The sequence below is a fragment of the Serratia sp. KG1D genome (assembly GCF_037150675.1).
In the GTDB taxonomy this organism is placed as follows: domain Bacteria; phylum Pseudomonadota; class Gammaproteobacteria; order Enterobacterales; family Enterobacteriaceae; genus Serratia; species Serratia nematodiphila.
The window spans coordinates 511323-626665 of record NZ_JBAGIH010000003.1 but is presented as its reverse complement, the minus strand read 5'-3'; the positions used below and the strand labels follow the sequence as shown (position 1 = coordinate 626665).

General features: G+C 60.1%; 98 protein-coding genes and 3 tRNA genes (2 of these 101 cut by a window edge). 37 read left to right on the top strand and 64 right to left on the bottom strand.

Annotated features, from left to right (window positions below; all coding sequences use genetic code 11):
* The 14 genes from lpxB to rpsB form a co-directional block, all read right to left on the bottom strand.
* Window positions 1-350, bottom strand: partial view of a lipid-A-disaccharide synthase gene (gene lpxB, locus WFM45_RS18000; protein WP_033632250.1) — the start only. Its footprint begins 799 nt before the window's first position; 350 of the gene's 1149 nt are visible here — the first part of the coding sequence; its start codon is at window positions 348-350; its stop codon lies beyond the left edge, outside the window.
* A gap of 3 nt (window positions 351-353) precedes the next feature.
* On the bottom strand, window positions 354-1142 hold the full coding sequence (gene lpxA / locus WFM45_RS17995) for an acyl-ACP--UDP-N-acetylglucosamine O-acyltransferase (protein WP_004931964.1): 789 nt from the start codon (window positions 1140-1142) through the stop codon (window positions 354-356).
* Between the two features lie 3 nt (window positions 1143-1145).
* Window positions 1146-1601 (bottom strand): 3-hydroxyacyl-ACP dehydratase FabZ, encoded by a 456-nt coding sequence (gene fabZ, locus WFM45_RS17990; protein WP_004931962.1) that lies wholly within the window; start codon window positions 1599-1601, stop codon window positions 1146-1148.
* Window positions 1602-1761: 160 nt separating this feature from the next.
* Window positions 1762-2784 carry a UDP-3-O-(3-hydroxymyristoyl)glucosamine N-acyltransferase gene (gene lpxD / locus WFM45_RS17985; RefSeq protein ID WP_004931959.1) on the bottom strand — a complete coding sequence of 341 codons (1023 nt, stop codon included), beginning with the start codon at window positions 2782-2784 and terminating at the stop codon, window positions 1762-1764.
* Window positions 2785-2787: 3 nt separating this feature from the next.
* Window positions 2788-3285, bottom strand: a complete 498-nt coding sequence (gene skp / locus WFM45_RS17980; RefSeq protein ID WP_004931958.1) for a molecular chaperone Skp — start codon at window positions 3283-3285, stop codon at window positions 2788-2790.
* 156 nt (window positions 3286-3441) lie between these two features.
* Window positions 3442-5868, bottom strand: a complete 2427-nt coding sequence (gene bamA, locus WFM45_RS17975; RefSeq protein ID WP_004931955.1) for an outer membrane protein assembly factor BamA — start codon at window positions 5866-5868, stop codon at window positions 3442-3444.
* Between the two features lie 35 nt (window positions 5869-5903).
* Entirely contained in the window at window positions 5904-7259 is a 1356-nt protein-coding gene (rseP, locus tag WFM45_RS17970; protein WP_004931952.1) for a sigma E protease regulator RseP, read from the bottom strand.
* Window positions 7260-7286: 27 nt separating this feature from the next.
* Entirely contained in the window at window positions 7287-8129 is an 843-nt protein-coding gene (gene cdsA / locus WFM45_RS17965; protein ID WP_004931949.1) for a phosphatidate cytidylyltransferase, read from the bottom strand.
* 9 nt (window positions 8130-8138) lie between these two features.
* A complete protein-coding gene (gene ispU, locus WFM45_RS17960) occupies window positions 8139-8897 on the bottom strand; it encodes a (2E,6E)-farnesyl-diphosphate-specific ditrans,polycis-undecaprenyl-diphosphate synthase (RefSeq protein ID WP_033632249.1) in 759 nt (252 codons plus the stop codon).
* 277 nt (window positions 8898-9174) lie between these two features.
* Window positions 9175-10371, bottom strand: a complete 1197-nt coding sequence (gene ispC, locus WFM45_RS17955) for a 1-deoxy-D-xylulose-5-phosphate reductoisomerase (protein ID WP_082997401.1) — start codon at window positions 10369-10371, stop codon at window positions 9175-9177.
* Window positions 10372-10528: 157 nt separating this feature from the next.
* The gene (gene frr / locus WFM45_RS17950; RefSeq protein WP_004931943.1) at window positions 10529-11086 is read right to left on the bottom strand and encodes a ribosome recycling factor; all 558 of its coding nucleotides are present in this window, start codon (window positions 11084-11086) and stop codon (window positions 10529-10531) included.
* Window positions 11087-11204: 118 nt separating this feature from the next.
* Window positions 11205-11930 carry a UMP kinase gene (pyrH, locus tag WFM45_RS17945; RefSeq protein ID WP_004931940.1) on the bottom strand — a complete coding sequence of 242 codons (726 nt, stop codon included), beginning with the start codon at window positions 11928-11930 and terminating at the stop codon, window positions 11205-11207.
* A 148-nt stretch (window positions 11931-12078) separates the two neighbouring features.
* On the bottom strand, window positions 12079-12930 hold the full coding sequence (gene tsf, locus WFM45_RS17940) for a translation elongation factor Ts (RefSeq protein ID WP_033632247.1): 852 nt from the start codon (window positions 12928-12930) through the stop codon (window positions 12079-12081).
* Window positions 12931-13059: 129 nt separating this feature from the next.
* Entirely contained in the window at window positions 13060-13785 is a 726-nt protein-coding gene (gene rpsB, locus WFM45_RS17935) for a 30S ribosomal protein S2 (RefSeq protein WP_004931937.1), read from the bottom strand.
* A 345-nt stretch (window positions 13786-14130) separates the two neighbouring features.
* Here rpsB and map point away from each other — a divergent pair, with 345 nt between their 5' ends.
* From map to WFM45_RS17915, 4 genes are all read left to right on the top strand, one after another.
* Complete coding sequence (map, locus tag WFM45_RS17930; protein ID WP_004931936.1) at window positions 14131-14925, top strand: type I methionyl aminopeptidase; 795 nt, start codon at window positions 14131-14133, stop codon at window positions 14923-14925.
* Between the two features lie 73 nt (window positions 14926-14998).
* A complete protein-coding gene (glnD, locus tag WFM45_RS17925) occupies window positions 14999-17653 on the top strand; it encodes a bifunctional uridylyltransferase/uridylyl-removing protein GlnD (protein ID WP_085337214.1) in 2655 nt (884 codons plus the stop codon).
* 42 nt (window positions 17654-17695) lie between these two features.
* On the top strand, window positions 17696-18520 hold the full coding sequence (dapD, locus tag WFM45_RS17920) for a 2,3,4,5-tetrahydropyridine-2,6-dicarboxylate N-succinyltransferase (RefSeq protein WP_004931932.1): 825 nt from the start codon (window positions 17696-17698) through the stop codon (window positions 18518-18520).
* 129 nt (window positions 18521-18649) lie between these two features.
* On the top strand, window positions 18650-19039 hold the full coding sequence (locus tag WFM45_RS17915; RefSeq protein ID WP_004931929.1) for a DUF3461 family protein: 390 nt from the start codon (window positions 18650-18652) through the stop codon (window positions 19037-19039).
* Between the two features lie 57 nt (window positions 19040-19096).
* On the opposite strand, the gene WFM45_RS17910 is transcribed toward WFM45_RS17915, so the two are convergent.
* The 5 genes from WFM45_RS17910 to WFM45_RS17890 all read right to left on the bottom strand — a co-directional run bounded on the left by WFM45_RS17910 (window position 19097) and on the right by WFM45_RS17890 (window position 29260).
* On the bottom strand, window positions 19097-19549 hold the full coding sequence (locus tag WFM45_RS17910; protein WP_016929894.1) for a flavodoxin: 453 nt from the start codon (window positions 19547-19549) through the stop codon (window positions 19097-19099).
* Between the two features lie 33 nt (window positions 19550-19582).
* Entirely contained in the window at window positions 19583-20353 is a 771-nt protein-coding gene (gene truC / locus WFM45_RS17905; protein ID WP_033633590.1) for a tRNA pseudouridine(65) synthase TruC, read from the bottom strand.
* A gap of 60 nt (window positions 20354-20413) precedes the next feature.
* Window positions 20414-22762, bottom strand: coding sequence for a penicillin-binding protein 1C (gene pbpC, locus WFM45_RS17900; protein ID WP_336956649.1), 2349 nt, complete (start codon window positions 22760-22762; stop codon window positions 20414-20416).
* A 49-nt stretch (window positions 22763-22811) separates the two neighbouring features.
* Complete coding sequence (locus tag WFM45_RS17895; RefSeq protein WP_336956647.1) at window positions 22812-28787, bottom strand: alpha-2-macroglobulin family protein; 5976 nt, start codon at window positions 28785-28787, stop codon at window positions 22812-22814.
* A gap of 146 nt (window positions 28788-28933) precedes the next feature.
* On the bottom strand, window positions 28934-29260 hold the full coding sequence (locus tag WFM45_RS17890) for a YqcC family protein (protein WP_336956645.1): 327 nt from the start codon (window positions 29258-29260) through the stop codon (window positions 28934-28936).
* Between the two features lie 178 nt (window positions 29261-29438).
* Here WFM45_RS17890 and WFM45_RS17885 point away from each other — a divergent pair, with 178 nt between their 5' ends.
* Entirely contained in the window at window positions 29439-30677 is a 1239-nt protein-coding gene (locus WFM45_RS17885; RefSeq protein ID WP_082997404.1) for an MFS transporter, read from the top strand.
* 609 nt (window positions 30678-31286) lie between these two features.
* On the opposite strand, the gene syd is transcribed toward WFM45_RS17885, so the two are convergent.
* Window positions 31287-31835 carry a SecY-interacting protein gene (gene syd / locus WFM45_RS17880; RefSeq protein WP_004931906.1) on the bottom strand — a complete coding sequence of 183 codons (549 nt, stop codon included), beginning with the start codon at window positions 31833-31835 and terminating at the stop codon, window positions 31287-31289.
* Window positions 31836-31898: 63 nt separating this feature from the next.
* Here syd and queF point away from each other — a divergent pair, with 63 nt between their 5' ends.
* The 3 genes from queF to xni all read left to right on the top strand — a co-directional run bounded on the left by queF (window position 31899) and on the right by xni (window position 35114).
* On the top strand, window positions 31899-32744 hold the full coding sequence (gene queF, locus WFM45_RS17875) for an NADPH-dependent 7-cyano-7-deazaguanine reductase QueF (RefSeq protein ID WP_103086319.1): 846 nt from the start codon (window positions 31899-31901) through the stop codon (window positions 32742-32744).
* 192 nt (window positions 32745-32936) lie between these two features.
* The gene (gene ppnN / locus WFM45_RS17870) at window positions 32937-34301 is read left to right on the top strand and encodes a nucleotide 5'-monophosphate nucleosidase PpnN (RefSeq protein WP_021505658.1); all 1365 of its coding nucleotides are present in this window, start codon (window positions 32937-32939) and stop codon (window positions 34299-34301) included.
* A gap of 54 nt (window positions 34302-34355) precedes the next feature.
* Entirely contained in the window at window positions 34356-35114 is a 759-nt protein-coding gene (xni, locus tag WFM45_RS17865; protein WP_060560118.1) for a flap endonuclease Xni, read from the top strand.
* 40 nt (window positions 35115-35154) lie between these two features.
* On the opposite strand, the gene rlmM is transcribed toward xni, so the two are convergent.
* The 4 genes from rlmM to WFM45_RS17845 form a co-directional block, all read right to left on the bottom strand.
* Window positions 35155-36258, bottom strand: coding sequence for a 23S rRNA (cytidine(2498)-2'-O)-methyltransferase RlmM (gene rlmM, locus WFM45_RS17860; RefSeq protein ID WP_004931897.1), 1104 nt, complete (start codon window positions 36256-36258; stop codon window positions 35155-35157).
* Window positions 36251-36646: a DUF423 domain-containing protein gene (locus tag WFM45_RS17855; RefSeq protein ID WP_004931896.1), complete on the bottom strand. Its 396-nt coding sequence runs from the start codon at window positions 36644-36646 to the stop codon at window positions 36251-36253. The genes rlmM and WFM45_RS17855 overlap by 8 nt, the downstream gene beginning before the upstream one ends.
* Window positions 36647-36697: 51 nt before the next feature.
* On the bottom strand, window positions 36698-37615 hold the full coding sequence (locus WFM45_RS17850) for a transcriptional regulator GcvA (RefSeq protein WP_004931894.1): 918 nt from the start codon (window positions 37613-37615) through the stop codon (window positions 36698-36700).
* Window positions 37616-38000: 385 nt separating this feature from the next.
* The gene (locus WFM45_RS17845; protein ID WP_025304050.1) at window positions 38001-38225 is read right to left on the bottom strand and encodes a YgdI/YgdR family lipoprotein; all 225 of its coding nucleotides are present in this window, start codon (window positions 38223-38225) and stop codon (window positions 38001-38003) included.
* 196 nt (window positions 38226-38421) lie between these two features.
* Here WFM45_RS17845 and csdA point away from each other — a divergent pair, with 196 nt between their 5' ends.
* Window positions 38422-39627 carry a cysteine desulfurase CsdA gene (gene csdA / locus WFM45_RS17840; protein WP_049278249.1) on the top strand — a complete coding sequence of 402 codons (1206 nt, stop codon included), beginning with the start codon at window positions 38422-38424 and terminating at the stop codon, window positions 39625-39627.
* A 19-nt stretch (window positions 39628-39646) separates the two neighbouring features.
* Window positions 39647-40081: a cysteine desulfurase sulfur acceptor subunit CsdE gene (gene csdE / locus WFM45_RS17835; RefSeq protein ID WP_033632236.1), complete on the top strand. Its 435-nt coding sequence runs from the start codon at window positions 39647-39649 to the stop codon at window positions 40079-40081.
* Here the strand turns inward: csdE and tcdA are convergent.
* Both tcdA and mltA read right to left on the bottom strand, forming a co-directional pair.
* The gene (tcdA, locus tag WFM45_RS17830; protein WP_004931886.1) at window positions 40072-40878 is read right to left on the bottom strand and encodes a tRNA cyclic N6-threonylcarbamoyladenosine(37) synthase TcdA; all 807 of its coding nucleotides are present in this window, start codon (window positions 40876-40878) and stop codon (window positions 40072-40074) included. The two genes, csdE and tcdA, sit on opposite strands and share 10 nt — an antisense overlap.
* Window positions 40879-40962: 84 nt before the next feature.
* On the bottom strand, window positions 40963-42099 hold the full coding sequence (mltA, locus tag WFM45_RS17825; RefSeq protein ID WP_033632235.1) for a murein transglycosylase A: 1137 nt from the start codon (window positions 42097-42099) through the stop codon (window positions 40963-40965).
* Window positions 42100-42315: 216 nt separating this feature from the next.
* Here mltA and WFM45_RS17820 point away from each other — a divergent pair.
* The 3 genes from WFM45_RS17820 to WFM45_RS17810 all read left to right on the top strand — a co-directional run bounded on the left by WFM45_RS17820 (window position 42316) and on the right by WFM45_RS17810 (window position 42669).
* A tRNA-Met gene (locus WFM45_RS17820) sits at window positions 42316-42392 on the top strand.
* Between the two features lie 58 nt (window positions 42393-42450).
* Window positions 42451-42527, top strand: a tRNA-Met gene (locus WFM45_RS17815).
* 65 nt (window positions 42528-42592) lie between these two features.
* A tRNA-Met gene (locus WFM45_RS17810) sits at window positions 42593-42669 on the top strand.
* 90 nt (window positions 42670-42759) lie between these two features.
* Here the strand turns inward: WFM45_RS17810 and amiC are convergent.
* Complete coding sequence (gene amiC / locus WFM45_RS17805; RefSeq protein ID WP_004931882.1) at window positions 42760-44013, bottom strand: N-acetylmuramoyl-L-alanine amidase AmiC; 1254 nt, start codon at window positions 44011-44013, stop codon at window positions 42760-42762.
* A gap of 239 nt (window positions 44014-44252) precedes the next feature.
* Here amiC and argA point away from each other — a divergent pair, with 239 nt between their 5' ends.
* Complete coding sequence (argA, locus tag WFM45_RS17800; protein WP_004931881.1) at window positions 44253-45578, top strand: amino-acid N-acetyltransferase; 1326 nt, start codon at window positions 44253-44255, stop codon at window positions 45576-45578.
* Window positions 45579-45616: 38 nt separating this feature from the next.
* Here argA and recD read toward each other — a convergent pair whose 3' ends face one another.
* The 12 genes from recD to rppH form a co-directional block, all read right to left on the bottom strand.
* Window positions 45617-47467 carry an exodeoxyribonuclease V subunit alpha gene (gene recD / locus WFM45_RS17795; protein WP_156866532.1) on the bottom strand — a complete coding sequence of 617 codons (1851 nt, stop codon included), beginning with the start codon at window positions 47465-47467 and terminating at the stop codon, window positions 45617-45619.
* A complete protein-coding gene (gene recB / locus WFM45_RS17790; protein ID WP_336956632.1) occupies window positions 47464-51024 on the bottom strand; it encodes an exodeoxyribonuclease V subunit beta in 3561 nt (1186 codons plus the stop codon). Before recB ends, recD begins: the two co-directional genes overlap by 4 nt.
* The gene (ptrA, locus tag WFM45_RS17785) at window positions 51021-53909 is read right to left on the bottom strand and encodes a pitrilysin (protein ID WP_336956691.1); all 2889 of its coding nucleotides are present in this window, start codon (window positions 53907-53909) and stop codon (window positions 51021-51023) included. Before ptrA ends, recB begins: the two co-directional genes overlap by 4 nt.
* Before the next feature lie 232 nt (window positions 53910-54141).
* Window positions 54142-57513, bottom strand: coding sequence for an exodeoxyribonuclease V subunit gamma (gene recC / locus WFM45_RS17780; RefSeq protein ID WP_336956630.1), 3372 nt, complete (start codon window positions 57511-57513; stop codon window positions 54142-54144).
* 32 nt (window positions 57514-57545) lie between these two features.
* Window positions 57546-57902: a prepilin-type N-terminal cleavage/methylation domain-containing protein gene (locus tag WFM45_RS17775; RefSeq protein WP_099982446.1), complete on the bottom strand. Its 357-nt coding sequence runs from the start codon at window positions 57900-57902 to the stop codon at window positions 57546-57548.
* Window positions 57892-58338: a YgdB family protein gene (locus WFM45_RS17770; protein ID WP_033632230.1), complete on the bottom strand. Its 447-nt coding sequence runs from the start codon at window positions 58336-58338 to the stop codon at window positions 57892-57894. Before WFM45_RS17770 ends, WFM45_RS17775 begins: the two co-directional genes overlap by 11 nt.
* Window positions 58335-58913, bottom strand: coding sequence for a prepilin peptidase-dependent protein (locus tag WFM45_RS17765; protein WP_048324805.1), 579 nt, complete (start codon window positions 58911-58913; stop codon window positions 58335-58337). Before WFM45_RS17765 ends, WFM45_RS17770 begins: the two co-directional genes overlap by 4 nt.
* Window positions 58907-59410, bottom strand: coding sequence for a prepilin peptidase-dependent protein (locus WFM45_RS17760; RefSeq protein ID WP_048324802.1), 504 nt, complete (start codon window positions 59408-59410; stop codon window positions 58907-58909). The genes WFM45_RS17765 and WFM45_RS17760 overlap by 7 nt, the downstream gene beginning before the upstream one ends.
* Before the next feature lie 174 nt (window positions 59411-59584).
* Window positions 59585-60379, bottom strand: a complete 795-nt coding sequence (gene thyA, locus WFM45_RS17755; RefSeq protein ID WP_016929918.1) for a thymidylate synthase — start codon at window positions 60377-60379, stop codon at window positions 59585-59587.
* Window positions 60380-60386: 7 nt separating this feature from the next.
* A complete protein-coding gene (gene lgt, locus WFM45_RS17750) occupies window positions 60387-61259 on the bottom strand; it encodes a prolipoprotein diacylglyceryl transferase (protein WP_019455719.1) in 873 nt (290 codons plus the stop codon).
* Window positions 61260-61481: 222 nt separating this feature from the next.
* Window positions 61482-63728, bottom strand: coding sequence for a phosphoenolpyruvate--protein phosphotransferase (gene ptsP / locus WFM45_RS17745; RefSeq protein WP_060560136.1), 2247 nt, complete (start codon window positions 63726-63728; stop codon window positions 61482-61484).
* Between the two features lie 12 nt (window positions 63729-63740).
* A complete protein-coding gene (gene rppH, locus WFM45_RS17740; RefSeq protein ID WP_004931849.1) occupies window positions 63741-64268 on the bottom strand; it encodes an RNA pyrophosphohydrolase in 528 nt (175 codons plus the stop codon).
* 696 nt (window positions 64269-64964) lie between these two features.
* Between rppH and mutH the strand changes: the two genes are divergently transcribed.
* The 4 genes from mutH to WFM45_RS17720 all read left to right on the top strand — a co-directional run bounded on the left by mutH (window position 64965) and on the right by WFM45_RS17720 (window position 68087).
* Entirely contained in the window at window positions 64965-65651 is a 687-nt protein-coding gene (mutH, locus tag WFM45_RS17735) for a DNA mismatch repair endonuclease MutH (protein ID WP_033644848.1), read from the top strand.
* Between the two features lie 100 nt (window positions 65652-65751).
* A complete protein-coding gene (locus WFM45_RS17730) occupies window positions 65752-66468 on the top strand; it encodes a TerC family protein (RefSeq protein ID WP_004931845.1) in 717 nt (238 codons plus the stop codon).
* A 154-nt stretch (window positions 66469-66622) separates the two neighbouring features.
* Entirely contained in the window at window positions 66623-66841 is a 219-nt protein-coding gene (locus WFM45_RS17725) for a YgdI/YgdR family lipoprotein (protein WP_004931843.1), read from the top strand.
* A gap of 205 nt (window positions 66842-67046) precedes the next feature.
* A complete protein-coding gene (locus WFM45_RS17720; RefSeq protein ID WP_016929924.1) occupies window positions 67047-68087 on the top strand; it encodes an NADP(H)-dependent aldo-keto reductase in 1041 nt (346 codons plus the stop codon).
* Between the two features lie 34 nt (window positions 68088-68121).
* Here WFM45_RS17720 and lplT read toward each other — a convergent pair whose 3' ends face one another.
* The 3 genes from lplT to WFM45_RS17705 form a co-directional block, all read right to left on the bottom strand.
* Window positions 68122-69306, bottom strand: coding sequence for a lysophospholipid transporter LplT (gene lplT / locus WFM45_RS17715; RefSeq protein WP_033632223.1), 1185 nt, complete (start codon window positions 69304-69306; stop codon window positions 68122-68124).
* Window positions 69306-71459: a bifunctional acyl-ACP--phospholipid O-acyltransferase/long-chain-fatty-acid--ACP ligase gene (gene aas, locus WFM45_RS17710; protein WP_260953295.1), complete on the bottom strand. Its 2154-nt coding sequence runs from the start codon at window positions 71457-71459 to the stop codon at window positions 69306-69308. The genes lplT and aas overlap by 1 nt, the downstream gene beginning before the upstream one ends.
* Window positions 71460-71802: 343 nt before the next feature.
* On the bottom strand, window positions 71803-74061 hold the full coding sequence (locus tag WFM45_RS17705; RefSeq protein WP_336956626.1) for a molybdopterin guanine dinucleotide-containing S/N-oxide reductase: 2259 nt from the start codon (window positions 74059-74061) through the stop codon (window positions 71803-71805).
* A 220-nt stretch (window positions 74062-74281) separates the two neighbouring features.
* On the opposite strand from WFM45_RS17705, the gene galR reads away from it, so the two are divergent.
* Complete coding sequence (gene galR / locus WFM45_RS17700; protein WP_004931832.1) at window positions 74282-75301, top strand: HTH-type transcriptional regulator GalR; 1020 nt, start codon at window positions 74282-74284, stop codon at window positions 75299-75301.
* A gap of 52 nt (window positions 75302-75353) precedes the next feature.
* On the opposite strand, the gene lysA is transcribed toward galR, so the two are convergent.
* Window positions 75354-76616 (bottom strand): diaminopimelate decarboxylase, encoded by a 1263-nt coding sequence (gene lysA / locus WFM45_RS17695; RefSeq protein ID WP_336956623.1) that lies wholly within the window; start codon window positions 76614-76616, stop codon window positions 75354-75356.
* A gap of 133 nt (window positions 76617-76749) precedes the next feature.
* Here lysA and WFM45_RS17690 point away from each other — a divergent pair, with 133 nt between their 5' ends.
* Window positions 76750-77673, top strand: a complete 924-nt coding sequence (locus WFM45_RS17690; RefSeq protein WP_336956621.1) for a LysR family transcriptional regulator — start codon at window positions 76750-76752, stop codon at window positions 77671-77673.
* A 27-nt stretch (window positions 77674-77700) separates the two neighbouring features.
* On the opposite strand, the gene WFM45_RS17685 is transcribed toward WFM45_RS17690, so the two are convergent.
* Window positions 77701-78609 (bottom strand): LysR family transcriptional regulator, encoded by a 909-nt coding sequence (locus tag WFM45_RS17685; protein ID WP_015378928.1) that lies wholly within the window; start codon window positions 78607-78609, stop codon window positions 77701-77703.
* Window positions 78610-78717: 108 nt separating this feature from the next.
* On the opposite strand from WFM45_RS17685, the gene WFM45_RS17680 reads away from it, so the two are divergent.
* Both WFM45_RS17680 and WFM45_RS17675 read left to right on the top strand, forming a co-directional pair.
* A complete protein-coding gene (locus WFM45_RS17680; protein ID WP_004931820.1) occupies window positions 78718-79602 on the top strand; it encodes an MBL fold metallo-hydrolase in 885 nt (294 codons plus the stop codon).
* Window positions 79603-79676: 74 nt separating this feature from the next.
* On the top strand, window positions 79677-80324 hold the full coding sequence (locus tag WFM45_RS17675; RefSeq protein WP_033632219.1) for a DsbA family protein: 648 nt from the start codon (window positions 79677-79679) through the stop codon (window positions 80322-80324).
* A gap of 28 nt (window positions 80325-80352) precedes the next feature.
* On the opposite strand, the gene WFM45_RS17670 is transcribed toward WFM45_RS17675, so the two are convergent.
* Window positions 80353-81060: a tetratricopeptide repeat protein gene (locus WFM45_RS17670; protein ID WP_336956620.1), complete on the bottom strand. Its 708-nt coding sequence runs from the start codon at window positions 81058-81060 to the stop codon at window positions 80353-80355.
* Between the two features lie 205 nt (window positions 81061-81265).
* Between WFM45_RS17670 and WFM45_RS17665 the strand changes: the two genes are divergently transcribed.
* Complete coding sequence (locus WFM45_RS17665) at window positions 81266-82993, top strand: ABC transporter ATP-binding protein/permease (RefSeq protein WP_336956618.1); 1728 nt, start codon at window positions 81266-81268, stop codon at window positions 82991-82993.
* Between the two features lie 36 nt (window positions 82994-83029).
* On the opposite strand, the gene agaF is transcribed toward WFM45_RS17665, so the two are convergent.
* Genes agaF through agaR form a run of 6 tightly spaced genes read right to left on the bottom strand, consistent with a single transcriptional unit; the run spans window position 83030 to window position 87710 of the window.
* A complete protein-coding gene (gene agaF / locus WFM45_RS17660; RefSeq protein WP_033632216.1) occupies window positions 83030-83464 on the bottom strand; it encodes a PTS galactosamine/N-acetylgalactosamine transporter subunit IIA in 435 nt (144 codons plus the stop codon).
* 10 nt (window positions 83465-83474) lie between these two features.
* Window positions 83475-84368 (bottom strand): PTS system mannose/fructose/sorbose family transporter subunit IID, encoded by an 894-nt coding sequence (locus WFM45_RS17655; protein ID WP_060560151.1) that lies wholly within the window; start codon window positions 84366-84368, stop codon window positions 83475-83477.
* Window positions 84358-85137 carry a PTS N-acetylgalactosamine transporter subunit IIC gene (gene agaW / locus WFM45_RS17650; RefSeq protein WP_033632214.1) on the bottom strand — a complete coding sequence of 260 codons (780 nt, stop codon included), beginning with the start codon at window positions 85135-85137 and terminating at the stop codon, window positions 84358-84360. The genes WFM45_RS17655 and agaW overlap by 11 nt, the downstream gene beginning before the upstream one ends.
* A 14-nt stretch (window positions 85138-85151) precedes the next feature.
* A complete protein-coding gene (agaV, locus tag WFM45_RS17645) occupies window positions 85152-85628 on the bottom strand; it encodes a PTS N-acetylgalactosamine transporter subunit IIB (RefSeq protein WP_004931808.1) in 477 nt (158 codons plus the stop codon).
* Window position 85629: 1 nt separating this feature from the next.
* Complete coding sequence (locus WFM45_RS17640) at window positions 85630-86913, bottom strand: D-tagatose-bisphosphate aldolase, class II, non-catalytic subunit (RefSeq protein WP_085058845.1); 1284 nt, start codon at window positions 86911-86913, stop codon at window positions 85630-85632.
* A gap of 23 nt (window positions 86914-86936) precedes the next feature.
* On the bottom strand, window positions 86937-87710 hold the full coding sequence (gene agaR / locus WFM45_RS17635; protein ID WP_004931804.1) for a transcriptional repressor AgaR: 774 nt from the start codon (window positions 87708-87710) through the stop codon (window positions 86937-86939).
* 503 nt (window positions 87711-88213) lie between these two features.
* Between agaR and WFM45_RS17630 the strand changes: the two genes are divergently transcribed.
* Window positions 88214-89434: a CynX/NimT family MFS transporter gene (locus WFM45_RS17630; protein ID WP_336956612.1), complete on the top strand. Its 1221-nt coding sequence runs from the start codon at window positions 88214-88216 to the stop codon at window positions 89432-89434.
* On the opposite strand, the gene WFM45_RS17625 is transcribed toward WFM45_RS17630, so the two are convergent.
* The 3 genes from WFM45_RS17625 to WFM45_RS17615 form a co-directional block, all read right to left on the bottom strand.
* The gene (locus WFM45_RS17625; protein WP_021505683.1) at window positions 89427-89594 is read right to left on the bottom strand and encodes a hypothetical protein; all 168 of its coding nucleotides are present in this window, start codon (window positions 89592-89594) and stop codon (window positions 89427-89429) included. The two genes, WFM45_RS17630 and WFM45_RS17625, sit on opposite strands and share 8 nt — an antisense overlap.
* Window positions 89595-89617: 23 nt before the next feature.
* Window positions 89618-89731: a YmiA family putative membrane protein gene (locus WFM45_RS17620; protein ID WP_049232362.1), complete on the bottom strand. Its 114-nt coding sequence runs from the start codon at window positions 89729-89731 to the stop codon at window positions 89618-89620.
* 388 nt (window positions 89732-90119) lie between these two features.
* On the bottom strand, window positions 90120-91772 hold the full coding sequence (locus WFM45_RS17615; RefSeq protein ID WP_060560153.1) for a multidrug ABC transporter permease/ATP-binding protein: 1653 nt from the start codon (window positions 91770-91772) through the stop codon (window positions 90120-90122).
* A 178-nt stretch (window positions 91773-91950) separates the two neighbouring features.
* Between WFM45_RS17615 and WFM45_RS17610 the strand changes: the two genes are divergently transcribed.
* The 3 genes from WFM45_RS17610 (at window position 91951) to lldD (ending at window position 95417) form a co-directional block, all read left to right on the top strand.
* On the top strand, window positions 91951-92871 hold the full coding sequence (locus WFM45_RS17610; RefSeq protein ID WP_033632195.1) for a LysR family transcriptional regulator: 921 nt from the start codon (window positions 91951-91953) through the stop codon (window positions 92869-92871).
* A 323-nt stretch (window positions 92872-93194) separates the two neighbouring features.
* Window positions 93195-94235 (top strand): L-lactate permease, encoded by a 1041-nt coding sequence (locus WFM45_RS17605; protein WP_336956609.1) that lies wholly within the window; start codon window positions 93195-93197, stop codon window positions 94233-94235.
* 42 nt (window positions 94236-94277) lie between these two features.
* Window positions 94278-95417 carry an FMN-dependent L-lactate dehydrogenase LldD gene (lldD, locus tag WFM45_RS17600; protein WP_004931747.1) on the top strand — a complete coding sequence of 380 codons (1140 nt, stop codon included), beginning with the start codon at window positions 94278-94280 and terminating at the stop codon, window positions 95415-95417.
* Between the two features lies 1 nt (window position 95418).
* On the opposite strand, the gene WFM45_RS17595 is transcribed toward lldD, so the two are convergent.
* Both WFM45_RS17595 and WFM45_RS17590 read right to left on the bottom strand, forming a co-directional pair.
* Window positions 95419-96228 (bottom strand): MoaF C-terminal domain-containing protein, encoded by an 810-nt coding sequence (locus WFM45_RS17595; RefSeq protein WP_049278977.1) that lies wholly within the window; start codon window positions 96226-96228, stop codon window positions 95419-95421.
* Between the two features lie 36 nt (window positions 96229-96264).
* Complete coding sequence (locus WFM45_RS17590; protein ID WP_235363706.1) at window positions 96265-97530, bottom strand: MFS transporter; 1266 nt, start codon at window positions 97528-97530, stop codon at window positions 96265-96267.
* A 669-nt stretch (window positions 97531-98199) separates the two neighbouring features.
* Here WFM45_RS17590 and WFM45_RS17585 point away from each other — a divergent pair.
* Window positions 98200-99117 (top strand): TIGR03571 family LLM class oxidoreductase, encoded by a 918-nt coding sequence (locus tag WFM45_RS17585; RefSeq protein ID WP_048324765.1) that lies wholly within the window; start codon window positions 98200-98202, stop codon window positions 99115-99117.
* Between the two features lie 158 nt (window positions 99118-99275).
* Window positions 99276-99707 (top strand): VOC family protein, encoded by a 432-nt coding sequence (locus WFM45_RS17580; protein WP_336956603.1) that lies wholly within the window; start codon window positions 99276-99278, stop codon window positions 99705-99707.
* A 6-nt stretch (window positions 99708-99713) separates the two neighbouring features.
* Here WFM45_RS17580 and WFM45_RS17575 read toward each other — a convergent pair whose 3' ends face one another.
* Window positions 99714-101258, bottom strand: coding sequence for a BCCT family transporter (locus WFM45_RS17575; RefSeq protein ID WP_336956601.1), 1545 nt, complete (start codon window positions 101256-101258; stop codon window positions 99714-99716).
* Between the two features lie 158 nt (window positions 101259-101416).
* Between WFM45_RS17575 and betI the strand changes: the two genes are divergently transcribed.
* Window positions 101417-102013, top strand: coding sequence for a transcriptional regulator BetI (betI, locus tag WFM45_RS17570; RefSeq protein WP_033632188.1), 597 nt, complete (start codon window positions 101417-101419; stop codon window positions 102011-102013).
* Between the two features lie 15 nt (window positions 102014-102028).
* On the opposite strand, the gene WFM45_RS17565 is transcribed toward betI, so the two are convergent.
* Window positions 102029-103798 carry an ABCB family ABC transporter ATP-binding protein/permease gene (locus WFM45_RS17565; protein WP_336956688.1) on the bottom strand — a complete coding sequence of 590 codons (1770 nt, stop codon included), beginning with the start codon at window positions 103796-103798 and terminating at the stop codon, window positions 102029-102031.
* 180 nt (window positions 103799-103978) lie between these two features.
* On the opposite strand from WFM45_RS17565, the gene WFM45_RS17560 reads away from it, so the two are divergent.
* Window positions 103979-104836: an AraC family transcriptional regulator gene (locus tag WFM45_RS17560; protein WP_336956598.1), complete on the top strand. Its 858-nt coding sequence runs from the start codon at window positions 103979-103981 to the stop codon at window positions 104834-104836.
* Window positions 104837-104870: 34 nt separating this feature from the next.
* Here WFM45_RS17560 and actS read toward each other — a convergent pair whose 3' ends face one another.
* Together actS and ycaC are read right to left on the bottom strand one after the other, a co-directional pair.
* Window positions 104871-105620: an amidase activator ActS gene (gene actS / locus WFM45_RS17555; protein WP_025304102.1), complete on the bottom strand. Its 750-nt coding sequence runs from the start codon at window positions 105618-105620 to the stop codon at window positions 104871-104873.
* Between the two features lie 188 nt (window positions 105621-105808).
* Window positions 105809-106438 carry an isochorismate family cysteine hydrolase YcaC gene (gene ycaC / locus WFM45_RS17550; RefSeq protein WP_085337216.1) on the bottom strand — a complete coding sequence of 210 codons (630 nt, stop codon included), beginning with the start codon at window positions 106436-106438 and terminating at the stop codon, window positions 105809-105811.
* 189 nt (window positions 106439-106627) lie between these two features.
* Between ycaC and WFM45_RS17545 the strand changes: the two genes are divergently transcribed.
* The 3 genes from WFM45_RS17545 (at window position 106628) to WFM45_RS17535 (ending at window position 108665) form a co-directional block, all read left to right on the top strand.
* Window positions 106628-107494: a LysR substrate-binding domain-containing protein gene (locus WFM45_RS17545; protein WP_158526714.1), complete on the top strand. Its 867-nt coding sequence runs from the start codon at window positions 106628-106630 to the stop codon at window positions 107492-107494.
* Window positions 107495-107621: 127 nt separating this feature from the next.
* Window positions 107622-108191, top strand: a complete 570-nt coding sequence (locus WFM45_RS17540; protein ID WP_004931723.1) for an HdeD family acid-resistance protein — start codon at window positions 107622-107624, stop codon at window positions 108189-108191.
* Window positions 108192-108326: 135 nt separating this feature from the next.
* The gene (locus WFM45_RS17535) at window positions 108327-108665 is read left to right on the top strand and encodes a hypothetical protein (protein ID WP_085337097.1); all 339 of its coding nucleotides are present in this window, start codon (window positions 108327-108329) and stop codon (window positions 108663-108665) included.
* Window positions 108666-108845: 180 nt separating this feature from the next.
* On the opposite strand, the gene WFM45_RS17530 is transcribed toward WFM45_RS17535, so the two are convergent.
* Both WFM45_RS17530 and WFM45_RS17525 read right to left on the bottom strand, forming a co-directional pair.
* Window positions 108846-109454, bottom strand: coding sequence for an OmpA family protein (locus WFM45_RS17530; RefSeq protein WP_033632184.1), 609 nt, complete (start codon window positions 109452-109454; stop codon window positions 108846-108848).
* Window positions 109455-109457: 3 nt separating this feature from the next.
* Window positions 109458-109934 (bottom strand): hypothetical protein, encoded by a 477-nt coding sequence (locus WFM45_RS17525; RefSeq protein WP_021505694.1) that lies wholly within the window; start codon window positions 109932-109934, stop codon window positions 109458-109460.
* Window positions 109935-110322: 388 nt separating this feature from the next.
* On the opposite strand from WFM45_RS17525, the gene WFM45_RS17520 reads away from it, so the two are divergent.
* From WFM45_RS17520 to WFM45_RS17510, 3 genes are all read left to right on the top strand, one after another.
* Complete coding sequence (locus WFM45_RS17520) at window positions 110323-110937, top strand: 2OG-Fe dioxygenase family protein (protein ID WP_226883068.1); 615 nt, start codon at window positions 110323-110325, stop codon at window positions 110935-110937.
* Window positions 110934-112166, top strand: a complete 1233-nt coding sequence (locus tag WFM45_RS17515; protein ID WP_336956589.1) for a cysteine desulfurase-like protein — start codon at window positions 110934-110936, stop codon at window positions 112164-112166. The genes WFM45_RS17520 and WFM45_RS17515 overlap by 4 nt, the downstream gene beginning before the upstream one ends.
* Window positions 112167-112442: 276 nt before the next feature.
* Entirely contained in the window at window positions 112443-113435 is a 993-nt protein-coding gene (locus WFM45_RS17510) for a LacI family DNA-binding transcriptional regulator (RefSeq protein WP_336956687.1), read from the top strand.
* A 119-nt stretch (window positions 113436-113554) separates the two neighbouring features.
* Here the strand turns inward: WFM45_RS17510 and WFM45_RS17505 are convergent, their stop codons facing one another.
* Window positions 113555-114952, bottom strand: a complete 1398-nt coding sequence (locus WFM45_RS17505; RefSeq protein WP_049278970.1) for a c-type cytochrome — start codon at window positions 114950-114952, stop codon at window positions 113555-113557.
* On the bottom strand, window positions 114949-115343 hold the 3' end of the coding sequence (locus WFM45_RS17500; RefSeq protein WP_025304112.1) for a GMC family oxidoreductase. Its footprint extends 1258 nt past the window's final position; the window shows 395 of its 1653 coding nt (coding positions 1259-1653); its start codon lies beyond the right edge, outside the window; its stop codon occupies window positions 114949-114951. Before WFM45_RS17500 ends, WFM45_RS17505 begins: the two co-directional genes overlap by 4 nt.

The window sequence follows — 115343 nt, the reverse complement described above, 5'->3', positions numbered from 1 at the left end:
ATGGTGCGGATACCGCGCTGCTTGAGGCGGCCTTCCAGCGTGATGTTGAAGTCCGGCGCGTCGATGCCGACAAACACGTCCGGCCGCAGCTCACCGAAGCGGCGGGTAAGATCCTTGCGGATCTTCAACAGGCGTGGCAAACGCTCGAGCACTTCCACCACGCCCATGACCGCCAGCTCTTCCATTTCGTACCAGGCTTCGCAGCCTTCGGCCTGCATCAACGGGCCGGCGACGCCTACGAAACGCGCGTCGGGGATCTGCGCCTTGAGCGCACGGATCAAGCCGGCCCCGAGAATGTCACCGGAGGTTTCTCCGGCGACCAGTCCGATAGTCAATGGACGATTCGACATAACTCAGCGAATGATGCCACGGGTGGAACGGGTGAAGAAATCGAGGTATTGCTGCACCACCGGCTGTTCTTTGGCCAGGGCTTCGATTTCCGCTTTCGCTTCATCAAGCGTTTTCTCGCTGCGATACAGGATTTTGTAGGCGTTGCGGATTGCCTGCATTTCATCCTTGTCAAAACCGCGGCGCTTCAGGCCGACCGCGTTGACGCCGAACGGCGTAGCGTGGTTGCCCTGAGCGATGACGAAAGGAGGCACGTCCTGAGCGACACCGGAACAACCGCCTACCATCACATGCGCGCCGATAATGCAGAACTGGTGGATCGCCGTCATGCCGCCGATGATGGCGTGATCGTCGATTTCCACATGCCCCGCCAGCGTGGCGTTGTTGGCCAGCACGCAAGCATTGCCGACCACGCAATCGTGGGCGACGTGCACGTTGACCATCAGCAGGTTGTCGTTGCCCACTTTAGTCAGGCCGGTACCCTGCGCGGTGCCGCGATGAATGGTCACGCTTTCGCGGATGCGGTTGCGATCGCCCACTTCAACGCGCGTCGGTTCGCCCGCGTATTTCAGATCCTGATTCACTTCGCCGATAGAGGCGAACTGATAAATCTGATTATCGCAGCCAATCTTGGTAATGCCGTTCACCACCACGTGGGATTTCAGCACCGTGCCGGCGCCGATTTCCACCTGGGAGCCGACGTAGCAGAATGGGCCGATATGCACGTTGGCGCCGATCACGGCGCCTTCTTCGACTATCGCGCTAGGATGGATAAAGGCGGTTTGGTCAATCACGGATTAAGCCTCCCGGCTGCGGGCACACATCATGGTTGCTTCGCAGACAATTTTACCGTCAACGGTCGCCACGCCTTTGAAGCGAGTCAGACCGCGGCGAGTTTTCTCGAAGGTGACTTCCATGACCATCTGATCGCCTGGCACCACAGGGCGCTTGAAACGTGCTTCGTCGATACCGGCGAAGTAATACAGCTCGCCCGGCTCCAGTTTGCCGACGCTTTTAAACGCCAGGATACCGGTGGCCTGCGCCATGGCTTCCAGGATCAATACGCCTGGGAAAATCGGTTTGCCAGGGAAATGGCCCTGGAAAAACGGTTCATTCACCGATACGTTCTTCACCGCACGCAGATATTTGTGCTCTTCAAACTCGAGGACGCGGTCGACCAGCAAGAACGGGTAACGGTGAGGAAGCAGATCCAAAATTTCTGCAATATCCAGAGTATGAGTGTCAGTAGTCAAAATACTCTTCCTGTCTCTAAAAACTGATGGCATCAACAACACGGCCTGCGTTGACCCCAAAAGGAGATCATCATGCAGGCCGCAAATTAACATCTCTTTGCGCTTTTGGTCTCACGACCAACGCGTTTCGTTTTGTACCCGCCAGGGCGGGCGGCAATGATTAGTCTTTTCCGACTTTACGTTCGACAGCTTTCAAGCGCTTGCTGATCTCATCGATATTCATCACCAACGCAGCGGTTTTACGCCAAACCTTGTTAGGCTGCAACGGAATGCCCGAAGAGTATACCCCAGGTTCGGTGATTGGTCGCATAACCATTCCCATTCCGGTAACAACAACCTTGTCGGCAATCTCCATGTGACCGTTGATCACGCTGGCACCGCCGATCTGGCAGTAGCGGCCGATTTTCAGGCTGCCAGCCATGATCACACCGCCGGCGACGGCGGTATTGTCGCCAATCACGACGTTATGTGCAATCTGACATTGGTTGTCGATGATAACACCATTCCCGATTTGGGTGTTATCCAAAGCGCCGCGGTCAATAGTGGTGCAAGCGCCGATTTCGACGCGATCGCCGATAATCACCGTGCCCAACTGAGGGATTTTGATCCATTCGCCGCGCTCGTTCGCATAGCCGAAACCGTCCGCGCCGATCACGGTGCCGGACTGGATCAGGCAGCGCTGGCCGATTTCAACCGCATGATAAATTGTGACATTCGCCCACAGACGCGTTCCCGCGCCGATGCGTGCGTGTTTGCCGATGAAGCAACCCGGGCCGATAACCACGTTATCGCCAAGCACCGCACCCGACTCAATCACCGCGTTCGCCCCAATGGCGACGTTCTGCCCCAGCTGCGCTTCAGGCGAGATCACCGCGCTTGGCGCGATATCCTGCGCCGGTGCCGGCGTAGTGTCCATCAGTTGCGCCATGCGCGCGTAGGTCAGATAAGGGTTTTTAACCACCAGCGCCGCAGCACGGCAGTGTGGTAAATCCGCTTCGGTAAGCACCACGGCGCTTGCCTGGCAGGAAGACAGCTGCTCTTGATAGCGGCTGTTTGACAAAAACGTGATTTGGCCAGGCTGTGCCGAATGCATAGAAGCAATGCCGGTGATGACGAGATCGCCATCACCGTGCAATTGTGCATCCAACTGCTGCGCTAAATCAGCCAGTCGAATTGAAAGCATGTGTTATTTAACCTGTTTCAGCACGTCAGCAGTGATATCTTTGGAAGAGTCTGCATAGGCAACGGCGTTGGCGTCGATCACCACGTCATAACCGCCTTTGCTGGCGACAGATTTCACCGCGTCCTGAATGCGGCTCAGGATCTTGTTACGTTCTTCCATCTGGCGACGGCGGTTGTCCTGCTCGAAAGCCTGGGCTTTCTGAGAGAACTGCTCGCGTTGCGCCATCACGTCTTTTTCCAACTTGCTGCGGTCGCTGGCTTTCATGGTAGCGCCGTCACGCTGCAGACGTTGCATTTTGGTCTGCAGGCTACGTTCCATGTTCTGGAGTTCGCTTGCACGGCCTTTAAACTCGTTTTCCAGCTGTTTAGCGACCGCTTCGCGGGCCGGCAGCTGTTGGAAAATGCTGGAGACGTTAACGACAGCGATCTTATCTGCTGCCTGAACGCCAGCTGAAGCAGCCATTGCTAAACCGAGGCCTGCGGCACACAACCACTTTTTCACTATAAACTCCTTACCATCACCCATTTGTGTCATATGACACTGAAGTACACAATTTGCCAGACTTGTCCCACCAAACAATGAGAATCATCTCCCTCTGCCGGCGGGCGCCTGGCCATTGCGATTCTTAATAACTGTTATGCCCAGAGGCGAGACCCGTTACCAGGTCTTACCGATGTTAAACTGGAACTGTTCGGACTTGTCGCCTTCGTATTTCTTGATCGGGTTGGCGTAAGAGAACACCAATGGCCCCAATGGCGACATCCACTGCAGCGCGATACCGGCGGAAGAACGAATATTGCTGGCCTTGCTGTAGTCCGGCACGCCGTACATCAGCGTTTCGTCGGTATTCTTCCACTTGGTATCCCACACGGTACCGGCATCGATGAACAGCGAGGTCCGCACCGAGTTGGCGTATTTCTCGCTGATGAACGGCGTCGGGGTGATCAGCTCCAGGCTGGCGACCGCCATGGCGTTACCGCCCACCGCGTCATCCGAGCTACAGATGCTCTGACGCGAGGTCGTGCTGCCGGCGTTGAACTGACACTGGTACGAGTTGGAGTTGTAGTACACCGCCTTCGGACCAATGGTGTTGGACTGGAAGCCGCGCACGGTGCTCGAACCACCGGCGTAGAAGTTCTCGTAGAACGGCATTTCCTTGCCGCCCAACCCATCCGCGTACCCCAGACGGCCACGGCCCAACAGCACCCAGGTGCGATCGTCGTTGATCGGCACGTACTGTACGCTGTCCAACGTCACCTTGTAGTATTCGTTGTCCGAGCCCGGAATGGTGACCTTGCCGTTCAACGTGGTGCGGTTACCCGAGGTCGGGAAGTAGCCGCGGTCCAGGTTGTTGTAGGTCCAGCCCAGGTTCAGCGTAAAGTCGTCGGTCGAGTAGCTGGCGCGGTCGGTTTTATTCGCATCCACGCCCATCGAGTCGAGGTAACGCCACATGGCGATCTGCGGCTGCATGTTCGACAGGCCGTTGTGGACGTAGCCCAGGCCGGTACGCAACGAGTTGTTTTCGTTGATCGGGAAGCCCAGCGTGCCGTCGATACCGTAACTCTTGTTGGTATAGTCCGACAGATCCGCGTCATCCGCCTTAAAGTCGTTGTAGAAGATGCGGCCGCCCAGGCTCACACCGTCAACGGTGAAGTACGGGTTGGTGACCGACAGTTCGGTATAGGTCTGATAGTCGTTCTTGGTGCCGCTGATGCCGACCGAGTACCCGGTCCCCAACCAGTTATCCTGCTGCACGCCCGCCTGGAAGCTGACGCCGCTCTCGGTGCCGTAACCGACGCCGAAGTTGAAGGTACCGGTGTTGCGTTCTTTCACCTTGTAGGTCACATCGACCTGATCGGCGGTGCCCGGCACGCGCTGGGTTTCCACGTCAACCGTTTCGAAGTAGCCCAGACGGTTCAGACGCTCTTTGCCCTGCTCGACCTGCTCGTTGCCGAGCCAGGCGCCTTCCATCTGGCGCATTTCGCGACGCAGTACGGAATCCTTGCTGGTGTCGTTGCCTTCGAACTTGATGCGACGCACGTAGAAGCGGTTGCCCGCGTCAACGTTGACGTGCAGTTTGACGGTTTTATCCGCGTCGTTGATCTCAGGCTGAGTGCCAACGCGCGGGTAGGCGTAACCATAACGGCCCAACATCGTTTTGATGTTGTCTTCCATTTTGGTCACCTTGCTGCCGTTGTACAGCTCGCCTGGCTCGATTTTGGTGATCTGAGCGACTTCCGCCGAGTGGCCGGCCAGATTGCCGTTCACGACAACATCGGAAAGCTTGTACTGCTCGCCTTCGGTGATGTTGATGGTGATGTAGATGCCTTTTTTATCCGGCGTCAGGCTCACCTGGGTAGAATCGATGTTGAAGCGAGCATAGCCGCGATCCAGATAGAAGCTGCGCAGGGTTTCGAGATCGCCCGCCAGTTTTTGCTTCTGGTATTTGCGATCGCCGACCAGGTTCCACCATGGCACTTCGTCACGCAGTTGGAAGCGTGAGATCAGTTCGTCGTTGGTGAAGGCATGGTTGCCGACGATGTTGATTTGTTGAATCTTGGCGGAGACCCCTTCCGTGAACACCAGCTTCAGGTCGACACGGTTGCGCGGCAACGGCGTGACTACGGCTTTCACCGAGGCGCTGTATTTACCGACGCTGTAGTAGAAGTCTTCCAGCCCTTTTTCAATGCTGGAGATCGTGGTGCGGTCAAGCGCCTCGCCCACCCGGACGCCGGAGGCTTCCAGGTTCTGCTTGAGCATGTCATCCTTCACCGACTTGTTGCCGGAGAAAGTGATGCTGGCGATGGTAGGACGTTCCTTCACCTGAACGATCAAGGTATTACCATCGCGCAGCACGCGCACGTCCTCGAAGTTGCCGGTGGCAAACAAGGCACGGATGGTATTACTGATGTCATCGTCAGTGACGGTATCGCCGACGCGAACCGGCATGTTGAGTAACGCCGCACCGACGGCGACTCGCTGCAGGCCTTCGAAATGAATGTCTTTCACTACGAACCCGTCTGCACCGTATACGGTGGCGCTGCCAAACAGCAGCGACGCTATGAGCAACTTTTTCATCGCCATCGTTGTTATGCGTTCTTCCTAACCTATCCCCGCCCCTAGAGGCGGGAAAAATCATTGAAAAGTGCAAGACCCATCAACAACACCAGCACGATCGAACCTATGCGGTAGCTGTAGTCCTGTACTCGCTCGGAAACCGGCCCACCCTTCAGCTTTTCTATCGCCAGGAAGAGGAGATGCCCACCATCTAACACCGGTAATGGGAACAGGTTGATGATACCCAGGTTGACGCTAATCAACGCCAGGAACATCAGATAATACACGAACCCGACTCCGGCTGACGCCCCAGCTCCCTGTGCAATCGAGATCGGGCCACTCAGGTTGTTCAGCTTTACATCACCGGTTATTAATTTGCCCAGCATGTTGACCGTCAGCCGCATCAGCTGCCAGGTCTTGTCGCCGGCCTGATACAGCGCCGGGAACGGTCCATACTGGCGAATCGTTTTATACTCGTCCGGCAGCGGCAGCACTTTTGGAATGATGCCTGCAAACCCCACCGATTTGTCTTTTCCCACCGGCTTTGTATCCGGTATCAGCGTCAAAGACAAGGGGGCGCCGTTTCTTTCAATCTCCAAAGCCAGCGGTTGCCCCGGGCCATCGTGGATACGCTTCACCAGCGTCTGCCAACGACCCAACGGCTGACCATCGACTTTAACGATCCTGTCCCCCGCTTGTAAACCCGCCTTTTGCGCCGCCGAGTTAGGCTGCACTTCCGCCAACACGGATTCGATCTGCGGGCCGCGCGGCATAATGCCCAGCGCGACAACGGGATCCTGCTTGTCCGGTTCAAAGTTCCACTGGCGCAAATCCAGGGTTTTGGTCACCACCTGCGAAGAACCGAACGGCGCGACGCCGACTTCGGTTTGCGCATCGCCAATCTTCGCCACCAGCGCCAGACGAACTGACTCCCAATCAGGCGTTTCGATGCCGTCAACCGACTTTAGTTCCATGCCAGACGAAATTTCGGCCTTGGCGGCGATGGATTGCGGCGCGATTTCGCCGATCACCGGGCGGAAACTCGGCACGCCGATGATGAACACCAGCCAATAGGCAAGGATAGCAAACAGGAAGTTGGCGATGGGGCCGGCGCTGATGATGGCCGCGCGCTGCCAGACGGTTTTGTTGTTAAAGGCCTGATGGCGCATTTCCGGCGCCACCGACTCCACGCGCTCGTCCAGCATCTTCACGTAGCCACCGAGCGGAATCAAAGCGATGACGTACTCGGTGCCCTGGCGATCGGTGCGGCGCCACAGCGCCCGGCCGAAGCCGATGGAGAAGCGTTCAACGCGCACGCCGCAACGACGGGCAACCCAAAAGTGTCCGAACTCGTGCACGGTAATCAAAATACCGAGCGCAATCAGAAACGCCACCAGGTTCCAAAGCACGCTGACCATCATCCCTCACTTTCCGTCATTGACGGATTAAAACACCAACAGCATCAGGCAGGCAAACACCGGCACCGCCGCGGTCAGGCTGTCGATACGATCCAGTATGCCGCCGTGGCCAGGAATCAAATGACCGCTGTCCTTGATGCCCGCTTCGCGTTTGAACATGCTTTCGGTCAAATCGCCCAGCACCGAAGCCAGCGCGGCGATCACCGAACAGGCCAACAGCGTGGTCGGCACCACGTTCAGCGGCGCGTAGCGGCCGAACAGCCAAGAAATGACCGCCGATGTCAGCAGCCCGCCGATCAACCCTTCCCAGGTTTTACCCGGCGAGACCTTCGGCGCCAGCTTATGCTTGCCGAACAGCTTGCCGAACATATAGGCACCGGAATCCGCGCCCCACACCAGCAGCATCACGTACAGCAGCCACCAGGCGCCGGTAAACGGGTTTTGCTCATAGCCGAACTGGCGCAGCGCCAGCATGCCCCAGAAGAACGGCACGATGGTCAGCAGGCCAAACAGCAGGCGCAGCGGGCGCGAATTGCGCCAGATGGCGGCCGAGCCGGGGTAAAACAGCACCAGCAGCAGCGCCGCCAGCCACCAGGCCAGCGATAGCCACAGCGAGCCGCTTACCTGCGGCACGGATTGATGGTAGGCGGGAACGCTGAGCATCATCAGCGCCAGCAGAAAACCGCACAGTATCGCCAGCCAGATGCGCTGCGAACGGGAGGTAAAACCGGCCAGTTGGCCCCACTCCCAGGCTGCTAACATGCACACGACGAGCGTTACCAGAGCAAAGGCCAGCGGCGGCAACAGGAACAGCGCCGCGATAACGATCGGGATTAAAATCAGAGCAGTTATGAGGCGATACTTCAGCAAAAGTTCTCCCTAGGACGCATCGGCGCCGATAGGTGTTGTTCCCCCGAAGCGGCGCTCACGTTGTGCAAATGCATTCAGCGCACCTTCAAAGACAAGTTCATCGAAATCAGGCCAGAGCACATCAGTAAAGTAAAGTTCAGCATAGGCGATTTGCCACAGCAGGAAGTTACTGATGCGATGCTCGCCACCGGTGCGGATAACCAGATCCACCGGCGCCAGGTCGCTCATGCAAACCCGTTCGCTCAATAATTCCTCGCTGATCTGATCCGGGTGCAACTCCCCGCCCCGTACCTGCTCGGCCAGTTCCCTTACTCCCTGAATGATATCCCAACGGCCGCCGTAGTTGGCAGCGATATTGAGCGTCAGGCCATCGTTATTTTCCGTCAGTGTTTCAGAGCGGCGGATCCGCTCCTGCAAACGCGCGCTGAACCGGCTGATATCGCCGATTACCCGCAACCTGACGTTATGTTTATGCAGGCTTTTTACTTCACTATCCAAAGCGCGGACAAAAAGCTCCATCAGGGCGGATACTTCCTGCACCGGACGGTTCCAGTTTTCGCTGCTGAAGGCATAAAGCGTGAGTGCATCTAAATGGTGGCTGGCGGCAAAACTGACCGCGCGGCGAACCGATTTCACCCCTGCTTTATGACCGAAGACACGTAACTTGCCCTGACGTTTGGCCCAGCGTCCGTTACCGTCCATGATAATGGCGACATGGCGCGGCCCCGGGGAAGATGGATTAGCCTCTTGTTGGTTTGCGGACGACATAACTCGTACTTATTTCCTCAATAGAAATATAACTGCCTTTCCGGAACATCAGACCCTTACGCGCAAAAAAAGCCGTGTGCCCGACACGGCTTTCAGCCTGCCCTCGCGATACCCGACGCAGCCGGGTCGCCATTGGCGCACAAGGCGCCAATCGAGCCATAATTCAACGGTATAACCGCTGACAGGTGGCGCAGACTATACCACCTCAGCGGGGCATGAACAAACGGCCCCGCGGCGGCACGCGCGAATTACGAGCAAAATCGGATAATCGCCGTGATCAGCCGCACAACGCGCGAACGCGTTCCTCGGCGGCGGCGCGCGCCTGGCGGTCAATGTCTAAGACCGCTTCGATGCAGGTCGGTTCCTGCAGCGCGAGACGCTCCACCACCTGGCGGTTGACCGCCGCAATGTCGGTGAAACGAATCTGCTGCTGCAAAAATGCCGCCACGGCGATTTCATTGGCCGCGTTCAGCGCGGTGGTTGCCGCCTGGCCGGCCTCGAACGCTTCGATCGCCAAATACAGGCAAGGATAACGCTCGCGTTCCGGTTCAGCGAAGGTCAGCGAACCGATGCGGCAGAAGTCCAGCGCTTCCACGCCGGAGTTCACGCGCTGCGGATACGCCATCGCGTGGGCGATCGGCGTGCGCATATCCGGCGTACCCAGCTGCGCCAGCACGCTGCCGTCGGCATAGCGCACCATCGAGTGAATCACCGACTGCGGGTGCAGGATCACTTCCATTTGCTCGGCCGAGGCGTTAAACAGCCAGCGGGCCTCAATGTATTCCAGACCTTTGTTCATCATGGTGGCGGAATCCACCGAGATCTTGCGCCCCATCGACCAGTTCGGGTGGGCGCAGGCTTGATCCGGCGTCATCGCGGCGAACTGTTCCAGCGGCGTGGTGCGGAACGGGCCGCCGGAGCCGGTAAGTACGATGCGCGAAACACCATGACTGTCCAGTGAAGAGTATCCCAACTGGCGCTGAATACTCTCAGGCAAACTCTGAAAAATCGCGTTGTGCTCGCTGTCGAGCGGCAGCAGTTGCGCCTGGCTTTGCCGCACCGCGTCCATAAACAGGCGGCCGCAGGTGACCAGCGACTCTTTGTTGGCCAGCAGCACCTGCTTGCCTGCGCGGATCGCCGCCAGCGTCGGCAACAGCCCCGCAGCGCCAACGATAGCCGCCGTCACTTGATCGACGTCGTCCAAAGCCGCCAGTTCGCAGGCCGCTTGCTCCCCGGCCAATACCTCGGTAGCGACGCCGTTTTCCGCCAGAATGGCGCGCAGCTCGCGGGCGGCGCTTTCATCCGCCATCGCGGCGAAGGCGGGCCGGAATTCGATGCATTGCTGCGCCATAACCGCGACGTTGCGGCCGGCCACCAGCGCTTTGATCGCAAAACGCTCGGGATTCGCCCTGACCACGGCCAGGGTGCTGGTCCCTACCGAGCCGGTCGAGCCAAGAATGGTCAGTTGCTTCATGAGTTCACTCTGAATAACTGTCTGATGAGATCGGAGGTGCTCCAGTGTGGAACCTTGGACAGTGCTTGTCCATGATCTTTCAGTACGATGAAACGGGATCTGCGCCACAAAAAACAAAGCGCCGCCCAGGCGACGCTTTTTTTCTGCGCGATGCTGATTAGAAATCCATCAGCTCTTTTTCTTTCTCCGCCAACGCGGCGTCGACCAGCTTGATGTAAGCGTCGGTCATTTTCTGAATCTCGTCTTGTGAACGACGTTCTTCGTCTTCGCTGATCTCTTTGTCTTTCAGCAGCGCCTTGACCTTGTCGTTGGCGTCGCGACGCACGTTACGCACCGCTACGCGGCCCTGCTCGGCTTCGCCGCGTACGATCTTGATCAGATCCTTACGGCGTTCTTCGGTCAGCGGAGGCAGCGGAACGCGAATGTCAGAACCGGCGGAAGACGGGTTAAGGCCCAGATCGGAGCTCATGATCGCTTTCTCAACGGCCTGGCTCAGGCTGCGGTCGAACACGTTGATTTTCAGCGTGCGGGAGTCTTCCACGGTCACGTTGGCCAGTTGACGCAGCGGCGTAGCGGCACCGTAGTATTCCACCATGATGCCGTCCAGAATGCTTGGCGAAGCGCGGCCGGTGCGGATCTTGCTGATTTGGTTTTTGAATGCTTCTACGCTTTTTTCCATGCGTGAATCAGCATCTTTTCTGATTTCATTAGTCACGTTGCAAACCCTTGGAAGCTGGTTACTTGGCAGGCGATACTCAAGTATAGCCCGTAATCGTACTCGGAGAGCGCGCGGCGCCTGGCGTCACGCGCTCCGAAAAGGGGTGTGAACAGCCTTATTTGCTGATCAGCGTACCTTCGTTCTCACCCATCACCACGCGGCGCAGCGCGCCAGGCTTGTTCATGTTGAACACGCGGATCGGCAGACCGTGATCGCGAGCCAGCGTAAACGCCGCCAGATCCATCACTTTCAGCTCGCGCTCCAGCACGTCCTGATAGGTTAATTGTTCATACAGCGTCGCATCCGGGTTTTTCACCGGATCGGCGGAGTAGACGCCATCCACTTTGGTGGCTTTCAGCACCACGTCCGCTTCGATCTCGATGCCGCGCAGGCAAGCGGCGGAATCGGTGGTGAAGAACGGGTTGCCGGTACCGGCGGAGAAGATCACCACGCGGTTGTTGCGCAGCAGGCTGATCGCCTCTGCCCAGCTGTAATTGTCACACACGCCGTTCAGCGGGATCGCCGACATCAGGCGGGCGTTCACATAGGCACGGTGCAGTGCATCACGCATAGCCAGGCCGTTCATCACGGTAGCCAGCATTCCCATGTGGTCGCCCACTACGCGGTTCATGCCGGCTTGCGCCAGGCCCGCGCCGCGGAACAGGTTCCCGCCGCCAATAACTACACCGACCTGAATTCCCAGTTCGACCAGCTCTTTCACTTCCTGAGCCATGCGATCCAAAACGCTGGCGTCGATACCAAAACCTTCTGCACCTTGCAGGGCTTCGCCACTCAGTTTAAGCAGAATACGCTGATATACGGGTTTTGCATTGGTTGCCATGGTGTTCTGTCCTAAGAAGCAGTATTAGTATTGGGGATTTCAGCCGATGAAACGCGCCTGAGGTGAGTATCACGCTGCAGGGCTTGCCACCGGTGTAATTCTGGCTGGATAGTATGGAACCGCCAGACGGCGGTTCCATCGACAGTCATTAAGACTGTTTGCTCATCGCGGCAACTTCAGCAGCGAAGTCGGTTTCGACTTTCTCGATGCCTTCGCCCACTTCGAAGCGAATGAAGTTGGTCACGTCAGCGTTGTGCTCTTTCAGCACCTGAGCAACGGATTTGCTCGGATCCATAACGAAAGGCTGACCGGTCAGAGAAACTTCGCCGGTGAATTTCTTCATGCGGCCTTCAACCATTTTCTCTGCGATTTCTTTCGGCTTGCCGGACTGCATGGCGATGTCCAGCTGAACCTGGTACTCTTTTTCTACCACTTCAGCAGACACGTCTTCTGGCTTCACGAACTCTGGCTTGCTCGCCGCAATGTGCATTGCGATTTGCTTAACCAGCTCTTCGTCAGCGCCTTTAGCCGCAACCAGAACGCCGATACGCGCGCCGTGCAGGTAGCTGCCCAGCACTTCGCCTTCCAGGGAAGCAACGCGACGAATGTTGATGTTTTCGCCGATTTTTGCCACCAGCGCTACGCGCTCTTCTTCGAACTGCGCTTTCAGCACGTCAACGTCAGTGATTTTGCCAGCAACAGCGGCATCCAGCACTTTGTCGGCGAACGCCTGGAAACCGGCGTCTTTTGCTACGAAGTCAGTCTGGCAGTTAACTTCCAGAATGATGCCGTAGTTGCCTTCGATCTTGGTTTTGATCACGCCGTCAGCAGCCACGTTGCCTGCTTTTTTAGCGGCTTTGATCGCACCGGACTTACGCATGTTTTCGATTGCCAGTTCGATGTCGCCGTTGGATTCAACCAGCGCTTTCTTGCAATCCATCATGCCAGCGCCGGTACGCTCGCGCAGTTCTTTTACCAGGGCAGCGGTAATATCAGCCATTTCTTTTTCCTCGGTTATCTCGCGTGGAGACAGTTCTCATTCAGATAAGCAAAGGGGGCCTTAACAGGCCCCCCTAACCAACATATGTCAATACCTGGTTAATAAGGGCTCAGTGACGAGCTTGCCTTATTATTCAGCTTCTACGAAGCCTTCTTCCGCCTGAACGGCCAGATCTTGAGAACGACCTTCACGCACAGCGGCAGCAACAGCAGTCAGGTACAGGTTTACTGCACGGATTGCGTCGTCGTTACCAGGGATGATGAAGTCAACGCCGTCTGGGTTGGAGTTGGTATCAACGATAGAGAATACCGGGATACCCAGGTTGTTGGCTTCTTTGATCGCGATGTGCTCGTGATCGGCATCGATAACGAACAGTGCGTCTGGCAGACCGCCCATATCTTTGATACCGCCCAGGGAGTTTTCCAGCTTGGCCAGTTCACGAGTGCGCATCAGCGCTTCTTTCTTGGTCAGCTTGTCCAGGGTGCCGTCTTGAGACTGGATTTCCAGATCTTTCAAACGCTTGATGGACTGACGAACGGTTTTCCAGTTAGTCAGCATACCGCCCAACCAGCGGTGGTTCACGAAGAACTGGTCACAGCTGTTCGCAGCGTCTTTTACCGCTTCGCTTGCTGCGCGCTTGGTACCAACGAACAGGATCTTGCCTTTACGGGAAGAGATCTTGGTCAGTTCAGCCAGAGCGGCGTTGAACATTGGTACGGTCTGCTCCAGGTTGATGATGTGAACCTTGTTACGAGCGCCGAAGATGAAAGGCTTCATTTTCGGGTTCCAGTAACGGGTCTGGTGACCAAAGTGAACACCAGCCTTGAGCATGTCGCGCATGGAAACAGTTGCCATGATTAAACCTCTATAGATTAATTGGGGTTATGCCTCCACGTATCCCATAACGCCGACCCTGGCGGCGACAAGTCACCTCAGGGCACCCCGGCGGATGTGCCGATACGTGTGTGTTATTTACACAAAATGAGTGCAGTTAAAGTATTTTCGGCCGATTTCCGCCAGGCCACAAGAACCAAGTCGCGGATCGCCGGCGCGCTTTATACCATAAACCCGCCGCCGACACCAACTTTTGTTGCGTTTCGCCGGGCGTCAGGAAATGAAATTTGGCAGCCCCCGGCCGGGCTGATACCATAAGTCACTGCTTCTTATTGTCGACGATAACGACACCTGCGGACGAATTTCATGGCAATCTCAATTAAAACACCTGATGACATCCAAAAAATGCGCGTGGCCGGCCGCCTGGCCGCCGAAGTGCTGGAGATCATCGAGCCGCACGTCAAACCTGGCGTGACCACCGGCGAACTGGACCGTATCTGTCACGAGTACATCACCAACGAGCAGCAGGCCATCTCCGCCTGCCTCGGCTACCACGGCTTCCCGAAATCCGTGTGCATCTCGGTGAACGAAGTGGTGTGCCACGGCATCCCGAGCGACGACAAAACGCTGAAAGACGGCGACATCGTCAACATCGACGTGACCGTGATTAAAGACGGTTTCCACGGCGACACCTCGAAGATGTTCATCGTCGGCAAACCGACCATTCTGGGGGAGCGCCTGTGCCGCGTCACTCAGGAAAGCCTGTATCTGGCGCTGAAGATGGTCAAGCCGGGCATCCGCCTGCGCACCCTGGGCAAGGCCATCCAGCAATTCGTCGAAGCCGAGAAATTCTCCGTGGTGCGCGAGTACTGCGGCCACGGCATCGGCGAAGTGTTCCATGAAGAGCCGCAGGTGCTGCACTATGACGCGGACGACGGCGGCGTGGTGCTGCAGGCGGGCATGGCGTTCACCATCGAACCGATGGTCAACGCCGGCGACTACCGCATCCGCACCATGAAAGACGGCTGGACGGTAAAAACCAAAGATCGCAGCTTGTCGGCGCAGTATGAGCATACTATTGTGGTCACTGATAACGGCTGCGAGATAATGACGTTGCGCAAGGATGACACCATCCCCAACATCATTACGCACGAGATGTAAGCACTGCGGCGCACGCCGCGTGCAGAATGTCACCAGGCCGGCTTATGCCGGCCTTTTTTATGGGCTGCGCACTATGTCTGACAATCTCCTTCAACCGGCCGTGCCGATGCCGCCCGCCTCTCCCAGCGTCTACGGCGACGACGAGCTCACCTGCCCGCTGCTGAAACAGCGGCTGGAGCAGTTCCAGCTGTGGCTGGCGGCGGCGTTCAACGCCGGATCCAGCGCCGAAAGCCTGGTGGCGGCGCGCAGCGACTTCATCGATCGCCTGCTGCGCCGGCTGTGGACGTTCTACGGCTTTGAAGATATCCCGGAAACCGCGCTGGTGGCGGTCGGCGGCTACGGCCGCGGCGAGCTGCATCCGCTGTCGGATATCGACGTGCTGGTGCTCAGCCAGCGCCGGCTGACGGAGCAACAGTCGCAGCGGGTCGGCGAATTCATCACCCTGCTGTGGGATCTCAAGCTGGAAGTGGGCCACAGCGTGCGCACCCTGGAAGAGTGTCTGCTGGAAGGGCTGGCGGATCTGACCGTGGCCACCAACCTGATCGAATCGCGCATGATCTGCGGCGACGTTGCGCTGTTCCTGCAGATGCAAAAGCATATCTTCAGCGACGGCTTTTGGCCTTCGCCGCAGTTCTTCCACGCCAAGATCAGCGAGCAGCAGGAGCGTCATCAGCGCTACCACGGCACCAGCTATAACCTGGAACCGGATATCAAAAGCAGCCCCGGCGGCCTGCGTGACATCCACACGCTGCTGTGGGTGGCGCGTCGCCACTTCGGCGCCACCTCGCTGGACGAAATGGTCGGCTTCGGTTTCCTCACCCAGGCCGAACGCAACGAGCTGAACGAATGCCAGAGCTTCCTGTGGCGCATCCGTTTCGCGCTGCATCTGGTGCTGCCGCGTTACGACAACCGTCTGCTGTTCGATCGTCAGCTCAGCGTGGCGCAGCTGCTGCGCTATGAAGGCGAAGGCAACGAGCCGGTCGAGCGCATGATGAAAGACTTCTACCGCATGACGCGCCGCGTCAGCGAGTTGAACCACATGCTGCTGCAGCTGTTCGACGAAGCCATCCTGGCGCTGGACGCCACCGAAAAGCCGCGCCCGCTGAACGACGATTTCCAGCTGCGCGGCGATCTGATCGATCTGCGCGATGAAACGCTGTTCATCCGCGAGCCGCAAGCCATCATGCGCATGTTCTACCTGATGGTGCGCAACCGCGAGATCAAAGGCATTTACTCCACCACCGTGCGCCAGCTGCGCCACGCGCGCCGCCACCTGAAACAGCCGCTGTGCACCATCCCGGAAGCGCGCGATCTGTTTATGGCCATCCTGCGCCACCCCGGCGCGGTGTCGCGCGCGCTGGTGCCGATGCACCGTCACAGCGTGCTGTGGGCCTATATGCCGCAGTGGGGCAAGATCGTCGGGCAGATGCAGTTCGACCTGTTCCATGCCTATACCGTCGACGAACACACCATCCGCGTGCTGCAGAAGCTGGAGAGTTTCGCCGAGCCTGAAACCCGGCCGCGCCATCCGCTGTGCGTGGAGCTGTACCCGCGCCTGCCGCACCCGGAACTGCTGCTGCTGGCGGCCTTATTCCACGACATCGCCAAAGGGCGCGGCGGCGATCACTCGATCCTTGGCGCGGAAGACGTGGTGGAGTTCGCCGAACTGCACGGCCTCAACTCGCGCGAAACCCAGCTGGTGGCCTGGCTGGTGCGCTGCCACCTGCTGATGTCGGTCACCGCGCAGCGCCGCGATATTCAGGATCCGACGGTGATCCAGCAGTTCAGCAGCGAAGTGCAGAGCGAAACCCGCCTGCGCTATCTGGTGTGCCTGACGGTGGCGGATATCTGCGCCACCAACGAAACCCTGTGGAACAGCTGGAAGCAGAGCCTGTTGCGCGAGCTGTATTTCGCCACCGAAAAACAGCTGCGCCGCGGCATGCAAAACAGCCCGGATCTGCGCGAACGCGTGCGCCACCATCGCCTGCAGGCGCTGGCGCTGCTGCGCATGGACAACATTGACGAAGAGGCGCTGCACCGCATCTGGAGCCGCTGCCGCGCCGATTACTTCCTGCGCCACTCGCCGAATCAGCTGGCCTGGCATGCCCGCCACCTGCTGGCCCACGACTCCACCCAGCCGCTGGTGCTGGTCAGCCGCCAGGCGACGCGCGGCGGCACCGAGATCTTCATCTGGAGCCCGGATCGCCCTTACCTGTTCGCCGCCGTCGCCGGAGAGATGGATCGCCGCAACCTGAGCGTGCACGACGCGCAGATCTTCACCAACCGCGACGGTATGGCGATGGACACCTTTATCGTGCTGGAGCCGGACGGCAGCCCGCTGGCGCAGGATCGCCACGCGGCGATCCGCCAGGCGCTGTTGCAGGCCATCACCCAGCGGGAGTACCAGCCGCCGCGCGTGCGCCGGCCGTCATCCAAGCTGCGCCACTTCAGCGTGCCGACCGAGGTCACCTTCCTGCCGACCCACACCGATCGCCGCAGCTACCTGGAGCTGACCGCACTCGATCAACCCGGCCTGCTGGCGCGGGTGGGCGAAGTGTTCGCCGATCTGGGGCTGTCGCTGCACGGCGCGCGCATTTCCACCATCGGCGAGCGGGTCGAGGATTTGTTTATCCTGGCCGACGGCGAGCGGCGCGCGCTCGACCAAGAAACGCGCAGAAAGTTGGAGCAACGGTTGACAGAGGCCCTCACCCCAAACGATAAAATGTGATACAAGTAACTTTTTACCGACAACATCAGGAAAGAGAACAGCATGCAGCAATTACAGAACGTTATTGAAAGCGCCTTCGAACGCCGTGCGGACATCACTCCGGCGAACGTAGACACCGTAACGCGCGAAGCGGTAAACCAGGTGATCGGCCTGCTGGACAGCGGCGCCCTGCGCGTCGCCGAGAAGATCGACGGTCAATGGGTCACCCATCAGTGGCTGAAGAAAGCCGTGCTGCTCTCTTTCCGCATCAACGACAACAAGGTGATGGACGGCGCGGAAACCCGCTACTACGACAAAGTGCCGATGAAATTCGCCGACTACGACGAAGCGCGCTTCCAGAAGGAAGGCTTCCGCGTCGTGCCGCCGGCCACCGTGCGCCAGGGCGCGTTCATCGCGCGCAACACCGTGCTGATGCCGTCTTACGTTAACATCGGCGCCTACGTCGACGAAGGCACCATGGTCGACACCTGGGCCACCGTCGGTTCTTGCGCGCAGATCGGCAAAAACGTTCACCTGTCCGGCGGCGTCGGCATCGGCGGCGTGCTGGAGCCGCTGCAGGCCAACCCGACCATCATCGAAGACAACTGCTTTATCGGCGCGCGCTCCGAAGTGGTAGAAGGCGTGATCGTGGAAGAAGGTTCGGTGATTTCAATGGGCGTCTACCTCGGCCAGAGCACCCGCATCTATGACCGCGAGACCGGCGAAATCCATTACGGCCGCGTGCCGGCGGGTTCAGTGGTGGTTTCCGGCAACCTGCCGTCGAAAGACGGTTCTTACAGCCTGTACTGCGCGGTGATCGTCAAGAAGGTCGACGCCAAAACGCGCGGTAAAGTCGGCATTAATGAGTTATTGCGCACTATCGACTAAATTGAAATAGCGGGTGATTCACCCGCTATTTTTTTGTCTGCGTTTCGCTGGCAGTCACAGTCGCAGATCTCGCTTTCCGCCATAATCGCAGTCGTGGAATATAACGATCACATCTAAAGAGGGCGCAGTATGTACGATAACTTGAAGAGTTTGGGCATCAATCAACCGGAAGACGTCGATCGCTATAGCCTGCGTCAAGAGGCGAACAACGACATCCTCAAGATCTATTTCCGCAAGGACAAGGGCGAGTTCTTCGCCAAGAGCGTGAAGTTCAAGTATCCGCGCCAGCGTAAAACCGTGGTGGCGGACAACGCCGGCCAGGGCTACAAGGAAATTCACGAGATCAACCCGAACCTGCGTTACGTGATCGACGAGCTGGATCAGCTGTGCCAGCGCGATCAGGTGGAAGTGGATCTGAAGCGTAAAATCCTCGACGACCTGCGCCATCTCGAAGGCGTAGTGTCGCACAAGATTGCCGAGATCGAAGCCGATCTGGAAAAACTCACCCGCGGCAAATAATGCGGATCGGTTGACCCGCATCATCGCCAAGGCGCCCTTTTGCGGCGCCTTTTTACTTTACGATTGCAGCAGCGTGCCCCACTGCTCGACCCACGGGCAGGCGGCCACTTCCGGTTCCGGCTGTTCCATCGCATCGATCTCCAGCACTTCGCCAACGCGGGTGGCGCCCTGCTCCTGCAGCAGCGCGTCGAACGCGCGCCCGGCGCCGCAGAAGTTGTCATAGCTGCTGTCGCCGAGGGCGATCAGCCCATAGCGCAGCTCCGGCTGATAGCCAACCTGATCGCGGATAGCGTGGAACAGCGGCGCGATGCTGTCCGGCAGATCGCCCTGCCCGGTGGTGGAGGTGATCACCAGCGCGTAGTGCTGACGATAATACTGCCAGGCCTCCAGCGTGCCCTCTTCGAACAGTTTGACCTCATGGCCCTGCTCGCTGAGGATATTTTGCGCCTCTTCCGCCACCAGCAGCGAATTGCCGTAGACCGTTCCCACGAAGATACCAACCTGAGCCATGGCTCCTACTCCCTTCATTACCTTTAAAAATTGTCAGCTATCCTGACCGTTAGCCGCGCTAAACTCAACCCCGGCAAGTTCAGGGAATACCCCCGCCCAGCCGAACTGCGCCATCACCCCTTGCCAGGCTTCGTCCCAGCGCGCCGTCACCTGCAGCGGCTCGCCGGTCACCGGGTGCGTCAGCTGCAGATGGCTGGCGTGCAGCATCAGGCGCGGGCAGCCGAAATGCTGCGCCATCCCGCGGTTCTGCCGCAGATCGCCGTGCTTACTGTCGCCGATGATCGGATGGCGCAGGTGCGCCATATGGCGCCGCAGCTGATGTTTGCGGCCGGTTTCCGGCTGCAGTTCCACCAGGCTGTACCGTGCGCTGTCGTAGCGGCCGACGGCCACCGGCATCTCCACCTGCGCCAACGGCCGGTAATGCGTTACCGCCGGCTGCGGCCCCTTATCGGCATCGGCATGTTTATCGGCGATTTTGTCCAGCTCCGCCGTCAGCGGATAATCGAGGGTCGCCCCCTCCTGCACGTAACCCCGCACCACCGCATGGTAGGTTTTCTGCACCTGATGTTGTTCGAACTGCTGCGACAGCAGGCGCGCCACCTCGCTGGACAGCGCCATCAGCAGCACGCCGGAGGTCGGACGATCGAGACGGTGCACAGTAAAAACGTGCTGCCCGAGCTGATCGCGCACCGTCTGCATCATAAAGCGGGTTTCATGACGATCCAGCCAACTGCGGTGCACCAACCAACCCGACGGCTTGTTCACCGCCACCAGGTGTTCATCCTGATACAAAATCTCAATCACATCACGTTCCCAGGTCAATAGCCGTTTCGGGCGCGAGTATAACAGGCATGAGACGCAACGCTAGTTCACCCATTCGATGGTCACCAGCCGCGTATCGGCGCGGCCGCGCTCGTCCACCGCCCGAATGCGGTAGCGCCCGTTGTCGATAGGCCGCCAGTCGATCGGCTTTTTGCTGGCGCTGCTGCCGAGATAGATATCGTCGACGAACCAGTACACCGTCTTGCTGTCGGCGTCCGTCACCGCATTGAAGGCGATTTTGTCCCGTCCCTGCTGCGACTGGCGCAGGGTATAGGTGGTGTTTTTCAGCGGTGAAGTGATGCGCGGCGCGCTGCCGCCGACGGCGATGCCGTTGTCCTTGCAGCGATTGATCGGCGGCGCCCGCTTCGGCAACCCGGCCTGAGCGAACACATTGGCCAGATCGGAAGGCCAGAACTCAAAGATTTCGGTGCGGGTCTGCGCCGCATCATACGGCGGGCAAACGACCTCACCGCTGTGAATATCCAGCACCACCGGCCGGTAAACGCTGTCGACCTTGATCGGCGACTTGCCGGGAATGAACCAGGTCTTGCCCTTTTGCTGGCACCACGGCGTCGGCAGATCGCCGCTGGCGAGACAAATGTCCACCCGCCGCAGCCGTTTGGGGAACGGGTGCTTCGGTTCTCGCAGGCCGGGATAGCTGGCGTTGACGCTGTCGATGATGTTGAAGAACAGCGGCGCGGCCGCCTCGGCGCCGACCAACGCATTGTTGCCGCGCCCGTCGAAGTTGCCTTCCCACACCACCAGCACATAAGGGCCGAAAATCCCGACGCTCCAGGCGTCGCGAAAGCCCCATGAGGTGCCGGTCTTCCAGTACACCGGCAGCGACGAAGAACGCTGCGCCAGCGTATCGCCCGGCCGCCGGTGCTGGCGCAGCATATCCAGCGTGATGAAACTGGCCTCCTCGCTCAGCAGCCGTACCGGCGTCGATTCGGCCTGGTTCAGCTGCATGCGAAGCGGCCGCAGCTCGCCGCGGTTCGCCAGCAGCGCATACAGCTTCGCCAATTCCTGCGCCGTTACCTCGCCGCCGCCCAACACCAGCGACAGTCCGTAGTGGCTCTCGTTGGCCATATTGGCGACGCCGGTCAGGCGCAAGAACTGATAAAAGGTTGGCTGACGCAGCTGCGAGGCGACATAGACCGCCGGAATATTGCGGCTGAAATTTAACGCGTCGGTGGCGGTCACCGGGCCGAGAAAGCGCCGATCGAAGTTTTCCGGCGCATAGGCGCCGAACGACGAAGGCACGTCTTTAAGAATGGTCATCGGATGCAGCACGCCCTGCTCCATGCCCAGCGCGTAGATGAACGGCTTCAGCGTCGATCCCGGCGAACGCTTGGCGTTGGTGCCGTTCACCTGCCCCTGAATCGGACGGCTGTAATAGTCCGCCGATCCCACCAGCGCGCGCACCCCCATATCGCGGCTGTCCACCAGCAGCACCGCGGCGTTTTGGATGCCGCGGCTGCGGTTGCGGGCGATAAAGGCGTTGACCTGTCGTTCGACCAGCCGCTGCAGCCCGGCGTCCAGCGTGGTGTCGACGCGGGTATCGCGCTGCACCAGTTGCTGCGTCTGCAGGCGCAGCTGTTCGATAAAGTGCGGCGCGATATAGGGCACTTGTTCAGGCTGCCGCAGCGCCAACGGCAGACGAAACAGCGTCTGCTGGCTGGCGTCGGTGGGGTAAACCTGTTGCCAGCGCAGGAACAGACGGTTGCGCGCCTGCGTCAATGCGGCGCCGAGCACGCCGGTTTTCGGCTCCAGACGGTAGCTGGGCGACTGCGGCAACACCGCCAGCGTCAGCGCCTCCGGCAGGGTCAAATCCTTCGGCGACTTGGCGAAATAGATCAGGCTGGCGGCGCCGATGCTTTCAATGTTGCGGCCGTAGGGCGCGTAATTCAGATAGGCTTCCAGGATATCGCGCTTGGAGTAGCTCAGTTCCAGCTGCACCGCGCGCAGCACCTGTAACACCTTGCCGCCCGGCGTGCGGGTATTGAGATGCCAGCGCATGCGCGCCAGCTGCATGCTGATGGTCGATCCGCCCTGCATTTTGCCGCCGGCGACATAGCTGCGCCAGAAACCGCGCATCAGGCTGACGGGGTTAAAACCGGGGTTATAGTAGAACCAGCGGTCTTCGTGCAGCAGCAACCCGCGCACCGCCAGCGGCGACACTTGCTCCAGCGGGGTCCACAGCCGGTAGCGATCGTCGTTGGCCAGCGTAATGCGCAGCAGCGCGCCGTGCCTGTCGTAATAAACGGAAGACTGCGGCAGCCCCTGCCACAAGGGCGGATGCGGCCACAGCCGAATCGCGGCCAACAGCAGCGCCAGTAAAAACACCGCCATCAAACCGTTTTGCAGCACGCGCCCGGTCAGGATCTTCATACGTTCTCAGCATTCCGGCGCCAGACGCTGGCCTGGCGCCGGATATGGTCTAGTCGTTGCCCGCCGGCACCACCGCCAGCTTGCCGCCGCCGACCGACATGGCCTGCACTTCACGGTCGTACATGGCTTCGCCGTAGGCCGGTGGAATAATAAAGCTGCCGGTATTGGTGGCCTTGATTTGATAAACGAACTCCTGCACTTCGGTGCCAGCGCTACCGTAGATGATCACCCGATCTTCACGGATATCGCTGTAGTCCGGCGCCCAGGTTGAGCCGGAGGCGGCCAGCGGCGACTGCCAGCCGCCGCGCTCGTCGCTCTCCTCGCCGGCGTCGGCCGGCTCCGGCGGCGTCTGCTGCACCACTTCGAACCCGCCCGGCAGCAGATCGACGATCGCCAGGTTGCTCTGCCCCTCTTTCGAGTTGGCGCGCACCTTCAGATGGACGTTGATCTTCTGCCCCAGCGTCACCTGCGTGACCGGCTTGCCCTGTTCGTCGGTGTAATCGCGGACGATCTCAATTCCGCGCGACAGCGCTTTTTGCGGCGCATTCAGATCGTAACCGGCCTGCGTCACCACATACCAGGCCGGCGCGCTGCCGCCGTTGGTGAAGCGCACCGCGGTGGCATCGGCGTTAAACTGCCCCTGCACGAACAACCCTTGCAGCTCGCTGATGCGCTGCGGGTCGCCGTCGCTTTTGCCCACCTGCACGATGCCTAACGCGTCCGCATTGGCGGATTGCGCCGCCACCTGGGCCGAATAGCTTTCCAGCGCCAGGATGCTCATTGCAGAGGAGTAGGTGGTGTAACGCTCTTCTTTCAGTGCCTTGACCATATTCTCCAGCACCTGCGGCGGAATCGACGCCACCTTCTCCGGGAAGTGACGGGTAATCAAATACAGCCGCGTCGCATCCTGCACCAGCGGATCGAAATAGTTCTGCGTCCACCAGGCGCTGTCATACGCCTTGCTCAGTTGCTGCCAGCTCGGTTGCAGCAGCGCGGCGGCTTCGTCGTCCATCTTCAACAGGCGATAGGAAGAGGCCAGATACAGCGCGCTCAGATCGGTTTTCCACCCCTCGCCATAGCGTTTTTGCAGCGTATCCTGCACCGCCGCCAGCGAGTTGGTGGTCACTTCGCCCTGCAGCGTCAGCAGGTAAGCCGCCCAGCTGCGCAGGCGCAGCAGATACAGATCGTCGAATCCGCTGGCCGCCAGCTCGCGCAATGCGCCGTTGGCCTCGTCCAGCATGCCTTCCGGCAGGGCGTAGCCCGCCGCTTTGGCTTCGAGCAGATACTGCACCACATAAGGCGTGACGAAAGGATCGGCATCCGGCGACGAACGCCAGGCGCCGATCGCCCCGCTGTCGTTCTGACGGGCGCGCAGCACGCCCAGCAGATTGCGCAGCTGCTTGCTGACTTCCGCCTGGCTCAGGCTGCTTTTCATCTCCGGATGACGGCTCTGCAGCATCAGCGGAATGGAGCGGCTGACGATCTGCTCGGAACAGTAATACGGGTAATCCGCCAGGTATTGCGCCAGCCCGCTGGTCAGCACCAACGGCGAATTCGACACCGCCGCCCGGCGTTGCGCGAAAGCGTCGAACATCTGGCGCAGACCGTCGACGTTTTGGCTGCCGCCGCTCATGCGCCCCATCACCGACTGGGTGCGGTACGGCGCCGCCGGCCGCACCGAGGTGCTGACGGTGCGGCGGCTGGCCTGGTCGCCGTAACGGGCGTCGAACACCAGCGGCGCATCGCCCAGCACGGCTTTGGCGCGCAGGCGGAAGGTGATAACGCCTTCGCGTTTTTCCGCCAGCGTCAGGCTTTGCGTCGCGTTGCCCACCACCTCCAACTGCGGCGGCGGCGTCAGCAGGACGTTGATGGCCACCGACAGGCCGTTCAGCCCTTCGAGGTTGTTGCTGACGCCCACGCTGACGTCGAACTCATCGCCCGGCGCCACCATCGCCGGCACGTTCGGCGTCATGATAAAGCTGTCGCGCACCGTGGCGGCGGTTTGCGCCTTGCCGATTTTTTCCGGCGTCACCGAAATCGCCATGACGCGGATCTTGCCGTTGAAGTAATCCGGCACCGGGTAGACGAACTGTTTCTCGCCGCTGACTTCGGTAATGCCGGACCAATAGGCCACCGGCTTGTCGCGCTTGCGTTTGAACGGGTTGAGGTTGAGATCCAGCCCTTCGCCCGCATCGCCGCCCGGCGCCGCGGTCAGCGCCATCAGCTTGCTGAATTCCGGCAGGATCAGATCGAGGATCTGCGAGCTGCTCACGTTCAGTTCGCGCTTGCTGAAGAAGAACTCCAGCGGATCCTTCAGGCGGTAACGCGCCACCTGCAGAATGCCCTCATCGACGGCGAACAGCGCCACCTGCTGCGGCGCATCGGTCTTGACCGTCATCGTCAGATTTTCACCCGGCTTGATGATCTCCGGCGCTGTCACCTCGAGGCTGTTTTGGCGCGCCTGGGTGCTGATCTTGAACGGCATCACGCCGTAGCTCAGCGGGCTCATGAAGATCTCGCTGGAGTTGATGTCGCGCACGAACTGCACGTTGATGTAGCCGTTGCCCTCCATGCCGGCTGGCACGCGGATCGTCTGCACCGAGCTGGTGGTATCGGTGTGGAACCACTGCCAGGCGTAAACCTTGTCCTTTTCAATGGTGATCAAGCCGCTGCCGGTATAAGGCGCGTTGATCGCCACCTCGATCTCTTCGCCGGGCAGGTATTCCGCGTGGTTGAGTTTCAGCTTCAGTTCGGCATTGCGATCCAGCGAACGGCTCAGGTTGGCGTTGCCGGCCACGCTGTAGGCGACGCGATTGAGCGTCTTGCCCTGCGCATCTTCAATCACCAGCACGAAGTCGCCAGGCTTATCGGTCGCCAGCCTCAGATCCGCGCCCTGCTCGCTCAGCGCCAGCGGCTGTTCCGACAGCTGCACTTCCTTCATCTTCGACTGGTATTTGTAAACGCCCGAATCCTGTTTGGTCAGCACCGAAATGTATTTCTGCTCGATCAACACCTGCTTCAGGTTCGGCATGGCGATCTGTTTCAGGGCCGGATCGATGGCGATCACGTTCAGATGCCGCTCCGCGTCGCGGTTGATGTAGCCCAGATCGCCGTCGGCCTTCACGCCGATCAGGTAATCGTAAGGGGAAACCAGCGTGCGGGCGGTAGCCGCCACCGAGCGCCCGCCGCCGGCGACGAACGCCTCCGACAGCAATTGCAGCTGATAGGTGGCGTCGGCGTAGGATTTCAGATCGAGCGGAATATCGGCCGCGCCGTGCTCATCGGTGGTGCGATCTTCCAGCTCGGTCTCGAACCCGTCGCTGTTTTGTCGGTTTTCATAGAACGCATAATCCGGGAAGCGATCGAAGCTCGGATACATCGGCCGCAGCGTCAGCCTGGAGGTCACGCGGCGATCCTGCGCCGGGGTGCCGAACAGGTTCTGCACATCGATGCTGGCCTTCAGCTCGGACGGTTTTACCCAGCCTTGCTGGCGGTCCGGCGTCAACGCCAGCTTCACTTTCAGCTGATCCGGTTCGAACTCCTTCACATTGACTGCGGTATGGCCGAGCAGCGTGGAGGTGTCGTTGTTTTTGCCGATCAGATACAGATAGACGTTCCACTCGCCGGTAGGCGAATTTTCATCGGTGGTATAGCTCAGCTCGTTGAAACCGCTGGCGCCCAGCGTCAGCGGCACGGTGGACATCAGCTTGTCGCGCGGATCGCGGATTTCGGCGCGCACCGGCACGCCGGCCAGGCCAACGCCCCAGTCGGCGGCGCGGGTGATCAGGCCGATGTTAAAGGTATCCCCCGGCCGATAAACGCCGCGATCGGAGAACAGGTAGCTGCTGAGCGTGCGCGGATCGGTCGGCGTTTGTTCACCGGCAACGTCGAAGCGCGAGAAATCCAGCCCGCGATCGTTATAGCTGCCGGTTGGCAGGAAGGAGACATCCCCTTCTTTCTCCACCAGGAACATCACCGGCTGGCGCTCGTTGGTGTAGACATCCAGCGCCGGGAAACGCACGTGACCATCGGCGCCGGTGGTTTGGCTGAGCAGCGTCACGCCGTTTTTGGCCACCACCGACACGGTGGCGCCGCTGACCGGCGCGCCGCTTTGGATCGACTGCACAAAGACGTCGCGCGTCTTGTCCTGCGAGCTCTTGGCGACGATGCCCAGATCGGTCACCACCACAAAGCGCGAATCGCCGACGTCGGGCTGTTCTTCCCCTTCGCTCTCGTCCTGTTCCTGATCCTGCTCGGCGCCCGCCTCTTCCGCCGCCGGTTTTCGGTTCGGCTGCCATTCAGACAGCGTCAGCAGGAACACCCCGCGATGGGAACTGGCGTTGGTGGAGAGATAGCGGGAAAGATCGATGCCCTGATAGTTCACTTCCCCCGGCCGCTCGTTGTTGAGCGCCGTCTGGTATTTGAAATGCTCGGTGAAATATTCGTCGTTGAGCCGGTTAAATTCCGTGGAGGAGTATTCCCGGCTTTTGAAGGAGACGATGTGCTGCAGCTGGCTCGGGATCACCCGCTTGATGTCCAGCCGCAGGCCCGCCACGTTGCGCGCCGCCACGCTGATCTGCTTGTCGCCGTTGACCGACAGCAGGGAGCCCTGCGACATGAACTGCAGCGATTTCGGGAACTCCGGCACTTCGACCACGCGGTAAACCTTCTTCGGCATTTTGTAACCGCCGGCGGAAACCAGCTGGTTATCGATCTCGAGCAGCACAAAGCGGTGCGCCGGGGCGTCGAAACGGAAGCTGAACTGCGGTTGGTAAGCCTCTTCCGCCTCGTTAAGCGTCAACGGCAGCGGCGTCGCCTGCGCCAGCACGTTTTTACCGACGCTGTCGACCGTCCATTGATAGAAATCGTCGGCATCGTCGGCGGCCTCGGCATCGCTCGGATCGTGCTGCGGCAGCAGCCAGGCTTTCGCGGCCCGCGCCAGCTCTTTATCCTTCACCGCATCGCTGAAACCGACCACCAGGGCACGCTGCCCTTGGCCGCCGTCGGTATCCACCACCTGGGCGCTGGCGTCGCTCAGCGCCAGGCTGTACAGCGTCGGTACTTTGACCCAGTTGCTTTTCGCCTCTTCGACCGCATTGCCGGCCGCCGTCGATTTAACGCCCTTGCCGACGGTCAGATGCACTGCCCCGCCCTGATCCAGCGCCTGCAGCGGCTCGGAATGCACCCAGGCGTTCAGTTTTTTCTCGTCATAGACCAGAGAGAAATTCAGCTTTTTCTCGGAGGTGGCGCTGCCTTCTTTCAATCCCAGCGAAATCTGTTTTTCAAAGCTGCCGACGTCAACCGGCGCGTTGAACTGCAAATTGAAGATCGCGCTGCGTTTTTGCGCATTTTGCGGATCGCGGTAATACTCGGCCTGCCCCAGGCGGTAATCGAACGCGGGCACGGTGAAGGCATAACGGGTTTTGACTAGCTTGACCTGCGGCGCCAGCAAGGTGGCGGGTTCAAGGGTCACCTCATATTTCGCGCCCATCGGCAGCGGCTTTTTCGCCGTGAACACCAGTGTCGACTCATTGCTCCATGCCCACTGCCCTTCCGCCGACGGTTTCAGAGTGATGCCGGCGCTCACGGTTTTGCCCGCCGCGGTTATCGGCGCAGCCGAGCCGCTGAAGGTCAGGCTCACCGTTTGCGGCGCCTGCCGGGCGGCGGCGTAGTCTATCGGCTCGGGGTTGGACAACTCGGCGTTGATCTCCTGAACCACCATCGGCGCAGGTTCAATCGGTTGGGGCCGGTTTTGCCACCAGTGCCAACCGTAAAATGCGCCGCCCGCAACGCCTGCCAGCAGCAGCAGGCTCAGACCGACCGCTTTCGGGTGTTTATCCACGCCGCTTTCCAGCCGCAAAAAACCGCGCGGCAGCGCAGCCCACCAGGCCGGCGCACGCCAGCTGAGGTTGCCGACCAGCGGTCTCAGCAACCGCCCCAACAGCGACAACGCCCCGCCCAGCAGGCGACAAACGCCCTTAACCAGGGTAAAAGGCAAACGCAGGATAAACCTTAATAAATCCATTATTGCAGCACCTCATCATCCTAATGCAGCTCCCGGTCAACCGCCGCGGTTAAACCGAGCCGAAAGACGCCGTCGGCTCTCCTGCCCGGCATCCGCGCGAGTACTCTACACTGCCGGGCGGCAAAAATCTGCGCGCCGCCGGCGCATTAAGGCTCTTTATTCAACATCAAATCCAGCTGTTGCAGCAGCACCAGCAGCGGCAGACTGCTCGGTTCACGATCTTTCAACGCCTCTTCGAAATAAGGCGTGATGGCGAAGCGCGTCGGCAACGGCGCCTCGGCGTCCAACAACGCATACATGCGCGGCAAGAACACCCACTGCAGCCAGGCTTCGGCCGACATGCTGTCGATGCAGAACGGCTCGGTGCTGGAGAAAGCCTCATGCTCAGGGGGCGTGGCCTGCCACAGCGCCAGATCGCGCATGGATTGTTCAATCGCCTGCAAACTGCGGCGCACCTGGTTATGTATACTCATCTGCATTCCCGATCTCTTTTCATCATGGTATTCAGCGCTCTGGCTGAAAGGCGGCAAAGCATAGCATTTTTATAGCCCAAATTCGGCGCGCCTGAGACAGCTCGCCGTTTTTATCTGGTGACGTTCGCCGTCGCGCGGCACAATAGGCCCACCGAATTCACCACACAGATAAAGATTCATGTCCGTAATAACAGAGAAAAAAAACCACGCGACGCCCGGTAAGGCCATGTTGGCCTCGGTCACCGGTTATGCCATGGACGGGTTTGACCTGCTGATCCTCGGCTTTATGCTGCCGGCCATCAGCATCGAATTGGGATTATCCTCATCGGCCGCCGGTTCGCTGGTCACCTGGACGCTGATCGGCGCGGTGCTGGGCGGCGTGATCTTCGGCCATCTCAGCGATCGCTTCGGCCGCATCCGGGTGCTGACTATCACCATCCTGATGTTTTCCCTGTTCACCGGCCTGTGCGCCGTGGCGCAAGGCTATTGGGATCTGTTGGCCTATCGCACCCTGGCGGGCATCGGGCTGGGTGGCGAGTTCGGCATCGGCATGGCGCTGATCGCCGAGGCCTGGCCGGCGGAGAAACGCAATCGCGCTTCGGCTTACGTCGGCATGGGCTGGCAGTTGGGGGTGCTGGCGGCCGCTTTCCTGACGCCGCTGCTGCTGGAACACATCGGCTGGCGCGGCATGTTCCTGGTCGGCCTGCTGCCGGCGCTGGCGTCATTTCTGATCCGCCGCACGCTGGGCGAACCGGAGGAATTCGTGCGGCAGAAAGACGCCGGGCAGCCGCTTTCCTTCCTGCAGCGTTTGCGCCTGCTGTTTAAGGATCGCGCCACCGGCAAGGCCAGCATCGGCATCTTCATTCTCTGTTCGGTGCAGAACTTCGGTTACTACGGGCTGATGATCTGGATGCCGACTTACCTGGCGAAAAACTTTGGTTTCTCGCTCACCAAGTCCGGCCTGTGGACGGCGGTGACGGTCGTGGGCATGACGTTCGGCATCTGGCTGTTTGGCGTGCTGGCCGACCGCTTCGCCCGCTGGAAGATTTTCGTGCTGTATCAGGTCGGCGCGGTGGTGATGGTGATCGGCTACGCCCAGTTGAGCGACCCGATGCTGATGTTGTTCGCCGGCGCCGTGATGGGCATGTTCGTTAACGGCATGATAGGCGGCTACGGCGCGTTGATTTCCGATACTTACCCGGTACAGGCGCGCGCCACCGCGCAAAACATCCTGTTCAATCTCGGGCGCGGTGTCGGCGGCCTGGGGCCATTGGTGATCGGCGCGCTGGTGACGCAGGTGTCGTTCACCGCCGCTATCAGCCTGCTGGCGGCGATTTACCTGCTGGATATCTATGCCACGCTGTTCCTGCTGCCGAAAAAACAGGGCTCAGGCGATACGCTGGGCGCTATTGGTTAACGCTGGCGATGGATTAAGCAGAGAAGCACGCGCGACGGGATAGAACAAAAAGTTGGGGGCACTGCGTTAACAGTGCCCCCGGTTCGTTTTATAGCTATCCCGCTACACAGCGTGCTCCCTGCTCAATCCTTGAAAACTTTTCCTGCGGCCATCCTGACCAAGTGGTCCTTGCATCATCCTGCAGCATCGTCCTGACGCGGTTCCTCAGCCTTCCTGACCCGCCGACAATCCGGTGCCGGCTCTCAATCTCCGTCCTGGAGGTGTCCCTGGTTTCTATCCTGAAACATCCTGGGCATCTCCTGACGCCATCCCTCGCTCTTGCCTGAGCGCATCCCTTTCTTCTTCCTGAAGCTGCATCATCCTGATGCTTTCCTGCTCCGCCGGGTCCGTGCCGGTAATGATAAGATCGCTCAAATTTCCCGGAATCACAAGGGTTTGAGAGGTGTCTCACACTAAATTAAGACTAAGAGTTATCCTAAAGAAATTCTAACCAATTGATCTGGATAACAATAATCTCATGGTCCAAAGAGAGGTGAAAAAAATTAAGAGCGATCTCTCACAGCCCGTGTGAGAGATCTCTTACACGACCGACGGCGAATCCGCCGCGCTTCAGTCCAGCACTGGGCGCAGCGCATCGAGGAAATTCCCCAGCGTCGCCGCCAACAAGGTGCGCTTATCGCTGCCGAATTGCTCCAGCACCACGTTGCCGCTGACGTTGCACAGCGACACCATCGTCATCTCGGATTCGGTGGTCGCCAGGAAGAGGGTCGGTGACAATTTGAGGCGCTTTTGCGTCACCAGATGGCCGATCAGGTTCTCCTGCAGGCGGATGAAATCCTCCTCGCTCCAGACCTGCAGCAGGCTCAGGCGATGCTCCCCAAATTGCGCGCTCATGTCGCCCGCATATTGCTGCGTGTAAAAACGGTGCGCATCCGGCTGCAAACGCAGCTCCAGCGCGGCTTCTACCTTCTCCAGCGTCGCCGCCGGCTCGAAAGGCTGCGGCAACCACAGCACCTCGTCCTCGCGATTCTCCACGATGCAGGGCGACGGCACGCCGTACAATGCCTGGCTGGCCGGCGCGTGGCCGCGCGCTTGCTGCCACAACTCGACATAGCGTTGAGTGAATTCACGCAGAGCGTGCGATACATCATGGTCCATATTCTTTCTCGCATACGTTAAACTGACGGCCATTGTACCTATCTCTGAGCGAGGTGACAGCAGATGTCCTCCTATCAAGACCACCAGGCCCTGTCAGGGCTGACGCTGGGCAAACCCACCGCCTACCGCGATCGCTACGACGCCACGTTGCTGCAGGCGGTGCCGCGCAGCATGAACCGCGAGCCGCTGGGGCTGTATCCCGACAACCTGCCCTTCCACGGCGCGGACATCTGGACGCTGTACGAACTCTCCTGGCTGAACGCCAACGGGCTGCCGCAGGTGGCGGTCGGCGAGATCAGCCTCAACGCCGACAGCCTGAACCTGATCGAATCGAAAAGCTTCAAACTGTATCTCAACAGCTTCAACCAAACCCCGTTCGCCGATTGGGAAACGGTGCGCAGCACCCTGCAGCGCGATCTGTCTGCCTGTGCCCAGGGCGAGGTAAACGTCACCCTGTTCAGCGTCGAGCAGCTGGAAGGCACGCCGATCGCCCGTCTGGCCGGCGACTGCATCGACCAGCAGGATATCCGCATCGACAATTATGAGTTCAACGCCGACTACCTGCTGAACGCCGCCGGTGAAGAGGTGGTGGAAGAGCAATTGGTCAGCCACCTGCTGAAGTCCAACTGCCTGATCACCCATCAACCGGACTGGGGCTCGGTGCAGATAAGCTACCGCGGCGGCAAGATCGATCGCGAAGCGCTGCTGCGCTACCTGGTCTCCTTCCGCCACCACAACGAATTCCACGAGCAGTGCGTCGAGCGCATCTTCAACGATGTGATGCGCTACTGCCGGCCGCAAAGCCTGACGGTTTACGCCCGCTACACCCGCCGCGGCGGGCTGGACATCAACCCGTGGCGCAGCAACGTCGTATTCGCACCCGCGCACGGCCGCCTGGCGCGCCAATAAGTGCGAAACATTGCTCAACAACTGAGCTAACGAGCGGTTTATGTTGGTAAAAGCCCAGGGACGGCGGTAAGGTTAAAACGAGGCTGCGGCCGGGCAGAGCGCCCGCTGCGCCGCAGCACGCCAACCATAACGAGATGCTGTTTTGCTGCGTATGGATTACTACCGCCCCGCACCGGGTGCAAAGGAGTTACCTTGATTACACACATCAGCCCGCTTGGCTCTATGGATTTATTGTCGCAGCTGGAAGTAGACATGCTGAAGCGCACCGCCAGCAGCGACCTGTACCGCCTGTTCCGCAACTGTTCGCTGGCCGTGTTGAACTCCGGCAGCCAAACCGACAACAGCAAACAGCTGCTGTCGCGCTATGAAACCTTCGACATCAACGTGCTGCGCCGCGAGCGCGGGGTGAAGCTGGAGCTGGTCAACCCGCCGGAAGAGGCGTTCGTCGACGGCCGCATCATCCGTTCGCTGCAGGCCAACCTGTTCGCCGTGTTGCGCGACATTCTGTTCGTGCACGGCCAAATCGCCAGCGCCGGCCGTTTCCAACACCTGAACCTGGAAAACTCGGCCCACATCACCAACCTAGTGTTCTCGATCCTGCGCAATGCGCGCACGCTGCATCTGGATGAAGATCCCAACATGGTGGTGTGCTGGGGCGGGCACTCGATCAACGAGAACGAATATCTGTACGCGCGCAAGGTCGGCAGCCAGCTGGGCCTGCGCGAGCTCAACATCTGCACCGGCTGCGGGCCGGGCGCCATGGAAGCGCCGATGAAAGGCGCGGCGGTCGGTCACGCGCAACAGCGTTACCGCAACAGCCGCTTTATCGGCATGACCGAGCCTTCGATCATCGCCGCCGAGCCGCCTAACCCGCTAGTGAACGAGCTGGTGATCATGCCGGACATCGAAAAACGCCTGGAAGCCTTCGTGCGCATCGCGCATGGCATCATTATCTTCCCGGGCGGCGTCGGCACCGCCGAAGAGCTGCTGTACCTGTTGGGTATCCTGATGAACCCGGAGAACAGTGAACAGGTGCTGCCGCTGATCCTGACCGGGCCGAAAGAGAGCGCCGACTACTTCCGCGTGCTGGACGAGTTCATCATGAACACGCTGGGCGACGAAGCGCGCCGCCATTACACCATCATCATCGACGATCCGGCGGAAGTGGCGCGGCAGATGAAAAAAGCCATGCCGCTGGTGAAGGAAAACCGCCGCAACACCGGCGACGCCTACAGCTTTAACTGGTCGATCCGCATCGCGCCGGATCTGCAGCTGCCGTTCGAACCGACCCACGAGAACATGGCGAACCTCAACCTGTATCCGAACCAGCCGCCGGAGCAATTGGCCGCCGCGCTGCGCCGCGCCTTCTCCGGCATCGTGGCCGGCAACGTGAAGGAAAACGGCATCCACGCCATTGAGCAGTTCGGCCCGTACAAGCTGCACGGCGAACCGCAAATGATGAAGCAGATGGATAGCCTGCTGCAGGGCTTTGTTGCCCAGCACCGCATGAAGCTGCCGGGCAGCGCCTATGTGCCCTGCTACGAAATCGTCGCCTGACCCTCAATCCCGGGCGGCGTAACGGCCGCCCTGTTTTTTCTGACCTTACCGCCCATGATGATACACCTACTGATTGTCGACGCCCTGAACCTCATCCGCCGCATTCACGCCGTGCAGGGCACCCCTTGCGTCAACGCCTGCCGCCACGCGCTGCAGCAGTTGATCCAGCACAGCCGCCCGACCCACGCGGTGGCGGTATTCGACGAGGACGACCGCAGCGACAGCTGGCGCCACCAAATTCTGCCGGACTACAAGGCCGGGCGCTCGCCGATGCCGGAAAACCTGCAGCAGGAGATGCCGCAGCTGCGCGAGGCCTTCGCCGAACTGGGCGTCGCCAGCTGGCATTCGCCCGGCAATGAGGCGGACGATCTGGCGGCCACGCTGGCGGCGAAGGTCGCCGGCGGCGGCCACCAGGTGACCATCGTCTCCACCGACAAAGGCTATTGCCAACTGCTGGCGCCGAACGTACAAATTCGCGATTACTTCCAGAAACGCTGGCTGGATATGCCTTTCGTGCAACAGGAGTTTGGCGTGCAGCCGCAGCAGCTGCCGGACTACTGGGGGTTGGCGGGGATCGGCAGCAGCAAGATCCCCGGCGTGGCCGGCATCGGACCGAAAACCGCCGTGCTGCTGCTGCAGCAGTCGGGCAGTCTGGACGGGCTTTATCAGCACCTGGAGCAGGTGCCGGAAAAATGGCGCGGCAAGCTGGAGCAGCACCGCGAGCTGGCCTACGTCAGCAAACGGGTCGCCACGCTGTGCACCAATCTGTCGCTGGACGGCAACCTGCAGCAGCTGCGCCTGCCGATACAATAAGGGCGCTGCAAGCAGCGCCCTTCATCAAGGCTTCACGCGGTTAATCGCGCTCGTCGCGGCGGCCCGGCACCGCCGACCACATGCGGCGCACGTGTACGGTGATCTCTTCGCGATCGTGATACAGCTGCTTGGCGTGCACTTCAGCGCTGATGCCGGCGGCGCCCAGCGCTTCGCGGATACTCATCAGGTTTTGCGACACTTCCTCGTAGCGCTTTTTCATCGGCAGCTTGAGGTTAAAGATCGCTTCACGGCACCAGCCTTTCACCAGCCACTGAATCATCAGGCTGGTCACCTTCGCCGGTTTCTCCACCATGTCGCACACCAGCCAGTAGATCTTGCTGCTGTTCGGCTCGAACTTGAAGCCGTCGGCGCGGTGGTGCGTCACCTGGCCGGTTTCCATCAGGCTCGGCGCCATCGGGCCGTTATCCACCGAATGCACCATCATGCTGCGTTTCACCAGCTGATAGGTCCAGCCGCCCGGGCAGGCCCCCAGATCGACCGCGTGCATGCCGCTGGCCAGGCGCTCGTCCCACTCGTCGGCGGGGATGAACACATGGAACGCTTCTTCCAGCTTCAGCGTCGAACGGCTCGGCGCATCGGCCGGGAAACGCAGACGCGGAATGCCCATATAGAACGGTGAGTTGTTGTTGCTGTAGGAGTAACCGACGTAGCAGCAGCCCGGCGCGATGAAAAATACATGCACCACCGGGCGAGTCGGGTTCTCGCGCGCCATCAGCACCTTCTGCTCGCGCATCGCGGCGCGCAGCGGCACCGTCAGCTTGCGGCAGAACTTCATCAGCTCTTTGCTTTCGTTGGTGTCCGGCACTTCCACCCGCAGCTCGCCGCCGCGATCGACCACGCCGATCAGCATGCCGACGATCGGCGATACCCGATCTTCCGGCGGCAGATCGCGCAGCAGCTCACCCACCACAATCATTTGGCGGGCGAAAATCAGTTCGCGGAACGGAATTTCCCGCGCCAGACGGTCGGCATCGTCCGGCTGATAGCATTCGAACAACACGTAACCGCTGTGCTCTTTTACCCGCGCAAAGCCGTAAATCTCCAGCTGGGCGGCTTTATCGGTGATCTCCGCCGCACACTCTTTTTCGAAGCCGGGGCGGCAGTACAACGCAATCTTATTCATGGCGCTCGGCCTTTTTCCTCAGACGCAAAGCGCCAATCAACATCAATATCCAGCCAATCAAGAAGCACACGCCGCCAACCGGCGTGATATATACCCAGACCTTCAGGTGCGACAGCGCCAGGCAATAGAGGCTGCCGCTGAACAACACGGTGCCGAACGCCAACAGCGCTCCGCTCCAGTAAAACCACAGGCTCACGCGGCGCTGCATCGCGACCGCCAGCGCCAGGATGGCCAGGGTATGGAACCCCTGATATTCCAGCCCGGTGCGGATCCAGGCCATTTCGTTTGCGCCCAGCGTGCCGCTTAACACATGCGCGCCGAATGCGCCCAACGCGACAAACACAAAGCCGCTGATAGCGGCGAAAACCAGCATGGAACGGCTGCTCATCGTGATCTATCCCATTAAAAATCACCGGCCGCGGCAAGGCGGCGGCCGGCCTTATTGTTCGTAGCGGAAGCGGAACTTCTCTTGTTCGCTGGCGGCGCGCGCCAGGATCCACTGCCGGAAGGCGGCTATTTTACCCAGTTCTGCCTGGCTGTCATGACATACCAGATAAAAAGCGTTTTTACTGACCAACACATCGTTGAACGGGCACACCAGGCGACCGGCTTCGATCTCGGTTTGCGCCATCACGTTATTCACCAGCGCCACGCCCTGGCCGTGCACCGCCGCCTGCACCACCATGGCGCTGTGGCTGAAGATCGGCCCCTGCTGCACGTTGATGTGCTGCAACCCCAGCTGGCGCGTATAAGCCAGCCAGTCGCGGCGTGAAACGTCATGCAGCAACGTATGATAAGCCAGATCGTCTGCGGTTTTCAGCGGATGATCGCCGGTCAGCAGGCTCGGCGAACACACCGGCAGCAGATATTCCGCATACAGGCGCTCGGCGCGCAGCCCCGGCCAATTGCCGCGGCCGTAGAAAATCGCCACATCGACGTCGTCCGCCAGCTTGTCTTCTTCGCGGTCCACCGCCTGGATGCGCACATCGATCCCCGGATAAGCTGAGTTAAAGCCGGAAAGGCGCGGCACCAGCCACTGAATGGCGAAGCTCGGCGGCAGACTGACGGTCAATGCCCCCTTGGCGCTGCGCGCCTGCAGCTTGCGCGTCGCCTCGTTGATCGAAGAGAAGATCTCCTTGATATCGAGGTAATAACTTTGCCCCTCTTCGGTCAGCAGCAGCGAGCGGTTGCGCCGACGAAACAGCTTCAGCCCGAGGAAGTCCTCCAGCGACTTGATCTGGTGGCTCACCGCGGCCTGGGTCACGAACAGCTCTTCCGCCGCCTTGGTGAAACTCAGGTGGCGAGCGGCCGCATCGAACACGCGCAGCGCATTGAGGGGAGGTAAGCGTTTAGACATTAAATTAGCTACTTTTGTGTAACATTAATCCGAATGATTCGGCGCCGAAAATCGGGCGGCTTTGCGTGGCAAGCCATCGGTAAACGCTAACGGCGTATTGCCATTAGTTTTTTTTATCCGAGCCATTATAATTTGTCCGTTGAGGATGTGCCAGCAAATACCTATAGTGGCGGCACTTCCCGGGCCGGAACGAAAAGGGAGTGGGTGTCGAGGACGCCGATGAACTTTTGGCTTGTGGTTGTGATGTTGTGTTTGCAAATTGTCCGGCGATTCCGGACATGGTAGCTAGGCTACTGTTTTTTCACTTCCTGTACATTTACCCTGTCTGTCCATAGTGATTTTATGCAGCACCGCAAAACTTGCGGTGCTTTTTTTTGCCTGACGATTACTGGTTGCTTTCAACCATCTCTTTCACATCGGCGCGGTTGATCTGTTGCTCGACGCCGTTGGCGTCTTTATAGCTGATCATGCCGGTGTCGTTGTCCACTTTAGGCTTACCGTCAGCAACAATGGTGCGTCCGTCATTGGTATGCATCACGTAGTTGCTGGAACAGGCGGCCAGGGTGAACGTAAGCATCAGGGCAGAGAGAACTGCGGCTGTTTTCTTCATTGAGGACTCCTTTGTAGTTTTAAATGCTGATAAATACCTTTTATGTGTATAGATGCGATTAATAAGCGCACATTTAATAGCATAACAAACTTTCTCAGTTTTGCCAGGCGATAAGTCCTAATAGGCAGGATCGCTTGTCTCCGGCGGCAAAATAGGACAGGATCACCCATCGACTCAAGCCAGTGACAATCAGGGTATGACGCCTTTTAACCCCAGCCTTTTTCGCCAACAGTTTCCCGCGCTCGCGCAGGACGGTATCTATCTGGACAGCGCCGCCACCGCGTTGAAACCGCAGGCGGTGATCGACGCCACGCAGCAATTTTATCGCGATGACGCCGCTACCGTGCACCGCAGCCAGCATCGGGCGGCGCAGGATCTGACCGCCCGTTTCGAACGAGCGCGCGGCCAGGTGGCCCAGTTGATCAATGCGCCGTCGGCCGACGACATAGTCTGGGCGCGCGGCACCACCGAGGCGATCAACCTGGTGGCGCAGAGCTACCTGCAGCCACGCCTGCAGCCGGGCGATGAAATTCTGGTGAGCGAAGCGGAACACCACGCCAACCTGATCCCCTGGCTGATGGTGGCGGAGCAAACCGGCGCGCGGGTGGTGAAACTGCCGATCGGCGCCGACCGGCTGCCGGACCTGACGCAGCTGCCCGCCCTGCTCAATGACAAAACCCGCCTGTTGGCGCTGGGGCAAATGTCCAACGTCACCGGCGGCTGCCCGGATCTGGCGCCGGCTATCGCGCTGGCCCATGCCGCCGGCGCGCGCGTGATGATCGACGGCGCACAAGGCGTGGTGCACGGCCCGGCCGACGTGCAGCGGCTCGACATCGATTTCTACGCCTTCTCCGGCCACAAATTGTATGGCCCGACCGGCATCGGCGCGCTGTACGGCAAAGCCGAGCTGTTGGCGCAGATGGCGCCGTGGCAAGGCGGCGGCAAGATGCTGATCCAGGCGTCGTTCGACGGCTTTACCCCGCAAAAGCCGCCGCACTGCTTCGAAGCCGGCACGCCGAACATCGCCGGCGTGCTGGGGTTGGCCGCCGCGCTCACCTGGCTCAGTGAACAGGACATGGCGGCGGCGGAGCGCTACAGCCGCGAGCTGGCGGACCGGGCAGAACAGCGGTTGGCGCAGCTGCCGGGTTTTCGCAGCTTCCGCAGTTCCGGTTCCAGCCTGCTGGCGTTCGACATCGCCGGCGTACACCACAGCGACATCGTCACGCTGCTGGCGGAGCAAGGCATTGCGCTGCGCGCCGGCCAGCACTGCGCGCAGCCGCTGATGGCGGCGTTAGGCGTCAGCGGCACGCTGCGCGCGTCGTTCGCTCCCTACAATACTCAACAGGACGTCGATACGCTGGTCAGCGCGTTGACTCACGCCCTCGATCTGCTGGCCGACTGACTTGACTCCCGGAGACGCTATGCTCGCCCCCCATCCTTTTGGCCGAGAGGTCACCGCCGACGCGTTGATCGCCACCTTCAGCGCGCTGAAACAGTGGGAAGACCGCTACCGCCAGCTGATTATGCTCGCAAAACGGCTGCCGCCGCTGCCGGAAGCCTTGCGCAGTGAAGAAATGGCATTGAGCGGTTGTGAAAACCGCGTCTGGCTGGGGCACCAGTTGCTGGAAGACGGCACGCTGCATTTCTATGGCGACAGCGAAGGCCGCATCGTGCGCGGCCTGCTGGCGGTGCTGCTGACCGAAGTGGAAGGGAAAACGCCGCAGCAGATCGCCGCATTGGATCCGCTGGCGTTGTTCGACCGCCTGGCATTGCGCGCGCAGCTGAGCGCCACCCGCGCCAGCGGCCTGGCGGCGTTGGCCGCCGCCGTAAAGGCGATCGCCGCCCGTTACGCCTGACGCGCCGCCTTCGCCACCATCTTTTTCAGCGCGTGCGACACGGCGACGAAGCCGAAGGTGGCGGTAACCATGGTCGCCGCGCCGAAACCTGCGCTGCAATCCATTCTTTTCGGCCCTTCCGCCGTGCTGCGCGAAGCGCATACCGAGCCGTCCGGCTGCGGATAAACCAGCGGCTCGCTGGAGAAGACACAGTCGATGCCCAGCTTGCCCTTGCCGTTTTTCACCACGTTGAAATCGTGCTTCAGCCGCTCGCGCAGTTTGGCGGCCAGCGGATCCTGAATGGTCTTCGCCAGATCGGCCACTTCGATTTTAGTCGGGTCTATTTGCCCGCCGGCGCCGCCGGTAGTCACCACCGGGATCTTGAAACGGCGGCAGTAGGACAGCAGCGCCGCCTTCGGCCGCACGCTGTCGATCGCGTCGATGACATAGCTGAAGTTATGGTCCAGCAGCTCGGCGACGTTGTCCGGAGTGATGAAATCATCGATGCAGGTTACCCGGCATTCCGGGTTAATCGCCAGGATACGCTCCGCCATCACCTCGGTTTTGGATTGCCCGACATGCTGACGCAATGCGTGGATTTGACGATTGGTATTGGTGACGCAGACATCATCCATGTCGATCAGGGTGATGGCACCGATGCCGGTGCGCGCCAGCGCCTCAGCCGCCCAGGAACCCACGCCGCCGATGCCGATCACGCAGACGTGTGCCTGCGCGAACACCGCCAGCGCCTGCTGGCCGTACAACCGCGCCGTGCCGCCGAAACGCTGCAGATAGGCTTCCGAATAAGCTGTGCTCATAACGCTTTAATTACCTTCGTAATGCAAATGATAAGGGCCGGAAAATCCGGCCCTTGCGGGTCACTCTTTTCACGCCGTATGCGTTTAGCGGGTGGCCAGCAACGAACCGCCGCCGTTTGACTTATTGGCGCTGAACAGCTGGCCGCCGCCATTGTTCTTCAGCACCCAGACGCGGCCGTAGTGGTTGTAGTACCCCGCCGAGTGGCCGGCTTCCGGCCCGATGCCCTGGTACATGTCAAAATGCTGGCCCTTGATGGCGCCGCCCACGTCGAGCGCGACCATCAGACGCATCTCGTATTTTCCCGTGAATTTACCCTTGTTGTCCAGCAGCGGCACTTCGGCCAGCAGCGTGGTGCCCGCCGGGATCAGCGAACGGTCGGAAGCCACCGAGGCTTTGGCGATCAGCGGCACCGCACTGGCGCCTTTCACCGGCGCAAAAGCTTCCGGGCGGAAGAACACGAACGACGGGTTCTGCTCCAGCAGCTCACGCACCTCTGCGGCGCTGTGGGTATCCGCCCACTGACGGATCGCCTGCATCGACATGTCCGCCTTGGCCACTTCGCCGCGATCGATCAGCACCTTGCCGATGCTGCGATAGGCGTGGCCGTTCTTGCCGCCGTAGCCGAAGAACACCAGCGGCTGGCCGTTGCCGTAGTCGACATAACCGCTGCCCTGGACTTCCATCATGAAGTTGTCCATCAGCGAGTTGGTGTAAGCGATGATATAGCGATCGTCGAGCGCGCCGGAGTAGATGCCCGCGCGATCCGGCAAGCGGCCCCTGCCCTTCGGCGGCATGCGGTACAGCGGATAGCGGAACTCGCCCTGTTGGGTATAGCGCGCCTGCACCACCGGCGTATAGTAGCCGGTAAACTGCACGTTGCCGTAATTGTCGACGCCTTCCATCTGGTAAGCGCTGAGGCCGTACTGGCTCAGCATGCGCGTGTCGGCGCCGGACGCCATCCAGCTTTGCACCGCCTGATAGGTGCTGTTGTTGCGGTTAAACAGCGAAGGCGACGCGTACTTGATCTCCATCAGCTGATCCGAGTAATCCTTGGCGTTGACCGGCGAACCTTTGGCGTTGGGCTGATTGACCAGCTCCAGCGATTGATCCAGACGGCCGTCCTTATATTGCTGACCCCGATCGGTCGGCTTGGACGAACAGCCCGCCAACACCGCCACCATCAACCCGCCCAGCAGGTATTTGCCCCAACGTCCTTTCATCGCGCACACTCTCAAACTGATATGATCTACCGGCTGAACGATAACAAACGCTCATTGATAAAGGAATCGCTGCAAATAAAAAAAGCCGCACGGAGGATGGTGATGAAAAAGAAGGCAAATTGCGGGCAAATTCAGCAGAAAAACGGGTTTAGGGCAATAAAATGCAAAAAGGGTTTGCAACAAAACGCATGGAGAGTATAGTGCGCATCCATCGGACGCGGGGTGGAGCAGCCTGGTAGCTCGTCGGGCTCATAACCCGAAGGTCGTCGGTTCAAATCCGGCCCCCGCAACCAACCGATGCCGCATTGGCGGTATTTTTCGTTTGGTTTCGATAACAAAGTATTACACGGACGCGGGGTGGAGCAGCCTGGTAGCTCGTCGGGCTCATAACCCGAAGGTCGTCGGTTCAAATCCGGCCCCCGCAACCAACCGAATGTCGTACCAGCGGCATAACATGAACGGTGGTTTCGTCGTAATACCGCATCAAGACGGACGCGGGGTGGAGCAGCCTGGTAGCTCGTCGGGCTCATAACCCGAAGGTCGTCGGTTCAAATCCGGCCCCCGCAACCAACTCTTGATGACAACAGATAAGCACCCTGACGGGTGTTTTTTTGTATCTGCAATCCGCGAAAACAGCCGGACTCGCGCCCGGCCCTGCCGTTATCGACTCGCCAGCGCGCCGCCGTTGGCGAAATAAGCCTTGATGCCCGCCAGAATCGACTCCGCCACCTGCTGCTGGAAATGGCTGGTGCGCAGCTTGCGCTCCTCTTCGATGTTGCTGATAAACGCCGTTTCCACCAGGATCGACGGGATATCCGGCGCCTTCAACACCGCAAAACCGGCCTGATCGACGCGATTCTTGTGCAACCGGTTGATTTTGCCCATCCGGTTCAACACTTCCTTGCCGAATTTCAGGCTGTCGTTGATGGTCGCGGTCTGGATCAGATCGAACATGGTGTGGTCAAGATAGCGGTCGCCGCTCTTGCTGACACCGCCGATTTGGTCCGAGGCATTCTGCGTCTGCGCCAGGAACTTGGCCGCCGAGCTGGTGGCGCCTTTGGTGGACAATGCGAACACCGATGACCCGCGCGCAGCGCGGCTGGTGAAGGCGTCGGCGTGAATCGAAACGAACAGATCGGCGCGCTGCTTGCGCGCCTTGGCGACGCGCACCTTGAGCGGAATAAACACGTCCTCATTACGCGTCATGAACACTTTCATGTTCGGCTCGCGCTTGATCATGGCGCTCAGCTTGCGGGCAATCTGCAGTACGATGTCTTTCTCGCGCGTCTTGTACTTGCCGATCGCGCCGGGATCTTCGCCGCCGTGGCCGGGATCCAGCATGATGACGATCGGCCGATCGCGCCCCGCTTTGCCGGCCTGCGGCGCTTCCGGCGGCAGCGTGCGCTCCAGATCGCCCTTGTTGTAATCTTCCAGTAACGCCAGTAGCGGATCATATTCCTCGCCGCCGCTGCCGCCCTTGGTCGGATAGAGATCCATCACCAGACGGTTGCGATACTCCGGCACCGGCGCCAGCGTGAAAATATGCGGGCTGACGCTTTGTTTGAGCTCCAGCACCAGCCGCACGGTATTCTGATCGAACTGGCCGACGCGCGCCTGCTTGAGATAAGGATCGTCGGCGCGCACCTGCCCGGCGATGCCCTTCAGCACGCTGTTGAGGTGAACGCCTTCGATATCCACCACCACGCGATCGGGATTGGTCAGGGCGAACTGCTTGTATTTCAGCTCGACGTTGGATTCCAGCGTGACGCGGGTATAGGTGGAGGATGGCCAGACGCGCACGGCGATCACGTGCGATGATGCGGCGAAGCCCGTACGACTCACACTCAGCAACCAGCTGGCGGCAACGCCCTGTAATAAACGACGGCGGCCCAGATTGTGATTAGCGTTTGGCATGCGGCTCCGGCAGTAATAGCTGTTTACAACAGATGAAAAAAACACCAATGAAATGGGGATGCCGAAAACTTTAACCAATCATTCCAGCCCTGTCATCAGAAAATCTTTTTATGGTTTTTCAATTTATTAACGATTTAGCGCCCTTAGCGCACGCTTCATGACGATTTCCCACTTGCCATCGGCGCAATAAAAGAATAAAAATACAAAAATATCGTATAAATATGCAAAGAGGTTTGGCCGTGAAGGAACGTAGTACAGAGCTGGTGCAAGGATTCCGTCACTCAGTCCCCTATATCAACGCCCACCGCGGCAAGACGTTCGTCATCATGCTCGGCGGGGAAGCCATCGAACACGAGAATTTCTCCAACATCGTCAACGATATCGGGTTGCTGCATAGCCTGGGTATTCGCCTGGTGGTGGTTTACGGCGCGCGGCCGCAGATCGACGCCAATCTGGCTCAGCATAACTATGAGCCGATCTACCACAAACACACCCGCGTGACCGACGCCCATACGCTGGAGCTGGTCAAGCAGGCCGCCGGCCTGCTGCAGCTCGACATCACCGCTCGGCTGTCGATGAGCCTCAACAACACGCCACTGCAGGGCGCGCATATTAACGTGGTCAGCGGCAACTTCATCATCGCGCAGCCGCTGGGCGTCGATGACGGCATCGACTACTGCCACAGCGGCCGCATTCGCCGCATCGATGAAGAAGCGATCCACCGTCAGCTCGACAGCAACGCCATCGTGTTGATTGGCCCGGTCGCGGTTTCGGTCACCGGCGAGAGCTTCAACCTGACCTCGGAAGAAGTGGCCACCCAGTTGGCGATTAAGCTGAAGGCGGAAAAAATGATCGGTTTCTGCTCCTCACAGGGCGTGACCGACGCGGAAGGCAACATCCTTTCCGAGCTGTTCCCCAACGACGCGCAAAAGCGCCTTGAAGAGCTGGAGGAAGGCGGTGACTACCATTCCGGCACCGTGCGCTTCCTGCGCGGCGCGGTGAAAGGCTGCCGCAGCGGCGTGCGCCGCAGCCACCTGATCAGCTACCAGGAAGACGGCGCGCTGGTACAGGAGTTGTTCTCGCGCGACGGCATCGGCACCCAAATCGTGATGGAGAGCGCCGAACAGGTGCGCCGGGCAACGATCAACGACATCGGCGGCATCCTGGAGCTGATCCGGCCGCTCGAGCAGCAGGGTATTCTGGTGCGCCGTTCGCGTGAACAGCTGGAGATGGAGATCGACAAATTCACCATTATCGAACGCGACAACCTGACCATCGCCTGCGCGGCGCTGTACCCGTTCCTGGAGGAAAAAATCGGTGAAATGGCCTGCGTGGCGGTGCATCCCGACTACCGCAGCTCTTCGCGCGGCGAAATGCTGCTGCAGCGGGTGGAAAACCAGGCGCGGCAGATGGGATTAAAGAAGCTGTTCGTACTGACCACCCGCAGCATCCACTGGTTCCAGGAGCGCGGATTCACTCCGGCGGAGGTCGACGTGCTGCCGATGCAGAAACAGGCGCTGTACAACTACCAACGCCGCTCCAAAATTCTGCTGGCGGATCTGTAATCCCTGTGGGCGCGGCCGCTACCGCGCCCCTTCAACGCTTATTCCGTTGCCTGCAGCCGTTCAGCCAATCCGCTGCGGCGCTGGGTCGGCATACGAATGGCCCGCAGCAGCACCGCCTCCGTGGCATACAGCGAGAGCTGCTTACGCGCGCGAGTGATCGCGGTATAGACCAATTCGCGCGTCAGCACCGGCAGGAAGTGATTCGGCAACACCAGCACCGTATGGTCAAACTCCGATCCCTGAGATTTGTGCACCGTCATGGCATAGGCGGTTTCATGCGCCGGCAAACGGCTCGGCTGCACCGACTTGATGCTTCCATCAGGCAGTTGGAAATGCACGCGCAGCTCGCCGCGCTCATCCGGCAGCGTAATGCCGATATCCCCATTGAATAACCCCAGCGCGCTGTCGTTGCGGCCGATCATCACCGGCCGCCCCCGATACCAGCGGCCGATCACTCCCGGTTTGCGGTCAATCAGGCCGGCGCGCTGTAGCCCGAGTTCAATACGTTCATTCAGGCCGGCAACGCCAAACGGCCCTTCACGCAGCGCGCACAGCACCTGGAAGCGACTAAAGGCGGCCAACACCGCCGCCGCATCCGCGCCCTCGGCGGCCAATCGCAAATAGTCGCGGTAGCCCGCCACGCACGCGTCCAGCAGCGCCTGATACTCTTCGCTCGTTGCCAGCGCATAGCCCGCGACATCGCCGAAACTGCCGCTCAAGGCTGCCAGCGCGCGCTCCCCAGCACCGGCGTTGACCGCCAACGCCAATTGACCGATGCCGGATCGAGCGTCAAAACGGTAGCTCTTGCGCAGCAAACACAGGCTGTCGCGCACCGCCGCTTCCGCGTCGGCCTGCCGCCCTGCGAGCGAACAGCCGGTCAGGCGGCTCAGCTCTGCGGCACGCGCATCGCTGTATCCCTGCTCGGCAAAACGGCAAATGTCCCCCAGCACCGCGCCGGCCTCCACCGAGGCCAGCTGATCGCGATCGCCAAGGAAAATCACCCGCGCCCGATCGGGCAGCGCGGCAATCAGGCGCGCCATCATCGGCAGATCGACCATCGAGGCCTCATCCACCACCAGCACATCCAAATGCAGCCGGTTGCCGCGGTGATAGCGCATGCGTTGACTGTTCGGCTGCGCCCCCAACAGGCGGTGTAACGTCGCCGCCTCCGTCGGGAACAGCGCCTGCTGCGCCGGGGTCAACGCCAGCTGACGGCTGGCGCTGCCAAGCGACTCCGTCAGACGCGCCGCCGCCTTGCCAGTCGGCGCCGCCAGCTGAATGCGCAAGCACGCGCTTTCATCCAACTGCACCAGCGCCGCCAACAGCTTGGCGACGGTGGTGGTTTTACCGGTGCCCGGCCCGCCGGAAATGACAGCAATGCGCCGCGTGGCGGCTACCGCGGCGGCGATCTTCTGCCAATCGGGTTCGTCGCTCGCCGAACCGAACAAGCGGTCGAGAATAGTGCGCAGTTCAGCCTCCGGCACCGCCAGCGACTCGCCTTCGCCGCCGATAAACGCCGCCACTTCACCTTCGTTTTGCCACATGCGCTGCAGATACAGGCGCGGCCCGCGCAGCACCAGCGGCGTAGCGCTACTGCCGTCCCCGACCGCCGCGCTGGCCGCCAGGCGCTGCTGCCAACGCTCGCTATCCGGTCGCCCGGCCGCCTCCCACAGCGCCAGCGCCAGCGCCGGTTGGCGCCCTTCAAACAGCGTATCCGCCTGCAGCTGCTCCAGCATCAGACAGACGTGACCGGCCCCCGCCTCTGCGCTCAGGCAGGCGGCGGCCAGCAAAATATCGGGCTCGTCTTCGTTCGCCACCACGCGGGCGAACTGCACGTCCAGCGGGCGCAACACGCCAAGCGCCACCGCCTGCTCCAGCAGTGCGATCATGATCCATCCTCCGTCGCAGCAGCCTCGCCGCTGAACAAGCGATCCATCCCCGCCACCAGCTCAAACTCGGGAAGACAGGTGAAAATGCCGTTGCCCGGGTGCGCCGTATCCACGCCGCGCAGGAACAGATAAATCACCCCGCCGAAATGGCGCCGGTAATCGTAATCCGGCAGCCGATGACGCAGATAACGGTGCAGCGCCAGCGTATACAGCTGATATTGCAGATCGTAACGATGCTCCGCCATCGCCTGCTCCATCGCCGGCCGGGTATAGGCGCTGCTGTCTTCCCCTAACCAGTTGGACTTGTAGTCCAGCAGGTAGTATTTGCCCTGCCAACAGAACACCAGGTCGATAAAGCCTTTCAGCATGCCCTGCACCTGATGGAAATCCAGCGCCGGACAGCGGGCGGAAAGCGGATCGTAACGCTTCACCAGGGCATCGAGCTCCTTCGCCTGCAACAACCGGTTGATCGGCAAATAGAACTGCAGCTCGGCCTGCTTGTGCTGCGGCGTTAGCGCCGCCAGCGTCACGCCGCTGTCGGCGAGCGGCGTGTTGAGCAATACCTGCATCCACGCCAGCAAAATCGGCTGCCAGTGTTCGGCAAATCCTTGCTGTTGCAGCTGTGCCAGCAACCACTGTTCATCCAACGGCTGGGTGAAGTCCAGCGTTTCGAACAGACTGTGCAGGAAGGTGCCGGGCGTCGCGCCGCGCGGGAAGGTATGCGGTGTGAGCGCTGGCTCACTCTCCTCACTCCGCTCCCCCGCAGCGTCGACATCCAGACGCGGCAGCAGATCCTGCATCAGGCTCGCGCCGTGCTGTTGCAAACCGGTATAGCTGGTCACCCGCCAAAAATCCTGGATCCGCCGGGTAAAGCTTTTCGCCGCCAGCGCTTCGGCCAGTGCCGCCTGAGGGTGCCAGGGTTCTTCGTCCGGCGGTTCAACCAGCGACAGCGCGATACCCCCGCCCGCCAATTGCTGCAGCCGCTCCTGCAGATACACGGCGTCGCCGGCCTGCCCGCCCTGCACCAGATAACCCAATGCGCTGCGGTGCAGATCGGTATCGCCCTGTTTCTTGCGCGTGCCCTGGAACAGCGGCGCGATGCCGATGCTGCAGTGGTACACCGAGCGGGTCAGCGCCACGTACAGCAGACGCAGATCTTCCGCCAAGCGCTCCTCCTCCGCCCAGGCCTGGCTCTCTTCATTGGCGTCGAGATCCAGCAACGCCTGGAAACTGTGGCGATCGTGATACAGCGCCTGTTGCTGCTGGCGGAAGTTGCCGACGAACGGCAGCCACACCAGATCGAACTCCAGCCCCTTGGACTTGTGAATCGTGATCACCTGCACCAGATGCCGGTCGCTCTCCAGCCGCAGCTGCTGATTATCGGACTGGCGATTGGGCTGGGCGATCTGCTGCGCCAGCCAGCGCACCAGCGCATGCTCGCTGTCGAGCTGCGCCGCCGCCTCTTGCAACAGCTCCCCCAGATGCAGCACGTCGGTCAAGCGACGCTCGCCGCCGGCGCTGGCCAACAGGTTCTCCGCCAGCTGACGCGCTTTCATCAGCTCGCTCAGCATCGGCAACACGCCGCGGCGCAGCCAGAGCGTGCGGTAATTGTCGAACTCGTTAACCAGCGCGTCCCAGGCGCGCTCATCGCGGCTCAGGCCGTCCAGCGTCGGCGCGTCCAGCCCCATCAGCCCGGTGGCCATGGCGCTGCGCAGCGTACGCTCCTGCTCCGGCGCCAACACCGCCTGCAGCAACCACAGCAGGTCTTTGGCCTCCGGGGTGTCAAACACGCTGTCGCGGTTGGACAGGTAGACCGACGGGATAGACAGCGCGCTCAACGCATCGCGCACCAACGCCGCCTCATTGCGGCTGCGCACCAGTACCGTGATATCGGAGGCTTGTACCGGCCGTGACGCCTTGCCGTTCTGCAGCCGTGCCAGGCCCTGCTGTCCGGCGCTGAGCCAGTCGCGAATTTGCGTGGCGCACAGGCGCGCCATCAGCTGTTGGTAATCACTTACACCCGCGCCTTCCCCCTGCTGCAGCCAGAACTGCATCGCCGGCTGCGGCTTGCCGTGCAATTCAAACGCCAGCCCTTGGTTCTTTTCCGCCGCGTTAACCTCAATAAAGGGGATTTGGCCGAACAGGAAAGGCTTTTCTACCTGAGAAAACAGGTGATTGACGCTGGCGACCATCGACGGCGACGAGCGCCAGTTAGTCTCCAGCGTATAGTGGGCGCTCACCTCTGAACGCGCGCGCATGTAGGTAAAGATGTCGGCGCCGCGGAAGGCGTAAATCGCCTGCTTGGGATCGCCGATCAACAGCAGGCCGCAATCGGGCCGGCCGACGTAAAGTTTTTGGAAAATACGGTATTGCTGCGGATCGGTATCCTGGAATTCATCGATCATCGCCACCGGATAGCGCTGGCGGATCGCCAGCGCCAACTGTTCGCCGCCGCCGCTTTGCAGGGCGCCGTCCAGCCGGCTGAGCAGGTCGTCAAACCCCAGCTCGGCGCGCTGGCGCTTTTCCTGCTGAATAGAGGTGCGGATCTCGCTGAGCGCGCGCGCCATGATCAGATCGCGCAGCGTCAAGGGTTCATCGAACAGTTCGTCTATCACCGTGAACAGCGCATGACGCGGCGGCTCGCCTTTCTTGGTCTTCTCCAGCAGCACCGACTGGCGAAATTTATCCAGTTCCTTCGGCAGCTGGTAGTCCTGAGTCTCCTGCCCGCTCCATTCGCCGACCTTGTTCAGCCAGTTCGGCAGGTGTTTACTGCTGTAGCTGCGCTTATCGACGCCGGACTGGGCGATCAACGCCTCCAGATCGCCCGCCGCCGCCCGCCATTGCGCCTTGATGGCGTCGATGCGCGCGACGATCTGCTCGTGGCGCATCAGGACGGTTTCTTCGTCCTTCGGCGGCCGACGCAGCGCCGGCGCTTCGCCGTGCAGGTAACCGGAAAGATCGGCCAGCAACGCTTCCGGGCCGCTCCACTCCTGGCTGACCGCACGCGCCACGCCCAGCGGCAACGGATAGCAGTGGCGACGCCAGAAATCGGCACAGGCCTGCCGCCGCAGCGGCAGCTCGTCCTGCACCAGCGTTTGTTCAAACAACATGCCGGACTCGAAGGCATTGTGCGTCAGCATCCGTTGGCAAAAGCCGTGAATGGTGTAGATCGCCGCTTCGTCCATTTGCCGCTCCGCCGCCAGCAGCTGCGAGGCGGCGTCGCTCAAATCGTCAATTTCTTCCATCAGCGCGATAAACAGCGGATTTTTGCATTCCGCGTCTTTACCACGCACGCAGGCAATGCGCAGCCCGTGGATATTGTCGCGGATGCGCCCGCGCAGCTCCTCGGTGGCGGCCTCGGTAAAGGTCACCACCAGGATTTCTTCGACCGTCAGCGGGCGGGGAAACGCCGCGTCACCGCCCAACCCCAGCAGCAAGCGCAGATACAGCGCGCCGATGGTAAAAGTTTTGCCGGTGCCCGCCGACGCTTCTATCAGGCGTTCGCCGAACAGCGGCAGCGACAGCGGCTCCAGCCTCTGCGGGGCAATTTCCGTCATGGTGTTGCCACTTTACGCGGCAAAATCTGCTGCAATGCCGACGCGTTCGGATAGGTGACCCAATCCTTAGGCGCCGCGTAATCCGCCTTGTCTTGCCCGCTGCCGCTAACCTGCGACAGCACCGCCAGCCCCTGTGGCTGGATCACCGCCTGGTGGAAATAATCCGCCAGTTTGGCCGGCGTCAGCTGTTGCGCCTGTGCGATCAGTTTCTGACGAGTATCGAAGGCGAAGTTGCCGCGATCGAAATCGTTGGCGAACCGGCTGGCCTCTTCGCTCAGGGTTTGCGGCCGCTGTTTCAGCTCATTGATGAGCGCCTGTTTGTACTGTTCAAAGTCCGCCTCGCTCATGTCGCGTAGGCGTTTCTCGGTTTTCGGGTAGAAATCCTGATAGCGCTGGTACAGGTAGGCCGGCTGTTTGCTGTTGCTCTGCAACAGGAAGCCCACGCCCCACTGGCGCCCCACCGACATCGGGAAGGCGAAGACCGCGTACCCCAATTGCTCCTGCGTGCGCAGCTGGCTGTAAAACCACGGCTGAATAATCTGCCCCAGCAGCGAACTGTAGGCCATGCCGGTCACTTCGTCGTAGCCGGTCGGCACATAAACCGCCGCCAGCGCCGAGTCAGTGCTGCTGCCCACCTGTTGCAGGTTGGCCAGATGATTCTTGTCCACCACCACGTCTTCGCCGTGCCACCATTCGCTACCGATACAGCCCAGACGATGTTTCAGCGTCGACGCCAACGTGTCGACCTGCTGCTTGCTCATGTTGCCCACTACCAGCAGCTCCGGCGTGGCCTCGGCCAGCAGGCTGTCGCGATAGGCCAGCACGTCTTTCAGCGTTAACGTCTTCAGCACTTCGCGGCGCTCGCTGCGTTCGGAATACGGCACGCGGGAAACCATCTGCACCGGCTGAATGGCCAGCTCAAACGCCTTGCCCTTCTCGGCAGCGTCCAGCTGCTCCAGATACCAGGATTTGGCTTGCGCCAACTGATCTTCCGTCGGCGTGAAGCTGGAATACCCCTCGATCAGCGCCGTCAGCAACTGCGGCAAACGCTGGGTGAAACCGTTGGCGTTAAACATCAGACCGTTGTTCGGCGAGGTCGAGAAGCTCAACCCGCCGACCGACGCCTGATAGCTCAACTGATCCAACGCGAGGCCGGCCAGATAATCCGTCAGCGAGAACAGCACCTGATTGCGCGCGGAATCCATGGTTTTGGCGTTGCGGAAAGCGACGGTGACGTCGGCCTTCGGCTCGTCGGCGAAGTAACGACTCGGCATGTACAACACGCGCAGGCCGGGTTTATCCACCACCATTTCCGGTTTTTTGAACTCGTGCGATGGCTTGGTCAGGGTAAAGTCATCCGGGATGTACGGGTTGAGCGCCGGCAGCGACAGGGAAATGCCGCTCTCCAACTGCTGCCACTGCGTAAAGCGCTGCGGCGTGATTTTGTCGACCTGGTAAGGCGCGTTGACGAAATAGGCCGTCTTGTTGTGCGGTTCATCCGGGCTGACGAACCAGATGCGCGCGTTTTGCGGCGTCATGGCGTCCAGGCGTTCGGCGATCGCCTTTGGATCATAACGGTCGGCCAGATAAGGCGCGTCCAGCGCATGCTCAACCGGCACGCGCAGCATGGTGTCCACCAGCCATTCGATATAGTCCATGTCGCGCGTGATCGAGGGATAACGGAAGTCCAGGTTCAGAACATGCGAGATTTCATCGAAGTAGCTCTGCTTGATGCCCTCGCTGCGCAGCATTTTCAGGTAGTTGAAAATGGCGGCGACGACCTCATCGCGCTGGGCCAGGCCTTTGTCAGTGAGTGAAACGCTGATGGCGAAGACGCCGCCGTTGCGATCAACCATCGGATCGGCGCCGGCATTGATGGCGTCCGCCAACCCCTGCTTCTGCAGCCAGTCAGACAGGGTGTTTTTGCTGCGGTTGCCGATCAGGTAGCTGATGTAGGTATCGGTTTTGCTGCGAAACGCGGCGCTGTTGTTATCGATGCGGAACTCGACCTTCAGCTGCTTGCGCGGCTGCGCCGGCACATAGTGAATGATGATGCCCTGCTGTTCCGGCGTGACGGCCGGCACGGTGATCGGCGGCACGCTGGCGTCATGATTCGGCACGCGGCCAAAGGTTTTCGCCGCAATGTCGGCCAACTGCGGCAGCGACTGATTACCGTACAAAACGCCCATCATCAGATTGGCGGAATAGTAACGCTTATAGAAGCCGGTCAGTTCATCGTGCAACTTGCTGTCCGGCTTGTCTTTCAACGTATCGAGATTGCCGCCGGAGAAGCGCGCGCTCGGGTGCGCCGGGTTAAGGGTTTCCGCGCCGACCTGCGCCATGCGCATGCCGTCGCGCGAACGCGCCATCGTCAACTCGGCGTTCACTGCGTTGCGCTCGCGATCGGCATTGCCCGGTTCCAGCAGCGGCTCGGCAATGGCGTCGGCCATGCGGTCGACCGCCGGCTCCAGCGCATCATTTTCCACTTCCAGATAGAAGGCGGTGCGATAAGAGGCAGTACTGGCGTTGTGGCTGCCGCCGTGCTTTTTCAGGAATTCGGACAGGTTTTCCGGCTCTGGATAGCGTTTGGAGCCCATCAGCACCATATGTTCCAGATAGTGTGCCAATCCCAGTTGGCTGTTCGGATCTTCGAGCGATCCAACCGGCAATGCCAGCGCCGCCAGCGATTTCGGCGCCTGGGCATCGGACACCAGCAACACCGTCATGCCGTTAGCCAACTTGATCGCTTCATACTGACGCGGATCGTGTTCGCTCTTGTTGATCTTCTCCGTCAGCGGTTGCCATCCTTGCGCGGCCCAACTCAACGGTGCCCAACACATAGCCAATAGTACCAGCCCGGTGATACGGGCCAACTGTCTGCGCATATCCAAAATAAACCCCTATTCTGACGTCGCTACGCCCACTCCCTGACGTTGGCGACGTGCATCAAAACCACATAACCAAATCTGTACTCGCCGGGCTCTTCGCCAATGTGGCGGCCCGAAACACGGCGTGTATATGCCTGTACGTTATGTAAGACCGGGAATCACCCCAATGGTTGAATATAACCTTCGTTATTTTTACCACCTCCCGACGTACAGCACCACCGGGGGATTGTTACCCCAGATTATGTCGCGCCACCGGCAGCAGATAACGCTCTGTTTCGGCCAGTATTTGCGCTAAGTATTCATTATCCAATTGGCGGAATACTCGCTGCACGTAGGGATCTTCCCCTTCTCCGGGAATGCGCTGATCGCCCTGCCAGGCCTGCAGCAATTTGGCGCGTGCCTTAATTTGCGCTTCTTCCTCCCAGTCGATTTGCTGCGTTTCCGGCAGATAACACTGGCTCAACCATGCCCAGCCGCTCTTGTTCAGCAACAACAGCGGCTGGCTCAGACCGCGCTGATAGCCCGCCAGCAGCTCCGCCAGCTGCGCCTGTGCCTCTTCAGGCGCCAGCGCGGCAAAGCGCCAGGCGGAGTTCTTGCGGCCGTAGATGCGGCTCTCGCCGGTGCCGCCGGCGCGGCAGTACACCAGGTGCTCCAGCCACAGCAATATGCCATCCACCGCCGACAACGTGGCGGGCCGCCAGCGCAACAGGCCGTCATCCTGCACCTGATGCAGCCAGCCGCTGAGACGTACGCCGGCAATATCGATATCCAGCTCCAGGCTATGGCTCTCTGCGCGTTCCGCACGCACCTGCTCGGCCAGTTCGCTCATCTCTTCCTGCTGCTTTTGCCAATAGATCTCGCCGAAGGCGCCATAGGGCAAGCCGCCGGCGGCACGCACCCGCTGGAACAACCGTTCGGGATCGTCGCCGTCGATCAGGGTATTCAGCAGTTGGCTGTTAAACTGGTAGCGGCTGAGGTTATCCAGCGTGAAGGGCTCTTCGTCCGGCAGCTCGGTCTCTTCCAAGATAAAACTGACGCCCAGCCGCAATTGGAAAAACGCGCGAATCGGATGGCGGTAAAACCGCAGCAGCTCATCCAACGATATTTGCTGCAGCGCTTCGGCAGGCAGCGGCTGGTTGAACGCCGGATGCGCCGCACCGCGACCATCGGCGGCGGGCAGCCACTCGGCGGCATAGCTTTGCGCCTCCGAGCCCGGCAAGAAATTCTCGGCGGCGAACGGCATGCGCGCATGCCACTTCAGCAAGTGCTCACCAACCCGTCGGGCGCTGTCGTCTGCGCTGAGTTCCTCATCTCCCGGCAGGCAATAGCTTTGCTCCAGGTACTCAAGCAGCTCAGTGACCAGCACCGAAGGGTAGCGCGGGCTGTTGTCCTGAATGGAACGGCCGATGAAGCTGATATACAGCCGCTGCTGAGCGGACAAAATCGCTTCCAGGAACAGATAGCGGTCGTCATCGCGGCGGCTGCGGTCGCCGCGTTTGACCTGCTGCGCCATCAGATCAAAGCCCAGCGGCGGCAGCGTGCGCGGATACACGCCGTCGTTCATGCCCAGCAGGCACACCACCTTGAACGGAATGGAACGCATCGGCATCAGCGTGCAGAAGTTGATTTGCCCGGCGAGGAAGCGCTGGCTGATGCGCTCCTGATCGAGGCGCGCCGCCAGATCGTCACGCAGAATGGTCAACGGCACCTCATCGGGATAGCGCGCCGCCAAGCCAAAATTAATGGCCTGCTGCCACTGCTGTTCGATCAGCGCCAGCACCACTTCGGTGTCGCTGTCCGCTGCGAAGAAGGCATCCAGCAGTTGGCGGCACAGCGGCAGCCACGCCTCGAGCGGGCGCGCTTCGCTCAAGATTTGCCGCCAGTGGCTGAGCTGCGCCAGCAGGTCTGCCAGTTGCCCCGCCAGTTCGGCGACCAACCCGCTCGATTCGTCGTAAGGCAAAATGCCCTGCCAATCGCCGGCATTGCTGTCCATCGCATAGCCAAGCAGCATGCGCGTAATGCCGAAGCGCCAGGTGTGCTGGCCGGTGGCGGGCAGATCCAGTTCGCGCACGTTATCATCGTCCAGGCCCCAGCGCACGCCGGATTCACCGACCCAATGACGCAGCAGGCGCAGCCCCTCTTCGCCAATGGCGAAACGGGCGGCCAGGGCCGGCACCTCCAGCAACGCCAGTACCTGTTCCGAGGTAAAGCGGCTTTGCGGTAGATCGAGCAGTGAAATGAACGCCTGCAGCGCCGGATGCGCCTGGCGCGCTTTACGGTCGGAAATGGCAAACGGCAGGTAGCGCTCGGCGGGGGCATTGCCGAACACCGCCTGAATGTATGGCGTGTAGCTGTCGATATCCGCCACCATCACGATGATGTCGCGCGGCGTCAACGACGGATCCTGCGCCAGCATGCTCAGCAGCTGATCGTGCAAAACCTCCACTTCCCGCTGCGGGCTGTGACAAGCGTGCAGGCTGAGGGAGCGGTCGTTCTCATCAAGCGGACGTTTGCTGAAGCTGCTTTCCAGCGTTTCCGCGGTAATACCGATTACCGCATGGTCTTCCAGTTCCAGCATATCGCGCTGAACGGCGTGCAACATGGTATCGGCTGGGATATCGACAAAGGCGTCGACCTCTTGCGCCCCTTCCATCTGCGACAGCAGGTAAAGGTGATCGCGCCCCAGCTTGCCCCAGGAGGCCAGCAGCGGGTTGCTGAGTTGCTGCTGCCCTTCGGCGTCAAACAGGCGCGCCGCGTCGGCCGGTTCGCGAAACAGCCCTTGCTCGCGCGCCTGATGATAGTGACGGCGCTTGCGGCTCTGCAAGCGGGCCAGGAAAGCGTAATCCTGAATGTCGCCCCAGTAATAACGACAAGGGTTGGTGAACATCAGGTGGATATCGATATGCCGCCCCAGCGCCTGCAGCGCCTCCAGATAGACCGGCGGCAACGCCGAGATGCCGCAGATAAACACCCGCGGCGGCAAACCGGGCGGACACGTTGTTGCCTGTTCCAACGCGTGGATAAAGCGGCTATACAGATTGGCGCGGTGCCATTCCGGCTGCCCCAGTTCACGCGTGTATTCCACCAGTCGCGCCCAGAGCGGCGCCTGCCATTGCTGAGCCTCCGCCAGACCGTCGATGCGTTCGCCGCGCTGCCAGCTCTCCAGCCACTGCGGGCGATAAACCAAATATTGGTCGAACAGGTCGGCGACCCGGCCGGCCAACTGGTGGATTTTGCGCTTGTCGCCGTCATCGGTCAGATAGTGCTGCAGTGGCGCAAACGCCGGCTGAGTCAGCATCTCCGGCAACAACCACATCAGCTTCCAGGTCATGGCATCCTTGCTGAAGGCGCTCTCTTTCGGGATATCCGGCAACACCCGGGTGAACATGTCCCAAATGAAGGTCGCCGGCAGCGGAAACGCGACATTGGCGGCGATACCGAACTGTTCCGCCAGCTGCATCTGCAGCCATTGCGCCATACCGGGGCTCTGAACCAGCACCACTTCCTGTTGAAAAGGATCGGCCAACGGATCTCTGGCTATCAGCGCGCTGGTCAGCGTTTTCAATAAATCCAGCTGATTGGAATGATAAACCGTGAACATGATGGCTCCTTTAAAACAAGATACGTACCGGCTCAAAAACGGGCGCAATACCAGCGGCTCAGCGTCGCCCACTGCCGTTGCGGAGTTTGTACTCTGACCGTCAATCGGCGGCAATCACTCCCCGCATCGTCAAGTGTCGTCTCGCGCCGCCACCCTTCCGGCAGCGGTTCAGCCTCGAGCCGGCCGGTGACGGCAAACGCCTCCAACTGCTGATGCGCCAGCCCCCAGGCTTGCCGGTAGTGCCACTGGCGCTGGAACGACTGCAACAGCACCTGATGATACTGTAACAAGCCAAGCAGCGACACCGAGAACAGCAAGGCCGCCACCAACACTTCCGGCAGGCTGAAGCCGTTGCGGGATATCCGCGCTGCCCGAGCGTTAGCCGTCACAGTCGGCCAACCTTTTTTCGGGGCAAAAATCCAGCCGACCGCCCGGCTGTGCTTGCAACTTGCCAGCAGCCTCGGCGCCGTCAAAGGTGCCCCATTGATACAGCCATACCGGTTCACCGCCGCGCATCTCACCAAGGCCGCGTATCGTCACCATGCCCGCTCTGGCTGACAGCCGAGCGCAAGCCGTCAGTTCCACGCGCTGCCTGCATAACCAGGCCGCTGCACTCAGCTCGGCGCGCGGCCAACGCTGGCTCATGCCCCAACTCAGCGCCGAAGCGGCCTGATTGTAAGCCTGAAGGTAACGCTGCTGATCGGCGGCCAGTAACAGCGCGTTATCCAATTGCCGATGCTGAGCATTGAGCAACATCAGCCCCAGCGCCAACAGCAACATCACCGCCGCCAGGGTGCTGCCGCCTCGCTGGCTCCGCCGGTTCATGGCAGCGCCGCCATTTCGACGCTCCCGCTCAGACTACGCCTGATACGCGTATCGCTGGCGGAGCGCCCCGTCAGCGTCAGGCGAGCCAACGCCGCGCCGTGATCGCCCCGCTCTATCGCCACATGAAACCGCTCAATGCGCACTTCGTCCTGATCGAGTAGCCGCTCCCAGCCGCCGCCATCGCATTGGCTCACGCCGCGCTGCCCTTCCAAGCCGCCATTGCGCAGCCGATAACCGAAATAACCTGCATCCTCGCCCGAGGTGAGCCATTGCCCGCTGCGAGCAATGTCGTAGGCAACGATAACGCAGCTGCCCGCCGCTTCTCCCGATGCCTGGCCGATCAGCAGTGGGCGGCCGGCGCACTGCCCGGCACAGAAACCGGCACGGCGTAGGTCTTTCTCGATGCCGAACGCCAGCTGTCGCAGCGTTGACTCCAGCCGAAAATGCTGGCCGACGGCCACGTTTTGCTGACGCAACAGCGGGTAGGTTTTCGCGGCGCCGAGCACGATCACGCTGCCGAACACCAGCGCCAACATCACCTCCGGCAAGGTAAAACCGCGTTCGACAGTCAGCATGGCGCGATCCCCCTTATCCGGAGCCCTTCGCTGCACAAACGCAGCCGCCCTCGGGCGGACAGCACCAGCCGCAGGCCGCCTGCGTCATTGCTGAGAAGGATGTGCCCCGCCTGCGCAGTATTGCGCAAACCATAAAACCCAATCTCTTTGCCGGAGTAGCCGCTCAAAACGACGTCGCGGTAAGACGGTGAGAAAACGGGACCCTCGGCGGAAGCGCAATCCGGCGGCGGCACACCGCCGCCCAGGCACCAGGGCGTGCCATTTTTGAACCACAGCAGCGTCGTGCGGTTACGCCAGTTGGCGTCCGCCTGCAGTCGCAGCAAAAACGCCAGCAGCTGTTGGGCCGTGTGTTCCAACCGCAGCGCTTGCTGATGATAGCGCCATTGCCCGACGCCCCAGCCGGTGAGCATGCCGGCGATCAGGATCGCCGCCAATAGCTCAATTAGCGTCATGCCCCGTTGGCGATCATCGATGTTCGAGAGAGTATTGTCGTTCATGCCGCCAGTGTAAGGGCCGTAACAACGCGGTAAAGCCACATGCGCAAGCGCTGCGGCAAGCTGCGCAATGTTTTCTCTACGACGGCAGACCGCGACAAAAAAATGCGGCGCGGTACGCAATGCGGATAAAAAAAGGGGCGCAATCGCTGCGCCCCTGGTGTGATGCGGTTAAGGTCAGATCGCGACCGGCGCCTTGATGGCCGGATGCGGATCGTAACCTTCGATCTCGAAGTCTTCGAAACGGTAATCGAACAGTGAAGCCGGTTTGCGTTTGATCACCAGTTTCGGCAACGGACGGGGTTCACGCGTCAGTTGCAGCTGAGTCTGTTCCATGTGGTTGCTGTACAGGTGGGTATCGCCGCCGGTCCAGACGAAATCGCCCACTTCCAGATCGCACTGCTGCGCCATCATGTGCACCAACAGCGCGTAGCTGGCGATGTTGAACGGCAGGCCGAGGAAGACGTCGCAGGAACGCTGGTACAGCTGGCAAGAGAGCTTGCCATCCGCCACGTAGAACTGGAAGAACGCGTGGCAAGGCGCCAACGCCATCTGATCCAGCTCGCCGACGTTCCAGGCGGAAACAATGATGCGACGCGAATCCGGATCTTGCTTCAGCTGTTGGAGCACGTTGCTCAGCTGATCGATCTGACGGCCGTCCGCTGCGCCCCAGGCGCGCCACTGTTTGCCGTACACCGGGCCGAGATCGCCGTTTTCATCGGCCCACTCGTCCCAAATGGTGACCTTGTTGTCACGCAGGTAGGCGATGTTGGTATCGCCGTTCAGGAACCATAACAGCTCATGAATGATCGAACGCAGATGACATTTCTTGGTGGTCACCAACGGGAAACCTTCCTGCAAGTTGAAACGCATCTGGTGGCCGAAAATCGACAATGTGCCAGTGCCGGTACGGTCGGCTTTAGGGGTGCCCTCGGCGAGCACCTTGTTCATCAAATCCAGATACTGTTTCATTTGTCCCTCACGACACTTGTTGCTGTGGGCGACGACGGTACGCCCAAATCATCATAATAACACCGGCCACCACCATTGGGATGGACAGGATCTGCCCCATGCTGATCACGCCGTCGAACAGGCCGAGCTGAGCATCCGGCTGGCGGAACGCTTCGACGATGATGCGGAATGCGCCATACCCGATCAGGAACAGGCCTGATACGGCGCCCATCGGCCGCGGCTTGCGGATAAACAGGTTCAGAATGATAAACAGCACTACGCCTTCCAGCAGCAGCTCATACAGCTGCGACGGATGGCGCGGCAGCACGCCATACTGATTCAGCAGCGGCAGCAGGGAAGGATCGGCGGCGGCGAGAGCCACGTCTTCGCTGCGCGAACTTGGGAACAACATCGCCCAAGGGGTGTCGGTGGTCACGCGGCCCCATAGCTCGCCGTTGATAAAGTTGCCGAGGCGGCCGGCGCCCAGGCCGAATGGGATCAATGGCGCGATAAAATCGGAAACCTGGAAGAAGGTGCGCTTGGTGCGGCGAGCGAACCAGAACATCACCAGAATCACCCCCATCAAACCGCCGTGGAATGACATGCCGCCATCCCAGACCTTGAACAGATAGAGCGGGTTATCCAGGAACAGCGGCAGGTTGTAGAACAGCACATAGCCTACGCGGCCGCCGACGAATACGCCCAGGAAGCCGGCGTAGAGCAGGTTTTCCACTTCGTCTTTGGTCCAGCCGCTGCCCGGCTTGTTGGCGCGACGCACCGCCAGCCACATGGCAAAAACGAAACCGACCAGGTACATCAGGCCGTACCAATGCAGAGAAACCGGGCCAATGGAGAAAATGACCGGATCAAATTTAGGAAACGCCAGATAGCTATTGCTCATCTATCACCACAACATGTCTGTTATTTTTCCCCATGCGGGGGCGGCAGGTGCCAAGCGGCGACGGAGATTATCCCGCGCCTTGCAAGCGGCAGCATTAGCCGCTGCGGTCTGCAAGACGACGAACATGCGCCGCGCTGAGGTTGCGCATCATAACATAGGCTTAGCGCGGTCCGGTCCGGCAGGGCGGGAAAAGTTCTGTAAAAAAATCACACCGCGCGGCGGTTATCGGCCCCCGCGGATCAGCCCGCCCATGCCGCGCCGCTCCATAAACGCCGCCACCAGATGGCGCACTTCGGTGGTCATCTGGGTGTTCAACACCCGGTGAGCCAGCATTTCAGCGTCGGCAAGGTCGATATGCCGCAGCAGGTATTTGATGCGCGCCACGCTGCGTCCGTTCATGCTCAGATTGCGATAGCCCATGCCCACCAGCAACAGCGCGCCCATCGGATCGCCGGCCAGTTCACCGCACAGGCTAAGCTGCAGCCCGGCCGATTTTCCCTGTTCGGCGATCAAGTTCAGCACCTGCAGCATCGCGGGATGCAGGCTGTCGTACAGCGAGGCTACCCGCGTGTTGTTGCGATCCACCGCCAGCAGGTACTGGGTCAAGTCGTTGGTGCCTACCGAGATGAAGTCGACGCGCCCGGCCAAATGCGGGATCAGGAAAATCATCGACGGCACTTCCAGCATCACGCCGATTTTCGGTTTCGGGATCGCATAGCCAAGCACCTCTTCCACCTCGCGCCCGGCTCGGTCAATCAGGCGTTTAGCTTCGTCGACCTCTTCAAGGCTGGTGACCATCGGCAGCAAAATACCCAGGTTGCCGGTGCCGGCATTGGCGCGCAGCATGGCGCGCACCTGTATCAAAAAGATCTCCGGCTGATCCAGAGTGATGCGAATGCCGCGCCAGCCCAGGCAGGGATTTTCTTCGCTGATCGGCATGTAGGGCAGTTGCTTGTCGGCGCCGATATCCAGGGTGCGCAGCGTCACCGGCTTGCTCGGATAAAGCTGCAGCATGCCTTGATACTGCGCGACCTGTTCTTCTTCGGACGGGAAACCGCTTTGCAACATGAACGGGATTTCGGTGCGGTACAACCCCACGCCGTCCACCCGGCCGCCCAACAGCTGTTCATGTTCCGGGCTGAGGCCGGCGTTCAGCATCACCTGGATACGCTCGCCGCTTTTCAACTGCGCCGGCTGCTCGACGTCGTCTTCCGCCAGCTTGCTCAGCTCCAGCTCTTCGCTGATCAGCCGTTGATATTCCTGCACCAGCACCGGCTCAGGATCGACCAACAGTTCACCGCGATAACCGTCGACGATCAGCAACCGCTGGCTGAGCAGAGAAGGTTGGATGTCGGCGCCCATCACCGTCGGCACGCCCATCGCACGCACCAAAATCGCCGCATGCGAGTTGGCGGCGCCGTCGCGCACCACCACGCCGACCAGGCGATCCTGCGGCACTTCGGCCAGCAATGTCGCGGTCAGCTCATCCGCCACCAGCACAAAACGCGCCGGCCACTGGGTGGCGCCCTGGGTGGTGTCGTCGAGGTGGAACAGCAGGCGTTGGCCCAGCGCGCGCAGGTCGCTGCCGCGCTCGCGCATATAGGTGTCCTGCAGTTTGGCGAACTGTTCGGCAAAGGCTTCTATCACCTGTTTCACCGCCCACTCCGCCACCGAACCGTTGTCGATTTCGGCGAACAGTTCGCGCTTGAGGCGAGCGTCGTTTAACAGGTGAGAATAAAGATCGAAGATCGCCGCGCTCTCTTTTTGCGAGCTGGCGGCAAAACGCTTGCTGAAGCGGCGAAACTCCGCGCCGGCCTCTTCCAGCGCCAACATCAGGCGCTCGCGCTCGCTGGCGGTGTCCAGCGTCGACGCGCGGTAAACCTGATCGAGCGAAGGCTGGCTACTGTCCTGCCACCCTTCCGCCACCGCCACGCCGGGCGAGGCCGCCAGCGCGCGCACGCGCGTTTGGCGATACTGGCCGAAAATGGCGTTGAGCTGCGACTGTGAAAGGATCCCGGCCATCTGCGTGGCCAGGGTGACCATGAACGACTCTTCGCTTTCATCGAACTGGCGCAGCTCGCGCTGCTGCACCACCAGCACCCCCAGCAGCTGGCGCCGATGAATGATCGGCACCCCGAGGAAGGATCGGAAGCGATCCTCTTTCACCTGCGGAACATACTTGAAGCTGGGGTGACTTTGGGCATCGGCCAGGTTGATAGGCTCGGCTCGGCGGCCGACCAACCCGACGACGCCCTCGTCAAACGCCAATGCGATAGTGCGCCCACGCGGCTTTTTCAGCCCGCGCGTGGCCATCAGGTAGTAGCAGCGGCGATCGTTGTCCGCCAGGTAGATGGAACACACTTCGGTGTCCATCGCCAGACAGGTTTCATTGACCAGCAGATCCAGCGCATCCGTCAGACTGGCCGCCGCGGCCACCTTCTCTACAATTTCTCGCAAGCGCGTGAGCATAGTCGGCTTAACTTAACCTCTCTTTCGGCGATAAGCGGGAGCCTGCCGCGGCGCCGCCTGCTCTTGCATCGGCATCACGGTCACGGCGAATTCTTTCATCACCCGGCGGTAGACGTCGCGTTTGAACGACACCACCTGGCGCACCGGATACCAGAAGCTCACCCAGCGCCAACCGTCGAACTCCGGCGTGCTGCTGCGCTGCATATTGATATCAGCGTCATTGCACAGTAGCTGCAACAAAAACCATTTTTGCTTTTGGCCGATACAAACCGGCTTTGTGTCCCAACGCACCAAACGTTTCGGCAATTTATAGCGCAACCAGTTGCGGGTCGAAGCCAGGATGCGCACATCCTTTTTACTCAGCCCCACTTCTTCGAACAGCTCACGGTACATCGCCTGCTCCGCAGTTTCGCCAGGGTTAATCCCACCTTGGGGAAACTGCCAGGAGTGCTGACCGTAACGGCGGGCCCATAGGACCTGCCCCTGACGATTACAGATTACGATACCAACATTCGGGCGGTAGCCATCATCATCGATCACCGGACTACCTCGATAAGCTTAAATTCGCATAGATGTCCTGATTGTTTCACACAAGCTACAGGCGGTAAACCACTGCTTTACGGCGCTGCGGGCCGGATAACATTGGGATAACTCACAGATATAGGCAAAGTTATAAACATACCCCAGCCTTTCAGACCGGTTTTATTCACTTTTTCTGTGGATAGGTGTGTGCAGAACTCGAGGGATAAGCCGGTAAAACTCTCGTCCCCTAAAATCCCCCCTCATACCTAAAAACAAATATTAAATTTAAAAACATATAGTTAACCAATATCTCACAGTGATGCACAGGGCAAAAATGTGATCTATGCACGGTAAGGATCTTACCCTGGCGAAAGATCCACCAACGCCGTTTTTATCCACAGATTATCCGGGCAAGTTACGCACAAAACGGACAAATTCGTAAAAATCCGCCTGAGTCAAGGCTGTAAATTGAACCAGTGATCGGTAAAAATTTGGGTTATCCCATAAATCTGTGGATAAATAGGTGTAAGATCCTGTTTATTGTCGGTGGCTTCAGGTGAACAAGCCCCGCAAGTGCATTGTCGCCCGCGCAAGGAAAGAAAAAAAGTCATGTAAAATCATGCTACTATTATTCTTTTCCCCAGGCGATAGCGGTTATTGCTCGCCGTGTATAATTGCAGTACGTTTTTCAACCAAATTCGACAGGCTTGATTTATGGCATTTTTATCCCCTCTGCCGCCCCCGCCGGAAAATGAACGGCAGCTGTTCGAGCGCGCTCAGGCGCTGGCCGGCTTCAGTTTTGGCGAACTGGCCGCCCGTGCGCAGTTGCCGATCCCCAAGGATCTGAAACGCGATAAAGGCTGGGTGGGCATGCTGCTGGAGCTGTATCTCGGCGCCATGGCCGGCAGTAAACCGGAACAGGATTTTCCTGAGCTGGGCATTGAGCTGAAAACCATTCCTGTCGACGCCGCCGGCAAACCGCTGGAGACCACTTTCGTCTGCGTCGCCCCGCTCACCGGCAACAGCGGCGTCACCTGGGCCAGCAGCCACGTTCGCCACAAGCTGGCGCGCGTGTTGTGGATACCGGTAGAGGGCGAACGGCAAATCCCTCTGGCGCAGCGCCGCGTCGGTTCGCCGCTGCTATGGAGCCCGAGCGCTGCAGAAGAAGAGATGCTGCGCCGCGATTGGGAAGAGCTGATGGATCTGATTGTGCTCGGTCACGTAGAACGCATCACCGCACGCCACGGCGAAGTGCTGCAACTGCGCCCCAAAGCGGCCAACAACAAGGCGCTCACCGAAGCCATCGGCGAACAGGGGCAACCTATCATGACGCTGCCGCGTGGTTTCTATCTGAAAAAGGGTTTTACCGGCGCGCTGCTGGCAAGACATTTCTCAATCTAAGCGATTTCGTTTAACTCTGGTTTAGCTAGCCCTGTCAGCGCCACGATAAACGCGTATAATTCACGCTTTGCATTTATTAAGTATTAAGGTGTGTCGGGCAATGTTCGAATGGATTATGGATCCCAATGCCTGGTTAGCGTTAGGTACGCTAACCATTCTTGAGATCGTACTGGGTATTGATAACATCATTTTTCTGTCGCTGGTGGTGGCGAAGCTGCCCAAAGCGCAACAGAACAAAGCTCGCCGAATGGGCTTGGCCGCCGCCATGCTGATGCGCCTGGCGCTGCTGGCCTCCATCGCCTGGGTGATCCGCTTGACGCACCCGCTGTTCACCGTGCTGGATCACGCCATTTCCGCCCGCGATTTGATCCTGCTGCTGGGGGGACTGTTCCTGATCTGGAAAGCCAGCAAAGAGATCCACGAAACCATCGAAGGGTCGGAAGAAGAGCACCACACCAAGGTGCACAGCTTCTTCGGCGCGATCGTACAGATCATGCTGTTGGATATCATCTTCAGTCTGGATTCGGTGATTACCGCCGTGGGCCTTTCCGACCATCTGTTCATCATGATGGCGGCGGTGGTGATCGCCGTCGGCGTGATGATGTTCGCCGCACGGCCGATCGGCGAGTTCGTCAATCGCCATCCGTCGGTGAAAATGCTGGCGCTGGCGTTCCTGATCCTGGTGGGCTTCACGCTGATGCTGGAAAGTTTCCAGGTGCACGTGCCGAAAGGCTACATCTACTTCGCCATGTTCTTCTCCATGTCGGTAGAAGCGCTCAATCTGATGCGCAGCAAGAAAAACCGTTCGCCGGAATAACCCTGCGCGGAGGCCGCCATCGGCGGCTTCCGCCGTTTCGTTGCCCCCTCATTTCAGTTTTTCTTATCAGATAAAGACTTATCTGAGACGTCCCCGGCCAAGAGTTTGCTAATCTTGAAAGAACATTGTTTTTGCATAATCGAGGATCCGCAGGATGAAAAAGTGGGTAATGGCAGTGTCTGCGCTGGTGATGGCGGCCGGTTTGGCGGGATGTTCCAGCGACTACGTCATGGCGACCAAAGACGGCAACATGATCCTGACGCAAGGCAAACCAGAGATCGACGAAGACACCGGACTCATCAGTTATAAAGACGAGAAAGGCAACCACCGCCAGATCAACGGCGATCAGGTTTCCCAGGTTATCGAACGCTAATCACCGCTCGCCGGCTATCGCCCGTTCAAGCGCGGTAGCCCTCATTCGTCTCCGCACTGAATCCGCTTCCCCCATCTTCACCGCTTGGTTATAGTCAGGAAAGGCGACATCGCCGCCCGACGGACTTTGCGCCGTCTTCTGAATTGGGCTCCTGTTTCACCGGGCCGCGCGGCCCGTCAGCGCTAACAAGAAAGGAAGGCCGTTAATGCAATACCACCGTATTCCCCACAGTTCTTTAGAAGTGAGCGTGCTGGGACTGGGCACCATGACCTTTGGCGAACAGAACAGCGAAGCCGACGCCCATGCGCAACTGGACTATGCATTGGCCGCAGGCGTGAACCTGATAGACACCGCCGAACTGTACCCGGTGCCGCCTCGCCCGGAAACCCAGGGCCTGACCGAGAGCTATATCGGCAGTTGGATCAAGGCGCGCGGTAATCGCGAAAAAATCGTCCTGGCCAGCAAAGTTTCGGGCCCGGTGCGCGGCACCGACAGCAGCATCCGCCCGCAGCAGGCGCTCGATCGCAAAAACATCCGCGCCGCGCTGGACGCCAGCCTCAAACGGCTGAACACCGATTATCTCGATCTTTATCAATTGCACTGGCCGCAGCGCGCCACCAACTGCTTTGGCAAACTCAACTATCAATACACCGACGACAAAGCTACGGTCACGCTGTTGGAAACGCTGGAGGCGCTGACCGAGCAGGTGCGCGCCGGCAAGATCCGCTATATCGGGGTTTCCAATGAAACGCCCTGGGGCGTGATGCGCTACCTGCAGCTGGCGGAAAAACATGAGCTGCCACGCATCGTGTCGATTCAAAACCCGTACAGCCTGCTGAACCGCAGCTTTGAGATTGGCCTGGCCGAGATCAGCCAGCACGAAGGGGTGGAACTGCTGGCCTATTCCAGCCTGGCGTTCGGCACCCTGAGCGGTAAATACCTCAACGGTGCAAAACCGGCCGGCGCGCGCAATACGCTGTTCACCCGCTTCAACCGTTATTCAGGACAGCAAACCCAGTTGGCGATCGCCGAATACGTGGCGCTGGCCAAAAAACACGGACTGGATCCTTCGCAGATGGCCTTGGCCTTCGTGCGTCAGCAGCCGTTCGTCGCCAGCACTCTGCTGGGCGCCACCTCGGTGGATCAGTTGAAAATCAACCTCGACAGCCTCGACGTGATTCTGGATGAGGACGTGCTGCAGGCGCTCGAAGAAATCCACACCCGGTTTACCATTCCGGCGCCTTAATCCCCCTGAGGGCGCAGCCAGGCTGCGCCCCGTTTCACCGCCGCTGCGACCACCACAACGCGCTAATCGCCAGCGCAAACACCACGCCAAACCCTACGCCGACGCCCACCACCGGCACGCCCAGCTTCACGACCAAAGAATACAGGCCCAGCATCAGCAACATGGCGGCGTTTTCACCCAGGTTTTGCACCGCGATCGCATTGCCGGCGCCGACCGAATGTTTGCCCCGCTCCTGCAGCAACGCATTGAGTGGCACCACGAAGAAGCCCCCCAGCATGCCGATGATCGCCAGCAAGACGTAGGCATTGAGCATGGTCGTTTGCAACGCAAACACCGCGACCGCGACGCCGATAAGGATCCCGGCCGGCATGCAGCGCTTCACCGTCTTCAGCGTGACGAAGCGCGCGGCGGCGCCGGCGCCCACCACGATGCCGACGGCCACCATGGCGTTCAGCAGCGTCGGCGTGGCGTTATCGGCGATGCCAAGCGCCACCGGCACCCACAGTACCAACAGAAAACGCAGCGTCACGCCGGCCCCCCAAAACAGGCTGGTGCCAATCAATGAGAAACGCGTCTGCCCATCGCGCCATAATGTGACGCAGGCGGTAAAGAAACTGTGCGTCATGGCCCGCGGCCGCCATGAAGCCCCTGGGCGCGCCGCCGCCAGACGTGGAATATACAGGTTGGCGACCACCGCCCCCGCGTAAACCAACGCGCAGGCCGCCAGCGCCGCGACCACGTGCCAGTCCGCCAGAATACCGCCGGCCACCGAACCGGTCAGAATGGCGGCGATGGTCGAGGCCTCCATCAGGCCGTTAGCCTTGACCAGCTTCTCGCCGCTGGTGATCTCGCCCAGAATGCCGTATTTGGCCGGAGAATACGCGGCGGCCCCCACGCCGACCAGGCTGTAACCCAGAAACGGGTTCCCCCCAAAACAGATCACCAATGCCCCCGCCAGCTTCAGCGCGTTGGCGAACATCATCACCCGCCCTTTGGCGAAGCTGTCGGCCACCTGGCCGACAAACGGCGCCAGGATGATGTAGGTGGCGACGAAGGCCATCTGCAGGATCGGCTGGCTCCAGTCCGGATACAGCTGCTGCTTGATCAGCGCCAGCGTGGCGAACAGCAACGCATTGTCGCCGAACGCCGAGAGGAACTGCGCGCTGATCACGGCGATCATGCCGCGTGACAACAAAGGGGATTCGGTCGAAGGATTCATCAGGCACTCTCCGGCTGTTCGGCCATATGACGCAGGGTGACGAAATCAGGTTTGCCGCTGCCGAGCACCGGCAGCGTTTTCAACAGGCGAATATCGCGCGGCACCGCCAGCTCCGGGCTGCCCAGCTCGCGCGCCACCCGCAGCAATGCCTCGCGGGTAATGGCGGGATCGGTGGTGAACAGCACCAGCGCCTCGCCTTTGCTGCTGTCGCTTTTGACCGTGGCGGCATGCAGTTTTTCCGGCGACAGCCGTTGCGCCAGCAGTTCGACGCTCTCCAGCGACACCATCTCGCCCGCCAGCTTGGCGAAGCGCTTCACGCGTCCGCGAATGGTGCAGTAACCCTGCTCATCCAGGCTGACGATATCGCCGGTATCATACCAACCCGGCTGCAGCACACCGTTCTCATCTTCCGCCGCCGGCGGTTCCAGCTCACCGGGACGTTCAACCCGCAGGTAGCCTTTCATGATATTCGGCCCCTTCAGCTGCAGGCGGCCGCCGTTATCGATGCCCGGCACCGCGATCAAGCGCGCCTCCATCTGCGGCATGATGCGGCCAACGGTGCCCACCTTGGTCGCCAGCGGCACGTTGATCGACACCACCGGCGCGCACTCGGTCACGCCATAGCCTTCCAGAATGCGGATGCCGTATTTATCCTGATAGATCTGTTTGGTGCTGTCCGCCAGTTTCTCCGCGCCGGCCACCACATAGCGCAGGCGAGCGAAATCATACGGATGCGCGAAGCGCGCATAATTGTTGAGGAAGGTCGCCGTGCCGAACAGCACCGTGCAGTTACGGTCATACACCAACTCCGGCACCACGCGATAGTGCAGCGGGCTGGGGTAGAGGAAAATGCGGCTGCCGGTGAGAAGCGGCGTCAGCAGCCCCACCGTCAGGCCGAACGAGTGGAACAATGGCAGCGATGACATGAAACGGTCGCGCGGCGTGAAATCGGCGATGGTGCGAATTTGTTCTACGTTGGCCAGCAGGCTGGCATGCGAGTGCACCACGCCCTTGGGGTGGCCTTCGGAGCCGGACGTGAACAAGATCAGCGCCGCATCCTCCGGGCGTTGCGGCAACGCCGCGCGCTGTGGCTGCAGCAAGTGCCGCAGGATCCACAGCTTGTCCGCCAGCGTAACGGTGTCTTTCAGATCCTCCAGATACACCCAGTTGGCCTGCGTCACCTGATCCGACAGATGGGTCAGCTTGCCCTTCTCCAGGAACTGGCGCGAGGTGACGATGGTCTTGATGCCGGCGGCGGTCATCGCGCTGTTCAGGCCGTTGGCGCCGGCGGTGTAGTTGAGCATCGCCGGAATGCGGTTGCGCAGCGAAGCGCCGAAGATCGCCGCCGCGGTGATGGTGGCGTTGGGCAACAGCAGCCCGACGTGTTCCCCTTCGGCGGTAAAGCGCTGCAGAATGCGGCTGACGCCCAGCGATTTCTTGATCAGCGTTTGGTAGCTGTCCTCTTTGAAAGCGATGTCTTCGATACACGGCTTGCGGCGCCCATAGCGCTGCTGCGCCGCCAGCAAGGCATGGAACAGCGTCTGCGGTTCGCGCGTCTCCATGCGCGCCCGCATCATGATCTGCATCAGCCGATCGCCCGCCAGCGCCCGCCGCTCGCGCGCACGCGGCGCCTCCGGCATCGGCAGCGTGGTCGGCGGCAAGATGTGGATGCTGATTTGCGGAAACCAGCGGATCTTGAACACCCCGGCCATGCGGCCGAACGGGCTGAATTCGGGGCCGTCGATCCGCACCGGCACCACGGTGGCGCCCGATTTGGCGGCGATAAACGCCGCGCCGTCGTAGATTTTCATCAGCGCGCCGGTTACGGTGATGCGCCCTTCAGGGAACACCACGATCGGCCGCCCCTGTTCGACCATGCGCACCAGCTGCTTGATGGCCATCGGCTTGGTGGGATCGAGCGAGACGAAATCGATGTAGGGCCGAAGCCAGCGCATAAACCAGCTCTCGCCAATGCTGGCATAGACCGCAAACACCGGTTTTATCGGCAGGAACAGCGCCAGCAGTACGCCGTCGAGGAAAGAGACGTGGTTCGGCGTAATCAGTAATTTTTGCCGTTCGAAGTGCTGGACGTCCCCTTCGACCCGTACCCGAAACAACAGGCGAAACAGCGCGCGCAGCAGTGAAAAGATCATGCCCTTCTCCCTTGGCCATGGAGGCGTAAATCGTTGTAGGGAAAAGAATACTATATGGCAGGCAAAAAAAAACCTACGCATCCGCGTAGGTTGGTGCAATTGAAAATGGCTTCAACATACAGAGTATGCTGATTTCTCACCAATCAATACCTCTGGGATCACCTACTCTAGAGAGATGGCGTGCAGGAAACTACCGCCGAATCGCAAGAGTTCTGCTCCAAATGCAACCAGCTGTAAATTTCCCGCGATCTGCTGTAATAACTCAATGAAACTTAAACCTTCCCGCAGCGACGAAAATAAATATAACAACGACGAGCCAGTGACCCAGACGTGAAATCTTCACTCATCGCGCGCTGACCTCGACCAGGCAGCTCATGGCGTTCGGCCCCTGCGTCAGCGGCGAGGTGCCGATATCCAGCGTCAGCACATTCGGGTTGCCCGCCTGCTCGAGCGGCCGGCGCTGCGCGTCGAAACCCGGCTCGAACCAGGCGCCGGTCGCCATCAACACCACGCCGCGCGTCACACCATCGGTGAGCGATACCCCCGCCAGACAGCTGCCGCGCGCATTGCTGACCAGCACTTCGGCGCCGTCCGCCACGCCGCGCGGCGCGGCGTCGTCCGGATGCATATACAGGGTTTCGCGCCCGGCGGTCTTGTTGCCCTGCGCCAGCGGCGCCGGATCCATCTGGCTATGCAGGCGATCGCTCGGCTGAATGGAGATCAGGTGCAGCGGCCAGTTTTTGGCCTGCGGCGCACCCAGCCACTCCACCGGCGGCCGCCACTGCGGATGCGGAGCGAAATCTTCGTAGCGATAGCCGGCGATCCGCTCGCTGAACAATTCGATCTTGCCGCTGGGCGTTTGCAGCGGGTTAACCTGGGGATCGGCGCGAAACGCGTCAAAAAATACAAACTCTTTGGCCGGCGCGGGCAGCTCGACATAGCCCCGTTGCCAGAACGCCTCAAACTCGGGCCAGGCGACGCCGGCGCGCTGCTGCGCTGCGCCGCATTGCCGATAGATAGCTTCGATCCAGGCGCGCTCATCGCGATTCTCGGTAAAGCGCTCACGATAGCCGAGACGCTCGGCCAGATCGGCGAAGATATCGAAATCGTTGCGCGCCTGATGCTGCGGCGCAATGGCCTGGTGCATCGCCAACACGTAGCGATCGCGCGACGAGCCGCCGATGTCGTTGCGCTCCAGCGAACTGGTGACCGGCAACACGATATCCGCCATTTTGGCTGCCGCCGTCCACCAGATATCTTGTACGATCACCGTGTCCGGCTTCTGCCAGCCCTCCACCAGCCGATTCAACTGCTGATGATGATGGAACGGGTTGCCGCCGGCCCAGTGCACCAGATGGATATCCGGATAATGCCGCGTCTCGCCGCAAAATTGATAGGCCTCACCGGGGTGCAGCAGCATGTCGCAGATGCGCGCCACCGGGATCGCCAGCCCGGCCGGGTTATCCCCTACTGGCATGGTCGGCGCGGGGGTATCCACGCGCGGATTGCCGACGCCATTCATTGAGCCGTGGCCGAACGAGAAACCGCCGCCCGGCAGCCCCACCTGGCCCAGCATCGCCGATAGCGCGATCATCATCCAATACGGTTGCTCCCCCCGATGCGCGCGTTGCACAGAGTAGGAACAGGTGATGAAACTGCGCACGCCGATCAGTTGCCGCGCCAGCAGCGCGATGCGCGCCGCCGGAATGCCGGTGATGGCGCTGGCCCAGGCCGGCGTTTTCGCCACGCCGTCGCTCACGCCGTTCAGGTAATCCGCCAACTGTTGATAGCCCACGCAGTGGCTGTGCAGGAAGGCTTCATCCTGCGCGCCCAGCCGCTGGATTTCGTAAGCCAGCGCCAGCATCAGCGCCACGTCGGTATTCGGCCGGATCGGGATCCATTCCGCATTGACGAACTCGGGGCAATCATCGCGCATCGGGCTGATGTTGACCACCGGCGTACCCTTGCGCGCCAGCTTTTGCAGCCAGGGCTTGAGCGCATGTTCCGCCGCGCCGCCGGAAGAGACCTGAGCGTTTTTCAGCGCCAACCCACCAAACGCCACAAACAGCTCGCAATGCTCCACCACGCTCGGCCAACTGGTGACGCGCCCGGTCAACGGCGAGAAAGTGCCGATCACATACGGCAGAAAGAACTGCGCTGCGCCCCAGCTGTAGTTGCCCTGCTGATCGACCCCGCCGCCGCCGCTGAAATAGAACCGCCGCACCAGCGAGCGGGCATGGTGCAGCCGCCCGGCCGACGACCAGCCATAAGAGCCGGTAAACAACCCGGAGGCGCCGTAGCGCTCGCGCACCCGACGATTCTCCTGCGCCACCAAATCGAGCGCCAATTCCCAGTCCACCTCGACGAAATCTTCCCTGCCGCGCAGCGTACGGTCGCTGCCCTCGCGCTTTTGCAGCCACGAGCGGCGCACCGCCGGCTTGCGAATGCGTTTGTCGGAGTAAACCATCGGCGCGATGGAATCGAGCAGCGGCGAAGGGTCGGGATCGTCGACGAAGGGTTCACAACGGATAAGCCGGCCGTCTTCAACCACGGCGGTATAAGCGCCCCAATGGGCGAGCTGCGGATAGCGTTTAATGGACATGGCGTTCTCGGCGCAAATCGGAATGCACAGACGTTACCTCAGCCCACCGCCGGTGCCAACGTACAAATTGCGCTATCGTTCGGTAGCAGTTGGTTATGCGTACAGACTCGAAGAGATTCTGCAACCGCCGCCACAAGTTGCGCACGAGACCGCTTGCAGCCCCGGTTTTTTTCCGCAAAACTGGGGGATGTAAGCGATTACCCAGGATGTGTTGACTGATATGGCTACGATAAAGGATGTTGCCAGGCTGGCGGGGGTTTCCGTGGCCACGGTATCCCGCGTAATAAACAATTCCCCCAAGGCCAGCGAAGGGTCGCGCACCGCGGTGCAGGCCGCGATGGAACAGCTGCAGTATCACCCTAACGCCAACGCTCGGGCGCTGGCGCAGCAATCCACCGAGACGCTGGGGCTGATCGTCTCCGACGTTTCCGATCCCTTCTTCGGCGCGATGGTCAAAGCGGTCGAGCAGGTGGCCTACGCCACCCACAATTTTCTGCTGATTGGCAACGGTTACCACGACGCCGAAAAAGAGCGTCAGGCGATTGAACAGCTGGTGCGGCACCGCTGCGAAGCGCTGGTGGTGCACGCCAAAAGGCTGAGCGATCAGGAACTTTGCGGCTGGATGCAACAGATCCCGGGCATGGTGCTGATCAACCGCACGCTGCCGGGCTTCGAAACGCGCTGCGTGGCGCTCGACGATCGCTACGGCGCCTGGCTGGCAACCCGTCATCTGATCCAGCAAGGGCATCAGCGCATCGCCATCATCTGCTCCACCCACCAGATTTCCGACGCCACCGACCGGCTGCAGGGCTATCTCGACGCGCTGCGGGAACACGGTATCGCGGTGGATGAAAAGCTGATCGCCTATGGCGAACCGGACGAAATCGGCGGCGAACAGGCGATGACCGAATTGCTCGGCCGCGGCCGTTCGTTCTCCGCCATTACCTGCTACAACGATCCGATGGCCGCCGGCGCGCTTTCGGTGCTGAGCGATAACAGCGTCGACGTACCGGGGGAAATTTCGCTGATCGGTTTCGACGACGTGCTGATTTCGCGCTATCTTCGGCCGCGCCTGACCACCATTCGCTACCCGATCGTGGCGATGGCGACCCAGGCGGCGGAGCTGGCGCTGGCGCTGGCCAACCGGCAACCGCTGCCGGAAATCACCAACATGTTCAGCCCAACGCTGGTGCGCCGCCACTCGGTCGCCACCCTCAATAACGCGCACGAACAGCCGTAATTCCCGCCGCCGCATGACGCTGTGAAGCGGGCGCAAAGCGCCCGCCCGCTGATCAGATAAGTTCCAGCGCGATCAGTTCTTCGATGGTCTGGCGGCGGCGGATCAAACGCGGCTCGCCGTTTTCGAACAGCACTTCCGGCAACAGCGGACGGCTGTTGTAGTTGGAGGACATCGACGCGCCGTAGGCGCCGGTATCGTGGAACACCAGATAATCGCCGATCTGCACCGGCGGCAGCTCGCGGGTTTCCACGCCGCCGCCCGCCTGCTGGGTGAACACATCGCCGGATTCGCACAACGGCCCGGCGATCACCGTGTCGCGCAGCGCTTGCCCCGAGGTATCGCGCCCATCGGCCGGCAACAGCGAAATATGGTGGTAACTGCCGTACATCGCCGGGCGCATCAGATCGTTAAAACCGGCGTCCACCAGCACGAAGTGGCGGCTGCCCATGTCTTTTACCGCCCGCACTTCGGCCACCAAGACGCCCGCTTCCGCCATCAGGAAACGCCCGGGTTCAATCTCCAGCTGCACCTGATGCCCCAGATGCTCAGCGATGCGTTCACGCGCCCGATTCCACAAACCGAAATAGTGTTCGGTATCGATCGCCTCTTCGCCGTACTGATACGGGATAGACAGGCCGCCGCCGGCGGAAATGGCGCTGATGTCATGACCGAGATCGATCACCTGCTGCACCATCGCATCGCAGACGCGCTCCAGATGCTGATAATCGACCCCGGAACCGATGTGCATATGCACGCCGATCAGTTGCAGGCCGTAGCGGCGAATTTTCTCCACCGCCTGCGGCAGGTCGGCATACCAGATGCCGTGCTTGCTGTTCTCGCCGCCGGTGTTGGTTTTCTGGCTGTGGCCGTGGCCAAACCCCGGGTTAATGCGCAGCCACACCGGGTGCCCTGCGGAAACCTGGCCGAGCTGATCCAGCATGTCGATGGAACCTGCGTTAACCGGGATCTTCAATTCGCTGACGCGCGCCAGCGTGGCGTGATCCAACACGTCCGCGGTAAACACGATCTCGCTCGGTTCGCCTCCTGGCTGAAAACCGGCCTGCAGCGCCCGTTCGATCTCGCCCAGCGACACCGAATCCACCTTCACGCCCTGCTCGCGCATCAAGCGCAAAATATGAATGTTCGAACAGGCCTTCTGCGCGAAACGAATGGTGTCGAAGTGGCGCAGCTGAGCGATGCGCTGGCTGATGATGTCCGCATCATAGGCCCAGACCGGGCAACCGAAACGCTGCGGCAAGGCCAGCAGGTTAGCGGCGTTCAACGCGGTGGAGATGTCGTGCAACGGGCGTGGCATGGCGATATTCCCAATTCGAAAATGACGGCAGATAAAGCTATAGTGCCGCACGCTGAATCGAGTGGAAAATATCTATTTAGCCGTAGTCTATTCATTTATGATATGGCTTTCTCTACAGTCGAGCGGCCTCGCCATGCACAGTATCTCTTTGCGGCAGATCGAAATCTTTCGGGCGGTGATGACCACCGGCAACCTGACCGAGGCGGCAACCCTGCTGCAAACCTCGCAACCGACCGTCAGCCGCGAGCTGGCGCGCTTTGAAAAGCTGATTCGGCTGCAGCTGTTCGACCGGGTGCGCGGGCGTTTGTCCCCCACCGTGCAAGGGTTACGGTTGTTCGAAGAGGTACAGCGCTCCTATTACGGCCTCGATCGCATCGTCAACGCCGCCGCCGGCATCCGCCAGTTTCAACAGGCGCAGCTGTCGATCGTGTGCCTGCCGGTATTCTCCCAATCGCTGCTGCCGGCGGTGTGCCAGCCCTTTATCGAACGTTATCCGGAAGTCAGCTTCAGCGTGATCCCGCAAGAGTCGCCGCTGCTGGAAGAGTGGCTGTCTGCCCAGCGCCACGATCTCGGGCTGACGGAAACCACCCTCACGCCGGCGGGCACCGAACGGGTGACGCTGATGACGTTGAACGAAGTGTGCGTGTTGCCGACGGGCCACCCGCTGCTGGTAAAAGACCAGCTGACGCCGCAGGACTTCGCCGGGCAGAACTTTATCAGCCTGTCGAGCACCGACAGCTATCGTCACTTGCTGGATGCGCTGTTCGGCGAACAGGGCGTCGAGCGCCGCATGGTGATGGAAACGCACAGTGCGGCGTCGGTGTGCGCCATGGTGAGAGCCGGCGTGGGGGTGTCGATCGTCAACCCGCTGACGGCGCTCGACTATGCCGGCAGCGGCGTGCACGTGCGGCCGTTCAGCATCGACGTGCCGTTCACCGTCAGCCTGATCCGGCCGCTGCACCGCCCTTCATCGGCGCTGGTCACGGCCTTTATCGACCATCTGCATCAGCAGGCGGCACGCTTCTCCGCCCGGCTGGCCGCCGCTGTCAGGCGCTGAAAGCGGCCAGGGAATATTGCTGGGACCTTAGCGCAGCGTCGCCTGCCACTGCGGATCGGTGGCGAACCACTCCACCAGAAAGTCCAGCATGGTGCGCAAGGTGGCGGGCATCTGGCGACGCGAGGTGTAGATGCCGTAGATGCCCATCGACTGCGGCCGATAATCCGGCAACAATTCGACCAGTTCGCCGCTGGCCAGCAGCGGGGCAGCCGAATAATAGGGCTGCATGGAAATGCCCGCGCCCTGCACCGTGCCGGCCATCAACACCACCGACTCGTTGGCGCTCAGGTTGCCGCTGACCGCCACCGCCGATTTCACCCCCTGAGCGTCGAAGTGCCACAGGCTTTTGCCGAAATAGGAGTAGGTCAGGCAGTTGTGCAACGCCAGATCCTGCGGTTGGCGCGGGGTACCGTGTGCCGCCAGATACGCCGGCGCGGCGCACACCACCGATGCACAGGTGGACAGCGGACGGGCGATCAGGTTGGGATCCAGCTCGTTGGTGATGCGCAGCGCCAGATCGATGCGCTCTTCCACCAGGTTCACCGCCCGGTTGTTCATCTGCAGATCGACCGCCACCTGCGGGTGACGCTTCAGATACTGAGCGACCGCCCCCACCAGCGCCGTTTGCCCGAGCGACTGCGAACAGGTAATGCGCAGCAGGCCGCGCAGTTCGTCGCTCTGCCCTTCCTCCACCAGATCGATCTCTCCCGCCAGCGCCAGCATTTGTCGGCAACGTTCCAGAGTACGCTCACCGGCGTCGGTCAGACTAAGCTTACGGGTAGTGCGGTGCAGTAAACGCGCGCCGGCCCATTGCTCCATCTGCGCCAGGTAGCGCGTCACCATCGCGCGCGACATCTCCAACGTTTCCGCGGCGGCGATCATGCTGCCGCGATCGACGATGGTGACAAAAACTTCAGCGGCGGTAATGCGATCCATGATTAGTCCGATTTATGCAACGAATAATTGCTTATTATCCGGTTTTTCTATCGCTTTATGCAACCTAACATCGTTACAACATTAACCGATACCTAAGGATCTCTGCCCATGTTTAAGAAATCACTATTAACTCTGGCCTTCACCGGCGTCGCCACCCTGAGCACCTACGCCACCGCTGCCGATACCCTGACCATGGAAGTGTATAACCCGGGCGAGAAAAGCGTGTTCCCGGTGTCTTCCGAAATCGTCAGCGGCCAACACGAAGTGGCGCTGATTGACGCTCAGTTCCAGCGTAACGATGCCGAAGAGCTGGTGAAAAAGATCAAGGCGACCGGCAAGAAGCTGACCACCGTTTATATCAGCCACTCAGACCCGGATTTCTATTTCGGTCTGGACGTGATTAAGGCGGCCTTCCCGGAGGCGAAAATCATCGCTTCGCCTGGCACCATCAAGGACATCAACGCCACCAAAGACGGCAAAGTCGCCTATTGGGGCCCGATCCTGAAAGACAACGCGCCGAAAACCGTGATCGTGCCGCAGCCGCTGCAGGGCGACAGCTTCACCATCGACGGCCAGAAAGTGGAAGTGAAAGGCCTGAACGGCCCGACCCCCGATCGCACCTTCGTCTGGATCCCGGCGCTGAAAGCGGTCGTGGGCGGCGTCGCGGTCGCCGGTGACAATATCCATCCGTGGATCGCCGACAACCAGACCGTGGAATCGCGCCAGCACTGGCAGCAGACGCTGAAAAACATCGAAGCGCTGAAGCCGCAGGTCGTCGTGCCGGGCCACTTCCTGCCGGGTGCCGCACAGACGCTGGCATCGGTGCACTTTACCCAGAAATACCTGACCACGCTGGAAGCCGAACTGCCGAAGGCCAAGGATTCCGCCGCGCTGATTGAAGCGATGAAAAAACACTACCCGACGCTGAAAGACGAATCGAGCCTGGAACTGAGCGCGAAAGTGCTGAAAGGCGAGATGAAGTGGCCGCAATAAGCGCCCCTGCGTGATTGAGCCAGCCCTGGCGCCGCGGCGAGCTGCCGCGCGCCAAGCGAGGAGTAAAAGTAAAGATGACCGAAACCACTCTGCATTACATTTTCGATCCGCTGTGTGGCTGGTGCTATGGCGCCGCGCCGCTGGTGAAAGCGGCTCAGAGCCTCCCCGGGCTGAAGATCGTGCCGCACGCCGGCGGCATGATGACCGGTAACAACCGCCGCCAAATCACCGATGAATGGCGCAACTACGTCATTCCACACGACAAACGCATCGCCGAGATGACGGGACAGCCTTTTGGCGAAGCCTATTTCAACGGCCTGCTGCGTGACACGACGGCGGTGATGGATTCCGAGCCATCAATTACCGCTATCCTGGCCGCAGAAAAGCTGGCGGGACGCGGGCTGGATATGTTGCACCGCATTCAGCAGGCACACTATAAGGAAGGCCGGCGCATCGCCGACACACCGGTGCTGGAGGCGTTGGCGAAAGAGCTGGGGTTGCCTTCGGCGGCGTTTATCGCCGAAATGCGTTTCAACAGCGGTGCGCCGACCGCGCAACACATCGCGGAAAGCCGGGCGTTGCTGGCCAAAGTGCAAGGCCAGGGCTTCCCGACCTTTGCGCTGCAGGACAACGAAGGCCGCCTGCATCTGCTGCCAGCCGGCAACTATCTGGGTAATGTGGAAGCCTGGAAAAACCTGCTGGGCGCCGCCGCGCTGGCGTAACCCTTCTCGCCCCGGTTGTCGGGGCGGGTCATTCGACCCGCACGAATCGCCCTTCCGCCCGCACGTTGTGACCGAACCCGCAATCCCCCCGCGTATGCATCTCCAGCGCCTGCTCGCCAAACGCCATCGTCACGTCGCAGACCTGCGCGCTGTCCGACTCGTGCTGGTGGTAGACGGCCTTGCCGTGTGCGATCGGCAGCTCGGCGGAGAAGTCCCCCATGTTCGGACCGTAATACAGCCCCATCTGCGGCATGGCGTAGCCGGAAAAATCGATCAACCAGCGCTCGCCCTGCGGCTTCACCACCACTTCGCTCCACACACCGCGCCCGGCGTATTGCCAATATACGCCGCCCGGCCCCTGCGGCTGCTGCCGCTGCGCCAGCCGTTGGCGCAACAGGCTCAGGTTGTGCTGCGATTTGTCATCGTGCGGCGCCAGCGCCAGATAGGCCTGCGCCTTGAGCAATTCGCCGGCGTGCATCAGCGACAGCGCCACGTTGTTGTAAGCCGTGGCGACCGCCTGCTCTCTCAAGCCGCAAAACTCGCTCCAGGCCGCCTGATCGCGAAAGATGTCGGCGGCTTTGGCGTAATCCTGCCGCTGATAGGCCTTTTTTCCCAGTTCGGCGTAGCTCGCCACCTTTTGGCAGTCGGCGGCGATGTCCGGCTCGTCAATGTGCGCCCAGGCCCGGGCGCTGGCGAAGACGCCGCAGGTCAGCAACAGGGGAAACCAAGCCTTCATCGTTTATCCTTTCTGCAAAAATTCGGCGCCAGTATAACCGCCCGGCGCCAGAGTGTATGCCGCAATTGCGCCCGCCAGCGTGCCGCTGGCGATTCAGCCGCCTTATTTCAAACGGTTAGCGGAGTCAAAACTGCTTACAGTCGCGGTTTGTTTGTTACCGGCCCGCAGCCCATGCTGAACAAAATACCGCAATTATCGAGCCGTTATGAACGCAACCCCCTTGCAGAAACACGCCGTGTGGCAGCTGATCAAACCCTTTTGGGTGTCTGAGGAGCGATGGCGCGCCTGGATGATGCTGATCGCCATCGTCATCCTGTCGCTCGGTCTGGTCTATATCAGCGTGCAGATCAACCAGTGGAACCAGGTGTTCTACGATGCGTTGCAGAACAAAAACTACCCGGTGTTCAAGACGCAGCTGTGGCGCTTCACCTATCTGGCGCTGATCTTCATCGTGCTGGCGGTCTACAAGATCTACCTGACTCAGGGGCTGCAGATGCGCTGGCGGCGCTGGATGACGGAAAAGTTCATGGGAAAATGGCTGGCGCACCAGGCGTATTACCATACCGAGCAGCAGCAGATCGTCGATAACCCCGACCAGCGTATCGCCGAAGATCTCAACGTATTGACCCAATATACCCTGTCACTGTCGCTCGGGCTGCTCTCCAGCCTGGTGACGCTGTTTTCCTTCATCGACATTTTATGGCACGTCAGCGGGCCGATGACCTTCGCGCTCGGTCAACACGCCATCACCTTGCCCGGCTATATGGTGTGGTTCGCGCTGCTGTATGCGGTGCTGGGATCGCTGCTGATCTGGTGGGTCGGCAAACCGCTGGTCATGCTGGGCTTTAACCAGGAGCGGTATGAGGCGAACTTCCGTTTCGGCCTGATCCGCATCCGCGAAAACAACGACGCCATTGCGCTATACCACGGCGAACCGCGCGAGGCGCAACAGTTGGGTGGCCGTTTCGACACCATTCGCAGCAACTGGTGGGCGATCATGCGCATCACCCGGCGGCTGAACATCGCCACCAACTTCTACGGCCAGTTCGCCATCGTGTTTCCCCTGCTGGTGGCGGCGCCGCGCTACTTCTCCGGCGCCATTCAGATGGGCGGCCTGATGCAGATCGCCTCGGCCTTCGGCCAGGTGCAGGGTGCGCTGTCGTGGTTTATCGACGCGTTTAACGACTTGGCGACCTGGAAAGCCTGCGTTAACCGTTTGGCCGGCTTCAACGCCGCCGTCGATCAGGTTCACCATCAGCCGCGCGGCATTCAGTTGCGGGAAGAGAGCGCCCATCCGTTGACGCTGGATAACCTCAGCCTGAACTTGCCCGACGGCCAACCGCTGCTGGCCGGCGCCGAGATGACGCTGCAACGCGGCGATCGCCTGCTGATCGTCGGCCCTTCCGGCTGCGGCAAGTCGACGCTGCTGCGGGCCATCGCCGGTATCTGGCCTTACGGCGCGGGCGCCATCGGGGTGGCGGCCAACGCCAACACGCTGTTCCTGCCCCAACGCAGCTACATTCCGATCGGCACGCTGCGCGAGGCGCTGAGCTACCCGAGCCTGGCGTCAGAATACAGCGACGAACAGTTGATGCGGGTGCTGGAAAACTGCCGTCTGAAACACCTGCAGCGCTGGCTGGATACCTCCGCCAACTGGAGCCATCGCCTGTCGCCGGGTGAGCAACAGCGGCTGGCGTTCGCCCGCGCCCTGTTGATTCGCCCGAACCTCCTGTTCCTCGACGAAGCCACCAGCGCGCTGGACGACGAAACCGAGCAACTGATGTACTGCCTGCTGGTGGATGAACTGCCGGACATGACGCTGATCAGCGTAGCGCACCGCAACAGCGTGGCGAAGTACCACCAGACCTGCTGGCGCTTCAGCCGTGGCGAAGACCAACCGGCGCGCCTGGCGCTGAGCCCGTTGCCGGCATAACTCACGAAGCCGGGCGCAGGCGCGCCCGGTTTTCGTTCAGATGCCATCGGCCTGCGCGTCTTCGCACTTCACCCGGCGGCGTTCATGCCACAGGCTGGTCAGCCCGCGTTTACCGCACGCCAAAGCCATCTCGCGAAATTCATCCAGGCTCAGCCCATCGCGCTCCAGCATCATTTCCGCCGCCAACTGCATGTTGACACCGGTCAGCACTTCACAATCCCCCTGCGCATCCGCCAGCTCGCAGGCGCTGCGAAACGGCGAACCGCCGAGCATATCGGTCAGGAACACCACGCCGTCCGGCTGCGCCACCGCCGCCAGCGCCGAGCGTAGGGCGTCGTTGAGCTGCGCGGTACTCATCTGTTCGGGGAAATCGACCGCCGCGCAGTGCGGCTGCGGCCCCACCACCTGTTCCACCGCCTGCAACAGCCCGGTGGCAAAGCCGCCGTGGCCGGTAATCACAATGCCTGGCATAGCCCGCTCCTCACAAAATACCGATAAATTTGCCCGCTACACCAATCGCGACGGTGACGCCAATCAGCTTCACCGGTGAGAATCCGCGCTTCATCAGGAAGAAAATAAGCAGCGTGAAACACAGCGGCAACAAGTTGGGCATCAGCTTGTCCAGCACGTCGGTCTGCAGCGCCACGCTGGCCTTGCCGGCATGCATCACCAGCGGCGTGGACAGATGCACATACGAGGCCACCAGCGCGCCGATCACCGTCATGCCGACAATGGAGGCGGCGTGCGAAATGCGCCGGGTGTGGGTCTTCAGCAGCGCCAGCGCGCTGGTGCCGGCCTGGTAGCCGTAGTGCGCCAGCCCAAAACGCAGGCCGAAATGGAACAGGTTGAACAGCAACAGGAAGACGATCGGCCCGAACAGGCTGCCCTCCAATGCCAGCGAAGCGCCTATGCCGGCGCAGATCGGCAACAGCGTCAGCCAAAACAGCGCGTCGCCGATGCCGCCGAGCGGCCCCATCAGCGCCACTTTCACTGCGCGAATGGTGGAGATCTTCTCCTTGTTCTGCTCCATCGCCAACACCAAACCGGACAGGAAGGTGACGTCGAACGGGTGCACGTTGATAAATTCCATGTGCATCTTCATCGAGTTGGCCAGATCCTGCGGGTTGCGATGGATCTTGCGCAGCGCGGGGATCAGTTGATACAGCCAGCCGCCCGCCTGCATGCGCTCGTAGTTGAACGACGCCTGCAACAGCAGCGAACGCCAGGCCATGCGGTTGATGTCGCCGCGCGTCAGCGCTTCGGCGGGCTGACTGTCCAGATAATCGTCCTGTTCCACCTGGCTGGTGGCCAGCGCCTGCGCCATGCGCTGCTCGGCCTTTTGCGCCAGCAGATCGTCGGAATCGTTAAATGCCATCTTCGGCGTCCTCCTGCGGAGCGGGCCGGGCGGTTGCCTCTGTCGCGCCGCGTTGCGTGTTGAAGAAGTCGATCAGAGCGATCGCCAGAGCCCCAAGCGCCACCGCCAGGATCGGCAGCTTGAGAAACGTGACCGAGATGAAACCGAGGATAAAATAGGCCACGTAGGTTTTTTTCATCATCACTTTCATCAGCAGCGAGAAACCGATCGCCGGCATCATGCCGCCCGCCACCGCCAGCCCGTCCAGCAGCCAGCCCGGCGCCTTCTGCACCATGGCGCTGGCCGCATCGGCGCCGAAGTAAATCGGCAGGAACGCCACCACGAAATAGAAGATGAACAGAATGCTGATGCCCAGGTAATTCACCCGTTCGATGCCGCGCCAGTTCAGCGCTTTCACCATGCGATCGCAGCGGTGCATCATCGGTGAAAACAACGTAAACAGCAGCGTGATGCAGCCCTGCACCGCGATCGAGAAAGGCACCGCCACGCCGATCGCCACTTTAGGATCGGCCTTGGTCAGAATGGCGAACGCGGTGCCGATCACCCCGCCGATCACCACGTTCGGCGGTTGGGCGCCCGCCAGCGGCACCATCCCCATCCACACCAGCTCCAGCGTGCCGCCCACCAGCAACCCGGTGTAGACATCGCCCAAAATCAGCCCCACCAGCGGCCCCATAACCACCGGCCGGTGGAAGTGGGTCAGACCGTCGAACAGGTCAACCCCCGCCAGCCCGGCCAACAGCGCAATCAATAACGCATCCGTCAACATGCTTTCCCCCAGGCTCAAAAGAGCAGTTTGCCGATCGCCTCGCCCGCTTCATCCGGCACCCGGCGCACTTCGCACTCCACGCCCAGTTCCGCCAGCGCGCGGAACGCGGCCACGTCGCCGTCGTCCAGCGACACCGTTTTGTGCACCTGCCGCTTCCCCTCGGCGAAGTGCATATTGCCGACGTTGACGAAACGGATCGGCACCCCGCCGCGCACCAGCGTCAACACATCCTGCGGCGTTTTGCACACCAGAAAGATCTTCTGCCGATCCGCCGCCTTGTGGATCACGTCAATGGTTTTCTGCAGCGTGAAATAACGGGTCTGCACCCCTTCCGCCACCACCATGTCCATCAGGTTCTGCTGCACCGGATCGGCGGCGGCCTCGTCGTTGGCCACCACCACCAGGTTGGCGCCAAGGGTGTTGGTCCAGGTCACGCCCACCTGGCCATGTACCAGACGATTGTCGATGCGGGTCATTAAAATGTTCGGCATATCAGCGGCCCTCCGGATAGCAGGCGGCGTGGTAATCATCGAGCACCTGCGTCACTTTGTGCAGCACCCACTCCTGCGGATCGGCGCTCAATTCACCGGCGTTCAGCGCCCGCGCCTGATCCGGCAGGTACTGGCTGAGCAGCGCCAGCGGCGCCGGGCTGCGGCGCAGGTTGTCCAGCAAACCGTCGACCGCCTGCTGCACCTGCGGCTGCGGCCAGTAGTAACGCACCCGATCGCTCAGGCTGTAGTGGCGATCGAGGTACTGTTGGTGCGGCGTGCCGTGGTAATAGCGGCTCCACTGCTGCGGCTGCTCGCGCATCACCTGCTCCAGCGTGGCGCACAGCTGCGCCGACTGGCGTTCCCCCAGCCATTCGCGCTCGATGCGATCGAGAGCGAACAGCGCTTCGCGCAGCGCAAAGGTCAGCGCCGGCCCCACCTTCAGGATGGCGAAATGATCGCGCACCAGTTGGCGGTAGGCCTGCGGCGGCTGATAGTCCGTGGAGTGCGCTTCATAGATCATGCCCGGCTGCCGTTCAATGAAATGGCTCAATGCGTCGGCGCGCTGTGGCTGGTAGTGCTCAACGCTGTGGTGATCGAACTCGACGCCCGGCTGCACCACCAGCGCGATAGTTCGCTGCCAGGCATCGTTCAGCTCGGCCTTTTGCCAGGCGATACGGTGTGTTTCCAGCGTTTGCGCCACCGCCTGCGGCGTGGTGACCTGCAGACCCGCCAGCGCCTCCTGCGCGCCGCCCGGCACCGGCACTTCGGTGCCGATCACATAGACCGGCGCTTCACCGCCGCTCTGCGCCCAGGCGCGTTCCGCTACCGCGCACAAACGCGCCGCCCGCTCGGCAACCGTGGCATCCCCCAGAGGCGAGGGATCATCGGCGCACGACATGGAACAATCGAGGTGAATTTTGCGAAATCCGGCGCGAACGTAATCGTCTATCAAGGTTTCCGCCAGCGCCATCGCTTCCTGAGCCGGGCGATCTTGCCAAGCGTTGGGCCCCAGATGATCGCCGCCCAGCCACACGCGCTCGCGCGCCAGGCCCACCTCATCCGCCAGACGCCACAGCGCATCGCGGAACTGGGTCGCCGTTTGGCCGGTATAGCCGCCGAACTGATTGACCTGATTGGACGTCGCCTCCACCAACACCGGCGTGCCACGCGCTTTGGCCTGCCGCAGCGCGGCCTTCAGAACCCAGGGATGGGCGGAACAGACGGAAAAGATCCCGACCGGCATACCGGCCTTGTGCTGCTCGATAAGCTGTAACAACTGCTGCATGAAGCCCCCATGCAGGCGCCGTGCTACCGATCGGCGATGATGACCTCAACGCCCAGCTCGGTTAACGCCCGCTCGTAATCGTCCGGAAGACGGCTGTCGGTGATCAGCCGATGGATTTGTCCGGCTTCGCGAATCATGCAAAAGCTTTTGCGACCGAATTTGCTGGCATCCGCCACCGCGATAATCTCGCGCGCCACCTCGCACATCACGCGATTGAGGTGCGCTTCACCGGGGTGAGGCGTGGTGATGCCGGCGCTCAGATCGAACCCGTCGACGCCCAAAAACAGTTTGTCGAAGCGGTACTGACGCAATTGCTGCTCGGCAGCCGGACCGTAGAGCGAGTAAGAGTTGCGGCGCACGCTGCCCCCCAGCACCATGACTTCCACCCCGTCGTTTCCCGAAAGCTCGTAGGCAATGTTCAGCGCATTGGTCATCACCACCAGATCGCGCCGCCCCTTCAGGAACGGCACGATCTGCGCGGTGGTTGAACCGGAATCGAGGATCAGCGCATCGCCGTCGCGCACATAGCCGGCCGCCGCGTTGGCGATCAGCGTTTTGACATCGCGATTCAACCGCCCTTTGTCCCGCAGCGGCCGATCGAAAGCGAATTGCTGATTGAGCATCGCGCCGCCGTAAGCGCGCAGCGCACACCCTTTTCGTTCCAGAAAGCGCAGATCGTTGCGGATCGTCACCGTAGATACCGCAAACTGTTTGCTGAGCTGCTCCACGCGCACGCTGCCGTGCTCGCATAACAGATCGATAATGTGTTCACGTCGCTTTGCGGTATTCACTGGCATGAGCTGCGGTCCTCAGGTTTCCGGCATCGCCGGGGAGAAGATGGCTTTCGCTCTACTGCGCTGGCATTACAGCAAAGCGAAAGCAATGAAATTGTGATCGGGCTTACAGCCCCGTTTTAGCAAAAAAACCGCCAAAAAACCTTTCGAATCGAAACGGATCGAAAAGCCTAAAAGCGGAAGGGGGGAAAAGTGAAATGCCATGACGGGCGATACCCCCCGGAGTGCTGAGGCGTGGGCTGCACGGAAAGCGAAAGCGGCGCATGGTGCGCCCCGCGCCATGACTTTTAGTTCACTCAGTGACCAGGATCACATAATGGCAATTATCCGTCGGCCGACGGGGATTAACCGCCACCATCCCGCCGGGCCGCACCCTTGTCAGCACGAGACATCTTCCCTACACTGGCGAACGGATACCGTCGATTTTCGGTACGTAAGCGTTAACGTCAATCAACGCATCACGCCATGCAGCACTGATTGACTGCATGCCCTGGTGCGAGGAACCCATGCCGCAACCCGCTTCACCCCCAGCGTCCACCGTGACCCCGCGTCGCCGGTTACACCGCCCTATTCTGCTGATCGTCGGCATTATGCTGATCGCGGCCAATTTGCGCGCCACCCTGACCAGCGTCGGCCCGCTGCTGGAGCAGATCCAGCAACAGCTGGCGTTGTCCGCCACCGCCGCCGGCCTGATCAATTCGCTGCCACTGATCCTGTTCGCCATCCTCTCGCCATTGACCCCGGCGCTGGCGAAACGCATCGGTATCGAGCGTACCCTGGGCCTCGCCCTCGCGCTGCTGATCTGCGGCATCGCCCTGCGCTCCCTGCCGCAAGACGCCATGCTATGGCCGGGCAGCATCCTGATCGGCGCCGCCATCGCCTTCGCCAACGTGGTGCTGCCGACGCTGGTGAAAAGAGATTTCCCACATCGCGCCGCCGCGATGATCGCCGCCTATGCGGCGGTGATGTCGCTGGTTGCCGCCATCGCTTCCGGTTTGGCCGTGCCACTGGCTTCGCTGGCCGACCTTGGCTGGCGGTTCTCCTTGTTATGCTGGGGCTTGCCTGCGCTGTTGGCGCTGCTGGTGTGGTTGCCGCAGCTGCGGCGCTCCGCCACACCCGCCGCTAAAGAACCGCAGCCGACGGAGCCGCAACGCTATCGCTCTCCCTGGGGCAGCGCGCTGGGTTGGCAAGTGGCGATGTTCATGGGGCTGCAATCGATCGCCTTCTACACCATCATCGGCTGGTTCAGCGCTTTTGCCGCCAGCCACGGCACCTCCGCTCAGCAGGCGGGTTTCGAACTGTTCGTTTACCAGGTGGTGGCGATCGTCGCCAACTTTGTCATGGTGGTGATTTTGCCGCGGGCGCGCGATCAGCGGGCGATAGCGTTGGGCAGCTCTCTGCTGATCTTCATCGGCGTCGGGGGATTATTGGTGCAACCCGCCAGTTCACTGGTGTGGCTGACGTTTGCCGGGTTGGGGGCGGGGAGCTCGCTGGTGCTGGCGCTGTCGTTCTTTGGATTGCGCAGTCAGCATCATCATCAGGCGACGCTGTTGTCGGGTATGGCGCAATCCGTCGGTTATCTGTTGGCGGCGCTGGGGCCCACCCTATTCGGCCTGCTGCACGATCTGACGGAAGGCTGGCGCTTGCCGTTGATCGCCCTGCTGGGCCTGACCGTCTTGCAAATGCTGTTCGGCGCGCTGGCCGGCCGCAGCCGCGTGATCAGCTAACGCTGCGGCGCAATGGGGGCCGCACGGGCTCAGAGTCGGTGTCCTGCCATAAATCATCAATAAAGGCGCGCTGCTCATCGCTCAGCACCCATGACGGCGGAATTTTGGACTGTGCGCGACGCTCAGCGCCCTCACGGTTTTTAGCCTGCTTTTTGTTCACGAATCGCCTTCCTGCTTAACCTGCTAACTCAGTAACCAGTAAATCACGGCGGCGGTTAACAGCCAGAACAGCCCGCTACCGATAAACACACACAGCCATGCTCTACGTTTGATATCCGATCCATCCTTGCTCACCACAGCGCCCTCAACCAATAGATTAAACCATTCAAACAACAATTATTGATCTGTTTTAACGATCGATAAAGTCGTTTTTTCCTATGGAAATTTAAAAAACAGCTGCTAGCCATAGACCTGCATCACCGCCTCAGTAAGAACGGCACCGTGGATATCACTGTTATCGGCAGGCGATAACTTGAATTGATAGGCGAACGAACGTGCAGTGTGCCATACCTTGAAAGGTCAAAATTAAACCACTGGTAAATAATTCAACTATCAATTACTTGACTGATCATAAGCCAAATCGGCAACAGACAGCGCTGAAGGCGGGGGATAAAATGAAGCGACGCACTGGGATCATACGGAGAGAAGCACCGGCCCGCTTTGGTCTCGCTCGGGCCGGCGTGAGTTAACCGATTCTGCTGACGGAGTCCCGGCTGGCGTGTTCACGCTCGCTGCCGGTCAGCTCACGTAAATGACCCGAGCGCATCTCAAGCAGCCGATCGGCATGTTCGAAATAGTGATCGTCATGGCTGATGGCAAACACCGTTTTGCCCAGCGCGCGCAGTTCTGGCAACAGCTCGCGATAGAAAATGCGCCGGAATTGCGGATCCTGATCCGCGGCCCATTCATCCAACAGCAAGATATCGCGCTGTTCCGCCACGGCCAGCAGCAAAGCCAGACGCTTGCGCTGCCCCTGCGACAGTTGCGGGTTGGTCACCCTGGCGCCGTCGAACTGCAGCTTGCTTTTCATATTCAACCGCTCGAGCCAGCCGGCGACCAGTTCCGCATCGGGTTCGCCGCCTTCCGGCCCTTGCAAACGATCGAACTGATGAAAATCGGTGAAAATCGCCGAAAACAGCCGACGATAGTCCGGCATATCCGCCGCGGTCTGCGCGACGCCATCCAGAACGATGTGCCCGCTCACCGGCCGGTACAACCCGGTCAACAGCATCGCCAGCGTTGACTTGCCGCTGCCGTTGCCGCCAATCAAAAAGATCAGCTCGCCACGCCGCAGCGTCAGATTAAGCGGCCCGACGGCAAAACCGGGTTGTTGCTCCGTATCGGCATAGTGAAAAACCACGTCGCGCAGCTCCAGCGTCTGCCAGGAACGGCCGGCGGCGGCAGGGAACGCCGGTTGGTACTCGGCCAGGCGCAGCGTCTTCAGCTTGTTGAAAGCGACTTCGGCGCTGACCAGCGTCGGAAACGCCCCGACCGCCTGCAGTAATGGCGTGCGCAAGAACAGCAGCGTCAGGGAATACGTGGCGGCCACCGCCGAGTTCGCCCATCCCAGGCTGTTAGCCATAAAGAACACCAGTCCGATCGCCCCCAACATCATGATATTTGACCAGTTGAGCGCACTCAGATGGAAGGTATCGGCGCGAATGATATGGTGGCGGTAAGCTTGCGCATCGGGTTGATAGGTCTGTTCGTACAGCGCCTGCGCTCGCTTGCGGTTTAACGTCAGTTCCTTGCGACCGTCAATCACCGATTCGTAATGATGATAGAGGCGCTCTTCCGACTCGCGCAAACTGGCCATATGGCGATAAACCCGCGAGACCAGGCAACCGCTGCCCACCACGGTGACGGCGACCCACACCGCCGTCACCGCCAGCATTTTCGGTGATAGCCACCCCAGATAGGCCGCCGACCCCAGTGTTAAAATCACCCCTTGCACCAGTTCGGGCAAGCGCACGAAGGCGACGGTGATATTGCGGACATCGCTGGAGAGACTGGCCAACAATGAGGCGCTGCCTAACTGTTCAAGGCGTTCAATATCGGTATCCAGGATGCGCTTCACTAACTGCCCGCGCAGGCGGTAGACGAAGTAATGGCCCAATGTCGTCAGCGCCAATTGCGATCCCAGCGTGACCGCCATCAGCAATGCCAGCAGAGCGAGAAACATCGGCAGCACAGCCAATGCATCGCCGCCGGCGTCCATCAGGTATTGATTGATAAACGCAATGATACCGATACCCAAGCCGGCGCTGGTCATGGTCAATGCCATAACCGCCAGAAATGGCCAACGATACTGGTGATAAACCACCCGTAGCAGTTCCATGAAAAAACCTCTGAAGTCGCGATCTGGCAGGCATTGTAAGCGGCGCGAGAATGAGATCAAGACGAATTCTCATTGCTCGCGCAGCCTCTGAATTCGACGCCAAGGGCATTTTGATGATTGCTTATTGAAACGAGAGACTTACACTGGCGCCACTTGCCGCTGAAGGGAACAGCCGATTATGCTCGCCACTCACGAATACGCCAACGACCTGATTCTGTTTGCCCTGATTGTCGACTGCGGCTCGTTCAGCAAAGCCGCGGAGAGCGCCGGCATCACCAGCTCGGTGGTCAGCAAACGCATCGGGCGGCTGGAAAAATCGCTGGGTGCCCGCCTGCTGTACCGCACCACCCGCAGCCTGACGCTGACCGAAAGCGGCCAGGCGCTCTACCAGCAGGCCAAAGAGATCGGCGCCAAAGTGCAGGAGGCGCTGTATGCCGTCAGCGAAAAGAGCGAAGAGTTGACCGGCACCATCCGTATGTCGGTGCCGACCATTTCGGGCGAGCTGTTGCTGAGCGAAAGCGTGGCGGAATTTTGCGCCCTGCATCCCAGCCTGAAGGTCGAAATGCGGCTGGAAAACCGCTTCGTCGATCTGGTGGAAGAAGGCATCGATCTGGCGATCCGGACCGGCACCATGCCGGATTCCAGCCTGATTGCCCGGCCGATCTTCGATTCCCGCTGGGTGATCGTCTGCTCGCCGGGCTACCTGGAAAGCCACCCGGAACCGCGCAACGCCGACGATCTGCTGAGCCACAACTGCCTGACCTACACCTACCAGGAGAGCGGCACCGCCAACTGGCTGATGAAGCGGCCGGGGCGCAACGACATCTACGAGCTGCAGGTTAACGGCAACCTGTCGGCCAACAATGCGCGGGCGATCCGCAAAGCGGTGATCGGCGGCCACGGCATCGCCATGGTGCCGCGCTGCATGGTGTATGAAGATTTGCAGGACGGTAAACTGACGGAGATCCTGGCCGGCCACTGCGGCAAAGTGCTGGGCATTTACGCCGTTTATCCTTACACCCGCAATCTGCCGTTAAAAACCCGTCTGCTGATCGAACATATCATCGGTTCCTACCAAAATATCAGCCATTATTTTTGAGTTCCCTGCTCTGATTATTTCCCTGCGGCCGTAAAAAGACGCGGGGATTACCGCATTTTTGGACATGAACTATTGAACATTACCGCTTAATTAATGTGAACTCACGCATTCATCACACAAAAACTCTTCCTATCAAACTGATTTTAAAGCAGTTAGCTTAACGCCTCCTGCCGGCCAGTTTCCCTCCGCCGGCGCCGTTCGCCGATGTTAAAAAATTACCGCATGGCATCGTCGCCAACGTTGTGATTAGAATGAAAATGTTGCGGCAATTAACCTTTCAGCTACATATCTCTGCCCATAAAAATAATAACCCTGAGGATCTTATGCCCCTGCTTTTCAGTATTGCGCCCATCGTCCTGCTGATTTGGATGATGACCAAAAGGAATGGCGTGCCCTCTTATCTCGCCCTGCCGCTGACGGCCGCCGTGGTGTATGTCGTACAGCTCCTGTGGTTCGATGCCTCGCTGCGGCTGCTGCATGCCAATATCATCACCGCGCTGGTGTCGACGCTGACGCCGATCACCATCATTGCCGGCGCCATCCTGCTCAACAAACTGATGCAGGTAAGCGGCGCGGAGAACGTGGTGCGCCGCTGGCTGGAAACCATCAGCCCCAATCCCGTGGCCCAGTTGATGATTATCGGCTGGGCGTTCGCCTTTATGATCGAGGGCGCCAGCGGCTTCGGCACCCCGGCCGCCATCGCCGCGCCGATTCTGGTCGGGCTGGGCTTCAACCCGCTGCGCGTCGCCCTGCTGACGCTGGTGATGAACTCGGTACCGGTCTCCTTCGGCGCCGTGGGCACCCCTACCTGGTTCGGCTTTGCCAATCTCGGCCTGTCGGACGCCAGCCTGCTGGAGATCGGCCGGCAAACCGCGCTGATCCACTTCGTCGCCGGCTTCGTCATTCCTCTGCTGGCGCTGCGCTTTATCGTTTCCTGGCAGGATATCCGCCGCAACCTGCCGTTTATCCTGCTCAGCGTGCTGAGCTGCACCCTGCCCTATCTGTTGCTGGCCCAGGTGAACTATGAATTCCCGGCGCTGACCGGCGACAGCTGGCTGCTGTTCTCGTCGTTCCTCGGCGCGCTGGGCTCGTTCTTCTCCGGCTCCAATACCGTTTCGAACCTGACGTTCGGCGGTATTCAGCAGTCGATCGCCCAGAGCAGCGGCCTTGACGTCAACCTGACGCTGGCCTTGCAGTCCGTCGGCGGCGCCATGGGCAACATGGTGTGCCTGAACAACATTATCGCGGTCTGTTCGATCCTCGGGATCGGCAACGCCGAAGGCAAAATCATCAGAAAGACCGTACTGCCGATGCTGGCGTACGGCGGGATCGCCGCCGCCATGGCAGCGATCCTCACGCTCTGACCGAACACTCGTTATCGCAAGCAAGACAAGAAGGTAAACACTATGATCATCTCCGCGTCAACCGACTACCGGGCCGCCGCCCAGGCCAAACTGCCGCCGTTTCTGTTTCACTACATCGACGGCGGGGCCTACGCGGAGCATACGCTGAAGCGCAATACCGCGGATCTGGCCGATATCGCCTTGCGCCAGCGCGTGCTGCGCAATATGTCCGAACTCAGCCTGGAGACCACGCTGTTCGGCGAGCAGCTGGCGATGCCGGTGGCGCTGGGGCCGGTGGGGCTGACCGGCATGTACGCCCGCCGCGGCGAAGTGCAGGCCGCGCGCGCCGCGGCCAAAAAAGGCATTCCGTTCACGCTGTCCACCGTGTCGGTCTGCCCGATCGAAGAGGTGGCGCCGGCGATCGATCGGCCGATGTGGTTCCAGCTCTACGTGCTGAAAGATCGCGGTTTTATGCGCAACGCGCTGGAGCGCGCCAAGGCCGCCGGCGTGAAAACGCTGGTGTTCACCGTCGACATGCCGGTGCCGGGCGCCCGTTACCGCGATGCCCATTCGGGGATGAGCGGCCCCAACGCCGCCCTGCGCCGCGTGCTGCAGGCGTTTACCCATCCGCAGTGGGCCTGGGACGTCGGCCTGCTCGGCAAGCCGCACGATCTGGGCAACGTCTCGGCCTACCGCGGCAAACCAACCAGCCTGGAAGACTACATCGGCTGGCTGGGCGCCAACTTCGATCCGTCGATTTCCTGGAAAGATCTGGAGTGGATCCGCGAATTCTGGGACGGCCCGATGATCATCAAAGGCATTCTTGATCCGGAAGACGCCAAAGATGCGGTGCGCTTCGGCGCCGACGGCATCATCGTCTCCAACCACGGCGGCCGCCAACTGGACGGCGTGCTGTCGACCGCGCGCGCCATGCCGGCGATCGCCGACGCGGTGAAAGGCGACATCACCCTGCTGGCCGACTCCGGCATCCGCAGCGGCCTGGACGTGGTGCGCATGATCGCGCTGGGCGCCGACAGCGTGCTGCTGGGGCGCGCCTTCGTCTATGCGCTGGCGGCGGCCGGCGAAGCCGGGGTGGCTAACTTGCTGGATCTGATCGACAAAGAGATGCGCGTCGCCATGACGCTCACCGGCGCGAAAACCATTGCGGAGATCAACGCCGGATCGCTGGTCAGAAACGCCTGAATCAAAGCGGCTGTACCCCTTCCGGGTAGGCGTTGTAGCTCATCTTGCTGATGAACGCCCCGGCCGGTGACACCAACACCCGGCCGGCGGCGTCCAACCCGAGGAAGGTGCCGGTGCAGCGCCCGGAGATAAAGTCGAAGAAGAACACCGAGCACACCGGGATAATCTTTTCCCGGAAGGTGAACAGGAACATCTCGTCCTCAAACTTGTAGTAAGTGGCGTAGTCCATGTCGCCGTGGCCGAATTGTTCGCCGCGCAGGTTTTGCCAGGCGTAGCGCTCGGTGTTGACGTAGAAGTGTTCGTAATAATGGTTGGGGCTGTAGACATTCAGCGTGCGATAACCGATCAGCTCGCGGGTAAGATGCGGCGCGACGCCGCCCGGCGTGACGCCGGCAATCTGCCCAACGTGGAAGCTTTGCTTAAGGCGAGATCCCTTTTCCACCGTTTGCTCGGGCAGCAACGTGCTGCGCACCAGCAGCGCCCGGCCGCTGTCGCGGTTGAGCACCAGCGTCAGGCATTCGTTGCCCGGCGACTGCAGCGGAATATTGAAGAAATAGCGGGCGGCGGAGGTTTGCACCTCTTCGTAAGCGTCCTCACCGCTCTCCCCGCCCCAGGCCCACAGCACCCGCTGCCGATCGGCGCTGAAACGCAGCGTGATTTCCCCGCCGTCTTCAAAGGCGATCTGCAACGTTTTGCCGCGCCAGTCCTGAGTGCCCGGCAGCCGGTTGGTGTCGATGCCGCGCGCGAAATCGTCGTAATTCTTCCAGTCCGGTTCGGCATTTTGATTCAGTACGGATGGTTCTGCTGACATCTTCGCTCTCCTTGATTGAATGGGATGAAAACCGCCTCAGACGTCGGCGACGCCCGCCGGTTTCACCGCTCGGCGGTTCGCCACGGCAGGGGCGGTTTCATCGAGAAAACAACTCAGTACGCCGGCGCACACGGCGCCGGCGGCCGCCAGCCACATCACGCTGACCAGCCCGTAGCGATCGGCGATCAGCCCGGCGATAAACGGCGCCAGGCAGCCGCCAATCACCTCGCCAATTCCCATCACCAGCCCCAACGCGGTCGCGATGCGCGCCGGCGACACCGTTTCAGACGGGATGGTGGCCATAAACAACGTGAAACAGCCAAGGCCGGTATAAGACAGGAACACCAGCACGCCCAGCAGCCACGGGTTATCGACGTAGCTCAAAAACAGCGGGCAGCACACCGCCAGCAGCGAAAAGAAGATCAGCGTCGGCTTGCGGCCGAAGCGATCGGAAATCGCCGGCACCGCCACGCCCCAAAACACCCAGGCGGCGCCGATGGCGCTCATGATGCCGCCCATCGTGCCTTCGCCGAAACCGCGGTCGGTCACCAAAAAGTTGGGGGTGAAGGTAATGATGATCATGAACCAGGTGACGAACACACAGGAGATCAGAATGCACAGCGCCACGTTCTTGATTTTGAATAACTCGCCGTAAGCACCTTTGTTCGCCGCCTTGTCGGCCGCCGGCGCGGCGCTGAAAGCGGGATCCTTTTTGCCGTTCACATAGCGATAGATCAGCCACGCCAGAATGATGCCCGGCACGGCGGTCAGGTGAAACGCCATGCTCCAGCCCCACTTCTGCGCCAGATAGATGATCAGCGGCGGCGCGATAATACCGCCCAACAATCCCGGCGCCGCGCCCTGGATCAACCCCATGTTGAAACCGCGGCGCTGCGGCTGCGATTTTTCCACCATCAACGACTGTGCGATCGGCAATACCGGCCCTTCGGCGATCCCCATCAACGCCCGGAAGATCAATAGCATGGCAAAGCCGCTGACCAACCCCGACAGCGCGGAGAACAGCGAAAACACCAGGATCGACAGGATCAGCATCGGTTTACGGATATTAAAACGATCGGCTATCGCCCCCAGCCCGGCGCCAGACAGCGCCCAGGTTAACGCCAGCACCGCCGACAGGGTGCCGAGATGCACGTTGCTGAGCTTGAGGTCGGCGGCAATCATCGGAAACAGAAACGAGATGGTCAGACGATCGACGAACACGCAGCCGAAAACGAAAAATAAAATAATCAGCAACCGGTTCTCTTCACTTAATGCGCTGCGAGGCTCTGGCGATGTATTCATAGCGTCATGTGTCCATAAGTTAACTTATGAATGGCAAGCCGCCATGGCATAAGTGTGTTAAGCGCACGGCCAAGAGAGAAATTGGCCCTCCATCACGACAACAACTCATTAACATGTTAATGACATAAAATTATCGTAAGCCGGCGGTCTGTCAACCGGCGCTTTCTTAGAGACGAATGAAGTTTTTGTTCGGTACTATTTTAAAATCGCATTATCACAAAAAGATATTTTACCTCTCTGTTTTTACAGAAAATAAAATAATAACGGGTATTTTTCTTCGGTTAAAAACGCCTATTTCCACGCCATTTGCGAATAATCTCAACGATCACTCTTCAGGCTTATTAATTTTTTACCCGTATTGAATGAACGCTGGGGAATATTCAGTTTGACTTTTATCTATTGAATCATTTCGTTTTATTTTATTGCCGCACAACAAACTAACTCTTATGAGGGAAAGGCCATTGGCAAAGTTACATAATTTCATCTGGACAATAGCAAAAGCGCAGAGCGTGACGTAAATCACGGCAATCATGCCGTATCCTGCAAGGTAATTATGCTCGCAACAGCAATTATCTATTGCGATTAGGGCTGTTTATCTCAATTAATCGTCATGCAACACTTCGTGCCATCGTTCGACACCGCGCCGCAAGGCCTGAGACGGAGTGACACATGAGCATCGAAAGACTAACCCGGGAGCCGCTTTCCATCGGTATTGAGCTGCCGTTGGACAATGATTGGTCCACCAGTGGGCAGCTGAAACGCCAGCAGGACGGGCGGCCGTTCGGCGTGCCGGACATGAGTGAACACGCTGCGCGCATCAAGCTGGCCGATGAGCTCGGCTTTCGCGCCGCCTGGGTTCGTGACGTGCCGCTGTACGATCCTGACTTCGGCGACGCCGCGCAGGTGTTTGAGACCTTTACCTACCTCGGCTACCTGTCCAGCCTGACGCGCAATATTCTGCTGGGCACCGCGGCCGTGGTGCTGCCGCTGCGCCAGCCTTGGCTGGTGCGCAAAGCGGCTTCCACGCTGCAAACGCTGAGCGGCGATCGTCTGCTGCTCGGCGTCGCCAGCGGCGATCGCCCCGTGGAGTACCCGCTGTTCGGCGCCGATTACGCCGCGCGCGGTGAAAACTTCCGCACCAGCGTCGGCATTCTCCAAGGTGAAGCCGACAGCGCGCTCCAGCCCGGATTGCGCCTGCTGCCGGCCACGCCGCCGCCGCCGCTGCTGGTCGCCGGGCTGGCGCAACAAACGCCCGAGTGGGTGGGCAAAAATATGGATGGCTGGCTGTCGTATCCCGGCACGCCTGCGGACCACGTTTCGCGAGTCAAACTCTGGCGTAACGTAGCCGGTGACAAGCCCTACGTCAGCTTTATTCATCTCGACCTCACCGATAACGCCGACGCGCCGATTCAGCGCCATCGCTTCGGCATCAAGAGCGGCCGCAATGGATTGATTCAGGAACTGAGCGCCATGCGTGACGCCGGGGTCAACCACATCGGCCTGCATTTCCGCCGCAACCAGCGGCCGCTGGAAGAGACGATGCAGGAGATCGGTCAACTGGTGTTGCCGGAATTCCATCGCGCCTGACGCCCGCTTTAGCCCGCTATTCCGACCTGAGCGGGTCTTTGCCCCGTTACCGGGGCTTTTTTATTTCCGCCGCTGCTAGTTCATAACAACTCAGTCTAATCCCTGCGGCCAAACGGCGGCATGATGACGGGGCAACGAACCACCATGAGGAATGAGCAATGACGGCAAAACTGACAGAAGCGGGCTTTTGGCGCAAAACCGCCGACTCTTCATCGCTGCGCGAGCCGCGCGTGCTGATCCGGGTCTACGTCGATGAAGGCGAGATTGACCGCGCCATCGCATTTTACGAGCGGCTGCACGGCGTGGAAGCGGATATGCGTTTCGACTTTCCCGAACATCGGTTGGTGCTGGCGGCAGTAGGGCCGTTTCTGATCCTGGAGGGCTCGGAAGAAAGCCTGCGTCCTTTCCGCAGCACCTTCGGCACGTTGCTGGTCGATGACATTTATCCTTACCACGAGCGGCTGCTGGCCGCCGGGGCCGATATCTTCTTTGGCCCGGTGGAAGTGCCCACCGGCGCCTGTTTCAATGCGCGCCTGCCGGACGGCACGATTATCGAATACGTGCATCACCGGCCGCGCGCGGACGAATAAGCCGCCTCAAGGGAGCGCCGGCGTCATGGCGTAACCGCGCAGATCCTTGCGCAGGCTGACCATGTACAACACGATCACCGCCGAGAACGGCAGGCCGCACAGCACCACCGCGGTCTGCATCGCGCTGAAACTGCCGGCGTACAGCAACCCGGCGCAGATCAACGTGGTGACCGCCGCCCAAAATACCCGCAGCCAGGCCGGCGCGTCATCGTGGGCGGAACCGCCCTGGCAGGAGAGGTTCGCTATCATCAGCGTGCCGGAATCAACCGGCGTCAGGAACAGCACGAAACTGATCGCTACCACAAAACCGGCGGTCAGCTGGGTATAGGGCAGGTATTCGAACAGCTTGAACACCGCCATCGGCGGATCGCTTTGCGCCACCTGCCCGAGGATCGCCTGCCCGCCTTCCAACACCAGGCTGATGGCGGTATTGCCGAAGATCGACAGCCACGCCAGCGTGAAGCCCAGCGGGATCAGCAACACGCCGAAGATCAATTCACGAATGGTGCGCCCTTTGGAAATGCGCGCGATGAACAGCCCGACAAACGGCGCCCACGCCACCCACCAGGCCCAATAGAACAACGTCCAGGCGCCCTGCCACTGGCGCGCCTTGCCGTACAGATACATATCGAAGCTGCGGCTGACCAGCGAAGTGAGATAATCGCCGAGGTTCTGCAACATGCCGTTGAGCAGATTCAGCGTCGGGCCGGCCAGAAACACGAACAGCAGCAACAGGCACAGGAAGCCGACGTTGATGTTCGACAGCATCGCAATGCCCTTCTCGACGCCAGTGACCGCCGCCAGCGTGGCCACCACCATCATCACCACGATCAGCGCCAGCAGCACGCCGGTGCTTTGCGGAATATCGAACAGATAAAACAGCCCCGAGTTAACCAGCAGCGCGCCGATCCCCAGGTTGGTTACCATCGAAATCACCGTCACCAGAATGCCGAAGCTGTCCACCAGATGGCCGGCGCCGCCGTGGGTGCGCTCGCCGAAGATCGGGTATAACGCAGAGCGCAGCGCCAACGGCAGGCCGCGGCAATAGGCGAAATAGGCCAGCGCGGTGGCGATCAGCGCATACAGCGCCCAGCCGTGCAGCCCCCAATGCAAAAAGGTCAGCGCCATCGCCTGCCGCGCCGCCTGCACGGTGCCGCCGCTGCCTTCCGGTGGCGACAAAAAATGATCCAGCGGTTCATAGGCGCCGTAGTACACCAGCGCAATGCCGATGCCCGACGAGAACAGCATCGCCACCCACGAGGGATAGCTGAACTGCGGCGGTTCGTCATCCTGGCTGAGGCGAATATGGCCGAAGCGCGACAGCGCCAGCCAGAAGACGAACACCATGCAGCCGACCATCAACAGCATGTAGTACCAGCCGAACACGTCGGCGACCCAACTTTGCGCGACGTTCAACCACTGTTTGCTGGCGGCGGGAAACAGCACGACCAGCGATCCCAGCAGCAGGATCACCGCCGCCGAGCCGAAAAATACCGGGACATTCAATCTGACAGGTTCTTCGTCAAGCGATGGGGGAGTTTTTGTTGTCATTGGCAGGCTTCCATGATGCGAAAGACAGACGATTTAAATGCAACTTTTAATTAACATTTTATCGCCATTTATTTGACATTTTCGCAGCATATAGAGTATTGATTGACCGTTCAATCAATCAAATCCAAAGTGTGATTGGCCTATCAGTTGAGGAAAATATGTACCGAAGAGACATTCCGGAGCAGCGTAAGGAGCAGTTGATTAACGCCGCCTTCGAGACCATAAACGTCGTCGGGCTGGCCGGCGTCACCCTGTCTCAGGTCGCGAAAGAAGCCGGGCTGTCGACCGGCATCGTCAGCCACTATTTTGGCGATAAAGAGGGGTTGCTGAGCGCCACCATGCGCAAGATCCTGCGCGATCTGCGCGACGCGGTGGCCGAGTGCCGCGCGCAAGCGGCGAGCGACAGCCAGTCACAGCTGTTCGCCATTATCCAGGGCAACTTCCACCCCAGCCAAACCAACGCCGTGTCCATGCGCGCCTGGCTCGACTTCTGGGCCGCCAGCATGCACCAACCGGTGCTGCGCCGCCTGCAGCGCGCCAACGATCGGCGGCTCTATTCCAATATTTGCTGCCAGTTCCGCCGCGAGCTGCCGCTGCAGCAGGCGCGCGACGCGGCGCGCGGGCTGGCGGCGATGATCGATGGGCTTTGGCTGCGCGGCAGCCTGGCCGGCGACGAGACCGACCTAAAGCGGGACTGCCGCATCGCCTGCGACTACGTGGCGCAGCGGCTCAACGCCGCTCAGCCTCTGAGGTGAACGTGAACGGCTCCGTCAGTGCGGTTCCTGCTCTTCGCTGTACTGGGTTTGCCACATGGCGGCGTAGCGGCCGTTCGCGGCCAGCAACGCCTCGTGCCCCCCGCGCTCGACGATCTCCCCCGCCTCCAGCACGATAATTTCATCGGCATCCACCACGGTGGAGAGCCGATGAGCGATCACCAGCGTGGTGTGATTGCGGCTCACCTCGCGCAGGTGCCCCTGGATTTCGCGCTCGGTCTGGGTATCCAGCGCGCTGGTCGCCTCGTCAAACACCAGGATGGCCGGATTTTTCAGAATGGTGCGCGCAATCGCCACCCGCTGCTTTTCCCCGCCCGACAGCTTCAGCCCGCGCTCGCCCACCCGGGTGTCGTAACCGTCGGGCAGACCGACGATAAAATCATGGATATGCGCCAGCCGCGCCGCCCGCTCGATTTCTTCATCGCTGGAGCCGGTTTTGCCGTAACCGATGTTATAACGCAACGTATCGTTGAACAGCACCGTATCCTGCGGCACGATGCCGATCGCCTGCCGCAGGCTGGCCTGGGTCAGTTGGCGAATGTCCTGGCCGTCGAGGGTAATGGCGCCCCCCTGCACGTCGTAAAAGCGAAACAGCAGGCGCGACAGCGTGGACTTGCCCGCGCCGGAGGCGCCGACCACCGCCACCGTGTGGCCCGCCGGAATGGTAAAGCTCACCTGCTTGAGGATCGGCCGGCGCGTGTCGTAACCGAAGCTGACCGCGTCGAACCTCACTTCGCCGCGATCGAGGCGCAGCGGCTGCGCATCCGGGCTATCGACGATCTCACGCGGTTCCTGCAGCAGATCGAACATGTTCTCCATGTCGATCAGCGCCTGGCGCACCTCGGAATAAATAAAGCCGAAGAAGTTCAGCGGCTGATACAGCTGCAGCAGATAGGCGTTGACCAGCACGAAGTCGCCGACCGTCATCGTCCCCTGCGTAATGCCCCGCGCCGCCATGGTCATCATCACGATCAGTCCGATCGAAATAATGGCGGTTTGCCCCAGGTTGATCGCCGTAAAACTGAATTGGTTCTTGATGGCGGCGTATTCGTACAGCCGGCGCGACAGGTCGAAACGCTCGGCCTCGAACTCTTCATTGCCGAAGTACTTCACGGTCTCATAGTTCAGCAGGCTGTCGATGGATTTGCTGTTGGCGTCGGCGTTGGCCTTGTTGAGCTCGCGGCGAAAGCGGGTGCGCCAGCTGACCGCCAGCACGGTGAACAGGATGTAGCAACCGACCGTCGTCAGGATCGCCAGCGCGAACCAGCCGTTCAGCATATGCCACATGATCGCCGTGACCAGCGAGAGCTCGAACAGGATCGGCACGATGGAGAACAGCAGCCGCGACAGCACCGTGGACACCGCCTGAGTACCGCGCTCGATGGACAACGACAATCCGCCGGTCTGGCGCTCCAGATGGAAACGCAGGCTCAGCGCATGCAGCTGGCGGAACACCCGCACGCCCAACAGGCGCGTGGCGTTCTGGCTGACGTGAATAAACATCACGTTGCGCAGTTCCTCAAACAGCGCGCCACCCACCCGCGCCACGCCGTAGGCGACGATCAGCCCCAGCGGCACCGCCAGCATTTTCGCCGTCTCGCCGCTCAGTGCATCAACCATCTCTTTGTAGGCCAGCGGCACCAGCGTGGTGCTGACCTTGGCCGCCACCATGAACACGAAGGCCACCACCAGATACCAACGCAGCCGCGGGTTATCTTTCGGCCACAGATAGGGCAGCAGGAATTTCAGCAAACGGGAACGATCCATCATGTAATATTCATCTTCTCGGTCGGGATCGCGGCGCACAGCCGCGCGGGGGTTATGAGTTTGGCCTGGCCGGCGGCGAACGCCGCACCATTCCCTTTTCCTGCAGCGATAACTCAGCATCATCCGTCAGGAGAAGCGGCGGCGGCTCGGGCAAAGTTCAGGCATGGAGGAGACAATCACATGACCCAGACGTATGCAAAGCGCTTTGCGCTGGTCTTTGACTATATCGACCGCCACCTGGACGAGGCGCTCACCGTCGAAAAACTGAGCGAAGTGGCCCACTTTTCGCGCTTTCACTTTCAACGCCAGTTTAGCGCGTATTGTGGCATCTCGGTGTGGCGTTATATCCAGTGGATGAGGCTCAAACGCGCCTCGTACCGCCTGGCGTATAACCCGCTGGAGCCGGTGATTGACATCGCGCTGGACGCCGGTTTTCAAAACCCGGAGTCCTTCAGCCGCGCCTTCAAACAGGCGTTCAGCCAAACGCCAAGCCAGTTTCGCAAACGGCCGGCCTGGATCGATTGGCAACAACGCTTTCCCGAGCCGAAACACAAAAGGAAACAACCCATGAAGGTAGACATTGTCGACTTCCCGGTCACGCCGGTGGCGATGATCGAACATCGCGGCCCGTCCGCGCTGGTCAACGAAACCGCCGCACGCTTTATCGAGTGGCGCAAAATCAGCGGCCTGTCGCCGGTCAGAAGCAGCCGCACTTACGGTATCGCGCCGCACGATCCGGCCACCACCGAAGCGCAGGACTTCCGCTTCTTCATTTGCGGCGAGGTCACTGCGCCGATCCCGGAGGACAACGCCTTCGGCGTGGTGAACGGCACGCTGCCGGCCGGGCGCTGCGCGGTGCTGCGCCATCTCGGATCGCTGGATGGGCTCTCGGAAAGCGCCCGCTATCTTTACAGCGAGTGGTTGCCGGCCAGCGGCGAGGAGCTGCGCGATTTTCCGCTCTATTTCCACTACCACAACTTCGTGCACGAGGTGGCGGAATATGAACTGGTGACCGATCTTTATCTGCCGCTGAAATAGCTGACATCCGGCTCCGCAAGGAGCCGGATTGACGTTAACAGGACGGCGACGATCCCTGCGGCGGCAGATAGCGCTGCGGATCGAGCGCGGTGGCGCGATAGCGGATCTGGAAATGCAGGAACACCGAATCGGTGCCGGTGCTGCCCATGGTGCCAATCTTCTGCCCCGCTTTCACATCCTGGCCGTTGCGCACCAACGTAGTGTCGTTGTGCGCGTAGGCGGTAATAAAGTCTTCGCCATGCTTAATCATGATCAGGTTGCCGTAGCCGCGCAGTTGGTTGCCGACGTACACCACTTTGCCCTTGGCGGAAGCATAGATCGGCTGGCCGCGTTTACCGGCGATGTCGATGCCCTTGTTGCCGCCATCGGCATTGGAGTACGCCTGCACGATCCGGCCGCTGGTCGGCCAGCGCCAGCAACGTGCGGCGCCCGGCGGCGGCGTTTGCTTGGCGATCGCGGAGGAAGAAGTTTTACGGCGCGTGGCGGCGGTTTTGGTCGGCGCGCTGCCGCTCAGCCGCAGCTTTTGCCCCACTTCCAGGCTATAAGGAGGGCGTATCTTGTTGATTCTGGCCAGATCGCTGACTTCGCTGTCGGTGATCCAGGCGATGTAATACAGCGTATCGCCCCGTTTGACGGTGTAGGACTTGCCGGTATAGCTGCCCTTCGGCAGTTTGTCGTAGTCGCGGTTGTAGGTGTTTTTACCCGAACATCCGGCCAACAGCAGCCCCAATGTCAGACACACCGCGATGCGGCGCCACCTCGCCAGCTTGCTTCCTGTGCTCAAATCCTGTCCCCAGTCGTCTTTTCGGTTCTGATACGCCTCAGCCACACAGTGTAACATTTGCGCCGGGTCAGTCAAAAAGCGGGGAAGAGGCAAATATCGGAAAACAGCTGGCGCGGAGGCCGCTGCGGCACGATCGGCGGGAGGAAAAATGGCGCCATAAGGCGCCAAATCATGCAGCGATGCCGGGATTACTGTTTACCTGAGGTCAGCAAACTGAAGCTGGTCATCAGATTGCGATAGTCAGGAATATGTTGAGAGAACAGGCTCCCCAACCCTTCGATATCATTTCGCCAATCGCGGTGCAATTCGCACGCCGCGCCAAACCAACTCATCAGTTGCGCGCCGGCCTGGGACATGCGATCCCAAGCCGCATCGCGCGTAATCGAATTGAACGTGCCGGATGCGTCTGTGATGACGAAAACCTCATACCCCTCTTCCAGCGCAGAGAGCGCAGGAAACGCCACGCAAACCTCGGTCACCACGCCGGCGATGATCAGTTGTTTCTTGCCCGTGGCCTTTACCGCCTTGACGAAATCTTCATTATCCCAGGCATTGATATTGCCGGGACGAGCAATATAGGGGGCGTCAGGGAAAGTTTGCTTTAGCTCTGGCACCAAAGGGCCGTTCGGTCCGTTTTCAAAACTCGTGGTCAGTATTGTCGGTAAATTGAAGTATTTAGCCAGATCGGCCAGCGCCAAAACATTATTTTTGAATTTATCCGGATCCTGATCTCTAACCAGGGACAGTAGCCCGGTCTGATGATCGACTAATAAAACGGCGGCCTGTGTCTTATCTAATCGATTATATTTAAAAGTCATTCCCTTCTCCTTTATCATCAAAATCATCAAATTCCGATCGCCCCATGCATTCCAAGCATGTAGCATACTTTCAAACGCTCCGACATCAGGCTAGCAATGAACCAGCCGGGTAAATAGCACGATTATTGGGAATGAGTGTTTCACCACTGGGAAGGTTAATTTTATATGATAGATTTCAATGAGATGGTTATGTTTGCCAGAGTAGTTGAATGCGGTGGATTTCTTTCCGCCAGTAAGAAGTTTGGTATACCCAAATCGACGCTATCAAGGCGAATATCCAATTTGGAAAAAAGGCTTAATGTCAGGCTTATTCAGCGCTCAACGCGAAACCTCATGGTCACCGATATAGGAAAAGAATATTTTCAGTACTGCCTGCAGATGATTAGCACCGCAGAGAAAGCGGAATGCCTTATTATTAACAAAAGCGAAAAACCCACTGGAAAAATAAAACTGACCTGCTCAAACATTCTCCTGGATCTTGGCCTAACGGAAGTGCTGGCGAGATTCATGCTGCAATATCCCAAGGTCAATTTGCATGTGAAAATATTTAATCGCAACGTGGATATTATTTCTGAAGGGTATGACCTCTCATTAAAACTCATCGCCGATGAGCCCAAAAACAGCAATTTGGTGATGCGTCGAATTTGCGCTGTGCCCACCGCATTTATGGTCGCCCCCTCTGCAGCTATTCAGTACCAAAGTATAAATACGCCCGAAGATCTCTCCAGTTTGCCAACGGTCGGGTGGTTATCGACCCATCTTCAGGCCGCCTGGACGTTTCAACAAGCCGATCGCGAAGTCAAAATAAACAACGAGTCGCGCATGGTGTGCGATGACATTCGCCTGATCAAGGAATCGATCGTAAAAGGCGTCGGTGTTGGCTGCCTGCCGCTGAAATTAGCCCGCCAGGAACTGCTCGACGGCAGCCTGAAAACGCTGCTCGACGACTGGACATTGGAACAACACAAGATTGTCGCGTTTTACCCTTCCAGACAAGGACTCCCTCCTTCGGTAAGGGCGCTGATTGATTTCATCGTTGATGAACTGGCCGAATAACACGCCGCTTCCAAGCATAAACGCCACGCCGGATTTACCGCAGCGATTAAAAAGTGACTACTATAATAGAGCGCTCGGAAAAATAGAGTGCCCCCGAGGATCGCAACAAAGAGAATGGAGCTGTAACATGCTAAACCTTGATCGCAATAATCTGCCCCTCCTGAGCGAAGAACTGCTCAAAAAGCAACGCACCACCCTGCTGATCATCGCCTTCCTGCTGCTGGCGGGCGGCATACTGTGCCTGGTCAACCCTTTCGCCTCCGGCGCGGCGCTGAGCATCGTGGTCGGCGTCCTGCTGCTGTTGAGCGGCGCCGGGCTGATTATCGCCATGATCGCCAACCGGGCGCAGAATACCTGGCCGATGATCGGCGGCATTCTGCTGGGCGTGGCCTACCTGATTATCGGTTATGTGTTCATCACCAGCCCGCTGGCGGGCATTCTGGCGCTGGCGGTGTACCTTGCCGTGCTGTTCGCGCTCGGCGGCATCGCGCGCCTGGCGGCCGGCTATATGCGCCGCGGATTGCCGGGCAACTGGCTGCAGTTCGTCATTGGCGTACTCGATTTGATCATCGCCTGGATGCTGATCGGCTCAGGCCCGGCGGCGTCGGTCACGCTGGTGACGGCGATCGTCGGCATCGAGATGCTGGTCAGCTCCTTTGCGCTGTTCCAGGCGGCGAATCTGTTTAAACGCGCCTGATGCTACCGGCCCGCCATCGCGGGCCTCATCGCTTTCGTCGCTTCCAGACAAAACAAGGCGATACCCCCTCGGCTTGTCCGTGGTTATCTTCATCGGTAAGTGCCAATATAGGCGCAGACAAGGGAGCTGAAACCGATGACAACCCATTCCAACCCGTTGAACTCGCGGGAAGTCTGCCTGCAATTACGCCATTTCAATCAGGTAATCGGGCAACAATGCCGCAATATGGCGCGCCAAAATACCACCTGCCCGTGCTGCCTGGCGGACATCGCCACCGGTTGCGACGCCGGTATCAAACTGTGCGGCCAGCAGTTGGCCAAACCCAACCCGCAAACCCCGTTATTCCGGCAGATTCGCAACTTGCTGCTCGATCTGCGCGCAGAAGCGATAGGGGTTCACAGAATAGACGTCCTAAACCGCACCAATAACGAAATATCCTGGCTGTTGCGTGAGCTGTATTTCGAGACGTTCTGACCCCGCATGTTGTCGGCGCCGCTAAAGCGAAAGCCGAAAGCGAGATACGGGCTTTTGATCATGTTCATCAATCATTAGCGTCACCGGCTCCACGCCATACAGCCTGAACTCCGCGAGCAGTCAGCGAGAGGAGCCCGTTTAAAAGCGGCTCTGGCAAAGGAAACGTCCACCGGCGCGGGGTTAACCGGCGGCAGCGGTTTTCGGCAACACGAAGTCAACCCGCCGATTCTTGGCCCGGCCCGTCGGCGTGTCGTTGGAAGCCACCGGTTCAGCCTCCCCTTTTCCCCGTTCACTCAGACGAGATTTTTCTACCCCGTGTGCGATCAGCCAAACAGCCACCGCACGTGCGCGTCGCAGCGACAGATCCTGATTATATTTATCGCTGCCCACCGCATCGGTATGCCCCTCGATCACCACGTTCCCTACCGGTTCGGCCGCGATAAATTGCGCCACCTGTTGCAGCGCAGGCTCCGCTTTAGCAGCAATCGCATCGCTGTCGAAGGCGAACAGCACATCGCTGCGCATCGATAACGTGACGGCATTTTTGCTGTCTCTGACAGAAATGTCGGCGGATTGTTTAGCCAAATCCGCTGCCTTACTTTGCAGGTCAAGGACGCCGGCATTCAGCCCCGAAGGCAAACCAACCAAATCCAGCCGGGTAGCCTTGAGATCGAGTATCACCGGTTTCCCCACGGATGCCGGCTCTCCGCTGTCAGCCCATGAACCCAATGACACCATCCCAAAGGCTAACATCCCACCCACACAGGCGGCTTTCCTGAGGCCGTTCATCGCTCAACGATCCGTAATGGCTATCGGCCCGAGCGGCTCGACGTTGGCGATCGTCAGGTACACCTCTTTCACATCAGGTGGAGGCGCGGGGAAGCTGCCAAACCAGGTGGCAACATAGGGAATGCCTGAGCTTGAGCTGAATGACACGTTGGGAGAGGCCAGTGGGACATTATTGCTATCGGTAAGCAGCAGGTATTTTTTATTACCCACCAGAATGTAGAAGGATTTCTCAAGACTGCTTTTATCCAGACTGCTATACAAGCCTTGTCCATTAAGGTTGTCTTTCAACCCTTTGAAACGCACTTTGATGGTCAGGATTTCACCGTGGCGCACGGCCTCGGTCACTTGCGCTTCGGCTACGCCGCTGCTGACGATCCCGGTAGCCAACGGGGTCACGGGGGGATCCTCCGCGAACGCCATGCCGGGAAGCATTATCGAAGCAAACAGGCAGGAAATGACGAATTTTCTGACATGCTGCATGATCGGAGTCCTTATTCAGGGGGAATTGAAGATTGTTCTTTCAACAACCAGGCAATGCCACTGCGGTCACTCTGTCCCGGAATTATAGTAAAGCACCTCATATTCATGAGAATTATCCCTGAAAGCGTAACCTTGGTCACGTTATGCTTGCGCATGAATTCTCCCCCGTTAGCGCTTATTTTGCTGAATGACCGGCTTCATACCAGCATTCCCTTCCGCTCATCCTCTCTGCTGTTCACCCCACTTTACGACCGCCGTCACACCTCGCCACCGCTAAATTGCGTTGGTTATAGAGTCGTCTACAATTCAATCGAATTACCCCCTACAACATCAGAAATTATTATTATTAGAGGTGATTATGTTACAGAAACACGAAAACGTAATAAGTATGACTGTACTAAGCCCGCAAGCCACCCAACAGCTGATGCCATCGTTCTCCTCCTTGCCCCACACGCAACACGCCGACGGCAAATATCGCCTGCGCCGTTATTCGGTCGTTAAATACCTCAACCCCAACGTCGCCGAAGTAGGGCCGCGCACTTTCATGCAGTCGGATCAGATCAACCACTTCCAGGGCAATGTAGTGCGCCGCTTCGAACCTATCGACAGCGCCGTGTTGCAGAGCGCCGGCATGGCGGAGATGTGCAACCTGTTTGCAGAAAGCAACGAACTGCCGGAAGGCGCCGAGATAGAGATCCACCAGATGCGCGTGGTCGCCATCGAGAAAGACACCCAGGTGGCGCCGGAAGGCATTCACCAGGACGGTTTCGACCATATCGCGATGATAGCCATTCACCGGCACAACATCGTCGGCGGTGAAATCATGCTGTATGACGACAGCCACCACGACCCTTTCTTTAAAAAAGCGCTGGCGGACGGTGAAGCCGTGCTGCTGGCGGACAGCAAACTGTGGCACAACGCCACGCCGATCAACGCCGTGAGCCCGGAAGAAGAAGGTCATTTGGATCTCTTTGTCCTCACCGCGCGGGGGGAGAAAGCATGACCTTTACCCCCGAGCTCGCCCGCGCCCAGTTCAGCGCGCTGTCACAGCAGATCGACGGCAAACCGGCCATCTTTTTCGACGGCCCCGGCGGTGCGCAGGTTTCACGGGGCGTGCTGGAAAAAATGACCGACTACCTGGGAAGGTACAACGCCAACCTGGGCGGCCACTATTTCTCGAGCCGGGTCACCGGCGAGGTGATGGGCCAGGCGCGGGAATCGGTGCGCGCCTTGTTAAATTCGCCGTCGCCCGACAACATCGTCTTCGGCATGAACATGACCACGCTGACTTTCCATCTCAGCCGCATCATCAGCCGCGACTGGCAGGCCGGCGATGAAGTCATCGTCACCGCACTGGATCACTACGCCAACGTCTCCAGCTGGCAGCAGGCTGCCGCTGACAAAGGAGCCGCGGTGCATCAGATACCGCTGGAGAACGCCGACTGCGCATTGGATGCCGCGAAAGTGTGCGAGCGCATCAACGCCAACACTCGTCTGGTGGCGGTCAGCTACGCCTCCAACGTCACCGGCAGCATCGTCGATATCAAAACCATCGTCGAAGCCGCGCATCGGGTCGGCGCGCAGGTGTATGTCGACGCCGTGCACTATGCGCCGCACAACCTGATTGACGTGCAGGCGCTGGGCTGTGACTTCCTGGTGTGCTCCGCCTACAAGTTCTTTGGCCCGCACGTCGGCATGGCCTACATCGCGCCGCAGTGGTTGCAGCGCCTGCGCCCTTACAAGGTCGAGCCGGCCACCGACGTCGGCCCCGGCCGTTTCGAGACCGGCACGCAAAGCTTCGAAGCGCTGGCCGGCGTCGCGGCCGCGATCGAGTATCTGGCGCAGTGGGGCACGCCCGGTGCGCCGTTAAGGCAGCGTCTGCAGGAGAGCTTCGCCGCCTACCACCGGCATGAAGAGGCGTTGTGCAGCCACTTCCTGCAGCGGCTGCAACAACTCGACGGCGTGCGGCTTTATGGCAACCCCCGGGCGGACAGCGCGCGCCGCACGCCGACCTTCGCCCTGACCTTCAGCGGCCATACGCCTGACGCGATCGCCCGCCGCCTGGGGCAGCACAACATCTGCGCCGGCAGCGGGCATTTCTATGCGTTGGGCTTGGTGCAACAGCTGGGGTTGCAGGACGGCGGCGTGCTGCGCATCGGCATGATGCACTACAACACTCGGGGCGAGATCGATACGCTGTTCAACGTGATCGCCGAAGATATTCTCAGTTAATCCGGCCATATCGGCCCGTTCATCTTATTGAGCGGGCCGAATAAGGTATCAAACTGCCCGTCTTTTCTTCCACCGCGTCCACGGCGCACAGATGCGTGCCTTTCTTTCCCCGCGTTACGAAATGCGAAGATAACGAACATATAATGCCGGAGACCGGAATCGGCGCATCGTGCGGTTGTCACCGGATACGGCGGAGGCAGCACATTGCGTGCATTCTCTTTTGACTCGGCAGTGGGCATAATGACAAACACGGTCTGGGTCAGATGAGTATGAATGGTGAAGTCGCAGCGCATTACGTTAAATGACATTGCTGTACTGGCTGGTGTCACCAAAATGACGGTCAGCCGCTATCTGCGCACGCCGGACAGGGTTAAACCGGAAACCGCTGCGCGCATCGCCGCCGTGATCGAGGAAGTCGGCTATCAGGCCGATCCTGACAATCCCGCCCTCTATTCCAATAGCCCTCCCCTCATCGGCGTTCTGGTTCCTTCTTTTAACAATCTGATATTTGCTGATGTCCTCGCCGGCATTGAATCCGTGACGTCTGTACAGGGTTATCAGACGCTGGTCGTCAATTATGACTACAACAGCAAACGCGAAGAGGAGCAAATTGCCGCGATCCTGGCTTGTAAGATCAAAGGGCTGCTGCTGACCGAGTCAGTTCATAGTCTGCGGGCGGAAAAATTCCTGAAGACGGCAAAAATACCCGTTGCTGAAATCATGGGGCTGTCAGGCAATGCAGATCGAATTAACGTGGGTTTTGATAATGTGAAAGCCGGCTACGATATGACCACCATGTTGCTGGCCAGCGGTAAAAAACGCATTATCTATTTTGGTTCAATGTCTGATATCCGCGATGAACAGCGTTACACGGGATATTGTCAGGCAATGGCTAACCATGATTTACCTACCGGTCGTATTTCCCCCAATAAGATCTCTTCCATTTCAATTGGGACAGGCATGATGACGCTTGCGAGCCAGATGTACCCGGATATGGATGGAATTCTCTGTACCAACGACGATCTGGCCGTGGGCGTGTTACAGGAATGTCTGGCAAACGGTATCAGCGTTCCAGCGCAAATTGCCATTGCCGGATTTCACGGTCTTGAGATCGGGCAGATCATCACCCCTCGGTTAGCCAGCGTACTGACGCCACGCTATGAGATGGGGAAAGTGGCGACAGAAATCATAATAAAAAAAATTAAAGGGCTGCCGACCATTGAACGTGTCGATCTCCACTTCCGCCTATCAATGGGGGAGACAATATAGCTTTCCCCGCCAGTGACTTCAGCACTGGCCATAGCTACCCGCGCCGTCAGAAGAACGTCACTCGCTATCCCGACCAGAAATTCGGCCAGATGGCGTCACCCACCTGACCGAACGCCCCCTTAACGTGTCTTGCGGCGCCGGAGCCAGAATAGGACCAGCAGAATAATGACGACCGCCGCGACGGCCATGCCAGGCAGAATCATCGGCTGTGCGCGCGCCAACAGCGGTTTCGGGCCCCCGGCGCGCACCTCACTCACGTCGGCCTCGCTCACGCTCAGCGCGCTGTTGCCGTATTTCTGCAGCACGAAGTTAGCGATATCGGCAACCTGCTTATCCGTCAGTTCTCCGACATAGGAACCGGCGCCAAAGCTCGGCATCAGGACGTGCTTGCCGTCAACCCGGCGATCAACTCCCTGTAAAATGGCGGCAATCAGGTTTGACGGATTGCTCGCGGCCGTGGTGGAGTTGTTGAATAGCGAAGGATAGGCCTGGTTCAAACTGCCGCTGCCGTCAGGCTGATGGCAACTGGCGCAGTAGCCGCTGTAGAGCGCCTCGCCGCTATTGAGCGTGTGGTTGGCGTTGGGCGAATCCATGCCGCGGAGATGGTGCTCAACGTTGTAGTGCGCCTGACCAAGGCCATTGCCCTGGCGCCCCTCGCCCTGTGACGGCACGGTCTTCAGGTAAGTTGCAATCGCCCGCAGCTGCCGGTCGGTCAGGTATTGGAAGCTGTGCTCAACGGCTTCAGCCATTGGCCCCGCAGCTTGTGCGCGCCCTTCCGCCCGACCGGTTTTCAGGTAGTCCACTAACTCCTGCTCGCTCCAGTCGCCGATCCCTTCCTGGCGATCGGCGGTGATATTCGGCGCGTACCAAGCCCCCAACGATGCCCCCATCAGGAAGCGCGAATTGTCTTCCGCCATCAGCACATTACGCGGCGTATGACAGGTTCCGCAGTGAGCCGGCCCCTGCACCAGCGCGGCCCCCTCGTTCCACGCCTCACCTTTCGTCACATCCGGGGTGAAACGCCGATTGTCCAAATAAAGCATGTTCCACACCGCCATGGAGAGGCGGATGTTGAACGGAAACGGCAGATCGGTTTGGCGCTTGGCCGGCTCATCGACCGGGGCAACGCCATGCATGAAATAGGTATACAACGCGTGGATCTCGTCATCACTCAGACGGGTATAGGCGGTGTAAGGCATTGCCGGATAGAGATACGTCCCATCTTGCCGGATCCCAGAGCGCAGAACCTCGGCAAACGCCGCTTCAGAATAGCCGCCGATGCCGTATTTTACCGATGGGGTTATATTGGTGGCGTAGATAGTGCCCATGGGAGAAGCAATGCCGTACCCTCCGGCAAAAGGCTTGCCCTGCTGCTGCGTATTCGTATGGCAGGCCATGCAGTCCGAGGCGATAGCCAGCGCTTGCCCTTTAGCGATCAGATCGCCGTCCTGGGCATGCGCCGCGAAGCCGCTTCCCAGCAGCAGCGTCGCTGCCAGCGAGTGGGTGATTTTATTCATTTGCTCTCCAGGGCGCGCAGTACGTCATTGGCCGCCTTGAGTCCAAGCGCCGCCATTGTCAACGTGGTGTTGACAACGCTGGCTGAAACCATGGCGCCTCCACCCGGGATCCAAAGGTTGTCATGATCGTGGGCGCGGCAATTGCCGTTCACCACCGAGTTCGTGGGATCGCTGCCCATGATCGTGCCGCCCATAATGTGGTTGTTGGCATTCAGCTTGTCGTTAATCACAAACTCTTGCGCATCGAACAAGTCGCCAATCTGCCGTAGCTGGGTTTTTACCACTTCCAGCCCTTTGCGCACATAATCGCCGACGTCGTAGTGGATGTCCGGGCAGGCCAGGCCATGCTTGTCTTTGCGAGTGGGGCTCAGGGTCAGACGGTTGTTCGGGT

What these genes read in the sequence shown, in the direction of transcription:
- lpxD (WP_004931959.1), bottom strand. Translation starts at nt 2,784, where the DNA reads ATGCTTTCAATTCGACTGGCTGATTTAGCGCAGCAGTTGGATGCACAA.
- bamA (WP_004931955.1), bottom strand. Translation starts at nt 5,868, where the DNA reads ATGGCGATGAAAAAGTTGCTCATAGCGTCGCTGCTGTTTGGCAGCGCC.
- rseP (WP_004931952.1), bottom strand. Translation starts at nt 7,259, where the DNA reads ATGGTCAGCGTGCTTTGGAACCTGGTGGCGTTTCTGATTGCGCTCGGT.
- ispU (WP_033632249.1), bottom strand. Translation starts at nt 8,897, where the DNA reads ATGTCGTCCGCAAACCAACAAGAGGCTAATCCATCTTCCCCGGGGCCG.
- ispC (WP_082997401.1), bottom strand. Translation starts at nt 10,371, where the DNA reads ATGAAGCAACTGACCATTCTTGGCTCGACCGGCTCGGTAGGGACCAGC.
- pyrH (WP_004931940.1), bottom strand. Translation starts at nt 11,930, where the DNA reads ATGGCAACCAATGCAAAACCCGTATATCAGCGTATTCTGCTTAAACTG.
- tsf (WP_033632247.1), bottom strand. Translation starts at nt 12,930, where the DNA reads ATGGCTGATATTACCGCTGCCCTGGTAAAAGAACTGCGCGAGCGTACC.
- rpsB (WP_004931937.1), bottom strand. Translation starts at nt 13,785, where the DNA reads ATGGCAACTGTTTCCATGCGCGACATGCTCAAGGCTGGTGTTCACTTT.
- map (WP_004931936.1), top strand. Translation starts at nt 14,131, where the DNA reads ATGGCAATCTCAATTAAAACACCTGATGACATCCAAAAAATGCGCGTG.
- glnD (WP_085337214.1), top strand. Translation starts at nt 14,999, where the DNA reads ATGTCTGACAATCTCCTTCAACCGGCCGTGCCGATGCCGCCCGCCTCT.
- dapD (WP_004931932.1), top strand. Translation starts at nt 17,696, where the DNA reads ATGCAGCAATTACAGAACGTTATTGAAAGCGCCTTCGAACGCCGTGCG.
- WFM45_RS17915 (WP_004931929.1), top strand. Translation starts at nt 18,650, where the DNA reads ATGTACGATAACTTGAAGAGTTTGGGCATCAATCAACCGGAAGACGTC.
- WFM45_RS17910 (WP_016929894.1), bottom strand. Translation starts at nt 19,549, where the DNA reads ATGGCTCAGGTTGGTATCTTCGTGGGAACGGTCTACGGCAATTCGCTG.
- pbpC (WP_336956649.1), bottom strand. Translation starts at nt 22,762, where the DNA reads ATGAAGATCCTGACCGGGCGCGTGCTGCAAAACGGTTTGATGGCGGTG.
- WFM45_RS17895 (WP_336956647.1), bottom strand. Translation starts at nt 28,787, where the DNA reads ATGGATTTATTAAGGTTTATCCTGCGTTTGCCTTTTACCCTGGTTAAG.
- WFM45_RS17890 (WP_336956645.1), bottom strand. Translation starts at nt 29,260, where the DNA reads ATGAGTATACATAACCAGGTGCGCCGCAGTTTGCAGGCGATTGAACAA.
- WFM45_RS17885 (WP_082997404.1), top strand. Translation starts at nt 29,439, where the DNA reads ATGTCCGTAATAACAGAGAAAAAAAACCACGCGACGCCCGGTAAGGCC.
- syd (WP_004931906.1), bottom strand. Translation starts at nt 31,835, where the DNA reads ATGGACCATGATGTATCGCACGCTCTGCGTGAATTCACTCAACGCTAT.
- queF (WP_103086319.1), top strand. Translation starts at nt 31,899, where the DNA reads ATGTCCTCCTATCAAGACCACCAGGCCCTGTCAGGGCTGACGCTGGGC.
- xni (WP_060560118.1), top strand. Translation starts at nt 34,356, where the DNA reads ATGATGATACACCTACTGATTGTCGACGCCCTGAACCTCATCCGCCGC.
- rlmM (WP_004931897.1), bottom strand. Translation starts at nt 36,258, where the DNA reads ATGAATAAGATTGCGTTGTACTGCCGCCCCGGCTTCGAAAAAGAGTGT.
- WFM45_RS17855 (WP_004931896.1), bottom strand. Translation starts at nt 36,646, where the DNA reads ATGAGCAGCCGTTCCATGCTGGTTTTCGCCGCTATCAGCGGCTTTGTG.
- WFM45_RS17850 (WP_004931894.1), bottom strand. Translation starts at nt 37,615, where the DNA reads ATGTCTAAACGCTTACCTCCCCTCAATGCGCTGCGCGTGTTCGATGCG.
- WFM45_RS17845 (WP_025304050.1), bottom strand. Translation starts at nt 38,225, where the DNA reads ATGAAGAAAACAGCCGCAGTTCTCTCTGCCCTGATGCTTACGTTCACC.
- csdA (WP_049278249.1), top strand. Translation starts at nt 38,422, where the DNA reads ATGACGCCTTTTAACCCCAGCCTTTTTCGCCAACAGTTTCCCGCGCTC.
- csdE (WP_033632236.1), top strand. Translation starts at nt 39,647, where the DNA reads ATGCTCGCCCCCCATCCTTTTGGCCGAGAGGTCACCGCCGACGCGTTG.
- tcdA (WP_004931886.1), bottom strand. Translation starts at nt 40,878, where the DNA reads ATGAGCACAGCTTATTCGGAAGCCTATCTGCAGCGTTTCGGCGGCACG.
- mltA (WP_033632235.1), bottom strand. Translation starts at nt 42,099, where the DNA reads ATGAAAGGACGTTGGGGCAAATACCTGCTGGGCGGGTTGATGGTGGCG.
- amiC (WP_004931882.1), bottom strand. Translation starts at nt 44,013, where the DNA reads ATGCCAAACGCTAATCACAATCTGGGCCGCCGTCGTTTATTACAGGGC.
- recD (WP_156866532.1), bottom strand. Translation starts at nt 47,467, where the DNA reads ATGATCGCACTGCTGGAGCAGGCGGTGGCGCTTGGCGTGTTGCGCCCG.
- recB (WP_336956632.1), bottom strand. Translation starts at nt 51,024, where the DNA reads ATGACGGAAATTGCCCCGCAGAGGCTGGAGCCGCTGTCGCTGCCGCTG.
- ptrA (WP_336956691.1), bottom strand. Translation starts at nt 53,909, where the DNA reads ATGCGCAGACAGTTGGCCCGTATCACCGGGCTGGTACTATTGGCTATG.
- recC (WP_336956630.1), bottom strand. Translation starts at nt 57,513, where the DNA reads ATGTTCACGGTTTATCATTCCAATCAGCTGGATTTATTGAAAACGCTG.
- WFM45_RS17770 (WP_033632230.1), bottom strand. Translation starts at nt 58,338, where the DNA reads ATGAACCGGCGGAGCCAGCGAGGCGGCAGCACCCTGGCGGCGGTGATG.
- WFM45_RS17765 (WP_048324805.1), bottom strand. Translation starts at nt 58,913, where the DNA reads ATGCTGACTGTCGAACGCGGTTTTACCTTGCCGGAGGTGATGTTGGCG.
- WFM45_RS17760 (WP_048324802.1), bottom strand. Translation starts at nt 59,410, where the DNA reads ATGAACGACAATACTCTCTCGAACATCGATGATCGCCAACGGGGCATG.
- thyA (WP_016929918.1), bottom strand. Translation starts at nt 60,379, where the DNA reads ATGAAACAGTATCTGGATTTGATGAACAAGGTGCTCGCCGAGGGCACC.
- lgt (WP_019455719.1), bottom strand. Translation starts at nt 61,259, where the DNA reads ATGAGCAATAGCTATCTGGCGTTTCCTAAATTTGATCCGGTCATTTTC.
- ptsP (WP_060560136.1), bottom strand. Translation starts at nt 63,728, where the DNA reads ATGCTCACGCGCTTGCGAGAAATTGTAGAGAAGGTGGCCGCGGCGGCC.
- mutH (WP_033644848.1), top strand. Translation starts at nt 64,965, where the DNA reads ATGGCATTTTTATCCCCTCTGCCGCCCCCGCCGGAAAATGAACGGCAG.
- WFM45_RS17730 (WP_004931845.1), top strand. Translation starts at nt 65,752, where the DNA reads ATGTTCGAATGGATTATGGATCCCAATGCCTGGTTAGCGTTAGGTACG.
- WFM45_RS17725 (WP_004931843.1), top strand. Translation starts at nt 66,623, where the DNA reads ATGAAAAAGTGGGTAATGGCAGTGTCTGCGCTGGTGATGGCGGCCGGT.
- WFM45_RS17720 (WP_016929924.1), top strand. Translation starts at nt 67,047, where the DNA reads ATGCAATACCACCGTATTCCCCACAGTTCTTTAGAAGTGAGCGTGCTG.
- lplT (WP_033632223.1), bottom strand. Translation starts at nt 69,306, where the DNA reads ATGAATCCTTCGACCGAATCCCCTTTGTTGTCACGCGGCATGATCGCC.
- aas (WP_260953295.1), bottom strand. Translation starts at nt 71,459, where the DNA reads ATGATCTTTTCACTGCTGCGCGCGCTGTTTCGCCTGTTGTTTCGGGTA.
- WFM45_RS17705 (WP_336956626.1), bottom strand. Translation starts at nt 74,061, where the DNA reads ATGTCCATTAAACGCTATCCGCAGCTCGCCCATTGGGGCGCTTATACC.
- galR (WP_004931832.1), top strand. Translation starts at nt 74,282, where the DNA reads ATGGCTACGATAAAGGATGTTGCCAGGCTGGCGGGGGTTTCCGTGGCC.
- lysA (WP_336956623.1), bottom strand. Translation starts at nt 76,616, where the DNA reads ATGCCACGCCCGTTGCACGACATCTCCACCGCGTTGAACGCCGCTAAC.
- WFM45_RS17690 (WP_336956621.1), top strand. Translation starts at nt 76,750, where the DNA reads ATGCACAGTATCTCTTTGCGGCAGATCGAAATCTTTCGGGCGGTGATG.
- WFM45_RS17685 (WP_015378928.1), bottom strand. Translation starts at nt 78,609, where the DNA reads ATGGATCGCATTACCGCCGCTGAAGTTTTTGTCACCATCGTCGATCGC.
- WFM45_RS17680 (WP_004931820.1), top strand. Translation starts at nt 78,718, where the DNA reads ATGTTTAAGAAATCACTATTAACTCTGGCCTTCACCGGCGTCGCCACC.
- WFM45_RS17675 (WP_033632219.1), top strand. Translation starts at nt 79,677, where the DNA reads ATGACCGAAACCACTCTGCATTACATTTTCGATCCGCTGTGTGGCTGG.
- WFM45_RS17670 (WP_336956620.1), bottom strand. Translation starts at nt 81,060, where the DNA reads ATGAAGGCTTGGTTTCCCCTGTTGCTGACCTGCGGCGTCTTCGCCAGC.
- WFM45_RS17665 (WP_336956618.1), top strand. Translation starts at nt 81,266, where the DNA reads ATGAACGCAACCCCCTTGCAGAAACACGCCGTGTGGCAGCTGATCAAA.
- agaF (WP_033632216.1), bottom strand. Translation starts at nt 83,464, where the DNA reads ATGCCAGGCATTGTGATTACCGGCCACGGCGGCTTTGCCACCGGGCTG.
- WFM45_RS17655 (WP_060560151.1), bottom strand. Translation starts at nt 84,368, where the DNA reads ATGGCATTTAACGATTCCGACGATCTGCTGGCGCAAAAGGCCGAGCAG.
- agaW (WP_033632214.1), bottom strand. Translation starts at nt 85,137, where the DNA reads ATGTTGACGGATGCGTTATTGATTGCGCTGTTGGCCGGGCTGGCGGGG.
- agaV (WP_004931808.1), bottom strand. Translation starts at nt 85,628, where the DNA reads ATGCCGAACATTTTAATGACCCGCATCGACAATCGTCTGGTACATGGC.
- WFM45_RS17640 (WP_085058845.1), bottom strand. Translation starts at nt 86,913, where the DNA reads ATGCAGCAGTTGTTACAGCTTATCGAGCAGCACAAGGCCGGTATGCCG.
- agaR (WP_004931804.1), bottom strand. Translation starts at nt 87,710, where the DNA reads ATGCCAGTGAATACCGCAAAGCGACGTGAACACATTATCGATCTGTTA.
- WFM45_RS17630 (WP_336956612.1), top strand. Translation starts at nt 88,214, where the DNA reads ATGCCGCAACCCGCTTCACCCCCAGCGTCCACCGTGACCCCGCGTCGC.
- WFM45_RS17615 (WP_060560153.1), bottom strand. Translation starts at nt 91,772, where the DNA reads ATGGAACTGCTACGGGTGGTTTATCACCAGTATCGTTGGCCATTTCTG.
- WFM45_RS17610 (WP_033632195.1), top strand. Translation starts at nt 91,951, where the DNA reads ATGCTCGCCACTCACGAATACGCCAACGACCTGATTCTGTTTGCCCTG.
- WFM45_RS17605 (WP_336956609.1), top strand. Translation starts at nt 93,195, where the DNA reads ATGCCCCTGCTTTTCAGTATTGCGCCCATCGTCCTGCTGATTTGGATG.
- lldD (WP_004931747.1), top strand. Translation starts at nt 94,278, where the DNA reads ATGATCATCTCCGCGTCAACCGACTACCGGGCCGCCGCCCAGGCCAAA.
- WFM45_RS17595 (WP_049278977.1), bottom strand. Translation starts at nt 96,228, where the DNA reads ATGTCAGCAGAACCATCCGTACTGAATCAAAATGCCGAACCGGACTGG.
- WFM45_RS17590 (WP_235363706.1), bottom strand. Translation starts at nt 97,530, where the DNA reads ATGAATACATCGCCAGAGCCTCGCAGCGCATTAAGTGAAGAGAACCGG.
- WFM45_RS17585 (WP_048324765.1), top strand. Translation starts at nt 98,200, where the DNA reads ATGAGCATCGAAAGACTAACCCGGGAGCCGCTTTCCATCGGTATTGAG.
- WFM45_RS17580 (WP_336956603.1), top strand. Translation starts at nt 99,276, where the DNA reads ATGACGGCAAAACTGACAGAAGCGGGCTTTTGGCGCAAAACCGCCGAC.
- WFM45_RS17575 (WP_336956601.1), bottom strand. Translation starts at nt 101,258, where the DNA reads ATGACAACAAAAACTCCCCCATCGCTTGACGAAGAACCTGTCAGATTG.
- betI (WP_033632188.1), top strand. Translation starts at nt 101,417, where the DNA reads ATGTACCGAAGAGACATTCCGGAGCAGCGTAAGGAGCAGTTGATTAAC.
- WFM45_RS17565 (WP_336956688.1), bottom strand. Translation starts at nt 103,798, where the DNA reads ATGGATCGTTCCCGTTTGCTGAAATTCCTGCTGCCCTATCTGTGGCCG.
- WFM45_RS17560 (WP_336956598.1), top strand. Translation starts at nt 103,979, where the DNA reads ATGACCCAGACGTATGCAAAGCGCTTTGCGCTGGTCTTTGACTATATC.
- ycaC (WP_085337216.1), bottom strand. Translation starts at nt 106,438, where the DNA reads ATGACTTTTAAATATAATCGATTAGATAAGACACAGGCCGCCGTTTTA.
- WFM45_RS17545 (WP_158526714.1), top strand. Translation starts at nt 106,628, where the DNA reads ATGTTTGCCAGAGTAGTTGAATGCGGTGGATTTCTTTCCGCCAGTAAG.
- WFM45_RS17540 (WP_004931723.1), top strand. Translation starts at nt 107,622, where the DNA reads ATGCTAAACCTTGATCGCAATAATCTGCCCCTCCTGAGCGAAGAACTG.
- WFM45_RS17535 (WP_085337097.1), top strand. Translation starts at nt 108,327, where the DNA reads ATGACAACCCATTCCAACCCGTTGAACTCGCGGGAAGTCTGCCTGCAA.
- WFM45_RS17530 (WP_033632184.1), bottom strand. Translation starts at nt 109,454, where the DNA reads ATGAACGGCCTCAGGAAAGCCGCCTGTGTGGGTGGGATGTTAGCCTTT.
- WFM45_RS17525 (WP_021505694.1), bottom strand. Translation starts at nt 109,934, where the DNA reads ATGCAGCATGTCAGAAAATTCGTCATTTCCTGCCTGTTTGCTTCGATA.
- WFM45_RS17520 (WP_226883068.1), top strand. Translation starts at nt 110,323, where the DNA reads ATGACTGTACTAAGCCCGCAAGCCACCCAACAGCTGATGCCATCGTTC.
- WFM45_RS17515 (WP_336956589.1), top strand. Translation starts at nt 110,934, where the DNA reads ATGACCTTTACCCCCGAGCTCGCCCGCGCCCAGTTCAGCGCGCTGTCA.
- WFM45_RS17505 (WP_049278970.1), bottom strand. Translation starts at nt 114,952, where the DNA reads ATGAATAAAATCACCCACTCGCTGGCAGCGACGCTGCTGCTGGGAAGC.